Annotated in this window: 93 protein-coding genes and 2 pseudogenes (1 of these 95 running past the window's edge); 42 read left to right on the top strand and 53 right to left on the bottom strand. The window is 71.6% G+C overall.

The window, feature by feature from the left end; translation table 11 throughout:
• Positions 1-8: the start of a hypothetical protein gene (locus ACTOQ1_RS34675; protein WP_440072197.1), read on the bottom strand. 166 nt of this gene lie to the left of the window's left edge; the window shows 8 of its 174 coding nt (coding positions 1-8); its start codon is at positions 6-8; the stop codon falls past the left edge of the window.
• Positions 5-157, bottom strand: coding sequence for a hypothetical protein (locus ACTOQ1_RS34670; RefSeq protein WP_440072196.1), 153 nt, complete (start codon positions 155-157; stop codon positions 5-7). Before ACTOQ1_RS34670 ends, ACTOQ1_RS34675 begins: the two co-directional genes overlap by 4 nt.
• 662 nt (positions 158-819) lie before the next feature.
• Between ACTOQ1_RS34670 and ACTOQ1_RS34665 the strand changes: the two genes are divergently transcribed.
• The gene (locus ACTOQ1_RS34665) at positions 820-4,401 is read left to right on the top strand and encodes a S8 family serine peptidase (protein ID WP_440072195.1); all 3,582 of its coding nucleotides are present in this window, start codon (positions 820-822) and stop codon (positions 4,399-4,401) included.
• Positions 4,402-4,521: 120 nt separating this feature from the next.
• Here ACTOQ1_RS34665 and ACTOQ1_RS34660 read toward each other — a convergent pair whose 3' ends face one another.
• Positions 4,522-5,361: an SDR family oxidoreductase gene (locus tag ACTOQ1_RS34660; RefSeq protein WP_440072194.1), complete on the bottom strand. Its 840-nt coding sequence runs from the start codon at positions 5,359-5,361 to the stop codon at positions 4,522-4,524.
• Between the two features lie 62 nt (positions 5,362-5,423).
• Between ACTOQ1_RS34660 and ACTOQ1_RS34655 the strand changes: the two genes are divergently transcribed.
• Entirely contained in the window at positions 5,424-6,401 is a 978-nt protein-coding gene (locus tag ACTOQ1_RS34655) for a helix-turn-helix transcriptional regulator (RefSeq protein ID WP_440072193.1), read from the top strand.
• A gap of 343 nt (positions 6,402-6,744) precedes the next feature.
• Positions 6,745-8,898: an RICIN domain-containing protein gene (locus tag ACTOQ1_RS34650; protein ID WP_440072192.1), complete on the top strand. Its 2,154-nt coding sequence runs from the start codon at positions 6,745-6,747 to the stop codon at positions 8,896-8,898.
• 109 nt (positions 8,899-9,007) lie between these two features.
• On the opposite strand, the gene ACTOQ1_RS34645 is transcribed toward ACTOQ1_RS34650, so the two are convergent.
• The gene (locus ACTOQ1_RS34645) at positions 9,008-9,742 is read right to left on the bottom strand and encodes a helix-turn-helix transcriptional regulator (protein WP_440072191.1); all 735 of its coding nucleotides are present in this window, start codon (positions 9,740-9,742) and stop codon (positions 9,008-9,010) included.
• Positions 9,743-10,019: 277 nt separating this feature from the next.
• On the opposite strand from ACTOQ1_RS34645, the gene ACTOQ1_RS34640 reads away from it, so the two are divergent.
• Positions 10,020-11,204: a globin domain-containing protein gene (locus ACTOQ1_RS34640; RefSeq protein ID WP_440072190.1), complete on the top strand. Its 1,185-nt coding sequence runs from the start codon at positions 10,020-10,022 to the stop codon at positions 11,202-11,204.
• A gap of 151 nt (positions 11,205-11,355) precedes the next feature.
• Here ACTOQ1_RS34640 and ACTOQ1_RS34635 read toward each other — a convergent pair whose 3' ends face one another.
• Both ACTOQ1_RS34635 and ACTOQ1_RS34630 read right to left on the bottom strand, forming a co-directional pair.
• Positions 11,356-11,706 (bottom strand): PRC-barrel domain-containing protein, encoded by a 351-nt coding sequence (locus ACTOQ1_RS34635; protein ID WP_440072189.1) that lies wholly within the window; start codon positions 11,704-11,706, stop codon positions 11,356-11,358.
• 168 nt (positions 11,707-11,874) lie between these two features.
• On the bottom strand, positions 11,875-12,363 hold the full coding sequence (locus ACTOQ1_RS34630; protein WP_440072188.1) for an NUDIX domain-containing protein: 489 nt from the start codon (positions 12,361-12,363) through the stop codon (positions 11,875-11,877).
• Between the two features lie 120 nt (positions 12,364-12,483).
• On the opposite strand from ACTOQ1_RS34630, the gene cobF reads away from it, so the two are divergent.
• The 4 genes from cobF (at position 12,484) to ACTOQ1_RS34610 (ending at position 16,548) form a co-directional block, all read left to right on the top strand.
• The gene (gene cobF, locus ACTOQ1_RS34625; protein WP_440072187.1) at positions 12,484-13,269 is read left to right on the top strand and encodes a precorrin-6A synthase (deacetylating); all 786 of its coding nucleotides are present in this window, start codon (positions 12,484-12,486) and stop codon (positions 13,267-13,269) included.
• 320 nt (positions 13,270-13,589) lie between these two features.
• Positions 13,590-14,492, top strand: a complete 903-nt coding sequence (locus ACTOQ1_RS34620) for a putative protein N(5)-glutamine methyltransferase (protein ID WP_440072186.1) — start codon at positions 13,590-13,592, stop codon at positions 14,490-14,492.
• 83 nt (positions 14,493-14,575) lie between these two features.
• A complete protein-coding gene (locus ACTOQ1_RS34615) occupies positions 14,576-15,415 on the top strand; it encodes a pentapeptide repeat-containing protein (RefSeq protein WP_440072185.1) in 840 nt (279 codons plus the stop codon).
• Positions 15,416-15,639: 224 nt separating this feature from the next.
• Positions 15,640-16,548, top strand: a complete 909-nt coding sequence (locus tag ACTOQ1_RS34610) for an alpha/beta fold hydrolase (protein WP_440072184.1) — start codon at positions 15,640-15,642, stop codon at positions 16,546-16,548.
• A 17-nt stretch (positions 16,549-16,565) separates the two neighbouring features.
• On the opposite strand, the gene ACTOQ1_RS34605 is transcribed toward ACTOQ1_RS34610, so the two are convergent.
• Positions 16,566-16,991 (bottom strand): nucleoside deaminase, encoded by a 426-nt coding sequence (locus ACTOQ1_RS34605; protein ID WP_440072183.1) that lies wholly within the window; start codon positions 16,989-16,991, stop codon positions 16,566-16,568.
• 11 nt (positions 16,992-17,002) lie between these two features.
• A complete protein-coding gene (locus tag ACTOQ1_RS34600; protein WP_440072182.1) occupies positions 17,003-17,839 on the bottom strand; it encodes an LLM class flavin-dependent oxidoreductase in 837 nt (278 codons plus the stop codon).
• Between the two features lie 111 nt (positions 17,840-17,950).
• Between ACTOQ1_RS34600 and ACTOQ1_RS34595 the strand changes: the two genes are divergently transcribed.
• Positions 17,951-18,406: an Lrp/AsnC family transcriptional regulator gene (locus ACTOQ1_RS34595; protein ID WP_440072181.1), complete on the top strand. Its 456-nt coding sequence runs from the start codon at positions 17,951-17,953 to the stop codon at positions 18,404-18,406.
• Between the two features lie 102 nt (positions 18,407-18,508).
• On the opposite strand, the gene ACTOQ1_RS34590 is transcribed toward ACTOQ1_RS34595, so the two are convergent.
• Positions 18,509-19,726 carry an ice-binding family protein gene (locus ACTOQ1_RS34590; protein ID WP_440072180.1) on the bottom strand — a complete coding sequence of 406 codons (1,218 nt, stop codon included), beginning with the start codon at positions 19,724-19,726 and terminating at the stop codon, positions 18,509-18,511.
• Between the two features lie 595 nt (positions 19,727-20,321).
• Between ACTOQ1_RS34590 and ACTOQ1_RS34585 the strand changes: the two genes are divergently transcribed.
• Positions 20,322-21,932, top strand: coding sequence for an alpha/beta hydrolase (locus ACTOQ1_RS34585; RefSeq protein ID WP_440072179.1), 1,611 nt, complete (start codon positions 20,322-20,324; stop codon positions 21,930-21,932).
• 175 nt (positions 21,933-22,107) lie between these two features.
• Here ACTOQ1_RS34585 and ACTOQ1_RS34580 read toward each other — a convergent pair whose 3' ends face one another.
• The 6 genes from ACTOQ1_RS34580 to ACTOQ1_RS34555 form a co-directional block, all read right to left on the bottom strand.
• The gene (locus ACTOQ1_RS34580) at positions 22,108-23,268 is read right to left on the bottom strand and encodes a winged helix DNA-binding domain-containing protein (RefSeq protein WP_440072178.1); all 1,161 of its coding nucleotides are present in this window, start codon (positions 23,266-23,268) and stop codon (positions 22,108-22,110) included.
• 190 nt (positions 23,269-23,458) lie between these two features.
• The gene (locus tag ACTOQ1_RS34575) at positions 23,459-23,767 is read right to left on the bottom strand and encodes a winged helix-turn-helix domain-containing protein (protein WP_440072177.1); all 309 of its coding nucleotides are present in this window, start codon (positions 23,765-23,767) and stop codon (positions 23,459-23,461) included.
• Positions 23,764-24,240, bottom strand: coding sequence for a hypothetical protein (locus ACTOQ1_RS34570; RefSeq protein WP_440072176.1), 477 nt, complete (start codon positions 24,238-24,240; stop codon positions 23,764-23,766). Before ACTOQ1_RS34570 ends, ACTOQ1_RS34575 begins: the two co-directional genes overlap by 4 nt.
• Positions 24,241-24,313: 73 nt before the next feature.
• Positions 24,314-25,129: a helix-turn-helix transcriptional regulator gene (locus ACTOQ1_RS34565; protein WP_440072175.1), complete on the bottom strand. Its 816-nt coding sequence runs from the start codon at positions 25,127-25,129 to the stop codon at positions 24,314-24,316.
• A gap of 120 nt (positions 25,130-25,249) precedes the next feature.
• A complete protein-coding gene (locus ACTOQ1_RS34560) occupies positions 25,250-26,614 on the bottom strand; it encodes a sensor histidine kinase (protein WP_440072174.1) in 1,365 nt (454 codons plus the stop codon).
• The gene (locus tag ACTOQ1_RS34555; RefSeq protein WP_440072173.1) at positions 26,608-27,531 is read right to left on the bottom strand and encodes a helix-turn-helix domain-containing protein; all 924 of its coding nucleotides are present in this window, start codon (positions 27,529-27,531) and stop codon (positions 26,608-26,610) included. The genes ACTOQ1_RS34560 and ACTOQ1_RS34555 overlap by 7 nt, the downstream gene beginning before the upstream one ends.
• 287 nt (positions 27,532-27,818) lie before the next feature.
• On the opposite strand from ACTOQ1_RS34555, the gene ACTOQ1_RS34550 reads away from it, so the two are divergent.
• A complete protein-coding gene (locus ACTOQ1_RS34550) occupies positions 27,819-28,835 on the top strand; it encodes a sensor histidine kinase (RefSeq protein ID WP_440072172.1) in 1,017 nt (338 codons plus the stop codon).
• 17 nt (positions 28,836-28,852) lie between these two features.
• Positions 28,853-29,737: a helix-turn-helix domain-containing protein gene (locus tag ACTOQ1_RS34545; protein WP_440072171.1), complete on the top strand. Its 885-nt coding sequence runs from the start codon at positions 28,853-28,855 to the stop codon at positions 29,735-29,737.
• Positions 29,738-29,781: 44 nt separating this feature from the next.
• Here ACTOQ1_RS34545 and ACTOQ1_RS34540 read toward each other — a convergent pair whose 3' ends face one another.
• The 6 genes from ACTOQ1_RS34540 to ACTOQ1_RS34515 all read right to left on the bottom strand — a co-directional run bounded on the left by ACTOQ1_RS34540 (position 29,782) and on the right by ACTOQ1_RS34515 (position 34,787).
• A complete protein-coding gene (locus ACTOQ1_RS34540; protein WP_440072170.1) occupies positions 29,782-30,561 on the bottom strand; it encodes a helix-turn-helix domain-containing protein in 780 nt (259 codons plus the stop codon).
• Positions 30,562-30,728: 167 nt separating this feature from the next.
• Positions 30,729-31,553 (bottom strand): lysostaphin resistance A-like protein, encoded by an 825-nt coding sequence (locus ACTOQ1_RS34535; RefSeq protein ID WP_440072169.1) that lies wholly within the window; start codon positions 31,551-31,553, stop codon positions 30,729-30,731.
• Positions 31,554-31,948: 395 nt separating this feature from the next.
• Positions 31,949-32,137: a DUF6203 family protein gene (locus tag ACTOQ1_RS34530; protein WP_440072168.1), complete on the bottom strand. Its 189-nt coding sequence runs from the start codon at positions 32,135-32,137 to the stop codon at positions 31,949-31,951.
• Positions 32,138-32,336: 199 nt separating this feature from the next.
• On the bottom strand, positions 32,337-33,227 hold the full coding sequence (locus tag ACTOQ1_RS34525) for a cytochrome c biogenesis CcdA family protein (RefSeq protein ID WP_440072167.1): 891 nt from the start codon (positions 33,225-33,227) through the stop codon (positions 32,337-32,339).
• Between the two features lie 42 nt (positions 33,228-33,269).
• On the bottom strand, positions 33,270-33,893 hold the full coding sequence (locus ACTOQ1_RS34520; RefSeq protein ID WP_440072166.1) for a redoxin domain-containing protein: 624 nt from the start codon (positions 33,891-33,893) through the stop codon (positions 33,270-33,272).
• A gap of 102 nt (positions 33,894-33,995) precedes the next feature.
• Positions 33,996-34,787, bottom strand: a complete 792-nt coding sequence (locus ACTOQ1_RS34515) for a TetR/AcrR family transcriptional regulator C-terminal domain-containing protein (RefSeq protein ID WP_440072165.1) — start codon at positions 34,785-34,787, stop codon at positions 33,996-33,998.
• 76 nt (positions 34,788-34,863) lie between these two features.
• Between ACTOQ1_RS34515 and ACTOQ1_RS34510 the strand changes: the two genes are divergently transcribed.
• A complete protein-coding gene (locus ACTOQ1_RS34510) occupies positions 34,864-37,251 on the top strand; it encodes an ATP-binding cassette domain-containing protein (RefSeq protein WP_440072202.1) in 2,388 nt (795 codons plus the stop codon).
• Between the two features lie 112 nt (positions 37,252-37,363).
• Here ACTOQ1_RS34510 and ACTOQ1_RS34505 read toward each other — a convergent pair whose 3' ends face one another.
• The 3 genes and pseudogenes from ACTOQ1_RS34505 to ACTOQ1_RS34495 all read right to left on the bottom strand — a co-directional run.
• Positions 37,364-37,588, bottom strand: a complete 225-nt coding sequence (locus tag ACTOQ1_RS34505) for a DUF397 domain-containing protein (RefSeq protein ID WP_440072164.1) — start codon at positions 37,586-37,588, stop codon at positions 37,364-37,366.
• A 142-nt stretch (positions 37,589-37,730) separates the two neighbouring features.
• Positions 37,731-38,162 (bottom strand): DUF397 domain-containing protein, encoded by a 432-nt coding sequence (locus ACTOQ1_RS34500; protein WP_440072163.1) that lies wholly within the window; start codon positions 38,160-38,162, stop codon positions 37,731-37,733.
• Positions 38,159-38,416 (bottom strand): annotated as a pseudogene (locus ACTOQ1_RS34495) (Scr1 family TA system antitoxin-like transcriptional regulator); the annotation flags it as partial. The gene ACTOQ1_RS34500 and the pseudogene ACTOQ1_RS34495, both read right to left, overlap by 4 nt.
• A gap of 564 nt (positions 38,417-38,980) precedes the next feature.
• Between ACTOQ1_RS34495 and ACTOQ1_RS34490 the strand changes: the two are divergent.
• Positions 38,981-39,574 (top strand): TetR/AcrR family transcriptional regulator, encoded by a 594-nt coding sequence (locus tag ACTOQ1_RS34490; protein WP_440072162.1) that lies wholly within the window; start codon positions 38,981-38,983, stop codon positions 39,572-39,574.
• On the top strand, positions 39,571-40,413 hold the full coding sequence (locus tag ACTOQ1_RS34485) for an alpha/beta fold hydrolase (protein WP_440072161.1): 843 nt from the start codon (positions 39,571-39,573) through the stop codon (positions 40,411-40,413). The genes ACTOQ1_RS34490 and ACTOQ1_RS34485 overlap by 4 nt, the downstream gene beginning before the upstream one ends.
• A gap of 189 nt (positions 40,414-40,602) precedes the next feature.
• On the opposite strand, the gene ACTOQ1_RS34480 is transcribed toward ACTOQ1_RS34485, so the two are convergent.
• Positions 40,603-43,494 (bottom strand): glycosyl hydrolase family 95 catalytic domain-containing protein, encoded by a 2,892-nt coding sequence (locus tag ACTOQ1_RS34480; protein WP_440072159.1) that lies wholly within the window; start codon positions 43,492-43,494, stop codon positions 40,603-40,605.
• Between the two features lie 891 nt (positions 43,495-44,385).
• Between ACTOQ1_RS34480 and ACTOQ1_RS34475 the strand changes: the two genes are divergently transcribed.
• Together ACTOQ1_RS34475 and ACTOQ1_RS34470 are read left to right on the top strand one after the other, a co-directional pair.
• Entirely contained in the window at positions 44,386-45,150 is a 765-nt protein-coding gene (locus tag ACTOQ1_RS34475) for a Mut7-C RNAse domain-containing protein (RefSeq protein ID WP_440072158.1), read from the top strand.
• A gap of 278 nt (positions 45,151-45,428) precedes the next feature.
• A complete protein-coding gene (locus ACTOQ1_RS34470) occupies positions 45,429-46,211 on the top strand; it encodes an SAM-dependent methyltransferase (protein WP_440072157.1) in 783 nt (260 codons plus the stop codon).
• Between the two features lie 63 nt (positions 46,212-46,274).
• On the opposite strand, the gene ACTOQ1_RS34465 is transcribed toward ACTOQ1_RS34470, so the two are convergent.
• On the bottom strand, positions 46,275-47,711 hold the full coding sequence (locus ACTOQ1_RS34465) for an FAD-dependent oxidoreductase (protein ID WP_440072156.1): 1,437 nt from the start codon (positions 47,709-47,711) through the stop codon (positions 46,275-46,277).
• Between the two features lie 73 nt (positions 47,712-47,784).
• On the opposite strand from ACTOQ1_RS34465, the gene ACTOQ1_RS34460 reads away from it, so the two are divergent.
• The 4 genes from ACTOQ1_RS34460 to ACTOQ1_RS34445 all read left to right on the top strand — a co-directional run bounded on the left by ACTOQ1_RS34460 (position 47,785) and on the right by ACTOQ1_RS34445 (position 51,197).
• Positions 47,785-48,702, top strand: a complete 918-nt coding sequence (locus ACTOQ1_RS34460) for a cupin domain-containing protein (RefSeq protein WP_440072155.1) — start codon at positions 47,785-47,787, stop codon at positions 48,700-48,702.
• A 155-nt stretch (positions 48,703-48,857) separates the two neighbouring features.
• Positions 48,858-49,505 carry a glycosyltransferase family 2 protein gene (locus ACTOQ1_RS34455; RefSeq protein WP_440072154.1) on the top strand — a complete coding sequence of 216 codons (648 nt, stop codon included), beginning with the start codon at positions 48,858-48,860 and terminating at the stop codon, positions 49,503-49,505.
• Positions 49,502-50,158, top strand: a complete 657-nt coding sequence (locus ACTOQ1_RS34450; protein ID WP_440072153.1) for a TIGR04282 family arsenosugar biosynthesis glycosyltransferase — start codon at positions 49,502-49,504, stop codon at positions 50,156-50,158. The genes ACTOQ1_RS34455 and ACTOQ1_RS34450 overlap by 4 nt, the downstream gene beginning before the upstream one ends.
• A gap of 367 nt (positions 50,159-50,525) precedes the next feature.
• A complete protein-coding gene (locus tag ACTOQ1_RS34445; RefSeq protein ID WP_440072152.1) occupies positions 50,526-51,197 on the top strand; it encodes a haloacid dehalogenase type II in 672 nt (223 codons plus the stop codon).
• Between the two features lie 243 nt (positions 51,198-51,440).
• On the opposite strand, the gene ACTOQ1_RS34440 is transcribed toward ACTOQ1_RS34445, so the two are convergent.
• Positions 51,441-52,496, bottom strand: a complete 1,056-nt coding sequence (locus tag ACTOQ1_RS34440) for a DUF3466 family protein (RefSeq protein ID WP_440072151.1) — start codon at positions 52,494-52,496, stop codon at positions 51,441-51,443.
• A 295-nt stretch (positions 52,497-52,791) separates the two neighbouring features.
• Here ACTOQ1_RS34440 and ACTOQ1_RS34435 point away from each other — a divergent pair, with 295 nt between their 5' ends.
• Together ACTOQ1_RS34435 and ACTOQ1_RS34430 are read left to right on the top strand one after the other, a co-directional pair.
• A complete protein-coding gene (locus ACTOQ1_RS34435) occupies positions 52,792-53,745 on the top strand; it encodes a cyclase family protein (protein ID WP_440072150.1) in 954 nt (317 codons plus the stop codon).
• Between the two features lie 189 nt (positions 53,746-53,934).
• Complete coding sequence (locus ACTOQ1_RS34430; protein WP_440072149.1) at positions 53,935-54,369, top strand: DUF5980 family protein; 435 nt, start codon at positions 53,935-53,937, stop codon at positions 54,367-54,369.
• Between the two features lie 134 nt (positions 54,370-54,503).
• Here the strand turns inward: ACTOQ1_RS34430 and ACTOQ1_RS34425 are convergent, their stop codons facing one another.
• The 11 genes from ACTOQ1_RS34425 to ACTOQ1_RS34375 form a co-directional block, all read right to left on the bottom strand.
• Positions 54,504-55,928 (bottom strand): glycoside hydrolase family 16 protein, encoded by a 1,425-nt coding sequence (locus ACTOQ1_RS34425; protein WP_440072148.1) that lies wholly within the window; start codon positions 55,926-55,928, stop codon positions 54,504-54,506.
• A 270-nt stretch (positions 55,929-56,198) separates the two neighbouring features.
• Entirely contained in the window at positions 56,199-57,458 is a 1,260-nt protein-coding gene (gene efeB / locus ACTOQ1_RS34420) for an iron uptake transporter deferrochelatase/peroxidase subunit (RefSeq protein WP_440072147.1), read from the bottom strand.
• Positions 57,459-57,493: 35 nt separating this feature from the next.
• Entirely contained in the window at positions 57,494-58,642 is a 1,149-nt protein-coding gene (gene efeO / locus ACTOQ1_RS34415) for an iron uptake system protein EfeO (protein WP_440072146.1), read from the bottom strand.
• 21 nt (positions 58,643-58,663) lie between these two features.
• On the bottom strand, positions 58,664-59,560 hold the full coding sequence (gene efeU / locus ACTOQ1_RS34410; protein ID WP_440072145.1) for an iron uptake transporter permease EfeU: 897 nt from the start codon (positions 59,558-59,560) through the stop codon (positions 58,664-58,666).
• Positions 59,561-59,716: 156 nt separating this feature from the next.
• Positions 59,717-60,370: a TetR/AcrR family transcriptional regulator gene (locus ACTOQ1_RS34405; protein WP_440072144.1), complete on the bottom strand. Its 654-nt coding sequence runs from the start codon at positions 60,368-60,370 to the stop codon at positions 59,717-59,719.
• Entirely contained in the window at positions 60,360-61,145 is a 786-nt protein-coding gene (locus ACTOQ1_RS34400) for an SDR family NAD(P)-dependent oxidoreductase (protein WP_440072143.1), read from the bottom strand. The genes ACTOQ1_RS34405 and ACTOQ1_RS34400 overlap by 11 nt, the downstream gene beginning before the upstream one ends.
• Positions 61,146-61,268: 123 nt before the next feature.
• Complete coding sequence (locus ACTOQ1_RS34395) at positions 61,269-62,132, bottom strand: sulfotransferase family protein (RefSeq protein ID WP_440072142.1); 864 nt, start codon at positions 62,130-62,132, stop codon at positions 61,269-61,271.
• Between the two features lie 272 nt (positions 62,133-62,404).
• Entirely contained in the window at positions 62,405-62,710 is a 306-nt protein-coding gene (locus ACTOQ1_RS34390) for a hypothetical protein (RefSeq protein WP_362691486.1), read from the bottom strand.
• A gap of 130 nt (positions 62,711-62,840) precedes the next feature.
• Positions 62,841-64,115 (bottom strand): lysine N(6)-hydroxylase/L-ornithine N(5)-oxygenase family protein, encoded by a 1,275-nt coding sequence (locus ACTOQ1_RS34385; protein ID WP_440072141.1) that lies wholly within the window; start codon positions 64,113-64,115, stop codon positions 62,841-62,843.
• Positions 64,116-64,221: 106 nt separating this feature from the next.
• On the bottom strand, positions 64,222-65,253 hold the full coding sequence (locus ACTOQ1_RS34380; protein ID WP_440072140.1) for an iron-siderophore ABC transporter substrate-binding protein: 1,032 nt from the start codon (positions 65,251-65,253) through the stop codon (positions 64,222-64,224).
• A gap of 91 nt (positions 65,254-65,344) precedes the next feature.
• Positions 65,345-77,587: an amino acid adenylation domain-containing protein gene (locus ACTOQ1_RS34375; RefSeq protein WP_440072139.1), complete on the bottom strand. Its 12,243-nt coding sequence runs from the start codon at positions 77,585-77,587 to the stop codon at positions 65,345-65,347.
• A 136-nt stretch (positions 77,588-77,723) separates the two neighbouring features.
• On the opposite strand from ACTOQ1_RS34375, the gene ACTOQ1_RS34370 reads away from it, so the two are divergent.
• Complete coding sequence (locus tag ACTOQ1_RS34370) at positions 77,724-79,109, top strand: salicylate synthase (protein WP_440072138.1); 1,386 nt, start codon at positions 77,724-77,726, stop codon at positions 79,107-79,109.
• Positions 79,110-79,209: 100 nt separating this feature from the next.
• Here ACTOQ1_RS34370 and ACTOQ1_RS34365 read toward each other — a convergent pair whose 3' ends face one another.
• Positions 79,210-80,865, bottom strand: coding sequence for a (2,3-dihydroxybenzoyl)adenylate synthase (locus ACTOQ1_RS34365; protein ID WP_440072137.1), 1,656 nt, complete (start codon positions 80,863-80,865; stop codon positions 79,210-79,212).
• Between the two features lie 3 nt (positions 80,866-80,868).
• Positions 80,869-81,276 carry an aspartate 1-decarboxylase gene (gene panD / locus ACTOQ1_RS34360; RefSeq protein ID WP_440072136.1) on the bottom strand — a complete coding sequence of 136 codons (408 nt, stop codon included), beginning with the start codon at positions 81,274-81,276 and terminating at the stop codon, positions 80,869-80,871.
• A 78-nt stretch (positions 81,277-81,354) separates the two neighbouring features.
• Between panD and entS the strand changes: the two genes are divergently transcribed.
• The 5 genes from entS (at position 81,355) to ACTOQ1_RS34335 (ending at position 86,582) form a co-directional block, all read left to right on the top strand.
• A complete protein-coding gene (entS, locus tag ACTOQ1_RS34355; RefSeq protein WP_440072135.1) occupies positions 81,355-82,611 on the top strand; it encodes an enterobactin transporter EntS in 1,257 nt (418 codons plus the stop codon).
• Between the two features lie 216 nt (positions 82,612-82,827).
• Positions 82,828-83,289, top strand: a complete 462-nt coding sequence (locus ACTOQ1_RS34350; protein ID WP_440072134.1) for a hypothetical protein — start codon at positions 82,828-82,830, stop codon at positions 83,287-83,289.
• A gap of 745 nt (positions 83,290-84,034) precedes the next feature.
• Positions 84,035-84,607 carry a hypothetical protein gene (locus ACTOQ1_RS34345; protein WP_440072133.1) on the top strand — a complete coding sequence of 191 codons (573 nt, stop codon included), beginning with the start codon at positions 84,035-84,037 and terminating at the stop codon, positions 84,605-84,607.
• Between the two features lie 202 nt (positions 84,608-84,809).
• Entirely contained in the window at positions 84,810-85,232 is a 423-nt protein-coding gene (locus tag ACTOQ1_RS34340) for a DUF6924 domain-containing protein (protein ID WP_440072132.1), read from the top strand.
• Positions 85,233-85,649: 417 nt separating this feature from the next.
• Positions 85,650-86,582 carry a PLP-dependent cysteine synthase family protein gene (locus ACTOQ1_RS34335; protein ID WP_440072131.1) on the top strand — a complete coding sequence of 311 codons (933 nt, stop codon included), beginning with the start codon at positions 85,650-85,652 and terminating at the stop codon, positions 86,580-86,582.
• Between the two features lie 233 nt (positions 86,583-86,815).
• Here ACTOQ1_RS34335 and ACTOQ1_RS34330 read toward each other — a convergent pair whose 3' ends face one another.
• The 4 genes from ACTOQ1_RS34330 to ACTOQ1_RS34315 all read right to left on the bottom strand — a co-directional run bounded on the left by ACTOQ1_RS34330 (position 86,816) and on the right by ACTOQ1_RS34315 (position 93,607).
• Positions 86,816-87,889 carry a hypothetical protein gene (locus ACTOQ1_RS34330; RefSeq protein ID WP_440072130.1) on the bottom strand — a complete coding sequence of 358 codons (1,074 nt, stop codon included), beginning with the start codon at positions 87,887-87,889 and terminating at the stop codon, positions 86,816-86,818.
• Between the two features lie 45 nt (positions 87,890-87,934).
• Complete coding sequence (locus ACTOQ1_RS34325; RefSeq protein ID WP_440072129.1) at positions 87,935-91,405, bottom strand: non-ribosomal peptide synthetase; 3,471 nt, start codon at positions 91,403-91,405, stop codon at positions 87,935-87,937.
• A gap of 157 nt (positions 91,406-91,562) precedes the next feature.
• Positions 91,563-92,591, bottom strand: a complete 1,029-nt coding sequence (locus ACTOQ1_RS34320) for a FecCD family ABC transporter permease (protein ID WP_440072128.1) — start codon at positions 92,589-92,591, stop codon at positions 91,563-91,565.
• Positions 92,588-93,607, bottom strand: a complete 1,020-nt coding sequence (locus tag ACTOQ1_RS34315; protein ID WP_440072127.1) for a FecCD family ABC transporter permease — start codon at positions 93,605-93,607, stop codon at positions 92,588-92,590. The genes ACTOQ1_RS34320 and ACTOQ1_RS34315 overlap by 4 nt, the downstream gene beginning before the upstream one ends.
• 405 nt (positions 93,608-94,012) lie before the next feature.
• Here ACTOQ1_RS34315 and ACTOQ1_RS34310 point away from each other — a divergent pair, with 405 nt between their 5' ends.
• From ACTOQ1_RS34310 to ACTOQ1_RS34300, 3 genes are all read left to right on the top strand, one after another.
• On the top strand, positions 94,013-94,477 hold the full coding sequence (locus ACTOQ1_RS34310) for a nuclear transport factor 2 family protein (RefSeq protein ID WP_440072126.1): 465 nt from the start codon (positions 94,013-94,015) through the stop codon (positions 94,475-94,477).
• 170 nt (positions 94,478-94,647) lie between these two features.
• Complete coding sequence (locus ACTOQ1_RS34305) at positions 94,648-95,322, top strand: pyridoxamine 5'-phosphate oxidase family protein (protein WP_440072125.1); 675 nt, start codon at positions 94,648-94,650, stop codon at positions 95,320-95,322.
• A 79-nt stretch (positions 95,323-95,401) separates the two neighbouring features.
• A complete protein-coding gene (locus ACTOQ1_RS34300) occupies positions 95,402-96,043 on the top strand; it encodes a response regulator (RefSeq protein WP_440072124.1) in 642 nt (213 codons plus the stop codon).
• Between the two features lie 154 nt (positions 96,044-96,197).
• On the opposite strand, the gene ACTOQ1_RS34295 is transcribed toward ACTOQ1_RS34300, so the two are convergent.
• From ACTOQ1_RS34295 to ACTOQ1_RS34275, 5 genes are all read right to left on the bottom strand, one after another.
• Positions 96,198-97,922, bottom strand: coding sequence for a sensor histidine kinase (locus ACTOQ1_RS34295; RefSeq protein WP_440072123.1), 1,725 nt, complete (start codon positions 97,920-97,922; stop codon positions 96,198-96,200).
• 340 nt (positions 97,923-98,262) lie between these two features.
• On the bottom strand, positions 98,263-99,654 hold the full coding sequence (locus ACTOQ1_RS34290) for a helix-turn-helix domain-containing protein (protein ID WP_440072122.1): 1,392 nt from the start codon (positions 99,652-99,654) through the stop codon (positions 98,263-98,265).
• Positions 99,655-99,778: 124 nt separating this feature from the next.
• Positions 99,779-101,293 carry an FAD-dependent monooxygenase gene (locus tag ACTOQ1_RS34285; RefSeq protein WP_440072121.1) on the bottom strand — a complete coding sequence of 505 codons (1,515 nt, stop codon included), beginning with the start codon at positions 101,291-101,293 and terminating at the stop codon, positions 99,779-99,781.
• 415 nt (positions 101,294-101,708) lie between these two features.
• Positions 101,709-102,137 (bottom strand): nitroreductase family deazaflavin-dependent oxidoreductase, encoded by a 429-nt coding sequence (locus tag ACTOQ1_RS34280; protein ID WP_440072120.1) that lies wholly within the window; start codon positions 102,135-102,137, stop codon positions 101,709-101,711.
• A gap of 84 nt (positions 102,138-102,221) precedes the next feature.
• Positions 102,222-102,638 carry a winged helix-turn-helix transcriptional regulator gene (locus tag ACTOQ1_RS34275; RefSeq protein WP_440072119.1) on the bottom strand — a complete coding sequence of 139 codons (417 nt, stop codon included), beginning with the start codon at positions 102,636-102,638 and terminating at the stop codon, positions 102,222-102,224.
• Positions 102,639-102,753: 115 nt separating this feature from the next.
• Here ACTOQ1_RS34275 and ACTOQ1_RS34270 point away from each other — a divergent pair, with 115 nt between their 5' ends.
• Complete coding sequence (locus tag ACTOQ1_RS34270) at positions 102,754-103,611, top strand: SDR family oxidoreductase (protein ID WP_440072118.1); 858 nt, start codon at positions 102,754-102,756, stop codon at positions 103,609-103,611.
• A gap of 123 nt (positions 103,612-103,734) precedes the next feature.
• Here the strand turns inward: ACTOQ1_RS34270 and pdxR are convergent, their stop codons facing one another.
• Positions 103,735-105,159, bottom strand: a complete 1,425-nt coding sequence (gene pdxR / locus ACTOQ1_RS34265; RefSeq protein WP_440072117.1) for a MocR-like pyridoxine biosynthesis transcription factor PdxR — start codon at positions 105,157-105,159, stop codon at positions 103,735-103,737.
• 212 nt (positions 105,160-105,371) lie between these two features.
• Here pdxR and ACTOQ1_RS34260 point away from each other — a divergent pair, with 212 nt between their 5' ends.
• The 3 genes from ACTOQ1_RS34260 (at position 105,372) to ACTOQ1_RS34250 (ending at position 108,498) form a co-directional block, all read left to right on the top strand.
• Positions 105,372-106,598, top strand: coding sequence for an MFS transporter (locus ACTOQ1_RS34260; protein ID WP_440072116.1), 1,227 nt, complete (start codon positions 105,372-105,374; stop codon positions 106,596-106,598).
• 160 nt (positions 106,599-106,758) lie between these two features.
• Positions 106,759-107,388: a dihydrofolate reductase family protein gene (locus ACTOQ1_RS34255; protein ID WP_440072115.1), complete on the top strand. Its 630-nt coding sequence runs from the start codon at positions 106,759-106,761 to the stop codon at positions 107,386-107,388.
• Positions 107,389-107,430: 42 nt separating this feature from the next.
• Positions 107,431-108,498: a hypothetical protein gene (locus tag ACTOQ1_RS34250; protein ID WP_440072114.1), complete on the top strand. Its 1,068-nt coding sequence runs from the start codon at positions 107,431-107,433 to the stop codon at positions 108,496-108,498.
• An 84-nt stretch (positions 108,499-108,582) separates the two neighbouring features.
• On the opposite strand, the gene ACTOQ1_RS34245 is transcribed toward ACTOQ1_RS34250, so the two are convergent.
• From ACTOQ1_RS34245 to ACTOQ1_RS34235, 3 genes are all read right to left on the bottom strand, one after another.
• Complete coding sequence (locus tag ACTOQ1_RS34245) at positions 108,583-109,344, bottom strand: SRPBCC family protein (RefSeq protein ID WP_440072113.1); 762 nt, start codon at positions 109,342-109,344, stop codon at positions 108,583-108,585.
• 48 nt (positions 109,345-109,392) lie between these two features.
• Positions 109,393-110,187, bottom strand: a complete 795-nt coding sequence (locus ACTOQ1_RS34240) for an ArsR/SmtB family transcription factor (RefSeq protein WP_440072112.1) — start codon at positions 110,185-110,187, stop codon at positions 109,393-109,395.
• A gap of 118 nt (positions 110,188-110,305) precedes the next feature.
• Positions 110,306-110,662 carry an ArsR/SmtB family transcription factor gene (locus tag ACTOQ1_RS34235; protein WP_440072111.1) on the bottom strand — a complete coding sequence of 119 codons (357 nt, stop codon included), beginning with the start codon at positions 110,660-110,662 and terminating at the stop codon, positions 110,306-110,308.
• 48 nt (positions 110,663-110,710) lie between these two features.
• On the opposite strand from ACTOQ1_RS34235, the gene ACTOQ1_RS34230 reads away from it, so the two are divergent.
• The 6 genes and pseudogenes from ACTOQ1_RS34230 to tnpB all read left to right on the top strand — a co-directional run.
• Complete coding sequence (locus ACTOQ1_RS34230) at positions 110,711-111,997, top strand: cation diffusion facilitator family transporter (RefSeq protein WP_440072110.1); 1,287 nt, start codon at positions 110,711-110,713, stop codon at positions 111,995-111,997.
• Positions 111,998-112,182: 185 nt separating this feature from the next.
• Entirely contained in the window at positions 112,183-112,782 is a 600-nt protein-coding gene (locus tag ACTOQ1_RS34225; protein ID WP_440072109.1) for a hypothetical protein, read from the top strand.
• Between the two features lie 69 nt (positions 112,783-112,851).
• Positions 112,852-113,079, top strand: coding sequence for a hypothetical protein (locus tag ACTOQ1_RS34220; protein WP_350974245.1), 228 nt, complete (start codon positions 112,852-112,854; stop codon positions 113,077-113,079).
• Positions 113,080-113,108: 29 nt separating this feature from the next.
• Entirely contained in the window at positions 113,109-113,663 is a 555-nt protein-coding gene (locus ACTOQ1_RS34215) for a hypothetical protein (protein ID WP_440072108.1), read from the top strand.
• A 548-nt stretch (positions 113,664-114,211) separates the two neighbouring features.
• On the top strand, positions 114,212-114,376 hold the full coding sequence (locus ACTOQ1_RS34210; RefSeq protein ID WP_440072107.1) for a helix-turn-helix domain-containing protein: 165 nt from the start codon (positions 114,212-114,214) through the stop codon (positions 114,374-114,376).
• Positions 114,297-115,343: pseudogene (gene tnpB, locus ACTOQ1_RS34205) on the top strand (IS607 family element RNA-guided endonuclease TnpB); the annotation flags it as partial. The gene ACTOQ1_RS34210 and the pseudogene tnpB, both read left to right, overlap by 80 nt.

Here is a 115,343-nt window from a genome sequence, read left to right as displayed (position 1 = left end):
CCGATCACGATGCCGAAGCGGGTGCCATCTCGCGGACCGCGGCCGCCGCGAGCTCGACGGGCGACAGCCGCCGGTAGCCGGGCTCGCCGATCCGCTCGGACGACTGCCCGACGCCCACGAGCACCGGCGTGCGGGGGTCGAGGCCCTCGAAGGTCATCTTCACGCTCCAGCGGGTTCGGGGACGGGCTCCGTCACCGCCCCGGGCGGATGATCGTCCTGGTCACCCGCGAAAGCCGACGCGAACGGGCGCGATCCGTAGCCGAATATTGTTCTTGAACAGGATGGAGCGTATCCCCGCGTTCCGAGGCCGGGCAAACACCGGAACAGCCGCCGCGGCGTTCACCCCCTCCCGAAGCGGCCCGCCGTCCGCGCGAACGTCTCGCCCAGGCCCGCCGGCCGCACGCGAAGGTCCCCGGCGGTCACCGTGCTCGACATACGGCCAGGCCACTCGATCACGAAATGGTGTTGCGGCACCGGGCGGGACGGTCGCCAGACATAAGACAACTGTCCGATATATGACCATATGACTGAAAAGTAAAGAAAATGCGTGTTTCGGTAACAATATAGTAATAACAAGTGCTTTACAGCGCCTGTCCAGAGGTGATCGTATTCGTCCCGATCGCCAACTACGGAGGCAATGTGAGGCTCCCTACCCCCTGGAGCACTGCGGCATCACTCGCCGCAGCCCTGGTCGCTGTCATGGTCACCCCGGTGGTGGCCTACAGCGCCGCTTCACCCCCCACGGTGACACCGGCCCCGGCCGGCGGCGCGCGACCCGCGCCCGTCACGGTAACGCTGATCACCGGCGACAAGGTGAAGGTGACACGGAGATCAGACGGCCCCCCCTTGGTGGACGTCGTACGCGCACCGGGCGCCACCGGCTCGGTGCGCGTCGCCACCGAACGCGGGCACACGTACGTGTATCCCGACGAGGCCGTCGCCTACGTCGCGACCGGCCGGCTCGACAGGCAACTCTTCGACGTGACCCAGCTCATAGACCTGGGCTACGACGATGCGCGCAGCAGTGAACTCCCTTTGATCGTCACCCACACGAAAGACTCGGCCACCCTCAGGGCCGACCGCCCGCCGCTGCCGGGAGCCGAGACCACTCTGAGCCTTCCCTCCGTACGCGGTGCGGCGGTCCGCGCCCGCCGGGCGGAGGCCGCGACCTTCTGGTCGGCCCTCACCGGCGCCGGGCAGCCGCCTTCGGCCCGGGCCGAAGGCACGCCGAAGGCCGCGGTGACACCCCGGTTCACCGCCGGCATCGACAAGGTGTGGCTTGACGGCAAGGCGAAGGCGACCCTCGCCGACACCACGGCGCAGATCGGCGCCCCCGCGGCCTGGGCCGCGGGCGGCACGGGCGCCGGGGTCCGGGTCGCCGTCCTGGACAGCGGGGTCGACCCCACCCATCCGGACCTGGCGGACCGCGTCGTGGCCTCCCAGAGCTTCGTCCCCGGCGAGGAGGTCGTCGACCGGAACGGGCACGGCACCCACACCGCCTCCACCCTGTCCGGCACGGGCGCCGCGTCCGGCGGCAAGGAGCGGGGCGTCGCCCCCGGCGCCGACCTGGTGGTGGGCAAGGTCCTCGACGACACCAACTCCGGGCCGATATCCGGCATCATCGCGGGCATGGAGTGGGCGGCGCGCACCCAGCGCGCCAAGGTGATCAGCATGAGCCTGGGGGTCGGCGTCTGGCACACCCAGGACGATCCGCTGAGCCAGGCCGTGAACCTGCTGAGCGCCGAGACGGGCGCGCTCTTCGTCATCGCCGCGGGCAACAGCGGGCAGAGTCCCTACAGCGTCAGCGCGCCCGGAACGGCGGACGCCGCGCTCACCGTCGGCGCGGTGGACGCCTCCGACCATCTCGCCGGCTTCTCCAGCGCCGGGCCGCGCACGGGCGACGACGGGCTCAAGCCCGACCTGACCGCTCCCGGCGTGGACGTACTGGCGGCGCGCTCGCAGTACATGAACGGGGGCGAAGGTTACTACCGGCTGGAGAGCGGCACCTCCATGGCGACGCCGCACGTCGCCGGTGCGGCGGTGCTGCTGGCCCAGAAGCACCCGGAGTGGACCGGGCGGCAGATCAAGGACGCTTTGATGAGCACCAGCGTGCCGACCCCCGACTACACCCCCTACCAGGCCGGCACCGGCCGGCTGGACGTGGCCGCCGCCTACCTGCGGGACCAGATCGTCGCGACCGGATCGGTGGACGCGGGACTCGTCCCGTGGTCGCCCGGTACGCGGCGGCAGCCGATCAAGCGGGAGATCACCTACACCAACACCACGGGCAGCCCCCTCACCCTGGAGCTCACCGTCGCCCCCGGCGGTTCCCCCGCGCGGACGTTCACGCTCGCCGCCGACCACGTCACGGTGCCCGCCCGCGGGACCTCGACGGTCGGCATCACGGTGGACCCGGACGGGCTCGCGGCGGGTCAGTACGCCGCCCAGGTCAGGGCCCGGCACGCATCCGGTGACGTGCACACGGCCGTGGGCGTCGCCGTCGAATCCGAGAAGTACGACCTCACCGTGCGCCTGAAGGACCGCGCCGGCCGGCTCGTGAACGGCGATGTCGAGATCAGGGGCGCCGACGGGACCAGCGCCTTCATGTGGGTCCAGGACGGGACGCTCACCAGCCGCTTCGCCCCCGGCTCCTACACGGTCCTGTCCTTCCCGGACGTGACGGGTCTGCACGGACCGAACTCCCTCGGTCTCGCGGTGCTGGCCGCTCCCGAGGTCGACCTGACGACCGATCGGGAGGTGGTGCTCGACGCCTCGCGGGCACGCCAGGTGAAGGTGGCGACATCCCGGCCGAGCGCCGTGGTCGACAGCCGGCTCGACATCTACCGCTCCTTCACCTCGAAGGAGCCCACGCCCTACGATTGGGGCGCCCTGCGGGAGACGATCATGCCGTCCGCCACGTATGACAGCCTGTGGGCCCTCCCCACGCAGGAGAAGGTGAAGCAGGGCAGCTTCGTCCTCACCACCAGGATCCGCGCCGAGCAGACCCCGCTGCGGATCACCTACCCCGGCCACCACCTCGGCGGCACCCTCGTCCAGCCCGGTTCCCGGCCGCTGCCGGACGGCACCTCACGGCTGGACGCCGTCTTCGCCGGCACCGGCTCACCGGCCGACTACGCCGGCCTGTCCGCCCGCGGCAAGGCCGTGGTCATCCGCGGCGGCGCCGTGGCCCCGGCGGATCAGGCAGCGGCGGCGCACGCCGCCGGCGCGGCGCTGCTCCTGGTGGTCAACGACGGCGCCGGCCGCGGGAGCGACTGGTACGGCGCCCCCGACACCGTCTCGACCGGCCCGCTCCCGGTCGCCTCGCTGACCATGGACGAGGGGAAGACGCTGATCGACGAGCTCGCCGCGGGCAGGCACGGGGTCCGGCTGACGGTCGAGGCCCATCCCGCGCCGAAGTACCTGTACGACCTGGTCGACTACCACATCGGGCAGGTGCCCGAGGACCCCTCTGCCAAGACGGGTCCGCGTGACCTCGCCCGGATCGATCTCGACTTCACCCCGCCGCCGGGGAATCAGGTCACCGAGTCGCGGGTGGACTACCCGCCCTACGAGTACTACTCGGGCATCCCCTTCGCGCTGAAGCCGGTCGCGCCGGGGCGGCGTACCGACTGGGTCTCCGCCGGGGACGGGGTCAAATGGCAGCAGAACACCGCTCTGGACGGCTGGGGAACGTCGAAGACCGACATCCTGTCCTACCGGCCGGGCAGCGTCCAGCAGGACCGCTGGTACGGCCCCATCTACCGGCCACGCATGATCGGCAGCGACATCCCGTACCGCGGCGAGCACGGGCTCAGCGCCTACATCCAGGGGTTCGGCGACGCGGGAGCCGCGCACAGCGGCGGGTCCGGCCAGTCGCAGAGGGCCACGATGTACCAGGGCGACAGGCAACTGGTCCGGGTCGAAGGCTGGCCCAGGCTCAACGTCGGTGAGCTGGCACCGCAGCGGCTGCCGTACCGGCTGGTGGTCGAGACCGAGAACGACGGCGGGATCAACCCCTACTCCACCGCCACCCGGACCGAGTGGCGCTTCACCTCCGGCGCCCCCGAGGAGGGGGTGCAGGCCGTCCCCCTGGTCCAGCTGGACTACGGGACGGACCTGGACGCCGCAGGCCGGGCGAAGCGCAGAACGGACCTCTCCATCACACCGGTGGTACTCGGCGGCGACCCCGCCCGGGACACGGTCTCCACGGTCGAGCTCGAGGTCTCCTACGACGACGGCGCCGGCTGGCGCCGGCAGAGTCTGAAGGAGAGGAAGGGCACCTGGCAGGCGTCCCTGGACGCACCGCACCGAGCCGAACACGTGTCCATCCGCGTCACCGCCGAGCAGCGCAACGGCGGCGGCGTCACCCAGACCATCACCCGCGCCTTCGGTCTCGAGTAGTCCGGGCCGCAGGATGGGGCGCCGCCGGCAACCGACCGGCGGCGCCCGGGTCATGAAGGATCCGGGGACCGGTCGCGTCGTACCACGAGTGGAACCGGTCCCCGTTCGGCACGAACGGCATCAGCCGAAGGCGGCGGCGTTCTCCCGTACCCACCCGGCGAAGGTCCTGGCCGGTTTCCCGGTGACCTTCTCCACGGTGGGGAGCACGGTGTAGCCCGCCTCGGGCGGGTTGGTCCGCATGGTCAGGAAGAACTCGACGTCCTCGTCGGAGTAGCCGGTCCGGCGCCACTCCGCCACGACCTCGTCCCTGGTGAGCTCGATGTAGCGCACCTCACGGCCGAGGACGTCGCCGATCACGCGTACCTTCTCCGGCGGGGTCAGCGCCTGCGGCCCGGTCAGCCAGTACTCCTGGCCCGCGTGGCCGTCGGCGGTCAGCGCGACCGCGGCGACCGCGGCGATGTCCGCCTCGTGGATCATGGCGCTCCTGGCGTCGGCGAACGCCTCGCGGACGACGCCCTCGTCCCGCACGGACTCCGCCCACTCCAGGGCGTTGGACATGAACTCCACCGGCGCCAGGTGGGTCCATTCCAGGCCACCGGCCTCGACGGCCTCCTCCAGCGGGCTCTTCGTCACGTCCCCCTTGAGCACCGTCACCTTGCGTACGCCGGCCTTCCTCGCCAGGTCCACGATCTCGGCGCCGTTGGTCAGCGGCGCGAAGTCCTCCCCGCTGAAGCCGATCAGGTGCGCGGCGTCGGCGCCGGAGAAGGCGCCGGGCAGGGTCGCGGTGTCGGCCAGGTCGCCCGCCACCACCTCGGCGCCCGCGGGGAGGTTCGCCTTCGCCGGGTTCCGGGTGAGGGCCCGGACCCGGTGTCCCGCGGCCAGCAACTGCTCGACGAGGGGGCGGCCGACGGTGCCGGTGGCACCGGTCACGAGAACGGTCATCGGATTTTCTGTGGTCATGGCGCAGACGTTAGGAGCATTCGCGGTCAGCTCCTGTCCGCGATAGATGGAAAAATCATCTTATGTTGGAAACTTCGGCGCGGTTGCTCCGCCTGCTGGCGCTGTTGCAGGCCCGCCGGGACTGGTCGGGTGCGGAGCTGGCCGGACGGCTGGAGGTGAGCCCGCGGACCGTGCGCCGCGACGTCGACAAGCTGCGGCTCCTGGGGTATCCGATCAACGCGACCGGTGGAGTCGGCGGCGGCTACCAGCTGGCCGCGGGCGCCTCGCTGCCCCCGCTGCTGCTCGACGACGAGGAGGCGGTCGCGGTGGCGGTCGGGCTGCGGACGGCGACCGCGTGCGCGGTCACCGGCATCGCCGAGACCTCCGTACGGGCGCTGGCCAAGCTGGACCAGGTGCTGCCCCCGCGGCTGCGCTACCGGGTCAACACGCTGAGCTCGGCCATGGTGACCATGCCGATGCCGGGCCCCACCGTCGATCCCTCGACGCTGACCGCGATCGCCTCGGCGGTGCGCGACCACCGGCGGCTGCGCTTCGACTACGTCTCCCACGACGGCTCGGAGAGCGTGCGGGACGTGGAGCCCTACCGCCTGGTCAACGGCGGGCGGCGATGGTATCTCTTCGCCTGGGACACCGAGAGGTCGGACTGGCGCAGGTTCCGCGTCGACAGGTTGTCCCCGCGCGTCCCCACCGGCCCCCGCTTCGCTCCGAGGCCGCTTCCCGACGACGACCTGGCCGGGTACTTCGCCAGGGGCATGACCACGGACCGCCACCGCTACCGGGCCGTGCTCACCATGCACGCCTCGGCCAGGGCGGTGGCCGAGGAGGTTCCCCCCACCATCGGCGTGGTGGAACCCGTGGACGACGACACCTGCGTCCTGCGCATCGGCTCCGACAGCCTCGACCATCTCGCGGTCTGGGTGGCCGCGTTCGGCTTCGAGTTCGAGGTCCACGAGCCGCCCGAGCTGGTGGAGCATCTGCGGACGCTGACCGCCCGCCTGCACCGGGCCGCGTGGCGGGACTCGTCCGGGACGCCCGCGTAACTACTATTTGTAAACTTTCCTATTGACAAGCCTCCTGCCCCCCGTGTTTGATCCGATTTAATTTAAGAGCTGAAGTTACCGGGGCGCTCCTTCGAGCCGATGGAACGGATCCCGGGTCCGCCACCTCGCCGTACGGGCCGGCGGTGTCCGGCGCCAGGGCGCGCGCACCGCGGCACAGGAAGAGAACACCACAGAGAAGAGCCACCGTGACCCCGCAGCACCCCCCACCGCCGCTCCCGGGCGCGGTCGCCGCGCCGGCACCCGCCACCACCGGTTCCGCCGGGGCACCGCCCCGGCGAACCCGTATCTCACCCGCGTCCCGACGGGATTCCAGGAGGACCGGATGAGGCACATCCTCATGGCGCTCGCCGTGGTCGCGGCGTTCCTGGTCGTGCCGCCCGGCACGGCGCAGGCCGCGCCGCCGGCCGGGCTCACCACCGTGATCAGCCGCAACAGCGGCAAGTGCGTGGACGCGCGGGCCGCCGCGACCGCCAACGGCACCGTCGTCCAGCAGTACGCGTGCAACGGCACGACCGCCCAGCTCTGGCGGTTCCAGCCGACCAGCGGCGGGTTCCACCGGGTCGGCAACGGCAACAACGAGGCCCAGGCGTGGGACGTCACGAACGTCTCCACCGCCGACAGCGCCCCCATCCAGCTCTGGTCGTACTCCGGCGGCAACAACCAGCAGTGGCAGGCCGTGGAGGAACCCGGCGGCTTCTACCACTTCGTCAACCGGCACAGCGGCAAGTGCCTCGACGTGCCGGGCGCCTCGACAGGGGACAGCGTGCAGCTCCAGCAGTACACGTGCAACGGCACGACCGCCCAGTCCTTCAGCCTGGGCAGCCCGCCGCCGACCGGGAACAACCCCGACCTCGGCCCGAACGTGAGCGTCTTCGACCCGTCGACGCCCACCGCGACCATCCAGGCCAGGCTGAACTCGGTCTTCAGCCAGCAGCAGACCAACCAGTTCGGCGGCAACCGCTTCGCCCTGCTGTTCAAGCCCGGCTCGTACTCGGTGGACGCCAACATCGGCTTCTACACGCAGATCGCCGGCCTCGGCCTGTCCCCCGACAGCGTCACCATCAACGGTGGCGTGCACGTCGAGGCCGACTGGTTCCAGGGCAACGCGACCCACAACTTCTGGCGCGGCGCCGAGAACCTGTCGGTCACCCCGCCGTCGGGCACCGACCGCTGGGCGGTCTCGCAGGCCTCCTCGTACCGGCGGATGCACCTGCGCGGCAACCTGCAGCTCGACGACGGCGGCTGGTCGAGCGGCGGCTTCATCGCCGACTCGAAGATCGACGGCCAGGTCAGGTCGGGCTCGCAGCAGCAGTGGCTGTCGCGCAACGCCGAGTGGGGCAGTTGGACCGGCTCCAACTGGAACATGGTGTTCGTGGGCGTCGACAACCCGCCCGCGGGCAACTTCCCGGACCCGCCGTACACCAGGGTGGCGACCACGCCGGTCGTGCGGGAGAAGCCGTTCCTGTACGTCGACCAGGCCGGCGCCTACCAGGTGTTCGTACCGGCGCTGCGGACGAACTCCGTCGGCACCACGTGGACCGGCGGCAACCCGGCGGGCACCTCGATCCCGATCGATCAGTTCTTCGTCGTCAAACCCGGCCACACCGCGGCGGACATCAACGCGGCGCTCGCGCAGGGGCTGAACCTCCTGTTCACCCCCGCCGTCTACCACCTCAACGACACGATCAGGGTGACCCGGGCCAACACCGTCGTGCTCGGCCTGGGCCTGGCCACGCTGATCCCCGACAACGGCGTGACCGCGATGACCGTCGCCGACGTGGACGGCGTCAAGGTGGCCGGGCTGCTCATCGACGCGGGCACGACCAACTCGGCCATGCTGATGCAGGTCGGCCCCGCGGGATCGTCGGCGAGCCACGCCGCCAACCCGACGTCGCTGCACGACGTGTACTTCCGAGTCGGCGGCGCGGCCGTCGGCAAGGCCACCCAGAGCCTCGTCGTCAACAGCGACAACGTGATCGGCGACCACCTGTGGATCTGGCGCGGCGACCACGGCAGCGGCATCGGATGGAACAGCAACACCGCCGCCAACGGGCTGACCGTCAACGGCGACGACGTCACGATGTACGGCCTGTTCGTCGAGCACTACCAGCAGCATCAGACCGTCTGGAACGGCAACGGCGGCCGGACGTACTTCTACCAGAACGAGATGCCCTACGACCCGCCCAACCAGGCCTCCTGGATGAACGGGAGCACGCAGGGCTACGCCGCGTACAAGGTGGCCGACTCGGTCACCACGCACGAGGCGTGGGGTCTGGGCAGCTACTGCTACTTCAACGTCAACCCGGGCGTCGTGGCGGCCCGCGCGTTCGAGGTGCCGAACACGCCGGGCGTCCGTTTCCACAACATGGTGACGGTGTCACTCGGCGGCGTCGGCACGATCCGCAACATCATCAACACGACGGGCGGACCGTCCAACTCCACCACCAACGAGGCCAACCTGGTCAACTACCCCTGACCGCACCTCTTGCCGCGTTCCGGGACCACTTCGAGGTCCCGGAACGTGGTGTCCGGCCCCGCGAGCAGAAGGCCCCGGAGCCCGGCCGGTCACTCAATGTCATTAAATATCATGACTCGTCACGGACCGTCGTGAGGTGCGCGAGGCACAGGTCGGGCTCGGCGAACGGTTCGAGCCGGTCCACGGTCACCGGGGAGCCGAGTGCCGTCATCGTCCCCTGCATGAGCCCGAGGTGCAGCGGGCAGATGACCTTGCCCTGGGTCTTGACGAGATCGAGGAACGGGCAGTGCCGCAACCCGATCTGCTCGCCGTCACCCGCCGACCGCTCCTCGGGGGCGAACCCGATGTCGTCGAGCAGGTTCACCAGCTCCCGCACCGCCTCCCCCCGCGTGGGATCGGCCGCCGGAGCCGGCCGGCCGGCCGCCAGGGCGACCCCCCACGCCCGTCCGGCCTCGGTCGCCCTGGCGGCGGGTTCCGGGCCGGCGGCCAGGCTGCCCGCCAGGATCTCGGCCAGCACGCGATAGTTGCGCGGCCCGGCGAGATCCATCCCCGGCCGCACCCGGAACACCAGCGGCGGCCGGCCGGGACCGGCCGGTGCCGCGTGAACCCGCTCGATCCGGCCGGCGTCGGCCAGGGCGTCGAGATGGAACCGCACGGTGTTGGGATGGACGTCGAGCCGCTCGGCGATCTCGACCACGCCCAGCGGCACCGCGGACTCGCGAAGCATCGCCAGGATGAGCCGCCGGCGGCCGGCCGGCGGCGGCGTGGGCTGTTCGGCGGCCCGCGCGGACGCCGCACCGCCCGTGACGTCATCGGTCCCGCGCGGCTTTTCTGGCTCGGCCATGGCCGGCTCACCTCCCCTGCGGCGGTGCCGCGACGCGCTCGTCCGGGTGGACGCGAAGACTCCGGCCGCCATCGTAGACGCGGCCGGCCGGGCACTCCCGCGCGAACACCCGGTCCCGGGTCCGCGCGAGGGAGCCCTATCTCACAGTCCCCGAGGTTGAGTTTACACAAAAAGCACTTGTATAAATAGAGGCGACGGGAGGGAAACCGCGTCTGACCAGGAGTTGGGCGCCCCCGCTCACACTCGACATAAAGATCATCTAGTAGTTGGAGGACCTGTGCTTTCCCCAGATTCGGCCGTGATCGTCCGTGCCACCCTGCCGGCGGTCGGGGGCGCCATCCAGGACATCTCCGCGCGCTTCTACAAGATGATGTTCACCGACCACCCCGAGCTGCTGCGCGAACTGTTCAATCGCGGCAACCAGGCCAACGGCGAGCAGCAGAGCGCGCTCGCCGGGTCGATCGCCGCCTTCGCCACCATCCTGGTGCAGCGCCCCGACGACCGGCCGGACGCGATGCTCGCCAGGATCGCCAACAAGCACGCCTCGCTCGGCATCGCCCCCGAGCAGTACGAGGTGGTCCACAAATACCTCTTCGCCGCCATCGCCGAGGTGCTCGGCGACGCAGCCACCCCCGAGGTGGTGGCGGCCTGGGACGAGGTCTACTGGCTGATGGCGAACGCGCTCATCGCCCTGGAGGCGGCTCTCTACCGCGACTCCGCCGCGGAGGGCTGGCTGCCGGCCACGGTGCTCGAACGGCGGCGCGAGACCCCGGACTCGGTCTCCTTCACCCTGCGGCCGCGGATCCCCCTGTCCTTCAAGCCCGGCCAGTACGTCAGCGTCGCGGTCACCCTGCCCGACGGCGCGCGGCAGATCCGGCAGTACAGCCTGTCGTGCGCCCCCGAGCGGGACGACTGGCGGATCACCGTCAAACGGGTACGCGGCGGCGACACCCCCGAAGGAGAGGTGTCCAACTGGCTGCACGCCAACGTCCGGGCCGGGGACGTGCTGACGGTCTCGGCGCCGTTCGGCGACCTGACCCTGCCCACCGACGGCCCCCCGTTGCTGCTGGCCTCGGCGGGAATCGGCGCCACCCCCATCCTGTCGATGGTCGAGCACCTCGCGGCGAACGGCTCCACCCGCCAGGTCACCGTCGTCCACGCCGACCGCAGCCCCGCCGACCACGCCCACCGGGAGGAGCTCGGGCAGCTGGTCGCCGCCCTGCCCGGCGCCACCCTGCACCGGTGGTACGAGGAGGTGGGCGACTGCTCCTGCCGGCCGGCGCCGAACGTCGGCCAGGTCGACCTGAGCGGGATCGACCTTCCCGACCCCGTGGTCGCCTATCTGTGCGGGCCGCTGCCGTTCATGCGCGGCGTGCGCACCGAGCTGCTCCGGCGCGGGGTGCCCGCCTCCGACATCCACTACGAGGTGTTCGGGCCCGACCTCTGGCTCGGCCAGAACTGACCGGAGGCCTCGCTCCGGGCCAAGCGCGCCGGACTGCGGGGCGCACGTGCCGGCCGCTCCTCACCCGCCGCCGCGGAGGGGGTACGAAATAGAGCGGACATGACAGATGGGCCCCTCCCCGGGCGGGGAGGGGCCCATCGACGATCAACGATTACCGCGCGCCGGGGCCGTAGTAGCCGCCCAGCTTGTCGCGGTACTCGGGCTCCTTGTAGGTCGCCTCGTCGAACTCCGGCGCGTCCTTGATCTCCTGCTTGGTGCGCGAGACATAGATCTTGCGCTCCTGCGGATCGATCTGGTGCACGGTGCCGGCCGGCAGTACGACCTTCTTGCCGAAGATCCAGAATCCGGTGTCGACGACGATGTAGCTGTCACCCACCGCGTTGCTCTCCTCGTCCACCGAACCGATCTTGCCGTCGGTGGCCTCCACGTCGAACCCCACGAGGTCCAGCGTCTGCTCGCCACTGTAGGCCTCGGGGCGGTAGCTCCACACGTTCTCCGTCATGGCGTTTCTCCTCGTCAGCGAAGGTAGGACACCTGCCTCCTACCCGTCGCGTCCGGGCTAAACGGGCCGTGGGGGAAGGGCGGCCGTCCCGGGGTGGGCCCTCGGCGGTCGCGTCGCGCCTCCCGCCGAGGTCGGAGGCCGGACGGCGACCGCCGACGACCACCGTAATCATTTCCCGGCGAAGTACTCCGCCACGATCCGGGTGTGCAGCGGGAACGCCAGCTCTCGCGGCCCGTCGATCAGCAGCCACTCCGTCGTCTCGGCCGTCGGCACGACCGGCGGGAGGTCCGCCTCTCCGGTCCGCGGTCCCAGGGCGAAGACCAGCACGGTGCCGTCGGGAGCGCTGAGCACGTCGAGGAGCCGCACGCCGTCCGCGTCGACGACGACGCCCGTCTCCTCGCGAAGCTCCCGTACGGCCGCCTGCTGCCAGGACTCGCCCATGTCGACGAAGCCGCCGGGCAGGGCGAGGCCGCCCCGATGCGGTTCGACGTCACGACGGACCACCAGCAGGCGTTCGTCCACCGGCAGCACCATCACCGCGACCGGCAGCGGGTTGAGGTAGGAGGTGTTCTCACAGCCGGAGCAGGTGCGCGGCCAGGACTGGCCGGGGGCGAAGGCTTTGCCGCAGAAGGAGCAGTGCGAGTTCCTGATCGTCACGATCGCGAGACTAGACCAGGACGAGGCGTTACCTCATGCTTTCACCGCTCCTGCCGGGAATCGGAGTCAAGGCCCGGCCCGGCGCGGCGTCCCCTTCGCGCGGGGGGCAGACTTTCCCGCGTGAAGCGAATCCTCATCATCGGTATCGGCGCGGGAAACCCCGACCACCTCACCCTTCAGGCGGTCAAGGCCATCGCCGCGGCCGACGTGTTCTTCATCCTCGACAAGGGGGAGGTCAAGCACGACCTCGTCCAGCTCCGGCAGGACCTCGTCGACGCGCACGCCCGCGCTCCGTACCGGCTGGTCGAGGCCCGCGACCCCGACCGGGACCGGACCACCCCCGCGTACGCGGGCGCGGTGGAGGACTGGCGATCGCGCCGGGCCGACATCTACGAGCGGCTCGTCCGCGACGAACTCGGCGACGACGAGACCGGCGCGTTCCTCGTCTGGGGCGACCCCTCCCTCTACGACAGCACGCTGGCCATCGTCGAGGAGGTCCTCGATCGGGGCACGGTCCGGTTCGAGTACGACGTCGTGCCCGGTATCAGCAGCGTGTCCGCGCTGGCCGCCAGGCACCGCACCAGCCTGACCCAGGTCGCACGGCCCCTGCACATCACCACGGGCCGCCGCCTGTCCGAGGAGGGGCCCGGCGGGTCCGACGACATCGTCGTCATGCTCGACGCCCGCCACGCCTTCACCTCCCTGCCCGACCCCACCGGCTTCGAGATCTACTGGGGCGCCTACCTCGGCACCCCCGACGAGATCCTGGTGGCCGGGCCGGTCGCGGAGGTCGCCGACCGGATCCGCGACGTCCGCGCCGAGGCCCGGGAGCGCAAGGGCTGGATCATGGACACCTACCTGCTGAGGCGGGTTCCTCGTGCGGAGCGCCCCGAGCCTCCCTCCTGAGCCGGAGTTCCCGGCGTGCCGGGCTCTCGCGGGAACCGGACACCGTCGAAGGACACCGTCGGGGGCCACAGTCGGGGGCCACCGCTCTCACGGGTTCCCCTCGGAGCGGTGGCACGCCTCTGCTCCCGGCACTCCCGGCTCGCCGTAACCGTGTTCGCACCGGGCGTCGGCTCGGGTAGTGTTGCTCTCCAGCAATGGACGTGATCGAGGAGGTGAGACCCATTACCGCTGTGTCAGGTCGGGTGCTCCCGTCTCACGGCCGCGTGGTCCTTCCGACCTAGGTGGCCGAGGGAGCCCCAACGGCATCCCGAAAGGCTCCAATGTCGGCTTTACCGTCATCTCTCTCCCAACCCGTCATCGTCACCAGGCTGCGGGCCGCCGGCTGTGTCTTCGCCGAGGACGAGGCGCGGTTGATCATCTCCACGGCGCGGACGCCGTCCGGCCTCGCCGCCATGCTGGACCGGCGGGTCGCCGGCCTGCCCCTCGAACACGTTCTCGGCTGGGCGGAGTTCTGCGGGCTGCGGATAGCGGTGGACACCGGGGTCTTCGTTCCCCGCCGCCGTACCGAGTTCCTCGTCCATCAGGCCGTCGCCCTCGCCCGCCGGACCGCCGCCCCCTCCCCTCCGCTCGGCCCTCTCGGCCCTGAAGAGCTCATCGTCCCCGACCGGCCACGGATCATCGTCGATCTGTGCTGCGGTTCCGGCGCGGTGGGCGCCGCGCTGGTCGCGGCCCTGAGCCGGGTGGAGTCGCACTCCGTCGACATCGACCCCGCCGCGGTGCGCTGTGCCCGGCGCAACCTCGACGCCGCCGACGGCCTGGTGTACGAGGGTGACCTCTACGAGCCGCTGCCCGCCACGCTGCGGGGCCGCGTCGACATCCTGACCGCCAACGCGCCCTACGTGCCCACCGGGGCGATCGGGCTGCTGCCCCCGGAGGCCCGCGAGCACGAGCCGCGGGTGGCGCTCGACGGTGGTGCGGACGGGCTCGAGATCCAGCGGCGGGTGACCGCGGAGGCGGCACTGTGGCTGGCACCGGGCGGCCACCTGCTGATCGAGACGAGCGAGCGCCAGGCGCCCCAGACCGCGGAGGCCTTCGCCCGCAACGGGTTGATCCCGCGGGTGGTCGAGTCCGGCGAGCTGGACGCCACCGTCGTCGTCGGGACCATGCCCGCCCTCCGTCCGCCCGGTCCTTCCCGCGATCAGGGGATAGGCGGGTTCGGGTAGGGTTCACTGGTGAAATCGCTGTTCACAGCCATTTTTCACCGGCTGTGAACAGCGCGCCCGCCCGGTACAGGAGGTCCCGCGCATTGTCCGAGAGACGCGAACACGCAGCCGCCTCCCCCGCGGGGGATCGCGCCGATCTGCGCGCCGACTGCGAGAGCTGCTTCGCGCTGTGCTGTGTCGTGCCCGCCTTCTCGGCCTCGTCGGACTTCGCGATCGACAAGAAGGCCGGGCAGGCCTGCCCCAACCTGCGGACGGACTTCCGCTGCGGCATTCACACGCGCCTCAGGGACAGGGGCTTCCGGGGCTGCACCGTCTACGACTGCTTCGGCGCCGGGCAGAAGGTCTCCCAGGTCACCTTCGGCGGACAGGACTGGCGGCGGGCGCCGCGGACCGCCGCGCGGATGTTCGAGGTGTTCCCCGTCATGCGGGATCTCCACGAGTTGCTCTGGTACCTGACCGAGGCGCTGGCGCTGCCGCAGGCCCGCCCCATCCGCGGTGAGCTCGGCCTCGCCCTGGAGGAGACCGAACGCCTCACCCGCGACACCCCCGACGCTCTCGTACGGCTGGACGTGGCGGCGCACCGGCGGGAGGTGAACGCCCTGCTGCTGCGGACGAGCGAGCTCGTCCGCGCCGGAGCCGGGCGCGGGAGGAAGGACCGCAGGGGTGCCGACCTCATCGGGGCCAAGCTGAGAGGCGCCGACCTGCGGGGGGCCAACCTGAGGGGGGCCTATCTCATCGGGGCCGACCTCAGGGGCGCCGACCTGAGGACGGCCGACCTCATCGGCGCCGACCTCAGGGGCGCCGACCTCTCGGGCGCCGACCTCACCGGGAGCATCTTCCTGATCCAGTCCCAGCTGGACGCGGCGAAGGGCGACGCCAGAACCACGCTGCCGCCGTCACTCACCCGCCCGGCTCACTGGTAGCCCCCGCACCCACCCGCCCGGCTCACCGGAAACCGCCGTCACTCTCCCGTCCGGCCCGCGAACAGCGCGGCGCCGTGGGCCGTGGGCCGTTCCACAGCATCGAACAGCTCCTTTCAACGGCCCGGGTCCCAGGCCGGATCCGGGTATGCAGACAGGGGGCGGGCCGGGAGCCGCGAGGCGACCGGCCGCTCCCGCGGACCCGTCGCGCCCATCGGAGACACCACGTGAGCATCCCCTTGCCCGCCTCGTTCGCCCACCACGTGATCGACGCCGACGGCGTGCGCGTCAACACGTACGTCGCCGGTGAGGGGCCCCCGGTCCTGCTGCTGCACGGCTACCCGCAGACGCATCTCATCTGGCATCGGGTGGCGCCCGTGCTCGCCCGCGGGCACACCGTGGTCCTCACCGACCTGCGGGGTTACGGGGACAGCGACAAGCCCCCCTCCGCGCCGGACCACGGCCCCTACTCCAAGCGGGTGATGGCGCACGACCAGCTGCTGGTCATGCGCTCACTCGGCTTCGACCGCTTCGCGGTGGCGGGCCACGACCGCGGGGCGCGGGTCGGCCACCGCCTGGCCCTGGACGAGCCTCGGGCGGTGACCAGGCTGGCCGTGCTGGACATCGTGCCCACCCGCCACGCGTTCCGGCACGCCGACGCCGCGTTCGCGCTCGGCTACTACCACTGGTTCTTCCTCGCCGCGGGCGACGGCGTCCCCGAGCGCATGATCGGCGCCGATCCCGGCCACTGGGTCCGCTCCCACATGAAGGTCCAGCACGGCGGGACCTCGTTCGACCCGGCGGCCCAGGACGAGTACGTCCGCTGCTTCTCCGATCCGGCGGCCGTCCACGCCTCCTGCGAGGACTACCGGGCCGCCGCGAGTATCGACCTGCGCCACGACGACGCCGACGCGGACGCGGGCCGGCGCGTGACCTGCCCCGTGCTCGCCCTGTGGGGCGAGCACGGTTTCGTCGGGCGCGGCTACGACGTCCTGGACGTCTGGCGGCGGTACGCGAACGACGTGCGCGGCCAGGCGGTGCCCAGCGGGCACTACGTCCCCGAGGAGGTTCCCGAGATCACGGCGGAACTGCTCGGCTCGTTCCTCTCCGAGAGCCCGGTCACGCCGGCGCGGTAGAGATGGGTGCGGACCGGTCAGACGTAGTAGCCCTCGACCGGTACGCGCGCCTCGTCGAACAGCGCGGGGCCCTCCTGGGGCACGTGCGGCCAGCCGCCTGCTGGCTTGAGGCCCGCGAGCTGTTCGTTGGAGAGCGCGAACACGACGCGGCCGAGACCGGACCGTTCGATGGCGCCCGTGCACATGGGGCAGGGCTGGCAGCTGGTGTACATGGTCGTGGCCGCCGCGTCGCCGGGGGCGAGCTCCCGTGCCGCCCACCTGGCCAGTTTCAGCTCGGGATGGGCGCTGATGTCGCCGTCGCTGAGGACCGTGTTGTGCTCCTCGGCGAGGACCGTGCCGTCCGGCCCCACCAGCAGCGACCCGAACGGGGCGTCTCCGGTCGCCCGCGCCTTGGCGGCGAGCTCGATGGCCCTGCGAAGATGGTTCTCGTCATTGTTCGTCATGATTGTCCTGTTCATGGTTGTTGGGTGCGCAGATCCCAGCGGGCGGCCACGGTCGCGAGCGCCTGCCAGGCCACCTCCGGGTGGCGTGTCTCCTCCGGGTCGCCGTCGAACGGGTCGAGCACGACGGTGTCGGCGCCGAGCAGGCGCAGCCGTTCGAGGTCGTCGAGGACCTGGTCGATCGTGCCCTCACCGGCGAGCCGCCCGGGGGCGGTGATCGGGGACTCGGTGAGCCGCAGGGCGATGCGGGGCGCGAAGCCGGGCATCGGCCGGCTCTCCTCGTCCGCGATGGCCTTCAGCCGGTCGAGCCCCTCGCGCATCCGGTCGAGGGTGAGGCGCAGCGGGTGCCAGGCCTCGCCGAGGCGCACCACCCGGCGCAGGCCGGCGTCGCTGTTGCCGCCGACCCAGACCGGTATCCGCCCGGCCCCGTAGTCATCCTCGTCGTCCCAGGCGGCGCGCATCACCCGGAGGTGGTCGTCGGTCAGCGCCCCGCGCCGCTCGAACGGGACCCCGAGCGCCTCGAACTCCTGCCGCGCCCAGCCGATGCCCACGCCGAGGACGAGCCGCCCGCCGCTGAGCCGGTCGAGGTTGGCGGCCATCCGGGCGACGAGCAGCGGGTGGCGGTACGGCACGATGAGCACCGTGGTGCCGAGCCGGATCCCGTCGGTGACCCCGGCCAGCCAGGCGAGGGTGGTGAAGGGCTCGTAGAACGGCGCCGGGTACTGCTCGGCGACATCGGGGGTGATCACGACGTGGTCCGAGACCATGAGCAGGTCGAAGCCCAGGCCCTCCACCGTCCGCGCCCAGCCGCGCAGCACCCCGGGATCGGCGCCGGGCCCAAAATTCAGCATGTTAACGCCTATTTTCACCTTTTCAGGCTATCGAGTGATCATCCGCGGCCGGAAGGGATTCATCCCGGCGTACGGCGCCATATACCGTTGATATGCCGGTATCTTTGCCGGATGGCCGAGAATCTCGACGCGACCGACTGGTCTATCCTGGTCGAGGTCCAGCGGGACGGCCGCATCCCGATCACCGAGCTGGGGCGGCGGGTGAACCTCAGCGCCTCCGCCACGACCGAGCGGGTCAGGCGACTGGAGGCGACGGGCGTCATCACCGGCTACCACGCGAACGTCGACCTGGAGAAGGCCGGTTTCCCCGTGCTGGCCGTCGTGCGACTGAAGTATCCGGGCAGCCGGCACCAGCCACTGCACCGGCTGCTCGACGAGCGTCCCGAGATCCTGGAGTGCCTGCGGACCACCGGCGACGACTGCTACACGCTGAAGGTGGCCGCGACCTCCATGGGCCACCTCGAAGAGCTCGTCGACGAACTGGCCCTGCTGGGCAGCACCACCACCAACCTCGTCTACAGCCAGACGCTGCCCTACCGCGGCCCGCGGGACCCTCAGCCGAGCTGACCAGGGCTCCGGCGCCGCCGGCCTCCTCCCCTTCTCGCGCGGGAGGCTCCCGCGGTCGCCCGTGCCGGTTCCCGCGTCGCCGCCGCCCGCCCGCCGCGAGTGTTAGGAACGGCGGGCGCCGCAGCCGGTCGCGACGGCCGTGATCCGGGTGCGGCCCTTCCTTTCCGCCGCGGGACCGGCGTGGTCGTCGCGGCGGGCGCCGTCTCGCTCACCGCTTCCCACCGGCAGGGGTCCCAGGCAGGGGCATCCGAGGTCCGCGCGCTGGATCAGCACCGGTGAGCTGCTGGGATCGAGCCGGGCCGTGCCCGCGTAGGTGGCGACGACGCGATTCATCCCCGCGGGCAGGTCCGAGACGGTCAGGGTGGCGAGGCCGTCCGCGTCGAGCTGGGCCACGCCCAGCCTCGCCCCGTCGGTGGCGAAGCCGACCTGCCCCGTGGGAACGGTCGCGTCCGAGGCGGTCACCCTCGCGGTGAAGGTGATCGGGCCGCCGTCTCCCGAGGGACACGTGGAGGTCAGCGTGGTCGTGGTCGTCGCCGTTCCGCAGAGCTGCGCGAAGGGCCGCACGACGGTGTTCGTGTCCAGGGTGATCGCGCCGCGGCTCAGCAGGCGGCCGACCACGGTCGCACCGGCGGTCGCGGTGATCGCGCTCAGCGCGAGAACGTTCCCGGAGAAGGCGGAACCGGTTCCCAGCGTGGCCGAGGCGCCGACCTGCCAGAAGACGTTGGCCGCCTGGGCGCCGTTGACGAGGGTCACCGTGCTGGCGGGCGCGGTGACGAGGGTGGAGGCGACCTTGAAGACGAAGACGGCGTCCGGGTCGCCCTGCGCGTCGAGGGTCAGGGTGCCGGTGAGCCGGAAGGCCCCCGTGGCGGAGTCGTAGACGCCGGGCGTCACGGTGGTCCCGCCGAGCTCCGCCGGGACGGTGGCGTCGGCGGGCCGGCCCGCGGCGTCGTCGTAGGCGGCGGTCAGGTCCGTCTGGGCCTGCTGGGCGGTGGCGCCGGCCTGCAGGACGGTGCCGGACGAAAAGCCGCTCGGCGTCGCGCCCGGCCACACCCCGAGGTCCCCGGTGACGAGGGTGGGACCGGTGTTCTTGACGACGTCACGGCCCAGGACCACGAAGTTCGCGGCCGTGCCGAGCGGCACCGGCGTCGCCACGCTCGCGGCCGCCGGGGCGGGGGCCGCCGCACCCGCGATCGCCGGGGCCACGGTCGCCGCGCTCCCGGTCGCCGCGCTCGCGGCCGCCGGGGTCACGGCCACGGCTCCCAGCGCGACCACGGCCGTGAGGACCCCCGCCAGCCGGGAACGGACGGTGTTTCGCGGCACCACACGAGGTCGAACGGCCTCCATCATGATGTTTTCCTTTTCTTTGAAACTGCCCCGTCGAGGCGCATTTCCAGCGATGCACCACTCCTTCCGACCTTACTGATCGACGAAGCCGCACTCGCTATACGACATACATGCGAATCTCATCGACACCGGCCTGCCTTCCACCAGATAAGGAGGCCCACCGGGACCAGAGATGACAATCCTTGACATGTCCATGTCGACTTATATCTTTAAATCCCTCTTTTAATTTGAATGAGCCACTTTCAACCTGGCGCGACTGCCCCGGATGGGTACGGGGCCCCCGAAGAGCATCGTGTGTGGCGATGGCGCGGCGATGGCGCGGCGGTGCGGCGCGGGTCCCCACGCCATCGCCACCCGCCCGGCAGCCCGGCCGGAAGATCGCTTCCGCTCGCGTTGAGAGTCACCTGTCAAGCATTACGAAAGCGGCCTGCAACTCGAAATGCCTATAAAGGTAGATAGAAGTGGAAGGATCTTCATTTTCTTACCCCGAAGTTCTTTCCGGCCGTCCGGTGATCCCCGACTCCACCCGCAGGCGGGGCGGACCGATCAGGACCGACCCGAAGGAGAGAGCATGAACGGCGAGAAGCCGATGAGGACGGCGAGGACCGGCGGTGCCCGGCGCCGATGGGCCGGGGCCGTGGTGGCGCTGGCCACCGTGGCGGCCGTGGCGGGCCTCGGGGCCGGTCCCGCCTTCGCCGACGTACCGAACGGCGCGGCGAACACGCCCGCCGCCAAGACCCTCGTCACGGCTCCCGGCCCCCCGTCCGGCGGCACGGCCCTCGCCACGGATCCCGGCCCCGCGTCCGACGCCCGCCTGGAACGTTTCATCGGGAAGGCGCCGAAGTGGAGGCGGTGCGGCCTGTTCAGATGCGCGACCCTCACCGTGCCCGTCGACTACGCCGACCCCGGCAACGGCAGGACCTTCACCCTTCCCCTGATCAAGGCCCCGGCGAGCAGGCCCGACCAGCGGATCGGGACGCTCGTCGCCGCGGCCGGAGGGCCAGGACAGTCCGGCACCTGGATGGTGCGCACCTTCCACGAGACCTGGCCCGCGCAGGTCCGCGAGCGCTTCGACGTCGTCGGCTTCGATCCCCGCGGGGTGGGCGGCAGCAGGCCCGCCATCGACTGCAGCCTGCGGGCGGGTGACAAACCCATCGGGAAGCCCCGTGCCGACCTGCCGCTGGTCGGCGAGGTCGCACCGTACTACCGGCTCATCGTCCAGGCCTGCGCCCGCGGCACCGGCAAGGACGTCCTGCCCCACGTCGGTACCGCCAATGTCGTCACCGACCTGGAACTGCTGCGCGCGGCGCTGCGCCAGGACACGATCAGCTTCCTCGGCTACTCCTACGGCACGAACATCGGCCAGCGCTACGCCGACCGCTTCCCGCGCCGCGTCCGCGCCATGGTGCTCGACGGCATCGACACCGCGCACCTGAACTGGGACACCGACTCCCTCCACGGCGCCAGGGCCCACACCGAGGCGCTGCACTCCTTCGCCCGCGCGTGCGCCCGCGACCCCCGGATGGCCTGCCCGGCCGGCAGCGCGAAGGGCGTTCTCGCCGCCATCGACAAGGTGATCGCGCGGGCGAAGGCCAGGCCCCTGCGCGGGGGCAGGTACGACCTCGACGCCGACACCGTGCGAGCGGTGATCGGCGGTACCCTCATCGACCCCTCCTCCTGGCGGGAGCTGTCCACCGCGCTGGGCGCGGCGGCCGACGGGGACGGAACCCCGCTCGCGGACCTGCGGGTCCGGCTCGGCGCCCCCTCGGTGTCCCTGCCCGTCGACGAGGTGACGAGCGTGGTCAACTGCCTCGACCGGCCCCACTCCAGGAACCTGAGGGACTACGAACGGCTCGCCGGGCAGATCCGCCGTATCGACCGCCTCTCCGACGGCACCAACCTGACCTGCGCCTTCCTGCCCTCACCCGCGGTCGCGCCCGCTCCCGCCCGCGCCAGGGGCGCCGGGCCCATCGTGCTGGTCAGCCACACCCGGGACGCGCGCACACCGTACCGCTGGGCCAGGGAGGTCGCCGGGAACATGCCCTCGGCCGTGCTGCTGACCTACGACGCCGACGGGCACACCGTTTACGCCACCGGCGTCTCCTCCTGCGTCGACGACACCGTCACCCGCTACCTCGTCGACCTGACCCCGCCCAGGGACGGAGCGCGCTGCACCCGGTGAGGGGGAACGCGGCGAACCCGGGATCGCGCGGTGCCGGCACCGCGCGGCGCCGACGGCGAGGGGCACCCGCGCGTATCTCCGGCCGTGCGGTCCACCCGCGCCGGGGCACGGTCCCCCTCGTCCCGGCCTTCCCCGCGCGCCACCCGGCGGACGCGCGCGGTGGCGCCGGAGGAACTCAGCGCCTCCCGCCGGTAAGCCTGCCCGTGGACAGGGTGGCCTCGGCGCCGTAGAAGCGGCCGACGCGCTCGACCTCCCTCTCCAGCTCCCCGGTCCGGCCGGAGTCGAGCTTGACGAACGACTCCAGCCTGATCTCGACCCTGCCGCCCTTCTCCCTGCGCTCCCACATCCCGGAGACGACCCCGTCGACCAGCATGATCTGGTGGGCGACCGCGCCCTCGTACCTGCCCCGGCCGTGCTCGAAGACGCGCGCGGCGGTGTCCTTGGGCACGACGACCTCCTTGGGACCGCTGCCGAGGACGTACGCCTCGTACTGCGGCAGCAGCCGCAGGCAGCTCGGGCCGGACGGCCAGCGGTCGTCGTCGTCGGCGGCCAGGACGTACGCCTCGCGCCCCTCGACCTCGACCCGGGTGACCTCGTCGCCGAGCGACTCCAGCGCCTCGCGCGCCTCGGGCGGCCTGAGCGCGAACCAGCGGGCCAGGTCCTGGTGGGTGGCGGGGCCGTACGCGCGCAGGTAGCGGCGCACGATCTCCATCGCCGACTCCTCGGGGTCGGGCTGGTCCCCGACCTCGGTCCTCAGCCCCGCCCACCGGTCGGGCCTGACGTAGGTCACCTTGGTGCCCCGTACCGGCCCGAAGCAGAGCACGCCGAGGTAGGCGACGGGACGCAGCAGCTCGCCCCAGTTGGAGGCGAGCCTGTCCTTGGCCCACGCGCCGACGCGCCCGGAGACCTCCCCGGCCAGTTCCTCGCGGGTCAGGCACTCGCCGTCCAGAGCCTCGCGAACCGCGTCGACGAACGCCTCGCCCTGCTTGGCGGTGAGGCCGTGGTAGGCGTGCCAGCCGTCCTTGGCGCGCCAGTAGGGCTTCCAGCGCATCGCCGCCATCCACAGCGCCAGCTCGTCGGCGGCGTGCACGTGCAGGGTGCCGCGCAGGCTGTACGTCTTGACGAGGCGCTTGCTGTCGTACAGCTCCGCGCGGACCCGCTCCCGCGTGGCGCCCTTCACCCGCGACCCGATGGCCAGCTCGGCCGCGGCGGCGACCTGCGACTGCACCCCGCACACGTCGCGCACGGGTTCGCGCGGGTCGCCGGAGGCGGGTTCCACGAGATGGTGGCGAGCCAGCCGCCGCGCGTGGACCTGATCCCAGGTGAGTGAATTCATGGTCCCCGTCTCTACCCCGTGAGGTGGAGGCGAACCTGGCCGCGCCGGACGCCGGCGCCGAGGCGGTTACCGTCCCGGACCGGCTCGAGCGGCGCCACGCGGGCGGCCGTCACCAGCGGGCCCGCCTCGCGCGGCTCCTCGGCGAAGGCCCCGACGCGCCCCGAGGTGGCCGGTCCCGGCGGGTTTCGTCTCAGCCGGGGAGGACCGTGAGGCCGGAGCGGGCGACGATGGCCTGGAGCGCGGCGACGTGGCCGGTGTAGGCCGCACGCCCCTCGCGGGTGAGGCTGAACCACGTTCTCGGGCGCTTGCCGACGTGCCCCTTGCGGATCTTCACGTAACCGGCCGCCTCCAGAGCGCTCGCGTGCTTGGACAGCACCGAGTCGCTGACGCCCAGGTTGTCGCGGACGAAGGCGAACTCGGCCTCGTCGGCGGCTGCCAGCAGCGAGACGATCTGCAGCCGGGTCGGCGCGTGGATCGCCGGGTCGAGCCGCGGGGTCATCGCTCCGCCCGCCTCGCGGTCCGCCCGGACATCCACCTGGCCAGCAGCGGCGAGGTGATCGCCACGACCGCAGTCATGATCAGGCCCATGAGGGTGCGCGGGTAGGCGAGGCCCAGCTCCGTGAACCACAGCGACAGCGGGGCGGACGCGGCGACCGTGACGAGCAGCCAGCCGGTGAAGCCGGCCCATGCCCACGGGTCCACCACCGAGGAGTGCGGGCGCAGCTTCGCGTCCCTGACGTCTCTCACGAACTTGAGAACGGCGAGGACGAGACCGGCCGACAGGGCCGGCACGGCGATCCCGAGCCACCAGGCGGGCGGGATCTCGGTGACGAACTGTATGCCGGTGACGAAAGCCCAGACCGCCACCGGATACCAGGCGGGGAACATCGGCGGCGCGGCGCGCAACACCTTTCGCCGCGTCTCGTGGACCTGGGCCAGCGTCCGCGCGGCCTCTTCGGGGGTGATGTCCATGCCCGCTCCTTTTATTTTCCTAGTTGGAAAGTACTTTCTCCTTTCCATATCGTCAAGTACTTTCCAGAGCCGGTCATCCCGCGTCGAGACCGGTCAGGAAGGTGAGGGACTCCTCGGAGGGGCTGCCGGGCTCGGCCTGCAGGAGGAGGAGCCGCTGCCCGGAGGCATGGCCGACGTCGTAGGTGGCGCCGGTCACGTCCAGCTCGCCCACCATGGCGTGCCGGACGCCCTGGGGCGTGCAGGTCAGGTCATCGGCGTCCCTGCGGGCCCAGAGCTTGCGGAACTCCGCGCTTTTCAGCGACAGCTCGCCGACGAGCTCGGTGAGGTAGGGGTGCTCCGGGTCCGCGGCGGCCACCAGGTGCAGCGACGCGACCCGTGCCCTGGCCAGCCGCTCCCAGTCGAGGTAGAAGCTCCGCGCCGCGGGGTCGAGGAAGACCATGCGCAGTAGGTTGTCGCGGTAGTCCATGCCGTCGTACAGCACGTCACCCGGCCGGTTCATCGCGAGCACGTCCAGGAAGCGCCCGCACACGAGCGCGGGGGTGGCCGGCCAGCTCCGGATCAGCGTGACGAGCCCGGGGCTGACCGTTTCCGTGGTGCCGCCACGCCGGATCGGACGCCGCTGCGCCAGCTCGTACAGATACCGGGAGGCGTCCGGCCCGAGGGCGAGCACCCGGACCAGCGCGTCGAGCACCCGTCCCGACGGATCCCGCTCGCGCCCGTCTTCCAGCCGCGTGTAGAAATCGGCGCTGACACCGGCCAGCATCGCCACCTCCTCGCGGCTCAGCCCCGGCTCCCGCCGGGAAGCGGGGTCCGGCGGCCCCACCTGGCGAGGAGAGGCAGCCTCACGCCGTTCGCGAAGAAAGTCGCCCAATAGATAGATATCGTCCATAAAATCACCGTATTTCGGAAATGCGAGATCAGGGGGGCCGGGTGACTACCACCCATCCAGGCCCCGGCGCCCCCGCCGGCGGACGGCGCCACCGCCGTGCGCGCCGGCGCCGGGACCGGTTCATCCCGTCCGGACGGACGGACAGGCGTCGCACGCGGGAAGGCGCAGGACGAAGCGCGCGCCCTGCTCGCTGTCCTCGACGGTCAGCGTGCCTCCGTGGGCTTCGGCGATCTCCCTGGCGATCGCCAGCCCCAGCCCGGTCCCTCCCGCGTCCCGGTTGCGCGCGGTGTCCAGCCGGGCGAAGCGGTCGAAGACCACCTCCCGGTGTTCGGCGGGGATCCCGGCGCCGTCGTCGGCGACCTCCAGGATCGCCGACGCCCCCTCGACCCGGACGCTCACGGTGATCCGCGAGGTGGCGTGGCGTTCGGCGTTGTCGAGCAGATTGCCCAGCAGCCGGGTGATCCGCAGCCGGTCGCACTCGACACAGGCGCTCTCGGCCAGATCCTCGACGATCTTGTTTCGGTGCGTCCGGCGGTTCAGTTCCGCCTTGACCAGCCGGTGCAGATCGGTTGGATCGCGGCACAGGAGCGGGCGCGCGTCCAAACGGGTCAGGGTCAGCAGGTCGGCCGCGGTCGCCTGGAGCAGGTCCACCCCGGCGAGCACGGCGTGGGTCGTCTCGAGCCAGTCGGTGTCACGTGGGTGCAGCAGCGCCCCCTCCAGGTGGGTGCGCATGGCGGTGATGGGGGTGCGCAGCTCGTGGGAGGCGTCCGCCGTGAAACGCCGCAGCCGGGTGTAGGCGCTTTCGAGACGGTCCAGGGTGTCGTTCACGGTTTCCGCCAGGAGCCTGATCTCCTGGTAGTCCGCGGGGACCGGGATCCGCCGGTCGAGGGCGGTGAGGGTGATCTCGCCGAGTTCGGCCCTGATGGCGTTCACCGGGGCCATGGCCTTGGTGAGGTCGCGGAAGGACCACGCGGTCATCATGGCGGTCACGACCAGGGACGCGCCGACGACCAGCAGGAGGTCCGCGGTCGCGCCGTACCAGGGCACCTCCGGGATCGCCACGTAGAGCAGCCAGACCCCCTGCTGCTGGTAGACCTTGTAGGAGGTGACGGTCATACAGCCTTCCAGCCCCCGCGGCGGGCACAGCACCCGGGTGGTGCGCACGTTCCGGGCGTCGGCGCGGAAGGTCGCGATCGGCGGCCTGCCGGCGAGTTCCGGGGTCGACGCGACCACCCGGCCGCGGGCGTCCAGCACCTGGATCGCCTCGACCTCGCCCCTGGGCAGGACGGGCGGGAGCGGGCCCTGCCGGATGAGGGGCACCACCAGGTTCCAGGCGTCCGTGACGCGAGCCTGGGCGAAATCCGCCTCCCTGCCGCCGGCGAACAGCAGGAAGAGCAGGCCGACGCCGACGCACACACACGCCGCGACGGCGGCGGTCGCCGCTGTCCGGCGGGCCCTGAGCGACGGCAGATACCGGCTCAGCATGACGCTTCCCCGGGGACCGGGCGCTCGCCCCCGGGGTCGGAGCGCCGCACGGGAGGGCCGGAGGCGAGATCGCGTTCGCGGGCCTGCCGGCAGAGCACGGCGAGCGCGCGCGCCGAGGGGCTGCCGGGCGCGGCCTGGATGGTGACCAGTTGCTGGCCGGGCGCCTCGGCGACGGAGAACATGTCGCAGTCGACCGTCAGCTCCCCGACAAGATCATGGCGGAAGCACACGACGTGGCTGATCTCCTTCCGTACGTCGTGCCGGGCCCACAGGCGGCGGAAGTCGTCGCTGCGATCGGACAGCTCGTCGACCAGCTCGGCCAGGCGGGGGTCGCCGAGGTCCCTGCCGACGACGGCGCGCAGGTGGGCGACCGCGTTGCGCGCGGTGGACTCCCAGTCGGGGTAGAACCTCCGCGCGGCGGCGTCGAGGAAGATCGTGTCGAGTACGTTGTCGCCCACCTTCAGCCCCGCGCGCAGCCCCTGCCGGTAGAAGGCCGCGGCCGGCGGGTTGATGGCCAGCACGTCCGTGCATCGGCTCATCACGAAGGCCGGCGTCCGCCAGGTGTGCATCAACCGGATCAGGTGCGGGCTGACCCGCGCCGTGGCGCCGGCCGGCACGCGTGGCCCCCGGTGGACCGGCATGTCCGTGCGCGCCAACGCGTACAGGTGAGCCGTGGCGTCCGCGCCGAGGCCGAACACCTCCGCCAGGGCGCCGAGCACCTGGTCGGACGGGTGGCGTTCGCGCCCCTGTTCCAGGCGGATGTAGTAGTCGGTGCTGACGTCGGCCAGCATCGCGACCTCCTCCCGTCGCAGACCCGGCGTCCGGCGGAGCCCGGAGTCCGGCAGTCCGATCTGGGCGGGAGTGGTGATCGCGCGCCGGGCACGAAGGAACTCGCCGAGCAGGCTTTCGCTGGCCATTGCGAAATCATATGTCCGACTTATCCAAATTGACTGGGTGTGTCACTACCAGTCAGACCCGCCCCGGGAAGCCGGTGCGGCGAGCAGGGCGGGCGCGCCCGACGAGGACGCCGGTCCGCTCGCATCACTCGTGACCCGGCTCCGATCAGGGCGGATGCATGGGAGTGCCACGGTCAGCCTGGGCGAGCGATCCCGATTTATGGTGACGGCATGAACGACGGCAGGCATCTCTGTGACCTCCTCCGAGCCCGGCCCGAGGCGCTCGCCCTCCTCCCACCGGAGAGATCATGATCATCGCTCGATGTCCCCGATCCATCCGCGGGCGTTACACCGCGGCCACGTCCCTGCTGGTGCTGATCGTCCTGACCACGCTCGGCGCGAGCGCCCGCCCGCCCCTCCGCCACGCCCTGGAGTCCGACGCCCGCGCCCAGGGCGGGAGGGTGGCCGGCCTGGGCATGCCGTGGCTGCTCCAGGAGTACAGGCTCGAATACCTCATGGCCGTCCTCGTCGTGGTCCTGACCGGCGGCACAGGCATGGCCACCTGGTGGGTGCTCGGCCGCGCGCTGCGCCCCATCCAGGCCATCCGCACCCATCTGGACGAGGTCACCGTGAACGATCTCGGTCGCCCCGTGCGAGTCCCGCCGGGAGACGACGAGATCGCCGAGCTGGCCCGTACCACCAACCACACCCTCGCCCGCCTCGACGAGGCCCTCGCCCGGCAACGCCGCTTCGTCGCCACCACCTCCCGCGAGCTGCGCAACCCGATCACCGGGTTGCGCGCCGAACTCGAAGACGCCCTCGACCACCCCGAGGACACCGACTTCCACCACACCTTGCGTACGGCGCTGACCATCGCCGACCGCCTCGACACCATCATCAACGGCCTGCTCTCCCAGGCACGCACGGACGCCGCCGACTCGGCCCGGGGCACGAGCTCCCCGACCCCGCCGAGTCCCTCACCCGGAAAGGCGGCCGCCGGCGCGTCCTCGAACACCTCACCCACCTCGACGCCGCCCGTCATCTCGACGGCGGCGACGGCGACCTCGGCGATCACCCGCGACGCCGCCCACCGGCACCGCGGCGGCCTCACCCTTGAGAACTCCCCCGTCGGCGCCCGCCTCGCTCCGCGCATCCCGCGACCCGGCTCTCCGGCCGCCTTTCCCTGCGAACCGGTACGCCCCGCCATCGCCCCGAAGCAGTCCAGGGAAAACCGGCCAGGCCGCACGGCGGAAGGTGACGGCCCTGAGGTAAAAAACTGCCGCCGATCATTACAGGAACGTCACACTAGGCCAATCGGACAATAACGACATATCATCATCAAATGGACAACGGCCCCTGCAACCTGCTCGGCGAGTTCCTGCGCGCCCGGCGCGAAGCCACCAGTCCGGCACAGGCGGGCTTCCTGCACTCCCCCTCCTCCCGCACCCCGGGACTGCGGCGCGAGGAGGTCGCCATGCTCGCCGGGGTCAGCGCCTCCTACTACATCCGGCTTGAGCAGGGACGGGAACGCAACCCCTCCCCCCAGGTGCTGAGCGCCCTGGCACGGGTGCTGCGCCTGGAGCCCGACGCCATCGGCTACCTCTACTCGCTCGCCCACCCCTGGACCCGCCCCCGCATCGAGACCGGCGCCGTGGAGCGGGTCAGTCCCAGCCTGCTCCGGCTCCTCCAGCTCAGCCCGCAGGCTCCCGCGATGGTGATCGGCCGGCGCCTGGACATCCTGGCCGTCAATCCGATGATCAAGGCCCTGTACGAGGGTATGACCAACATCGACAACTGCCTGCGCATGATCTATCTCGATCCGCGAGCGGCCGATTTCTACCCCGACTGGGAGAAAGCCGCCCGCGCCAAGACGGCGCAACTACGCTCCGCCGTGGCGGCCGACCCCGACGACCCGTACCTGCACGGGCTGGTGGAGGAGCTCACCGCCCGCAGCGAGGATTTCCGCCACATCTGGGCCCGCCACGAGGTGCAGACGCGCGGCAACGAGGCCAAGGAGTTGCGCCACCCGACGCTGGGCGACCTCACCCTTTCCTGGGAGGTGCTCTCCGTCAGCGGCACCGGCCAGAAATTCGTCGCCCTGGTGACCGAGCCGGGGAGCGACTCCGAACGGGCGCTGAAGGAACTGGCGAGCACGGTCGCCCGGCAGACCGCCCATCGGGCCGCGACAGGAACCCCGGTGCCGTCGGCCCGGCCCACCGGCCGCTGATCCGCCGCTCGATGACGTGGAGTTCTGCTTCGCGGTGAAGAAGCTCAGTGGCCGTCGTTCTCGATCGGCACCGGGTCACGTCGATCACGTGCCGAGCGTGCGTCGCCGTTGGCTTCGCTGATCAGGTGCGCTCGGCGCAGCACGTCGACCTGAGCACGGTTGTAAAGGGCTTGGATGGCGTGGCCGACGGCGCTTCGGGCCGCTTCGGCCTGGCGCGACGTGGAGGCCTTGGGCTCCAACGTGACCGAGTGATCGGTGGCCGAGCCGGCGACGAACGGTGCGATCCGCTCGGCGAGGGCCTGCCGTGTGGCCTCGTCGGCGTCCTCGGGAAGGTCGCGGAACTCCTCGTCGAGTGCGGGGTTGGGACGTGCCTCGAGGGTCTGCCGCACCGCATCCATCGACTCGTCCGAGAACAGCTGGGCATAGATCATGATGAGTGCGCGATCGTTGTCGCGCAGGTGCTCCGCGACACCGCCGAACCCGGCCGGCACATCCGGTGACGCGCCCGGCCGGGACAACATGGCCAGCTCTTGCCGGATCTTCTGGAGTCGCTCCACCGTCGCCTCGAGCTCGGCGTCGATGGTCCGGAAGACCGAGGCTCGGCCGTCGGGGTCCGTTCCCATCGCCGCCACCTGCGCGAGCGGCACGCCCAGCCCGGTCAGTCGCTTGATCTGCAGAAGTCGCGTCAGGTGGCGGACCTCGTACCGCTTGTAGCCGTTGGGTTCGCGGTCGGGCTCGTCGAGCAAACCGATCTCGTGGTAGTAGCGCACCGTCTTCACCGTGCTTCCCGACAGCTCGGCTATTTCGCGCGTGCTCCAGGTCATGGGTTCCTCACCTCCTCATGCGGTACCGCACGTCTGGCGGCGTCTCTCAGCGGATGCCGGTGTCGAAGCAGGGCCGATCGGGCCGCCCCCACCGATCTCCCGACGCCCCACCCCTGGTTCTTGTCGTCACGGGCTTCGGCCTCCCCGGCCCGACGCCGGCGATGGCACTAGCTCGTGGCCCGCGCTCGCCGCTCGCGCAGCCAGACGAACACGACCATGCCGATGTTGACGGCGACAAGGATCAGCACGGACGCGTCGCCGGTGTCGGTGGACCGGTCGAGGGGGAAGGCCTCGCCGTCCGCCATCAACGTGTTGACCGTTGTCGCCAGGACGTTGTTGGCGACGTGGAACGCGACCGGTGCCTCGATGCCGCGGCTGATGATCGCCATCAGCCCGGCGCAGAAGCCGAATACCGCATAATATCCGGACAACCAGGGGTCGGTCGACCCGTGGACCGCGGCGAAGGCCAGGCTGGAGACCACGAGCCCGACGGCCAGCGCCGGGCGAACCGCACGCACCCAGGACGCGGCGGCGGGCAGCACGGCGCTTCGGAACATCAACTCCTCACCGGCGGCCTGCATCGGAGTCGTCAGGACGGTGATCACCAGCATGACGACCGTCGTGGTGGTGACACCGAAGGCGGTCCAGCCCGGAGCGTCGGGTGCGACCAGCGCCACCACACCGAGCCCGGCGCCTAGCAGCAGAGCCGCGCCTGCCAGGTACTGCGCCAAACGGCGCGCGTCGAACGCCCGTGGCGAGCTGATCAGGCTGCGCCACGGCACCTTGGCCGTCCACGCCAGGAGCAGGATCGCCAGCACGCCCGCCGCGCCCACGCTCAGGTTGACGGCCAGGAACTTCAACGGCGTGAAGGTGGCCGCCATCGGGTCGTCGCTGCCCTCGATGACGCCGGCGACCTGGTAGAGCAGAACCTGCAGGACCACCATCACCAGCGACGGCACGATGATGACCACGAGCGGTTTCCACCAGCTCATGCGCAGGTGGGCGCCGAACGGCCGGGAGCCGTCGACGGCCGGCCGAGACCGCCCTTGCGTCAGGGGGCTTGGGCGAGACGTCGCGTCTCGGGGGTCGTCGGTTCTCGATGTGTCCACCGGGAAATTCCTCTCGGGTTCGAATCGGTACGTTCGCTCCCGAGGAAACACCCTGCCGTGGGGGCACACTCAAGTCGTCGGGTGGACGCGACTCTCTTCGCGGGAAAACCCGCGACCGCTGACCGTGAGTAGTCGTACCACTCGCCGGTACGGCTCCAGGTGGGCGGTGGACGGGTGGGCCCGGTCCTGCGCCCTGACGGTGGCCTGCTGGACCGCGGGGTGGGAGGCGAACCGGCCGCCGGTCCCCGCCGTCCCCTCGCGCCTGAAGGCGGCGGGGTTCAGCGCCGGCCGGAGCGGGGCGGGCGTCCGCTCCCCCGCGTCACGTATCCCCGCCCACCTCGCCCGGCCTGCTCCTGCTCACGCTGCCTGCGCCGCCGCCCCAGGAACCAGCCCACCCCCAGGATCGCCATCCCCCACGGGGTACGGGCCAGCCAGCGTCCCACCACGACCTTGAAAAACTTCTTCATGAGACCGTTCCTGCCCAGCGGCGGTTCGATTAGGCGACCGCGCGGCATCCGGCTTCGAGACCGGGTCCGGAGAACGCCCGGAGAAGACCGGCATGAAGCCGGCCCGCGGCCCGCCCGACGTGGCGATCGGCGCGTGGCGGGAGATCAGGGACTGCCGCGTTCCACCATGATCATCGATCGAAGGTGGCGACCTCCGCGCTCACACCGGCGGCGACTCGACCGGCACCTCCGGCACCGGTGCCCGGCGAGCGTGCCGCCGCCGCACCGCGCGCAGCGCGAGCGCGCCCAGAGCGAGCAGGGCGAGCGCGAGGGCGACCCAGCCCGCACCGACAGACGCCAGCCATCCCGCCAGGACTCCCTGCACGGCCGTCGCGGCGCCCACGATCCGGTCGTCGGCGGTCCCGCCGGAGAAGACACGCAGCTCGTACCAGCCGTAGTACACGACATACAGCCCGGCCAGCAGGAGCAGTCCGCCGCTGGCCCTGGACACGTACGGCAGCAACCGCCGCAGCCTGGCCACCGCGGCGCCCCGGGCGAGCACCACCGCCAGGGACAGGACGGCGACGACCAGGCCCATGCCGAGCGCGTAGGCCACGAACGCCGCCACGCCGCCGAGGAGGCCGGCGCCGGACAGCGAGGCCGAGGTGACGGCGAGGAACGGTCCCACCGTGCACGACAGCGAGGCCACCGCGTACGACACGCCGTAGCCGTACAGCGACAGAGGTGAGGTGGCAGGACGGCCGGCGGCCGTCCCGGGAAGGCGGAGCAGCAGCTCGCGGCCCGTCAGCAGCCACACGCCGAGTCCCGCCAGCAGCACGCCGATGACGATCGTCACCCACGGCAGGTAACGGCCGACCGACACGGCCAGAGCGGTGACGATCACCCCGAACAGGCCGAAGACCGTGACGAAGCCCGCGGTCATGGCGGCCGACAGCAGCAGCGCCCGGGCGATCGGCCCGCCGCGGGCCGGCCCGCCGCCGGCGATCAGCAGGGTGAGGTAGGCGGGCAGCATCGCGAAGCCGCACGGGTTGAACGCGGCCACCGTGCCCGCGGCCAGTGCCAGGGCGAGCGGCACCTCGGCGACGTTCACGCTCGTATCTCCAGGTTGTCGAGGGCCATGGCGGTACGTGCGCTACCGGCCGAGCAGCCGCCGGACGTGACCGTCCAGCGCGTCCTGGTCGAGCGGGCCCGAGACCTTCGTGGTGGAGCCGTCCGGTTTCATGAACACGAACGTCGACTGTTCGCTGACGCCCAGTTTGGTCCACACCGCGCCTTTGACATCGGCGAGGTGCGCGATGTCGCCGGTGCCGGTCATCTGGACGAACTCCTTCATCGCCGCCTCGGTGTCCAGGCCTGCCACGCCGACGAACGCGACCTCGCCGAACGTGGCGGTCGCGGTCTTGACGGCGGGTGCCTCGGAAATGCACTTGGGACACCACGGCGCCCAGAACCAGAAGACCACCGGCTTACCGGCCAGGTTCGCGCCCTGGAACGACTCGCCGTCCAGTGTCCTGGCGGAGAAGGCCAGCGCGGCCGGTACCGCCGTCGGCGTGACGGCGTCGGCCGAAGCCGTCGGTGTCGCCGACGCGGATGCCGACGTAGATGCCGACGTGGATGGCGACGTGGATGGCGCCGCGGCCGGCGGCGGCGCGGTGCCGCGTGCGGGATCGGCCGTGTCGTCCCCTCCGGCGCCGCCGCACGCGCACGCCAGCAAGGCCACCGAGATCAGGGCGGTTGCCGCTCGCACTTTGATCATGCGCTCAGCGTAGGGGCAGGCGCCCCCGCGATTTCTTACGAGCTCGTGACGGTGGCGCCCCCTTGACGGCGCCACCGTGACGGCGCCCCCGTGACGGCGCCCTCAGACTCCGGCCGTGCTCACCGTCGCCTCGATCCCGTCCAGGAGGATGGCGAGCCCGGCGGCGAAGGTGTCTCTGCCCTCCTGTTCCATGTAGGGGACGGTCTCGTCCTGGGACTCGTAGGCGCCCTCGGCGGCGAGCCAGGCCGTCGTCGGGAACCGCTCGGCGAAGTCGGGCGCGACCTCCGTCAGCAGGGCCGAGCGGGCGTACCACCACTCCTCGTCCGACATCCCGGTCGCCGCCGGGGCCTGCCTCGACTCCGCGACCGTCTGCGCCGCCCCGCGCACGAAGTAGAACAGCGTCCCGACGACGTACCGCAGCGTCCCGGCCTTCAGCCCGGTCTCGCGGAGGATCCGCAGCGCCTCCTCGATCATGACGTACTCGTTGGGGCCCAGCACGGGGCGCGCCTGCGACACCTGCAGCACCCACGGATGCCGTACGTAGAACTCCCAGGTCTCCCGCGCCCAGGCGGTCACCGCCGCCCGCCAGCCGTCAGTCAGGTCGTGGCGGGTGGACAGCTCGGCGAGGGCCCGGTCGTACATCAGGTCCACCAGCTCGCTCTTGCTCGGAACGTAGGTGTAGAGGGCCATGGCCGTGCGCCCGAGCCGCTCGCCCACCGCGCGCATGGAGAGCGCGGCCATCCCCTCCGCGTCGGCGACGGCGATGGCCGCGTCCACGATCAGGTCCACGCTCAGGGCGGGCTTGGGCCCGGGACGCGTCTCCCCCTGCCCCGTGGTGCGCCACAGCAGCGCCATCGAACGGCGCGCGTCGCCCTGTCCGGCGAAGACGACCACTTGCAACTCCTTACGGCATAAACTAACTTGGCCGGGCCAACTCTTTACAGCATAAGGATATCAAGTGAGAAGGTTCGTGTTCCCATCCGCCACACCGGCCGGCGATCGCGGCCCGCGGCACGGCCGGGCCGTCGCGGACAGCCACGACGTGATCGAGGTACGCGGCGCCAGGGAGAACAACCTGGCCGACATCTCGCTGGACATTCCCAAGCGGCGGCTCACCGTCTTCACCGGGGTCTCCGGCTCGGGGAAGTCCTCCCTCGTCTTCGGCACCATCGCGGCGGAGTCACAGCGTCTGATCAACGAGACCTACACGGCCTTCGTCCAGTCGTTCATGCCGAGCCAGGGACGTCCCGACGTCGACGCCCTGCGCAACCTGAGCGCGGCGATCGTCGTCGACCAGGAACGGATGGGCGCCAACTCCCGCTCCACGGTCGGCACGGCGACCGACGCGCAGACGATGCTGCGGATCGTCTTCAGCCGGATCGGCACCCCCCACGTCGGCACCTCGACCGCCTTCAGCTTCAACAGCGCCGAGGGCATGTGCCCGGAGTGCGAGGGGCTCGGCCGGGTGTCGGACGTCGACGTCTCCCAGCTCGTCGACGTCGACCGCTCGCTCAACGAGGGCGCGATCACCGTCCCCAACTTCACCGTGGACTCGTGGTACTGGCAGGGCCTGGCCCACGCCGGATTCTTCGACCCCGACATGAAGCTGAGGGACTACACCCCGTCCCAGTGGGAGGACTTCCTCCACAAGCCCGCCACCAAAATCAAAATCGGCACGATGAACACCACCTACGAGGGGCTCCTGGTCAAGGTGCGGCGGCTGTATCTCGCCAAGGACCGGGAGTCGCTGCAGCCCCACATCCGGGCGTTCGTGGACCGGGCCGTGACGTTCACGAGCTGCCGCGCGTGCGGCGGCAGCAGGCTCAACCCCGCCGCGCTGGCCTCGAAGATCGACGGCCGCAACATCGCCGACTGCGCGGCCATGCAGATCAGCGACCTGGCCGAGTTCGTCCGGGGCATCGAGGACCCGTCGGTGGGGCCGCTGGTGGCCACCCTGCGCAACACGCTGGAGTCGCTGGTCGAGATCGGCCTGGGCTACCTGAGCCTGGACCGCGAGTCCTCCAGCCTGTCCGGAGGCGAGGCCCAGCGGGTGAAGATGGTCCGCCACCTCGGCTCCAGCCTGACCGACGTCACCTACGTCTTCGACGAGCCCACGGTGGGGCTGCACCCGCACGACATCGAGCGGATGAACAACCTGCTGCTGCTCCTGCGCGACAAGGGCAACACGGTCCTGGTCGTCGAGCACAAGCCCGAGACGATCGAGATCGCCGACCACGTGGTCGACCTGGGCCCGGGGGCGGGTTCGTCCGGCGGGCGGGTGTGCTTCACCGGTGACGTGGCCGGGCTCCGGCGCTCGGACTCCCTGACGGGCCGCCACCTGGACCATCGGGCCCGGCTGCGGGAGAAGGTGCGGCCGGCTCGCGGGCAGCTGTCGATCACGGGCGCCACCCTGCACAACCTCAAGGACGTGAGCGTCGACATCCCGCTGGGCGTGCTCACCGTCGTCACCGGCGTCGCCGGGTCCGGCAAGAGCTCGCTGATCCACGGCTCGCTCCCCCGCAGGGAGGGCGTCGCCGTGGTCGACCAGACCGCGATCCGCGGGTCCCGCCGCAGCAACCCGGCCACCTACACCGGGCTGCTCGACCCGATCCGCACCGCCTTCGCCAAGACCAACGGGGTCAAGGCGGCCCTGTTCAGCGCGAACTCCGAGGGCGCCTGCCCCAACTGCAAGGGCATCGGCCTCGTCTACACCGACCTCGCCATGATGGCCGGGGTGGCGTCGGTGTGCGAGCAGTGCGAGGGCAGGCGGTTCACGCCCGAGGTGCTCACCCACAAGCTGCGCGGCAAGGACATCAGCGAGGTGCTGGGCATGTCGGTGACCGAGGCCCGCGACTTCTTCGCTCCCGGCGCCGGCTCGGGTTCGGGGGCGAGCTTCGGCGCGGCGCGGGCCGTCCTCGACCGGCTCTCCGACGTGGGCCTGGGCTACCTCGGCCTCGGCCAGCCGCTCACCACCCTGTCCGGGGGCGAGCGGCAGCGGCTCAAGCTGGCCATCCGGATGGCGGAGAAGGCCACGACCTACGTGCTGGACGAGCCGACCACCGGCCTGCACCTGGCGGACGTGGACCAGCTCCTGGCCCTGCTGGACCGGATCGTCGACGACGGCAACACGGTCGTCGTCATCGAGCACCACCAGGCCGTGATGGCCCACGCCGACTGGATCGTCGACCTCGGCCCCGGAGCCGGGCACGACGGCGGCCGGATCGTCTTCACCGGCACCCCCGCCGACCTCGTCGCCCGGGGAGACTCCCTCACCGCCCGGCACCTGCGCGCCTACCTGGGAAAGAACGCCGACCGGCAGGACCTCACCGGAGCAGGGCACACCATGGCGAACGTCTGAGCCCGAAGCGGCCGAACGGCGATGCTCGTGGCGAGCACCCGCAAACGGGTGAGAGCCCCCAACGCGACGGGGGCTCTCACCTCAGGCGACCACCGGACAGGGTCGGCGGATCTCAGATGTCGAACTCGCCGCCCTTGACGCCGCCCAGGAACGCCGACCACTCACTCGGGCCGAAAACGAGCGCCGGGCCGGTCGGATTCTTGCTGTCCCTGACCGCGATGACCCCGGGCAGATTACCGGCGACCTCGACGCATTCACCGCCGTTGTTGCCGCTGCGGGAACTCTTCCTCCACACGGCCCCGGTGAGATCCGTGCCGTTCAGGTCCTTAAGTTCCATCGCTCTACTGCTTCCTTGATCTTTTCGAGTGATTCGCCTGGGCGATATGCCTATGTCCTCAGCCGTTCATACCAGCCCAAGAGCCGCGTGACGAGATCATGTTCCGCTGAAAGCCCACCTTCACCTGCGGAATTTGAGCAGCTCAGGCGAGATAGTCGAATTCGCCGTCCTTGGCTCCGGACAACCATGTGTTCCACTCGTCGGGAGTGAACACGAGCGTCTCCGCCGTGGGGATGAGGCGCATCGCTATATGGTCGTCGACGAAAGCGATCGACAGATGGATGTCGCCGGGATCGGGGGCGGACAACCACTCGGCGGCGGTCAGCCCGAGGTCTGCGGCTGCCGGTTTGAGCAGGTGAGATGGCGCTTCGAGAAGGTGCGCGGGCAGGTCGTAGGAGCCGTTCCGCGCTTCGGTCACCAGGGATTTCCAGGCATCGAGCGTGCACAGCAACCTGGAGCCGTCCGGGCTCTTGGAGTCGCGGATGGCAATCCCGGACGGAGTTGGCTTCACCTGGACGCACTGCTGGCCGCTGCCGCTGTAGCTGCTAGTGATCCAACCCTGTTCATCGGTCATTGAACCGCCTTCCTCACGTCCTTGATCAGCGTCACCGACTCGTCGGGGGCGAGGGCTTTGCCGCGTGCGGTCTCGGCGGCCCGGTAATACCGGGCGACGTCATCGGGTGCCTCCGCGAAGATATCTCCGAAAAGACCTTCCTGATGGGCTACAGATGGGTCTTCTTTGTCGGGAAAGTCCAAGATGGTGAATTCGCCGTCCAAGCCGGGGTGGCCGCCTGCGGCGAGAGGGATGACCTGAAGGGTGACCGCCGGATGCGCTGCGCATCGTCGCCGAACTCACCCACGGACGTTGCGGCACCCAGTGGACCCGCCTGTGCGGCACCGGCCCTGACCTTCCCGACCTCCGGGGCATCCGGGATCGTCCCCCGATCCCCCTGACCTCGGAGCCGGTCCACACTCACGGCTCCCCCGTGCCGAGCGTGGACCGCACACGGAGGCCGGCGTCCACGGACCCGATCCCACACTGGTCCGGGACGTCGGCCTCCCCCATCCCGGCCGCGGCGGAAAGCGGCGGTTCCCATGGTCACCTCCGCCGAGGCCCCGGCCTCCACGGCACCTCTGCCCCTCTTCCCGGCCCCTGAGGTTCGGGGTGTAGCCGCCCGGTCTCCCTCCACAACGCAGCTCCAGCGCCTGTGCCTGGGCGCGGCTTCACGGATACGGCATCTCCCGACGGGATGCCACCGGGTCCGGAAACCCCCGTCCAGAAAGCCGAGGCGGCGAAGTCCTCCTGATCCGCTTTGACATCCTCAGACCACAAGGTTCATCCTAGGGTCATTAGTTCATTCCTAATAGCTCTAGGATGAAGGTGGGGTGCACATGGCGCGGGCCGGGTTGACGCCGGACCGGGTGACGCTCGCGGGCGCCGAGCTGGCGGACGAGGTCGGGCTCGACCACGTGACCATGTCGGCGGTGGCGCGGCGGCTCGGGGTGAAGGACGCGAGCCTGTACGTGCACGTGCGCGGCCTGGAGGACCTGCGCGGGCGGATCGCGCTGCTGGCGGCGGACGAGAAGACCATCCGCATCGCCGAAGCCACCGCCGGGCAGGCGGGGAAGGACGCGCTGATGGCGTTCGCGAACGCCTGGCGGGCCTACGCCCGCGACCACCCCGGCCGGTACACCGCGACACAGATCCCGACGCAGGTCGATCCCGAGCTCGCGGCCCGGGCGCCCGGCCCGCGGCGCGCGGTCGAACTGACCTACAGCATGCTGCGCGCCTACGCACTGGCCGAGCCCGACTTGACCGACGCGGTTCGGCTCGTGCGCAGCACGCTCCACGGCTTCGTCAGTCTTGAGGCCGCCGGCGGGTTCGCGCACGCGCGCCCGGCCGAGGATTCCTGGGCCCGCTGCCTCGACGCCCTGCACGCCCTCCTGGAGCACTGGCCCGCACCCCGTGAAGGAGACCCCTCATGACCGACCCGACCACCGGCCGCCTGCGCGTGGACGGCGCCACCCTGCACTACGAGGTGCGTGGAAGCGGCCCGCTCCTGCTGCTGATCCCCGGCGGCGCCGGCGACGCCGCTTCCTACGACGGCATCGCCGACGACCTGGCCGCCGACTACACGGTCGCGTCCTATGACCCGCGCGGCCTGTCCCGCAGCCCGCTGGAGGACCCGCAGGCCACTCAGCAGGTCATGCGGCATGCCGACGACGCGTTCCGGCTGCTGCGACTGCTGACTCCGGATGCGCCCGCGCGCGTGGTCGGCTGCAGCTCAGGGGCGATCGTCGCGCTGCACCTGCTCACCGCCCATCCCGAGCGGATCGAACGCGTGGTGGCGCATGAGCCGCCGTTGGTGGAGGTGCTACCGGACGCCGCCGAGCACCGCGCGCTGCTCGCCCGCGTCCAGGACACGCTCCGCCGGGACGGCCTGATGCCCGCGGTGGCCGAGTTCGCGGCGGGCCTGCGGCGGCCGGGTGCCGAGGAGCCCGTCGCCGCCGAGGCGGCCATCGAGCTGCCCCCGCAGATGGCGGCACGAGCTGAGCGGACGATGGCGAACATGCCCTACTTCCTCGGTCGTATCGTGCCGAGCTTCATGGCCTATGTCCCGGACGTGGATCGCCTGGCGGCCCTGTCGGACCGGCTCGTGCTCGCGGGCGGAGCGGACTCGCGCGGTGAACTGCCCTACCGTCCCGCCGCCCTCCTCGCCGAGCGGTTCGGCAAGGAGCTCGTCCACTTCCCCGGCGGGCACACGGGCCTCAGCACGCACCCCGCCGAGTTCGCCGAACTGCTCCGCAAGGTGCTGAGCGCCTAAACGTGCGCGGCGGTCGTGTCCCGGGAGATGCGGGGACACCGCTGAAGTGGCGGGCCGAACCCGTGAGTCCCGCTGATCACCGATGACGCCGGACGGGTACTGCTCGTCAAGCTCGCCGACAACGGGGTTGAGGAAATCGACGACTACGCGAGCGACGCCCGGCGGCGGAACGCGGCTGGATCCCCGGTGTCATACGGCGACGAGCTGCCATTCCTGGTTGGCGCTACCCTTGTCGGCCCATTGGATGACTCGGGCGCCGTCGGCCGTGGAGCCCGCTTCGACGTCCGCACACAATCCGTTGCCGGAGTTGATCAGTCGGTAGTAGCCGCTTGTGGCCGCAGGGGTGAGTTTCCACCGCTGGTTCGCGCCGTTGTTGTCGGTCGTCTGGACGAGGGCGGCGCCCTGGTTGGCGTTCGGGCTGCTGAGGACCTTGCCGCTGCCGACACCGGACAGCCGGAACGAGCCGTCGGAGTTCTGCGACATCCGCCACTGCTGGTTGCTTCCGCCGTTCCAGGGCCACTGGACGATGGCGGCGCCGTCGGCGGTGGAGCCGCCGAAGACGTCCAGCACCTTGCCGCTGTTGCGGTTGACCAGGCGGACGACGCCGGTGGACGGACCGCCGGCCCCCAGGCCGACGGTGATCTGGGTCGTCGTACCTGCGGTGAGTGACACCTGGCGGGCGTGGCTGCCCAACGGCGAGGTGGCGACGCCCGCGCTGGTGGTGACGGAAACGATCCCGCGCCGGCAAATGAGCGTTACGGTCTGGGTGATGTCGGAGATGACGGTGGCGGTGACGGTCCGGGCGCTGATGTCCCAGGTGAGCGACTCGATCCGGATGCGGTTGCGGCCGCGCACGCCGTTGATCGTGCCCTTGGCGAACTGGTCGGGCAGCGCGGGCAGCAACTCCAGGATGCCGGGCCTCGTGTAGATCAATGCCTCGGCGAGAATCACGGGCAGCGAATTGGCGGCATCGGCGTTGTAGATCGCCAGGTTCGGGTTGTGCGAGGTCATCAGCGATCGGAAGATCATGTTGTTTCCCAGGATCTTCCGCAGATTGCCGTACACGCCGGCGCCGTCCTTGAGCCGGGCTCGGGCGAGGCTGCGGTGGATGGCGCCGTGGGCCTCCCCTCCTTCGTCCCCTCGCAGATCCAGGGCGCGGCTCGCGTAGCGGATCAGGTCGGGCTTGTCCTCGGGGTTGATCTCGTGCAGCGGCCAGAGGGGGTACATGTGCTGTACGTGACGGTGGTTGTACCGGTCGGTCAGGCTGGGCCACGACCATTCCGCGAGCGCCCCGTCGCCGTTGATTCGATAATCGGGCATCTTGGTCAGCAAGGCGGTCCAGCGTTGCACGCCTTGGCCTGAGCCCTGTTCGGTGCCGAGGAAGTTCGCGGCGTCGATGGCGGCCTGCAGCGCATGCTTGCCTGCGGCGATCTCGCCGGTCGCGTTGATCGACAGTTGCCTGCCCGTGTTGCCGGGGCTGTTCTCCATGGAGAAGCACGGCACGAAGATGACCTTGCCGTTGGCGTCGGTGCGGGTGAGAAAGTCCTCGTAGAACAACGCGAGCTCGATCAGGACCGGAGCGAGCTTGGTGCGGTAGAAGGTGGCGTCACCGGTGACCTGGTAGTACTCGAGCAGCGGATAGAGCAGCCAGTCGGCGCCGCCGATCCAGGTGTGGCCGGGAAACCCGCCGTCGAAATGCAGCATCTTGCCGTACTCACCGTCGGTCCGGGAGGGAGCGAGCAGGCCGCGCGTGCCGTAGAGGTTTCTGGCGTTGGTGCGCCAGTCGTTGATCTGGCCGAGGATCAGGTTGAAGTAGCCGTCCATGGCTTCGGTGAGGGACAGGATGTTGCCGCCGGCGACCTGGAAGTTGACGTTGGCGTCCGTGGTGAAGTCGCCGGCCCACGCCGCGTCCCAGGCGCCCGTCCACAGGCCGGTCAGCCGCGGCGGCAGGACGCCGCTGGAACTGAGGAACAGGTAACGGCCGGAGTCGTACATCCGCTCCAGTAACGCGAGGTCGATGACATTGCGATTGGAATTTTGCCGCGCGATCAGCTCACTGGTCGACAATTGCCGATCGGCGGCGCTGACGTTCAGGTCGAGGCGTGAACGGTCGTACAGCTCGGTGTGCAGGGCGGTATGCCGCGTGAGCGACGTCGCGTAGTCGGCGCTCAGCGCGGCCAGCGCCGTGTGCAACGGTTTCGCGTCCCACGCGGTGGACGAGTCGTAGCGATCGAGTTTGGTCAGCAGCACGAGTTTGGTCGCCGCGGCCACGACAATGGCCGACCCGCTCACCCGTACCGAACCGCCGGTCGCGACTACCCGGGTGACGCCCTCATAGCCGAACGCCCCCTGCCCTGCCGGGTATCTGCCCCGCAGGTTCAAGTAGCCGTCACCGTTGCCGACCGTGGCCAGAGTGGTGAAACCGACAGACCCCGGCACGCCGCTCAGAGCCGTGTTGACGCTCAGCGTGGTGTCGATCGTCCGGCCCGGCGCGGGAGTGAGTTCGTGGATGATCACCCGGTCGGCTCGGGAGGCGAAAGCCCGCCGGGTCCACGCGCCGTAACCGTCGATCCACGTCGAGGTGACCTCACCGGTCCTGAAATCGGTGATCCGGGCGTAATCGCTGGCCGTTGTCATCCCCGGGGTACTGATCTGCAGCTCATAGCCCGGGTGGAAGGTCTGAGTCCAGCGCAGCGACCAGCCGGAGGTAAAGTCGCCGGTTGCACCGTTGAAGTCACCGGCGAGCGCCTTGTCCCTGACCCCCGCCAACCGGCCCGACAGCACCGGCGGAGTCACGTTACGGGTGCCGTTGGGCAGAACGAACCGATGATGCGTGAAGATCACCTTCTCCAGGGTGGGCGCGCCGTAGAGCATGGCCCCGTACTCACCGTTGCCGGTCAGGAAGGCATCGGCCCAATTCGCCGCGGCCGCCGTGTCGTAGATGCCGCGTTGCGGCAGCGTCACCTGCGGCGGCACGGCGGCGGCCGCTCGGTCAGCGAAGATCGCCGAAGGCAGCGTGGCAGCGCCCGCGGTCGCCACCGTGGTGGCGATGAAGCGTCGACGATTCATCGGCATGTTCATCGGAACTCCCGGTGACGAGGTTGGAGTGATCGTTGCGGCCGAGTGCCGCCCGTGCCTCCACGGCTGGTCCATCGCCGCGAGGCAGCCGCCATTCGACGGGACACCCCGTAGTAGGGAACTCGGTTAAAAAATGCCTCCGACGGCAAACACACCAGGTGGTTTGCCTGAGAGACATCCCATGAATAGCATGCGCGAAACGTATGACGTTTGACGTCTTACGTCAAGAACAATGATGAACGCCGCGTAACCTCTGGTCCCGGTTTCCAGGATGGCCGACGAATCTCTCAGGAATTCGGTGTAACTTTCATCAGCAGGAAGACCGGGAGCCAGGACAGTGACCGCGAGGTGTGTGCCTACATCGGTTACTTCCTTTGTTTTCATCCATCCGTGGGCGCGCCACGGCCATCGGGAGTCATCCATGGTGTGTGCTGCCCGAGGCGGGCGGGCGCACGCTGCTCGCCTCGGCGGGTCAGAGATCTGCAGATCCGGCTTGCTCGTTCCCACAAAGAGATGTCTCCTTCGGGGTCGCGTCCTCGGAGCGATGTGAACAGCTCGACGAGGTAGGTGCCGTGGTTCTTAGCCTGGAACTTTCGTGATCTTCCCGTGGTCGGATGAATGGTCCGGCTGAGCGTTGATTTTTCGATCGGGTCAGCGTCATGTCCCGGCTGTCGTGCCGGGTTGACGGGGTTCCACGGACCCGTAGTTGTCCCTTTCTGATCATTGGGGCGGCTTGGTACTGGTCAGGTCGGTACCGGTAAGTCCTGCAGCCGGGCCGCCGCCGTACCGCGGTACACAGCACGACGAACGCCGGCCTGACCCGTGTTCGAACGGCCCCGCGAGCCGTCGTTCAATGCGTGTCGGGGCGTCTGCCGTGGATGGCATGCTGGCGGTGTGAGCGAGGAATCCGATGTCAGCCTGCGTATCGCCGCCGAGTTGCTGCTGTTCCTGCCCGCGCGGCGGCGGCGTGAGTGGCAGCTGGTGGCGCCCGACGGGACATCGACGCTGGGCCATGTCGTGGAGTCGCTCGGGGTTCCCCTGCCCGAGGTGGGGTCGCTGACCGTCGAGGGCGCGGAGGTCGGCAGGTCCTATCAGCCCGTCGCAGGTGACGTGGTCCACGTTCACGCCGTGCCCCGTCCCCAGCGGGTGCCCCTCGAACCTGGGCAGGACGCGCCCCGATTCCTGCTCGACGTCCACCTGGGCACCCTCGCGCGGCGGCTCCGGCTGCTGGGCGTGGACGCGACCTACCACAACGACATGGACGACCCCTCGCTGGTCGCCGAGGCGAACAGCGAACGCCGCGTGCTGCTGACCCAGGACCACGGCCTGCTGTGCCGCCGGGCGCTCTGGTTCGGCGCCTACGTGCGAGGCACCAAGGCGGACGACCAGCTGCGCGACCTGCTGGAACGGTTCGCGCCACCGCTGCGGCCGTGGACCCGCTGCACGACCTGCAACGGGGAGCTGGCCCCGGTCGACAAAGCCGAGGTCGACCGCCTGCTGGAGGCCGGGACCAAGCGTTCCTACGACGTCTACGGCCGATGCCCGGAGTGCGGCCAGATCTACTGGCGTGGCGCGCACAGCGAGCATCTGGAGGAGATCGTGCGGTCGGCCATGCGCACGGCCCGCCCGGAGTCACAGGTCGGCGGGGGTCCACGCTGAGGCGGACCGGTCATGCCGGGAATCCGTGCCGGCCATGCCGAAAATCCATGCCGGTCACATCGGGAATCCGTGCTGGTCACGCCGGGAATCAGCGCCCGGCGGGCCTCGCGGGCGGCCGGACACCGCGGAAACAAGATCATATAATCCCGGGCCAGGGTCCATGTATGGGCGTAATCTCCCTGCAAGGACACCGGAAGGCAGGAGATCCCCCCATGGCCGACGAGCCGACCGTCTCGAACCCGTCATCCCGTTCGTCAGAGGACGGGCGGAGACCCGGGATGGAACGGATCGACGCCGAGGTGCCGCACTCGGCTCGCATCTGGAACTACCTGCTGGGCGGGAAGGACAACTTCGCCGTCGACCGTGAGGCGGGCGAGAGGGTGTCCGCCGTCTTCCCCGGCATGGTGGACGTCGCCCGTCATTCCCGGTACATGCTCGCCCGCGTGGTGCGTCACCTGGCCGGCGAGGCGGGCATCCGCCAGTTCCTGGACATCGGCACCGGGCTGCCCACCGTCGACAACACCCACGAGGTCGCCCAGCGGGTGGCGCCGGACTCGCGCGTCGTCTACGTGGACAACGACCCCCTGGTGCTGGTGCACGCCCGGGCGCTGCTCACCAGCACGCCCGAGGGTGCCACCGACTACATCGAGTCGGACGTGCGCGACCCCGAGCACATCCTGCAAGCAGCGGCGAAGACGCTGGACTTCGGCAGGCCCACCGCGCTGATGCTGATGGGCATCATGGGCCTGATCGCCGACCACGACGAGGCGCTCTCGATCGTGCGCCGGTTGATGCGGGACCTGCCCTCGGGCAGCTACCTGGCGCTCTACGACGGCGTCGACACCGACCCCGCGTACGTCGAGGCGATGCGGCGCCACAACTCGGGCAGCGGCGTGGTCGCCTACACCCCGCGCAGCCCCGAGCTGATCGCCCGCTACTTCGACGGTCTGACGCTGCTGGAGCCGGGTGTCGTGCCGGTGCAGCGGTGGCGGCCGGATCCCGTCCCCTGGGGAGACGTTCCCGAGGTGGCGTGCGCCGGCGGCGTCGCGCGCAAGCCCTAGCCACGTCACCACGCTTGCCCGGCACCGCCGCCCGCACGAGAGGACCGGGGGTCTCCCGCCCGTTCAGCAGGCCGGGGATCCACCGCCGGAGGGTCGTTCGAACGGCTCGTCGGCGCGCACGACGGTGGCGAGCACCTCGTTGAACGCCTCGGTCGAGGTGGGGTGGTTGTAGACGGCGTCGCGGAGTTCGGCCGCCTTGACGCCGTGCCGCATGGCGAGCGCGACCGTGTTGACGAGTTCCTGCGCGTCGACGCTGAGCAGGACGGCTCCGAGGATCTCGTCCGTCTCGGCGTCGATCACGAACTTCATGAATCCGCGAGTCTCCTCGACGATGTAGGCGCGGGGCATCGCCACGATCTCGGCGACGGGCTTGCTCGCGATCCTCACCCGGTGTCCCGCGGCTCTGGCCTCCTTCTCGGTGAGACCGACGGCCGCGAGCGGCGGGGTCATGAACAGGGTGCGGGGGACCGCGACGCGGTCCGACACCGAGCGCCGGCCCTCGCCGACGAGCTGGTCGAGGACGACGCGGCTGTCGTCGAGGGAGAGGTAGGTGTGCTGCGGCCCGCCGCGGACGTCACCGAGAGCGTAGATGTGCGGCTGGCTCGTGCGCAGACGCTCGTCGACCTCGACCGCCCCGCGTTCGGTCGTGCGGACGCCGGCGGCGTCCAGCCCGAGGCCGCGGGTGGCCGGCGCGCGACCGGTGGCGGCGAGGATGGCGTCGGCTTCGAGGGTGTGCCGCCGCCCGTCCTTCTCGTAGACGACGGTCGCGCAGGTCTCATCGTCGCGGACCTCCGTGACGCGCGCCCCCTTGATGATCTCGATGCCGTCGTCCGTGAGGATGTCCTCGGCGACGGCGGCGGCCTCGTCGTCCTCACGGCCCAGGATCCTTGAGGAGGTTTCGAACAGGGTGACCCGCGAGCCGAACCGGCGGTAGATCGAGGCGAACTCGATGCCGATGTATCCGCCGCCCACGATCGCGAGCCGTTCGGGCAGGCGCGTCGTCTCGATCAGACCGGTGCTGGTCAGGGTGTGCTTGCTCTCCCTCAGACCGGGAATGCCGGGGAGGATCGTCTCGGCGCCCGTGTTGATCAGGATGGTCTCGGCGGAGATCGTGAGACGTTCGCCGCCCGCCTCGACGCCGACGGTGTGCGGGTCGACGAACACCGCCCGGCCGGTGACGACCGTCACGGTCTCGGCGCCGTTCAGCGCCTCGTAGTTGCCTTTGCGGAACAGCGCGGTGAGCGCCTGCACCTCTTCGACGGAGCGCTCGTACCAATCCTGCGCCGGGTCACTCTCCCGGCGCTTGCCGGCGCGGTGGACCAGCGCCTTCGTCGGCACACAGCCGACATTGGGACAGGTGCCTCCGTACATCCGCTCCGATTGCTCGACGAGCACCACGCGCCTGCCGAGGCCGCCCATCGTCCTCGCGACGGCCTTGCCGCCCTTGCCGAAACCGATAACGAGAAGATCGGCGTGAAGGGTGTCGCTTGTGGTGTCCATAATTCCAGTTTCGATAGGTAAGATTGAGCTCACAAGGCGTATTTGTCTCACTTTTCCTCGCGAGCGTCTCATCATGGATTCAGTCAGTCATCTCGTCCGCCTGGCGAGAGCGCAGGCGACGCTGGACAAGCGCTGCCTTCTGGCAGGCGCGACCGTCATGGACATTCCCTCCCGGGGTGATGGTGATGCGGCCTTTCACCTCCTGCTCGACGGCGCGTGCACGCTCGAGCTCCCCGATCGGCGCGTCGAGCTCCGGCCGGGCGACGTCGTGATCCTCCCCCGCGACACGCCGCACCGCGTTCGCACCACCGGATACGGACCCGTTCAGGGGGTGTCCGAAACTCCCGGTGGCGCGTTCTCCACCGTCCGCAGCCGAACGGGTGAGGGCGTGATCGACCTCTTCTGCGGGCACTACTCGTTCGGCCCCGGCGCGGGGGCCATGCTCTTCCGGAGCCTTCCCCACCCCTTGCATGTGTCCTTCGCGGAATCCGGCGAGGTGGACGAGATCGTTCGGATGCTGGGTGGGATCATGCGGTGGGAGGCGCGGGACGACGGGCCCGGCACCGCCGCCGTCCTCTCGGCCCTCTGCAACGCGCTGCTCGCGATGGTGCTGCGCGAATCGGGCGGGCGGCTCGCCGAACCGGCGCTGTGGACCGCCGCCCACGACGAGCGGATCCGTGCCGTCATCGACGAGGTGCTTCGAGATCCCGGCGCCGACTGGCCGATCGCCCGCCTGACGCGCGTGGCGGCGATGGCGCGGGCCACGTTCATCCGGCACTTCTCCCGCAGCACCGGAATGACCGTCGGCGCGTTCCTCACGCACGTCCGGTTGATGACCGCGGCGGAACTGCTCATCGACACCGAGCGTACGGTCGCCTCGATCGCCGCCGAGGTGGGCTACCGTTCCGAGTCCGCGTTCAGCCGGGCGTTCCGCCTGGCGACCGGATCGACGCCGGCCCGGTTCCGCCGGAACCTCGACCGCACGGCGTGAACGACGCCGGCGGCCCCAGGTGTGCCTCCGCGCCTCGATCCGCCGCCCCGAGTCGTGAACCGCTTTCCCGAGGTAAATCCGAGCCGACCATTTGCTGGACATACGTCACCGCTTCGTAAGAGGTGAGCGTCGCCTCCTGGCCTAGCCTCGACGTCATGAAGATCGACGTGGTGTTGCCGTGTCTCAACGAGGAGGCCGCGCTCTCCTGGGTGCTCGACCGGATGCCGCGCGACCATCGCCCGATCGTGGTCGACAACGGCTCCACCGACGGCTCGGCCGGTGTCGCCGCCGCGTACGGCGCGACGGTGGTGAGCGAGCCGCGCCGCGGGTTCGGCGCCGCCTGCCACGCCGGGCTGCTGGCCGCGACCACCGAGGTCGTGTGCTTCATGGACGCCGACGCCTCACTCGACCCGGGCCAGCTGCCCCAGGTGACCGGCCCGGTCCTGGCGGGCGAGAGTGACCTCGTACTCGGTCGTCGGAGGCCGCACGCCGGGCCCGTGCACGCCCGGGTCGCCAACGCCGTGCTGGCCGCACGCCTGCGGCGCCGCACCGGCGCCCCGCTGCGCGATCTGGGTCCGATGCGCGCCTGCAGACGCGCCGAACTGGTCGAGCTGGGACTGACCGACCGCCGGTTCGGCTACCCCCTGGAGATGGTGCTGCGTGCGGCCGCGGCCGGCTGGCGGATCACCGAGGCCGATGTCGACTACCTGCCGCGCGTGGGACGCTCCAAGGTGACCGGCACCGTGCGCGGCACCCTTCGGGCGATCGCCGACATGCGCCGTGTCATGGGAGAGACGACGTGAGCGCCGCGCAGATCGTGGTCATCGCCAAGGAGCCGGTGGCCGGGCGGGTGAAGACCCGGCTGACCCCGCCGTTCACCCCCGCCCAGGCCGCTCACCTGGCGGCGGCCTCCCTGCGGGACACGCTGCACGCCGTGGCCGCGGCACGGGCCGGCCGGCGGGTGCTCGCGCTCGAAGGGCTGCCCGGGACCTGGCTCCCGGACGGCTTCACCGTGATCCCGCAGCGCGGCGACGGCCTCGACCAGCGCCTGGCCGCAGCCTTCGACGACGCCCACCGGCTGTACCGGCTGCCGGTGGTCCTGATCGGCATGGACACCCCCCAGGTGACCCCCCAACTGCTGAACACCGCCGTCACCCTGCTGGCCGGTCACGACGCGGTGTACGGACCGGCGGCCGACGGGGGCTTCTGGCTGCTCGGGCTGTGCCGACCCGACCCGTCCCTGCTGCTCGGCGTGGCGATGTCGCGGCCCGGCACCGGCGCCACCCAGCTGCGGCGCCTGCACGAGGCCGGGCTGAACGTGGCCCGCATGCCGGAGCTGAACGACGTCGACACCGCCGCCGACGCCTTCCGCGTCGCGGCGCAGGCGCCCCGATCCCGCTTCGCCGAGGCCCTGGCGGCCGTCGGGGCGGCGTCGGCCGCCGTCGACTCGGGATGAGGGCGCCGGCGTCCACCTCGCGATCTTCAAGACCACGGGCGCCGTCTCCGGCCTGCCCCCCGGGGGGGTGGCACGGGCCTTTGGCCACACCGCTGACAACGCACGAACCTGGTGAAAAACGGGAAGAGCTGGGATTTTGACAGCGGCGTCTTCCGGTCAGGACCACCCGCGGGCGACGAAGCGGTCGTCCCACGCCGGCACCGGCTTCGTTCTCGACCCGGACGGCCACGTCGTCGGCGTTTACGCCGGTGGCGCCCTCGGAAGACTCATGCCGGAGGACGCCACCGGTGTGATCCGCCACCTGCGTGAACACGACGCCATCGGTGAAACCCCGTAAAGATCGCGTACTGATCGGGAGGAGATTTCCATGACGAGGGTCGTCGCGTTCGACGTCAACGAGACGCTGCTGGACCTGCGAGCGCTCGACGCCGCGTTCGAGGAGTTGCTCGGCTCGGCCGAGCTGCGCGGACCGTGGTTCGCGCAGATGCTTCAGCTCTCCTTCGTCGGCGGCCTGACCGGCGAATACGTGGATTTCAGCACGGCGCAGCACGCCGCCCTGTCAATGCTGGCCGAGCGGCACGGCCGCGGTCTCACCTCCGACGACGTGACCGGAATCGTGAACCGGATGAGCTCGTTGCCGACCCACCCGGAGGTGGCGGGGGCCCTTCGGCGGCTGCGCTCGACCTCACTGGCCGTGGTGGCGCTGACGAACTCCCCTGCGACGGTCGCCGAGGCGCAGCTCGTCAACAGCGGCATCCGGGATCACTTCGACGGCGTCATCTCGGCTGACTCCGTCAAGCGGCTCAAACCCGCCAGGGAGCCCTACCTCGCCGTGGCGAAGGCCTTCGACGTCGACATCGCGGAGGTGCGGCTGGTGGCCGCGCACTGGTGGGACACCGCCGGTGCGCTCGCGGCGGGCTGCAAGGCCGCGTTCGTCGCGCGTCCCGGTATGGTCCTGAGCCCGATCGGCCCGCGACCTGACATCGTCGGTGCCGACCTCGACGCCGTCGTTGACCAGATCATGGCTCTCGACGCCTAGCGTCATGCGCCCGAAAGCCGTGAAACCGTCGGCTCAGCCTGCGCAAGTTCGGACCTTGACCTGCCACACCAGCGGGAAGAGGCCCGTCACCAGCGGAAACGTGATGACGGGCCTCTCGCGTTGCGTCCGGCCGTCTGCGGCGATCGTCGGAGTCCTACGGCTGCTCACGGCTCATGCGCGGCTGGGTTTTTCGGAGGGCACAGCTGCGTCCGAAGCGCGGCGGCTCCCCTCCGGGACACCGGGTCAGCGCCAGATGACGGCCTGGGTGTGGCGACCGGTGTTCCAGTAGTAGGTGACGGAGCCGACGATCCAGCCCTGGTTGTTGATGTCGTGAGCTCGGGCGCTGGTTACCTTCGCGTCTGTGGGCAGTGGCAGGGTACGGGGCTGGCTGGTGGGGGTGTCCCACAGGGCGGTGAAGCCGTACGGGTTGCCGACCTTGCTGTAGCTGCCGACGATCTGGCCGCGGTCGTTGATGGCGACGGCGCCGGCGTTGGAGACGTCGGCGGGCAGGGGAAGGGCCGTCATGGAGGAGCCGTTCCAGAAGAAGCCGCGACGGTGGCCGTCGGCCGTGTCGGAGTTGCCGACCACCTGGCCGAGGTTGTTGATCGAGTCGGGGGCGCTCATCCCGCCGAACGTGCCAAGCTCGCGGCCGGTGCCGTTGTGCCACAGGTACGCCCGGTAGATCGGCAGCGGGAGACCGTTCTCGTTGACGACGTAGTTCTCGGCGCCCACCACTTGGCCGTGGTCGTTGACGGCGTCGGCGACCAGGCCGGGGCGGCGGTCGATGACGGTTTTGACGTCACCGGACAGCAGGACGGCGCGAAGTTCGGCGAAGCCGGGAGCGGGCGCGAAACTGATGACGATGTGCCCGTTGGCGACCTCTGCGTCGCAGTAGCCGGGGGCGCCGTGCGCGCCGAGGTCCTCCATCTTGCCGTTGTGCCAGAGGAAGGGAGTCCACTGGCCCGAGGGCAGCTCGCTGCAGCCGACGACGCGGCCGTCGTCGTCGATGCCGGAGGCGAAGCTGGTCTCGCCGCCGAGCGTGCCGAGGTCGGTCATCGTGCCGTTCTTCCACAGGAACGCGTGGCTGAGCCCGGACTCCAGCGGGCTGTCGCCGACGACGTGGCCGTGATTGTTGATGCCTCGGGCGACGCTCCATATGCCGCCGAGGGTGCCGAGGTGGACGACGCGGAGGCGCTCCTGACTCGCTGCGGCGGCCGGCGGCGAGGCGAGCGGGGCCAGCGACATGGTCGCGATCATGGCGATGGCCGTGGCCATGGCACGGCGGAGGGATCGGCGCATGATGAGGATTCCCTTCGAAGGCACGCACGGGGGATGTCGTGATCACCGTAAGCGCCACCCGGGCCGACATTTCTCACGTAATCCTTACGTTCGGCAGACACCGCGGCGCGCCGCACGGGCGAGGCTGTCGTGGGGTTCGTGCCTGCCCGGCCGATACAGGGCGGCGCTTCGCCGGGGGTTGGATCGAGGTTGCTCACACCGTCTCTCCCGCCCCGGCGAGGTCATGTCGAAGGAGGGGGCGGGATACCCTGCCTGCGGTGCCTCGAACCACGTGACCGGAGGAGTCGATGCTGAGATGACGGCAGGACGACCGATACCCACACAGGAAGACGTGCTCGGGTACTTCGACACGCTGTCGAACTGGGGACGGTGGGGCGACGACGACGAGCTCGGCACCCTGAACCACATCACCGACGACGTCCGGCTGGCGGCGGCGCGGGCCGTGCGCCACGGCAGGAGCGTGTCGTGCGCATGGGAGGTCGCCGTACCCGAGGACATGGAGCGGTCGACGACGACGTGCCCGTGCGCCGCCGACATGCCGGGGGCCGAGAACATGCCGGAACCGTTCCACAACGACCGGCGCTGGGGCTTTTCTTCCGAGCGGCTCGGCGTCACGTTCCACGGCAACACCCTCACCCACCTCGACTCGCCGTGCCACATCTTCTGGGACGGCACGATGTACAACGGGCGGTCGCACTCGCTGGTCGACGCCGCGACGGGATCGGCGTGGGCGGCCGTCACGGCGGCGGCGAACGGGATCGTCACGCGTGGCGTCCTGCTCGACATCGCGAGGGTCCGCGATGTGCCGTGGCTGGAACCGGGACAGGGGGTGTTTCCCGACGATCTCGAGGAGGCCGAGCGTCGCCAGGGTGTGCGGGTGCGACCCGGCGACGCGGTGCTCCTGCGGACCGGCCATGGCCGCGTCCGGCACGAGGCCGGTGAGGCCGGCGGTTTCACGCAGGCCGGCTGGCACGCGTCATGCCTGCCGTGGCTGCGTGAACGGGAGGTCGCGCTGATCGGCGCCGACACCCCCCAGGACGTTCAGCCGTCGGGGTACGAAGACGTGTTGATGCCGGTCCACGCCGTGAGCCTCGTCGCGATGGGTCTGTGGATGCTCGACAACTGCGACCTGGAGGCGTGCGCGAGGACGGCTGCCGAGCTCGGCCAGTGGGACTTCCACCTCGCGGTCGCGCCGGTCCGCTTCGCCGGTACGTCCGGCAGCCCGGTCAACCCGATCGCCACATTCTGACCGCCGTCGGGCTCCCTCCGGCCGATCGGCCGGGATCCGACGGCCGTCGCCCCTTTTCCTTTTCGGGGAATACGCGCTCCCAGAGGATGAAAGTTTCGAAAATAAACAGAAACTTGCCACAGATCATTTAATTGTCAATAATTGACGGTGTAAGCAAGCGTCCGAAGCACAAGCGTCAAGGAGGCAGCCGTGAAAACGATTCACCGTGCCGCCAGGCTGGCACTCGGCGCGACGGCCGGGCTGGCGCTCGCGCTGTCCGGCACGACACCGGTCTCGGCGGCGACGTGGGAACTGCGCGACTTCCAGCAGCGGACCTGCGTCACGTCGAGCGGCGGCCACCCCGGCACGTACTTCATAGCCGCGGTCGTCGGAAGCTGGTCGACGACCGTCCAGATCGGGCTGCAGAACCTGCCCCCCGGTGCGACCAGCGCGGGCGGCACACCGATCGCACCGGGATCCAACCACCCCGACCCCGACACCGGGGCGACGACCGTAAACGGCTTCGTCCAGATATCGATCCCGCCGCTCCCGGTCGGGGTGTACACCTCGCTGCTGACGGCCTCGGACGGTACGGAGACCCAGTCCGTCCCCGTCACCATCAACGTGAAGGAGAGCTGCTACTAGCCTCGTTTCGCACGTGCCGCCAAGCCGCGGGCGCCGCCGGCCGGCCGCCCCGGCGGATGCCTTTCCCGCTTCGGATGCGGGCGCGTTCGCGGTGTCGGGCGGCCGGCACGTCGGGGTGGCGTCCGGTCAAGACATCAGCGCTGCCAGACGCGCACGTAGTCGACCTGGAAGTCGGCGGGGAAGGTGGTCGAGGCGTCCGGGGCGCCCAGCCATCCGCCGACCTGGAAGTTCAGCCGCAGGTTGAAGGTACGCTTGTAGTTCAGGTCGCCGCCGAGGGTGTCCTTCAGCCACGCGGGCGTGTTGCCCTCGCGCCGCCAGATCTCCCGGCCGTCGACGTACCAGCGGATCACGCCGGGCTCCCACTCGGTGGCGTAGGTGTGGAAACCGTCACCCGGGTACCCGCTCGGGAAGGTGTGGCGGAAGTCGTTCTTGGTGGGCGTGTAGTCGCGGAAGATCGCCGCGGTCGAGGCCCGGTAGTACTGCGGGCCGCCGGGGAGCTCGGTGACGTCGATCTCGCCGTTGCCCCCGTCGTCGGGCCTCATCCAGAAGGCGGGCCACAGGCCCTTGGAGTTGGCCGGCCCGTTCGGCGACTTCGCGCGGATCTCGAAACGGCCGTAGGTGAAGGACGCCTTGCCCCTCATGGTGTCGAGGTAGCCGGTCGAGTAGTGGCGGGTCGTACCGGCGCAGGTGCGGTCCTCCTTGATCACCCGCATGATCAGCAGGCCGTCGCGCACGAACTGGTTCGCCGGCCGGCTGGTGATGCAGGCGAGGTCGTAGTCCACGGAGCTGTCCCTGGTGTTCCACTTCTTGGCGTCGATCGCGGTGCCGTTGAACTCGTCGGACCACACGAGCCTCCACCCGGGCGGGTTCGTGGAGGTCGCCGTCGGCTTGGGGGTCGGCGTGACGGTCGGCCTGGGTGTGGGAGTGACCGTGCCGCCCGTGGTGTACGTCACGATCAGGCGCGGCCGGATCGCCGCGTTGGAGTTGTCGGCGGAGGCCCAGTAGGTGCGGGTGGTGCGGGTCGACTGGCGGACGGCGAAGGTCACCGCGCCGTTGCCCGTGACGGCCGAGGAGACGTCCCAGGCGTTGTAGCCCTTGGTGACCGCGGAGGCGGAGTCCAGCGCGGCGCCGAGCTCCGGCCGGGTCGCCCAGGTGCCGGCGGCCGAGGCGCCGCCGGCGGCCTCGTAGGCGGTGGTCGTGGTCGCCGCGAAGGCGTTCCAGGAGTACAGCTCCAGGCGGGCCCTCACGTCGGTGGCTCCGGCGGGCAGGCCCGCGACCGTGAACCCGACGACCGCCTCCCGCTCCCCGGCGGAGTTCCCCTCGCAGGACTGCGGGCAGGTCGCCAGCGTCGTCCTGGCGCTGCCGTCGCCGTCCTGGGGCACCTGCGAGTAGGTGGTGTCGGCCGACGGCTTGATCGTGACGCTCCGCGCCGCGGCCGAGGCCACGCCGCCGCCGCAGATCGTGACGACGGCACAGGCGGCCGTCAACGCCGCGACGGCGCGCTTCCTCAGGAGGCGCGAGCCCGTCGATCGCGAATTCTCCGCTCGCGAATCTGTCATCTTCTTCCCCCTTGTATGACATCGGACCGCCACTGCAAGCGGTCCGTGATCATGTGAACTGGATGAAGATAACAGCGGAAATCAGGGTCCGTCGCTTTTTGGAAATTTGGACGGTTCCATATGTTCGCAGCCATTTATCAGGGCATTTGACGAAATTCTCGCGCCGCCGGTCAGGCCTTCTTCGAGCCGCGGGTGACGGCCCCCGTCCGGGTGGTACGAGGGCCAAAAACCCCGCAGAACCCCGCAGAACCCCGCAGAACCCCGGAGAACTCAGGAGAACAGGGCGCGGCCCCAGTAGTCGCCCGCGTCGCGCACGCCCGGCGGGCAGGCGAACAGCCCGCTGGAGACGTGCTTGATGTACTCGTTGAGGGAGTCCTTGCCCGCCAGGGACCTCTGCACGGCGACGAACTGCCGGTGGGGGTCGCGCTGGTAGGCGATGAAGAACAGCCCGGCGTCCAGGCGGCCCAGCCCGTCGGAGCCGTCCACGTAGTTGTAGCCGCGGCGCAGCAGGCGCGCGCCGCCGTTGTGGGAGGGGTGGGCCAGCCGTACGTGCGCGTCGTCCTTGATCAGGGCTTCCCCGTCGGGTCCCTTGGCGTCGAAGTCGATCGCGTCGAACTCGGTCTTCCCTCCCAGCGGAGCCCCCTCCCCCTTGTTCCGGCCGAAGATCTGCTCCTGCTCGGCCAGCGGCGCCCGGTCCCACGTCTCGACCAGCATCCGGATCTTGCGGGTCACCAGGTAGCTGCCCCCGGTCATCCAGTCGGCGCCGTCGCCGGCTCCCACCCAGAGCTGCTCCTTCAGCAGCGCCACGTCCTCCAGCTTGAGGTTGGCGGTGCCGTCCTTGAAACCCATCAGGTTGCGCGGCGTCGCCTGCGCGCGGGAGGTCGACGACGTACGGCCGAAGCCGAGCTGGGACCAGCGCACCGAGACACGGCCGAAGCCGATGCGCGCCAGGTTGCGGATGGCGTGCACCGCCACCTGCGGGTCGTGCGCGCACGCCTGCACGCACAGGTCGCCGCCGGAGATCTCCGGCAGCAGCGCGTCACCGGGCAGGTGCGGCAGGTCGGCCAGCGCGGCCGGCCTGCGGGAGGCCAGCCCGAACCGGTCGTCGAACAGCGACCCGCCGAAGCCGACGGTGAGCGTCAGCCCGGAGGCGGGCAGGCCGAGGGCCTCGCCGGTGTCGTCGGGCGGCGCCTCGGGCTGACCGCCGACCGCGCCGAACGCGCCCGCCTCCTGGCCCTGCGTCATCCGGGCCGCGGCGGCGGTCCACTCCTGCAGCAGCTCGGCGAGCTCCGCCTTCTTGTCGGTCGTCACGTCGAAGGAGACGAAGTGCAGCCGGTCCTGGGCCGGGGTGACGATGCCCGCCTGGTGCTCGCCGTAGAAGGGGACGGGGTCGGAGGCGGAGGCGGTCCGGGCGGGCGCGGGCGGGGGCTCGCCGCCCGCCCCGCGCACCGCGATGGCGCCCGCGCCGGCGGCCGCCACGCCCGCGGCGCCCATCCCGAACAGCTTCCTGCGGCTGATTTTCCCGCTCATCGGACCCCTCCCCTACGGTGACGGCGCGCCATCCGCTACTTGGCCACCACTGCGGCGATCTTGCTGATCGGCTCGGCGAGCGCGTTGATCGCGTCCGACAGCTTCTTGAGGTCGTCCTTGGACAGCTCGGTGTGCAGTTTCCAGCCGTCGCCCCTGCGGTGGACGCCGAGCGCGGCCTCGGCTCCGGCGAACTTCTCGTCCAGCGTCTTCACCAGCTCGGGGACGCGCTCCTCAAGGACGGGCCGGAGTGCCTGCACCGCGGCCTTCGAGCCCTGAAGGTTGGCGTCGAAGTCCCACAGGTCGGTGTGCGAGTAGCGGTCCTCCTCGCCGGTGATCTTGCCGGAGGCGACCTCGTCGAGCAGGCCCTTGGCCCCGTTGGCGAGCAGCACGGGCGACAGCTCGGCCGCGTTGGACTGTTCCACGATGGTCTTGATGTCGGCCATCAGCTTGTCGGCGACCGGCCCGTCCTCACTGACGTCCTCGGTGACCCAGAGATCCTTCTCGATCTTGTGGAAGCCGGTCCACTCCTCGCCCTCGGCCACGTCGTTCTCGCGGGCGTCGATGGCCGGGTCGAGGTCGCCGAAGATCTCCGCGACCGGCTCGATCCGCTCCCAGTAGGTGCGGGAGACGGGGAAGAGCTCCTTGGCCCTGGCGATGTCCTCGGCCTTGACCGCGTCGACGAACTCCTGCGTCTTGGTCAGCAGCGTGTCGCTCTGCGACCTGATGTAGCGCTTGTAGCCGGCGGTCGCGGCGGAGAGCCGGGCGTCGTCGCTGAGCGGCTTGTGCTCGCCGGTCACCTTGAGCGGGCCGCGGACGCCCTTGCCGACCATGCCGGGCTTGCAGGCGGTCTGGTAGCTGCCTGCCGGCAGCTCCACGATCACCTCGCGGGTCAGGCCGGGCACGATGTTCTCCACCTCGCCCATGACCCGGTCGCCGGCGGCGTAGACGTAGAACTCGGTCACCTTGGTGCCGCCGTTGGTGATCGAGAACGTTGAGGTGCCCGCGGCCACCTCGGTGACGGCGACCTTGCACTCGGTGTCGGTGGCGGTCACCGCGACGGGGCCGCCCTTGGCGGGGGCGGCGGACGCGCCCGCGCCCGCGGTGGACGCGGTGGGCTCGGAGGAACAGGCGGTGAGGCCGGCGAGGGCGAGAGCACCCGCGGCGATGGCAAGGGAAGTACGCATGGTCGTCCTGTTCGAGCGGTTTCAGCCCGCGGGCTGCGGGTTGGTCGAGGAAGCCGGGGGATTCTGGGCCGCCGGGGACGCCGGGGCCGCCGGGGAATCGGTGGGCGAGGCGGTGGGGCGGCTGCGACGCGGCCTCAGGAAGAGGGCGAGCGTCGGCACCGCGTAGGCGACCCACGCCACCGTCTCGAGCACGCTCGGCTGCGGGGTGATGTTGAACAATCCGGCCAGCAGGGCGCCGTACCAGGAGTCGGCGGGCATCACGCCGCTGATGTCGAAGGCGTGGGTGGCCAGGCCCGGCAGGACACCGGCCTCCTGCAGGTCGTGCACGCCGTACTTGAAGATGCCGGCGGCGACCAGGATCAGCAGCAGGCCCGTCCAGGTGAAGAACCTGGTCAGGTTGATCCGCATCGCGCTGCGGTAGATGGCCCAGCCCAGCGCGACCGCGGTGAGCAGGCCCAGGGTGATCCCGACCAGCGGGACGGCGGTGGTGGTGGCCCCCTGCACGGAGGCGAAGAACAGCAGCGCGGTCTCCAGGCCCTCGCGCGCCACGGCGAGGAAGGCCATCACGACCACCGCGGTCGCGCCGACCTCCAGGGCCTGGCTCAGCCTGGCGCGCAGCTCGCCGGAGAGGGTACGGGAGGCGCGACGCATCCAGAAGATCATCCAGGTCACGAACGCGGTGGCGAGCAGCGAGGTGACCGCCTCGAACAGCTCCTGCTGCCGGTATTCCAGGCGGGCGACGGTGAAGGTGAGCAGCGCGCCGAACGCGACCGACAGGACGAGCGCGGCGCCGACCCCGGCCCACACGAGGGGCAGCCGGTCACGCCGGTCGCTCTTGACGAGGAGCGCGACGAGCACGGAGACGACGAGCGTGGCCTCCAGGCCCTCGCGCAATCCGATGAGGTAGCTGGCGAACACCGTCACTCCATGGATGGAAGCCTTACCTAAATTAGGGCAGGGCAACCTTACTCTCCACAAGAGGGCGTACCCCCACAGGGGGTATAGCTCTGACCAGGAATGATGATCGCGACGAGGGAGATGGCGGTCCTGGCCCAGGAACGAGGCGGGACGGCGTCACGGTGGGACGGCGGCCCTCAGGGATCGCCAGATCCGCTCGGGAAGCAGCCGGCACGCCTCGTCCAGGTCGATGCCGGGAGCACCCGCCAGCCACCGGCGGGCCGTCTCCGCCACCGGGCCGACGACCAGCATCTCCGTCAGCGCGTCCGGCAGCTCCACGACCAGCCCCGCCTCGGCGTACGGTCGCAGCCAGCCCAGGATCCCGGCCAGCCTGGGCTCCTTCTCCCGCGCGACCAGGGCGGCGTGCGCGGGGAGGAAGGCGGCGTAGGCGGAGGCGTGGACGAAGTGCGCGGCGGCCCGGTGCGCGCGGGTGAAGCCCAGATATCCGGTGACCACGGCCTCGATCCCGGCGGCGGCCCGCGCCTCTGCGTCCTCGCCGTCCTCGCCGGACCCCGTCCCCTCCCCCGGTGGCACCGCGTCGAGCGCGGCGATGACGGCGTCGAGCAGGCCGGACAGGCAGCGGGCGTAGAGTGCCGCCGCCAGCCCGTCGAAGCTGCCGAAGTGGTGGTAGAGGCTGCCGACGCTGACACCGCTCGTGCCGGTCACCGCCGTCATGGTGAAGCCGTCCGCGCCCTCCCTCTCGTAGAGGTCCAGCGCCGCGGCGAGCAGCCGCTCCCTGGTCTCCTCGCCCCGCCGGTGCCTAGGCGACACCGGTCAGCTCCGCGGCCTGCGCCCACAACCTCCCCGCCCGCTCCGGGTCGGCGGCCGCGGGGGCGAGGGGCGTCTCGCGGTCGACGTCGAAGTAACGCCCGGTGCCGGTGCGGTCGAGTGCCAGCCGCACGACGGGGACCGCGCCGTCCGCCGGCGCCTTCCACAGCAGCTTCGCGGCCTTCAGCAGCAGTCCCACCGGGCCACCCCGGTCGCCGAGCCCGGTCCTGATCACCCCGGGGTGCACGGCGTCGATCGTGACGTCCCGCCGTTTCCAGCGTTCGGCCCACAGCGGCATCAGCGCCAGGTTGCAGAGCTTGGTGTCGGCGTAGGTGCGTACGGCGGAGAAGTCGTCGCCGGCCGGGGTGCGCGCGGGGTCGGCCCTGCCCTTGGCGTACAGGCCCGCGGTGACCTGGACGACCCTGGCCAGGCGGTCCTCCAGCAGGTGGTTGAGCAGGAAGGGCGCCAGGTGGTTGACGGCGAAGGACTCCTCGAACCCGTCCTCGGTGAGCCGTCGCGCCGACGGCCAGATCCCGGCGTTGTGCACCAGCACGTCGAGCCGCGGGCAGGTTCCGGCCAGCGCCTCGGCGACGGCCCGGATGCCCTTCAGGGTCGAGAGGTCACCGGTGACCAGCTCGGCGCCGAGCCGGGCGGCCTCGTTCGCCGCGGCGGGATTCCTCGCCACGAGCACCACCCGGTGGCCCCGGCGGGCGAACTCCTCGGCCGTGGCCAGGCCGATCCCGCGGTTGGCTCCGGTGATGACGGCGGTGGTTCTCATCCTGGAAGCGTAGCCGATTCTAGAGAGTCTCTCTAGAATCCCGGGCGGGCGGCTACCCGGGCCCGCGCCCGGGTTCCCGCACGGGCGGGAAGCCGCCCCGGGGGTCGTGGGGCGATCGACCGGTCAGAGGTATCCCCACTCGGCGCAGATCTCGCGCAGTCCCTCCGGGATCTCCTCGGGGGCGGGCAGCGGCCTGCCCGGCTGGACCCTGCCGCTCCTGATCTTGTCGCGCCAGTCCCCGATGCCCTTCACGAACTCCCCGTGCCCGTGGTCACCGTACGTGATCATGCCGGGCTCGTAGGCGACCCCCAGGTGGTCGCAGACCCGCCGCATCTCCTTCTCCGGATCGGCGACGAGCGCCTCGTAGGTCAGGGTGAGCCCGTCGAGCGTCCGCCTGGCCTCGGTGAGGTAGCGCATGTACTGCAGGGTGTGCCGGATCGCCTCCGCCCAGGGGCGCTCCAGCGGAGCGGCCTCGTGCCACGACAGGGCGATCGAGGCGGGGTGGCGCATCAGGAAGATGTAACGCGCGTCGGGCCAGCAGGTCGCGAGGCGCCGGTGGGCGAAGACGTTACTGGGCGTCTTGTCGACGATGATCTGCTTGCCGCTCCCGGCCAGCTCGCGGTGGAGCATGCGGTCCCACAGGATGTGCTCGATGTCGCTGGCGGACAGGCCGAGCGCCTCCATCGCCTGGCGCAGCGGGTCGGTGGTCAGCGTGACCGCCAGGCGGCGCACGTGCAGCTCGTGCGGCGCGTGGATCCGGGAGTGGCTGTTCAGCATGACGCGCAGCAGGGTGGAGCCGGACCGCACCGGCGACAGCACGAACACCGGTTCGCGCAGCAGCCGGTCGATCTCCGGATCGGCCGGGGGCCGGGGAACGTCCACGGGCGGGGGTGGGGGCGGCGGGGGTGCGACCTTACGCCGCACCCGGGTGATGTTGTAGCCCGTCATCCCTTCGAGAGCCGTGTTGACTCTGGTCTTCCACGCCATGACCAGCACCGTAGGGATCCAAGGCGTCCGGAAAGTGAACGTGACCTGTGCGTTGGGGTGCCCGCCGCCCGGCCGCCGCCGCACGGCGCGGCCCTCCCCCGGTTGCGGATCAGGTACGCCGCGGGTGCCGGGCGACACCCCGGCCCCGGCCGCCGGACGCGTCCCGCCCCGGCGGTTCCCGAGTCGCCGGCGCTCTCTCGCGGAGCCGGTGGGAGGTGGTGGGCATCGCCCCCACCGGCTCCGGAGAGCGAGCCCTCACGGCTTCACGCGGGTCAGGGCCTTTCGATCTGGGCGGGTGGCGTCCCTTCCGGCTTGGGAACGCGGATCGTGTCGGAAGGCCGGTCTCCCCTGTTGCGCGCGAGCGCGGTGGGATAGCAGTCGTAATAGCAGTAGTAGCGGTCGCAGTAGCGCAGGAAACAGATCCAGCCGGCCTCGGCCGTCCGCTCGCAGACGGCCGCCGGAGCCGCCCGGGACGACGCGGCGTGGGCACCGGCCGCGGGAAGGCCGACGAGCAGACCGGCACCGGCCAGGACCGCGCCGGCCAGGACGACGCCGGCGTCGCGAATGAAGATGTTCATGGGTTCTCCTCGTCACGTACAGAACACGACAAGGACGAACGTAATCATTCGGATACACAGAGTCACGTAGCCGGTCGGCACGTGTCGGGCGTCCCCGGCCGCCGGCGGGAGCCGGACCGAGGCGGGTGGGTCACATCTCCGCGACCTGGGGGACCGACACCGAGCGCCGGGCGATGGAGCGCACGATCTCGCCGGTGCGGACGGCGGTCATGGACAGCAGCGACGAGGCGATCCCGTGGCTGCCCTCGGTGGCCCCCTGGAGGTAGACGCCCCAGGTCTGCCCGGGGTCGGTGGCGATCCGGTAGTCGCGCTCCACGAGCAGCTCGCCCGCCTCGCCCGTATGGCAGTGCTTGCGCGCCTCGCCGAGCAGGTCGAGGGGATTGCGCTCGCGGTAGCCGGTCGCGCAGACGACCGCGTCGGCCTCGATCGTGCTCACCTCGCCCGTGGGCAGGAAGCACATCCGGACCCGGGCGGTGTCGCCGTCGTCGTGCACGTCGAGCAGGCGGGAGGCGTTCAGCATGCGCAGCCGCTGGACCCCGGCGACCTTCTCGGCGTAGGAGCGCCGGTAGAGCTCGTCGATGAGGTCGAGGTCCACCACCGAGTAGTTGGTGTTGCGGGAGTAGGCGAACAGCATGCGTTTCACGTCTTCTGGCGCGGTGAAGAAGTGGTCGACGGCCTCCGGGTCGAAGATGCGGTTGGCGAAGGGGCTGTCGTCGGCCGGCGAGTAGCCGTACCGGGTGAAGACGGCACAGACCTCCGCGGAGGGATAGGTGCGGTGCAGGTGCTCGACGGTCTCGGCCGCGCTCTGCCCGGCGCCGACCACGACGAACCGAGCGGGCTCGCGCCCGCCGAGGGTTTCGAGCCGGGACAGCAGTTCCTCGGTGTGCCAGACCCGCTCGCCCTGCCGCACGCCGTCGGGAAGCACGGGGTCGAGGCCGACCGCGATCACGAGGTTGCGGGTCAGGCAGGTGTGCAGCTCGTCGCCGTGCTGCACGACGACCTCGAGGGTCTCGTCGTCGTGCGGGCGCACCGCGACGACCTCGGAGTCGTAGCGCACCAGGTCGGCGAAGGAGGAGGCCACCCACTCCAGGTAGTCGTGGAACTCCAGCCTGGTGGGGAACATGGTCTTGTGGTTGATGAAATCGACCAGCCTCCCCTTCTCCTGCAGGTAGGACAGGAAGGAGTAGGAGCTGGTGGGGTTGCGCAGGGTGACCAGGTCCTTGAGGAAGTGGACCTGCATCGTGGCGCCCTCGATGAGCATGTTGCGGTGCCAGCCGAACCTCGGTTGCCTCTCGAAGAAGACCGCGTTCACGCCGGCGCCGTACTCCTCCTCCAGGGCCACCGCGAGCGCGAGGTTGGACGGGCCGAAACCGATGCCCACGACGTCATAGACCGGGCTCGACATGTTCGCCTCTCACGTACTGAAGGGATGGTCCCCCCGCGGCCGGGCGGCGGCGGGGGGCAGCATGGAACAGGATGGACCGGGATCGGACGGGATCGAACAGGGTGGGTCAGGCCCCGCCGGCGGCCTTGGCGGCCTTGGCGACCTGGGGCACGACCTGGTCGATCACGTACGGGACGGCCAGCGGCGTCGGCGTGCGCAGCGGCCAGAACGCCTTGAGGTCGAGCGGCACGTAGGAGCCGCGCTTGACCACGTCGAGGCCGGCGAACAGCCGGTTGGCCTCGATCTTCTTCTGGGTGGCCGCGTCGTCGTTGTAGTGGCTGAGCAGCAGGTCGACGTCGAGGACCCCGACCTTCTCCATGCTCAGCTCGGCCGCGAAGCCCTCGCCGGGAAGCGCCTTGATCTCCTCGGGCAGCTCGAGCCCGAACTGGCCGAAGAGCTGGACGCTGATGTCGGTGTCGGACTTCATCACGCCGATGTTGCCCGAGGGGAAGACGCTGGTCAGCGCGAACTTCTTACCGTCCAGCTCGGGGTGGGTGGTCTTGACCGAGGCGATCTTCGCCTCGACGTCGGCGACGAGCTTCTCCCCCTCGTCGGCCTTGCCGACCGCCTTGGCGACCTGGCGGGCCACCACCTGCCACGAGTCCTCCGCGGGGCCGGTCTCGTAGGCGGTCGTCGGCGCGAGCTGGGAGAGGTTGGCGTACTCCTTGTCGATGTAGTAGTCGCCGCCCGCGAGGATCAGGTCGGGCTTGAGCGCGGCGATCTGCTCCAGCGAGAAGCCCGCCTCTCCGGCCTTCAGCAGCGTCGGCTTGGTGCCGGAGATCTTCGGGGCGGTCCAGGGGGCGAGCCCGTCGGCCTGGACTCCGGTCAGCTCCGCCATGGCGACCGGCTGCACGCCCAGGGCGAGCAGGGTGTCCTGGTCGACCTCGCCGAGGGCGACGATGCGCTGGGGCGCGGACTCGATCGTGGTGGTGCCGAGCTTGTGCGTGATGGTGACCGGGAATCCGGAGGCGGCCTGGGTCGCGGGGGCGTTCGCGGCGGGCTGTTCGGCTCCGCCGCTCTCACCGGCGCACGCGCCCACCAGGCCGAGGCCCAGCAGCAGCGTTCCGGTCGCGGCCAGGCGGCGCATCGTGTCGCGCATGAGTATGGGTTCCTTCCAAAGCCCGGAAGGGCTCTCAGTTTTAGGTTAGCCTTCCCTAACCTAACAATCTTTGACGGTCGTGTGAAGCGCCTCATTCCAGGCGGTTCATGAGTTCCGCCACGGTTTGGGCTGTCATGAGCGTCGCGACCTTCACTCCGGCGCAGCCCGGCTCCCGCCGGATGCGGCGCACCAGCTGCATGACGAGCAGCGAGTGCCCGCCCAGGTCGAAGAAGTTGTCGTGCGGGCCGACCGCGTCCACCTCCAGGACCTCGGCGAACGCCCGGCACAGCATCGCCTCGCGGTCGTCGTCGCGCCGGGTCGCGCCGTCGCGGCCGTCGCCGGTTCCGGCGCCGGTCCCGGTGACCGTACGGGCCGTGAGCGTGACGGGCAGGTCGCCCAGGCGCGCCTCGGGGTCGGCCGCGACGGCCTCCAGCACGCCGGCGAGCGCCCCGATCATCGTGTCGATCGTGGCCGGGTCGAACAGGTCGGCCGAGTAGTCGACGACGAGGTGGAGCTCCTCACCCCTCTCCCGGAAGATGAAGTCGAGGTCGAACTTCGCCGCGGGCGGGCTGAAGAGCGCCTCCCGCTGCCGCAGCCCGGGGAAGCGGACGTCGCCCATGGCCTGGTTCTCGTAGCCGACCATCACCTGGAACAGCGGGTTCCTGCCGGGCACCCGGGAGGGCCGCAGCGCCTCGACGAGCGCCTCGAACGGCAGGTCCTGGTTGGCGAGCCCGGCCAGGTCGGTGTCGCGGACGCGGGCGAGCAACTCGGCGAAGGAGGGGTCTCCCGAGGTGTCGGCGCGCAGCACGAGCGTGTTGACGAAGAAGCCGACCAGGTCACCGGCCGCCTCGTCGGTACGGCCCGCGACGGGGCTGCCCAGCGGGATGTCCTCCCCCGCGCCCGTGCGGTGCAGCAGCGCGGCGACCGCGCTCTGGCAGACCATGAACATGCTGGCCTGGGCTCCGCGCGCCAGCTCGCGGAGCCGCCCGACCAGCGAGGCGGGCAGCCGCCTGGTCGTGGTCCCGCCGCGCTGGCCGACGGTGGCGGGCCTGGGCCGGTCCACCGGCAGCGGGATCTCCTCCGGCATGCCCGACAGCGCCTTGGCCCAGTAGGCGAGCTGGCGGGCGTGCAGGCTGCCCGGGTCGACGGGGTCACCGAGCAGTTCACGCTGCCAGAGCGTGTAGTCGGCGTACTGCACGGCGGGCGGCTTCCACCCCGGCACGCCCTCGGGTGCCGTCCCGTCCAGCCGCGCGGCGTAGGCGCGGGCCACGTCCCTGGCGAACGGCCCGAAGGACCACTCGTCGAACGCGATGTGGTGGAACACGGCGAGCAGCAGGTGCTCGTCCTCCCCCTCCGGGATGAGCGCGACCCGCAGCGGGATCTCGGTGGCGAGGTCGAACGGCCGCGCGATCACCTCCTCGGGCGGGCAGGTGGTGATCTCCAGGACCGGCCGCGCCTGCTCCGGCGGCAGGATCCGCTGGTAGGGCACGCCCTCGTGCTCGGCGAAGACGGTGCGCAGGCTCTCGTGCCTGGCCGTCACGTCGCCGATCGCGGCCCGCAGCGCGTCCACGTCCAGCTCGCCGCGCAGGTGCACGGCGAGCGGCAGGTGGTACGCCTCGCGGGGGCCGTCGTCCTCGCGCAGGATCTGGTCGATCAGCCATAGCCTGCGCTGCGCGTACGACAGCGGGACGCGCTCGGGCCGTTCCCCGGGCACCAGCGGGGGCCTGAGCGTGGCACCGGCCCGGTCGTGCAGCCGGGTGGCCAGCTCGGCGACGTTCGGTGCCTCGAACAGGTCGCGGATCGCGAGCTCGGTGCGCAGCACCGCGCGCACCCTGCCTACCAGCCGGGTCGCCAGCAGCGAGTGCCCGCCCAGGTCGAAGAAGTTGTCGTCGATGCCGACGCCCGAGACGTCGAGCACCTCGCCGAACAGGGTGCACAGCAGGTGTTCCACCGCGGTCCTGGCGGCGCGGCCCGACCCTCGCGGGCCCTGCCGGTCGGGGGCGGGCAGCGCCCGCCGGTCCAGCTTGCCGTTGACGGTCAGCGGCAGCGCGTCCAGCGTGACCACCGCGCTCGGCACCATGTAGCCGGGCAGCCGCTTCTTCAGCCCCTCGCGCACCCGCGCCGCGAGCGCCCCGTGGTCGCGGGCCGCCGCCGGGTTGTTCGCGTACGACACGGGCCTGCGGTCCGGGTCCGCCGTCAGGAAGGCCGCCCCTCCGCCGAAGACGGCGTCGTAGTGGCCGACCTCGTCCGAGGGGGTGGTCACCACGCCGGGGTCGAGCGCGTACAGCAGCTCGGGCTCGACCCCCTCCGCCGGCGCCCGCAGCAGCTCGCGGGCCTCCCGGTGGGAGGCGCCGCCCTCCAGCGCGCGCAGCGCGGCGAGCTCGGCCGACAGCCTGGGGTCGGGGATGGCGCGCACCCTGAGCGGCCCGGAGCGGGCGGACAGGCGGGCCGCCAGGTCCTCCGGTCCCGCCCATTCCACGACCGGGGTCCCGGCGGGCGCCGCGGCGGGTGACTTCCAGAGGGTCACGTCGTAGCGGTGCCTGCTGAGCTCGTTGTGGTGGACGCCCCGCTTGGTCCGGACCTCCACCCGCGCGGCCAGGCCGAGGGAGTCGAAGAACGCGGGGTCGAGGAGGAGCTCCTTCTCCATCCGCACGGCCCGGTCGATCGCCGCGGTACCGGTGCCGGTGCCGTCGCCGTTCCCGCCTCTGCCGAGCTGGATCGCCGCGTGCAGGCAGCGCACCGACCGCAGGTCGCGCACGTCGCCGACGAACAGCGCGCCGCCGGGGGCGAGCAGGTCCATCGCGGCGGCGATCACGTCGGCGAGGTATCCGGCGCTCGGGAAGTACTGGACCACCGAGTTGACGACGATCGTGTCGAAGTGGCCGGCGGGCAGGCCGGTGGTGTCGTGCGCGGGCCGGCAGCTCAGGCGCACCGGCGAGTCGGGGCCGAGGTCGGCCCGCAGCTTGGCGATGACGGGGGCCGCGAAGTCGGTGCCCCAGTACTCGTCGCGGCCGGGGGCCAGGCGCGACAGCAGCAGGCCGGTGCCGACACCGATCTCCAGCACCCGCCGGGGCTTGAGGTCCTCGATGCGGGCCACGGTGGTCTCACGCCACTCGCGCATGTGCTCCAGCGGGATGGGCGAGCCGTCGTAGCTGCTGTCCCAGCCCGCGAAGTCCTCGGTGTGCACGGCCGTGCCGATCTCGGTGTACTCGGCGTCGTAGATCTGCCGCCACTCGGCCAGGTGCTCGCGCTCGGCGTCGGGGCGCGCGGAACCGTCGGGCACCACGTAGCCGATGAGGCGCTTCACCCCGGGCACCTCGGTGCCGGCCGCGATGACGGCGGCCTGCCCGACACCGGGCTCGGCGGCCAGCGCGGTCTCGACCTCCTCCAGCTCGACCCGGTAGCCGCGGATCTTCACCTGCTCGTCGGTACGGCCGAGGAAGTCGATGTTGCCGTCCTGGCGCACCCGTACGAGGTCGCCGGTGCGGTACATCCGGCCGCCGCCGAACGGGTCGGCGACGAAACGTTCGGCGGTCAGGCCCGGCCGGTCGAGGTAGCCCCGGGCCAGGCCGGCCCCGGCGATGTAGAGCTCTCCCGGCGCGCCGGGCGGGACCGGGCGCAGCCAGCCGTCGAGCACGTAGCCGCGGGTGTTCCAGATCGGCTTGCCGACCGTGGGCGTGGCGCTGTCCTCGGTGCCGCCGCCCAGTGTGTTGATGGTGTACTCGGTCGGGCCGTAGAGGTTGTAGCCCAGCACCCCCTCGGCCTCCGCGAGCCGGTCCCACACGGCGGCCGGGACGGCCTCGCCGCCCAGCAGCACGAGCGGCGGCCGGTGCTCGCCGTCGAGCAGTCCCTCCTCCAGCAGCTGCTGCGCGTAGGTCGGCGTCACGTTGATGACGTCGATCCGGTGGCGCCGCAGGTACTCGGTGAGCGCCTCGGCGTCGCGCCGCAGCTCCTCGTCGCAGACGTGCACCTCGTGGCCCTCGATGAGCCAGAGCAGCTCCTCCCACGACATGTCGAAGGAGAACGACACGGTGTGCGCGATCCGCAGCCGCCGCCCGGCGGAGGCCACCACCGGGTCGAAGATGTTGGCCCGGTGGTTGAACTGCATGTTGGTCAGGCCCCGGTAGGGGGTGACCACGCCCTTGGGACGCCCGGTCGACCCGGAGGTGTAGATCACGTACGCCGGGTGCTCCAGCCGTCCGGGCACGTCCCTGCCGAAGCCCGGCAGCTCCTCGGCCGTCAGCCCGGTGCCGGGCAGGCCCGCCAGCGTCTCCCGCACGGCGGGGTCGTCGAGCAGGATCGAGGTGCCCGGGTTCGCCAGCCCGGCGGCGATGTCGCGGTGCGAGACCAGGCAGGCGGGGGCGGCGTCGGCCAGCATGAAGTCCAGCCGGTCGGCCGGGTAGTCCAGCTCCAGGGGAAGGTAGGCGGCGCCCGTCTTGAGCACAGCGAACAGCGCGACGACCATCTCGGCGGAGCGGGGCAGCGCGAGGGCGACCACCCGTTCGGGTCCCGCGCCGTGCGCCTTCAGCAGCCGGGCCAGGCGGTTGGCCGCCGCGTCCAGCTCGGCGTAGGTGAGCCGCGTGCCGGGCTGGGAGACCAGGGCGAGCTCGTCCGGGGTGCGGGCGGCCTGCTCGGCGAGCAGCTCGGCGATGGTGAGGTCGGGGACGAACCGCTCGGCCTCGGCCCAGTCGCGGCGCAAGCCCTCGTGCTCGTCGGGCAGGAGCAGGTCGAGCCGGTGGCAGGGGGTGTCGGGCGCGGCGGCGAGGGTCTCCAGGATCTGCACGTACCGGTCGGTGAGCCGTTCGGCCTCGGCCTCGGTGAAGGCGTCGCCCCGGTACATGACGCGCAGTCCCGCGCCGGGCTCGACGACCATGGTGACCGGGTAGTGGGTGGCGTCGCGGACCTGGCGGCCGGTCACCCGCACGTCGCCGCCGGGGCCGAAGCCGCGCCCGGTGGGCATGCCGGGGAAGTTCTGGAACACGAAGAGGGTGTCGAACAGGGTGCCCAGGCCCGTCACCCGCTGCACGTCGGCGAGCGCGACGTAGGAGTGGTCGAACAGCTCCGAGGTGAACGTCTGCACCCGCTCCAGGACGGTGCGCAGCGGGTCGGCCGCCGAGGCGCGCACCCGGACGGGGACGGTGTTGAACAGCAGGCCGACGACGGACTCGACGCCGTCGACGTCGGGGTGGCGGCCGGACACCGAGACGCCGAAGACCACGTCGTCGCGGCCGGTGAGACCGGCCAGGAGCAGTCCCCAGGCGCTCTCGTACAGGGTGCCGAGGGTGAGGCCCGACTCGCGGGCGAGAGCGCCGAGCCGGGTGGCGAGGTCCTCGGGCAGCGCGCGGTGGATCTCTCCCGCGGTGGCGAGGTCGGCGGGGCGGTCGGCCAGCTCGGGCCGCAGCAGGGTCGGCTCGTCGAGCCCCTCCAGGCTGCGGCCCCACGTCTTGAGCGTGGCCTGCCGGTCCTGGCCGTTCACCCAGTCGAGATAGGCGTGGAAGGGGACGGCGGGCCGGGCCCGCTCGGTGGCGGCGTCGGTGTAGAACTCCAGCAGCGAGGTGACCAGCAGGCCGCCCGACCAGCCGTCCAGCAGGATCAGCTCGGAGGTGAGCACCAGCCGGAAGTCGTCCTCGCCCACCCTGGCCAGCGCGAAGCGGATCAGCGGCGGCGCGTCGGGGACGAACGGCCGGGCGCGCTGGGCCTCGACGAACGCCTCCAGCGCGTGCGGGTCACCGGTCTCGGCGTAGGTCCAGTCGACCTCGAAGTGCTCGGGGACGAACTGCACGGTACGGCCGCCGTCGGTGCGGAACCCGGCCCGCAGGTTGGGGAACTTCAGCAGCACCTCGCGCGCGGCCCCGGCCAGCCGGTCGGGGTCGACGGGCCCGGCCAGGGTCACCACGGCCTGCTGGACGTAGATGTCGCGGTCCTCACCGGCGAGCATCAGGTGGAACAGCAGGCCTTCCTGCAGCGGCGACAGCGGCAGCTCGGCCCGCCCCTCCACCGGCCCGCCCGCCACGACCTCGCCGGACGGGAAAGCACCGGAACCGGGCGGGACCGCGTCGGAAAGGGCCTCGCCCTCGCCGGACGGGGTCGCGCCGGACAGGGCCGCGACCCTGGCCAGGGCCTCGACGGTACGCAGCCGGAAGACGTCGCGGACGGTGAAGGGGAGGCCCGCGCGGCGGGCGCGTCCCACGAGCAGGGCCGCGCTGATGCTGTCGCCGCCGGTGCGGAAGAAGTCGTCGTCGGCGTTGACGCCGTCCCGCCCGAGGGTCTCGGCGACGAGCCCGGCGATGGCGCGCTCGGCGCCGGTCCGCGGCGCCCTGCCCTCGCGGGCGGCGGGCTCGGGCAGCGCGCGCCGGTCGAGCTTGCCGTTGGGAGTGCGCGGCAGCTCGTCGAGGCCGACGAGCACGGAGGGGACGAGATAGCCGGGCAGGAACTCGCCGAGCCCGGCCCGCAGCGCGTCGAGGTCGAGGCCCGGCTCGCCCACGACGTAGCCGACGAGGCGCGGTCCCGAACGGGCCGCCACGGCCGCCTGGCGCACGCCGGGCCGCGCGGCGAGCACCGCCTCGACCTCTCCCGGCTCGATGCGGAAGCCGCGGATCTTGACCTGGTCGTCGGCCCGGCCCAGGAACTCCAGCGAGCCGTCGCGGCGGCGGCGCACCCGGTCGCCGGTGCGGTAGAGCCGCGATCCCGGGGGGCCGAAGGGGCTGGCCACGAACCGCTCGGCGGTGCGGGCCGGGTCGCCGAGGTACCCGCGCGCCAGGCCGTCCCCGGCGAGGTAGAGCTCGCCGACCGGGACCTCGCGGAGGCCTGCGTCCAGGACGTACGCCGCGGTGTTGGCGATCGGGACGAGCCCGCCGGCGCCCTCGGCGATCAGGCTGTCGCCGGCCGCCTCCGAGCAGCCGTACAGGTTGACCAGCCGGGCGGGGACCCGCGCGGCCAGGGCGGCGGGCAGGGCCTCGCCGCTGCTCACCCACGTGGTGACCGAACCGAGCCTCCCGCGTTCCCCCGATTCACCCGGTTTCCCGGCTTCCCCGGCCCGCGCGGCCTCCTCGGTCTCCATGAGCGCGGCCAGCAGGCTCGGCACGACCGTCACCAGGTTCACGTCGTGGCGGCGGATCAGCTCGGCCAGGGCGAGCGCGTCGGTGGCGGTGTCGTCGTCCGCGACGACGACGGTGTCACCGGCGACGAGGCCGCCGAGCAGCTCGGTGCTGCCGTCGATGAAGGCCGGTGAGCTCTTGGCGACCCGCACGCCGGTGGGGGCGAGGTCCGCGCCCCATGCGAGCCGGTTGGCCAGCGCCCGCTGGGTGCCGACGACGGCCTTGGGAGTCCCGGTGGACCCCGAGGTGAAGATCACGTACGCGGGGTGGCCGGGGCGGACCTCGACCTCGGCGCGGGGCGGGGCGTCCCTCGGCGGCTCGTCGACGCCCAGGACCAGCAGCGGCCTGGCGGTGCCGAGCATCAGGTCGATCCTGGAGCGCGGGTAGGTGGTGTCGATCGGCAGGTAGGCCGCGCCGGTCTTGAGCACGGCGAGCAGGGCCACGACGAACTCGGCCGAGCGGGGCAGCGCGATCGCGACGACCTCCTCGGGGCCCGCCCCCGCCGCGGCGAGCCGGTCGGCGAGGGCCTCGGCGCGCTCGTCCAGCTCGGCGTAACTGAGGGTCGTCACGCCGGAGACGCCGCCCGTGACGCCGCCCGTGACGCCGCCCGTGACGCCGCCCGTGACGATGGCCGTGGCGTGCGGGGTGCGCGCCACCTGCGCCTCGATCCGCTGGGCGACGGTGAGCGGGGCGAACTCGCGGGCGGTGTCGGGCCGCGCGAGCCCCTGGAGCGGGGTGCCGAGCGACGACAGGCGCCGCGCCGGGTCCTCGGTGACCTGGTCGAGCAGCGCGCCGAGCTCGGCGAGCATGCCGGTGACGGTCTCGGCGTCGAAGAGGTCCGTGGCGTAGGCGACGAAGCCCTCGATCAGCTCCTCGCCCTCGGCGAAGTAGATGTCCAGGTCGAACTTGACGCCGCCGGTCTCGGGCAGGAACGGCTCGGCGCGCACGCCGGGCAGCCGCAGCCGCACGTCCTCCAGCCGCTGGTGGACGATCATCACCTGGAACAGCGGGCTGCGGGCGAGCGAGCGTTCGGGGGCGAGGCGCTCCACGACCTGCTCGAACGGCACGTCCGCGTTGGAGAACGCGGCCAGGTCGGTGTGGCGGACCCGTTCCAGGAGCTCGGTGAAGGTGGGGTCGCCGCTCAGGTCGGTGCGCAGCACCACGAGGTTGACGAACACGCCGACCAGGTCCGCGAGGTCGGAGTCGGGGCGGCCCGCGATGGGCGAGCCGAGCGCCACGTCGTCGCCCGCGCCGGCCCGGTGCAGGAGCGCGGCCACGGCGGCGTGCAGGACCATGAAGACGCTGGTGCCGGTCTCCAGGGCGAGCCGTCGCGCCCCGGCCAGCGGCAGCCGGAACGGCGCCAGCCCGCCCCGGTGGCTCGCCTCCGCGGGGCGGGGCCGGTCGGCCGGCGGCGCGCTCTCCTCGGGCAGTCCGCGCAGCGTCCGCTCCCAGAAGTCGAGCTGGCCGGCGGAAGCCGGGGACTCGTTCCGCCAGACGGCGTAGTCGGCGTACTGCACGGGCAGCGGCGCCCAGTCCGGCGCGGTGCCCGTGGTGCGGGCGGCGTAGGCGCGCGACAGGTCGGCGAGCAGCGGGGTGAACGACCACTCGTCGGCGGCGGCGTGGTGCTGGAGCACGACGAGCACGGACTCCTCGGCGGCCACCCGCAGCAGGGTCGCCCGGACGGGCAGGTCCGTCCCGAGGTCGAAGACGTGCGAGGCGGCCCTGGTCTCGGCCGCGCGCAGCCGCTCCTCGGACCAGCCGCGCGCGTCCACCACGTCGAAGGCGGCCTCGCCGGTGTCGAGGACGCGCTGGACCGGCAGCCCGTCGGGGCCCTCCTCCAGCAGGGTGCGCAGCGCCTCGTGCCGGGCGACGACGTCGCCGAACGCGGCGCGCAGCGCGTCGGCGTCGACCGGCCCGTACAGCCGCAGGCCGAGCGGCAGCGCGTCGGCGGCCGAGGGCCCGCGCAGGCGTTCCTCGAACCAGAAGCCGCGCTGGGCGGGCGAGGCGGGGACGAGCTCGGGCCGGGTCACGTCGCGGACCCTCGGCCGGGTGCCCCGTACCAGCCTGGGCGCCAGCGCGGCGACCGTGGGCGCCTCGAAGACGTCGGCGATGGTGAGCTCGGCGTCGAGCGCGGCGCGCACCCGCCCGGCGAGGCGGGTGGCCAGCAGGGAGTGGCCGCCCAGGGCGAAGAAGTCGTCGTCGACGCCCACGGACTCCAGGCCGAGGGTCTCGGCGAAGACCGCGCACAGCGCCGCCTCGCGGTCGTCGCGCGGTCCCCGGCTCGACACCCGGACCTCCGGCGCGGGCAGCGCGGCCCGGTCGAGCTTGCCGTTGACGGTGCGCGGCAGCCCCTCGAGCAGGACCGTCGCGGCGGGAAGCATGTACTCGGGCAACGCGGCGGCCGCCGCCGCCCGCAGGTCCGCCTCGTCGAGGTCGCCGTCCGGCACGACGTACGCGACCAGCCGCTTCTCGCCCGGCGTGTCCTCGCGGACCACGACGGCGGCCTGCGCGACGCCGGGGCAGGCGGCGAGCACGGCCTGCACCTCGGCGGGCTCGATGCGGAAGCCGCGGATCTTCACCTGGTCGTCGGTGCGCCCCAGGTACTCCAGCGTCCCGTCGCGGCCCCACCGGGCCAGGTCGCCGGTGCGGTACATGCGCTCGCCGGGCGGGCCGAAGGGGTCGGCGACGAAGCGTTCGGCGGTCAGGCCCGGCCTGCCCGCGTAGCCGCGCGCCAGTTGCGTCCCGGCGAGGTAGAGCTCGCCGGGGACGCCGACCGGGGCGGGGCGCAGCGCGGCGTCCAGGACGTACGCGCGGGTGTTGGGGAACGGCCTGCCGATCCCGGACGACGGCAGCTCGGCGGAGGTCGCCCAGATCGTCGCCTCGGTCGGCCCGTACACGTTGACGGCCGACGCCGCCGCAGCGTGCAGGGTCTCGGCGAGCGCGGCCGGAAGGGCCTCGCCGCCGACGAGCACCCGCAGCCCGCGCAGCGCGGCCGGGTCCAGCGAGCCCAGCAGCGAAGGGGTGCCCTGGACGACGGTCGCCCCGGCGAGCAGCGCGCCCAGCGCCGCCGGTTCGCGCACGGTCTCGCGTCCGGCCAGCACGACGGTCGCGCCGCTGATCAGCGGCACGTACAGCTCCAGCGCGGCGATGTCGAACGCGATCGTGGTCACCGCGACCAGCCGGTCGCCGGCGCCCAGGGCCAGGCGCTCCCTCATGGTGAGGAGGAAGGCGGTGAGCGCGGAGTGCGGGACGGCCACACCCTTGGGGCGGCCGGTCGAGCCGGAGGTGTAGATGACGTACGCCAGGTCGCCGCCCCGGACCGGGTGCGACGGCTCGCCCGTGCCGGGGGACGCGTCGCCCGGGGTCAGTGTCTCGGTCCCCGGCGGGAGGAGGGCGGCGGTCTCCGGGGTCGCGATCACGCAGAGCGGGGCCGCGTCCTCGATCATGTAGGCGAGCCGGTCGGCCGGGTGCTCCAGGTCCAGCGGCAGGTAGGCGGCGCCCGACTTCAGCACGGCCAGCAGCGCGACCACCAGGTCGGGGGTTCGGGGCAGGGCGAGCGCGACGACCCGGCCGGGTCCCGCGCCACGCTCGCGCAGCGTCCGGGCGAGGGCCGAGGCCCGCCGGTCCAGCTCGGCGTAGGTGAGGGTGGCCCCGCCGTCGCCGCCGGCGCCGTCGACGGCGACCGCGCCGGGGGTGCGGGCGGCCTGCTCCTCGAACAGGGAGGTCACCGTCGTGTCCGGGACGGGGCGCGAGGTGTCGTTCCATCCGGCGAGCAGGGCCGACTCGGCCGCGCCGAGCAGTTCCAGGTCGGCGATCCGCAGGTCAGGACGGTTCACCGCGTCGCCGAGCAGCGTCTCCAGGTGGGCGAGGAGGGCGTCGACGCGCTCGTCGTCGAACAGCTCGCGCCGGAAGGTGGCCTCGACGGTCATCCCGCCGGGCCGGACGAAGGCCTCCAGCGACAGGTCGAAGTGAGTGGTGCCGTTGTGGATGTGCGTCCAGCTCGTGGCGACGCCGGGCAGGTCCAGCTCGCCGATCTCCTGGGCGAGGAACAGCAGCATGGTGTCGAAGAACGGCGAGCCGCCGCGCCTGCGGGCGGGCCGCAGCTCCCCCACGATCGTGTCGTAGGGCAGCGTCCGGTTCGCGAACCCCTCGGTGCAGGTGTCGCGGACCCGGTGCAGGACCTCGCGGAAGGTGGGCGCGCCGGACAGGTCGGTGCGCAGCACGAGGGTGTTGCCGAAGTTCCCGGCCAGTCGCTCGATCTCGGTGTGCTCGCGGTTCATCACGGCGGAGCCGATCGCGATGTCGGTCGCGCCGGTGTAGCGGTGCAGCAGCACCGCGTGCGCGGCGAGCATCACCATGTACGGGGTGAGGTTCTCCCCGACGGCCAGCTCCCGCATCCCGGCGACGACGGCGTCGTCGAAGCGGCGTGCCCTGCGCCCGCCCCGCTCGGACACGGTCGCGCCGCGCGGGCGGTCGGCGGGCAGGTCGAGGGGCGCGGGCGGCGGGTCGAGGCGCCGCCGCCAGTAGTCCATCTCCTCCGCCGGGTGCGGGCGGTTCTGCTCCCAGGCGGCGAAGTCGGGATAGTGCACGGTCAGCGTGGGCAGGCCGTCCGGCTCGCCGGAGACGGCCGCGCGGTACAGGGCCGACAGGTCGCGCGACAGCGATCCCCAGGTCATGCCGTCCCAGGCGATGTGGTGCACCACCAGGACCAGGCCGTACCGCTCGTCGCCGAACCGGAGCAGCTCCAGCCGGATCGGCCGCTCGGCGCGCAGGTCGAAGGGGAGCGCCGCGAGCCGCGCGGCGTGCGCCTCGGCGTCTGCCTCGGCGTGGTCGCGCACCGGCAGGTCGAGGGAGTCGTCGGCGACGACGTGCTGGAACGGCGTCCCCTCGTCGTTCTCGCCGTAGACGGTGCGCAGCACCGCGTGCCTGCGCAGCAGGGCGCGCAGCGCCTCGCGGAGCGCGTCGGTGTCGAGCGCGCCCGACATGCGTACCAGCAGGCACACGTTGTAGGCGGGGCTGGAGGGGAACGTCCGGTGGTGCAGCCACATGCTCTGCTGCGCGTAGGACAGCGGGGCGGGGCCACCGGAGCGGCGTGGAGTGATGCGGTCCTTGTCGAGGCCGAGCCCCGCTTCGGCCATCATCCGCCGCATCAGTTCGCGCCGCCGTGCAACGTCCTGCCGCTGTTCCCGCACGCTCAACTCTTCCTTCTGGGCCGGGTCGGGCACGCTGTCCCGCATTAACACTTAGGTTAGCCTTGCCTCTTAAATCGACACAAGGTTAGCCTTACCTAAATTGATCGATGTTGCCCGGTTTCGCAGAGGGGTGGGTTCGTTGTCCTTTGGTGTCCGCACGGATGAGAAACGCGCGGAGGTAGTGGTAGAGAGCGCCGCCGACCCGTTGCTTCTGGTCACCCGCCTGGCCGGGTCCGGGCTGTTCGACGACTACACCGTGTACGAGCGACCGGGCCTGTGGACCTTCGCGGGCGGGGTGGCGGGCGAGGTGATCCTCGAACCCGGAGTCGTGCGCAGCCGCTGGCTGGACGGCCCGTCCCTGACCTCCGCGACCTCGATGGACCCGCTGGAGTCGCTCGTCTCGCTCGGCTCGCTCGGCTCGCTCGACTCGGTGAACTCGGCGGACTCGGTGAACTCGTTCGACTCGGTGGACGAGCCGTGGTCCGGCCGTCCGGCCGCGGCGCTGGAGGCGGCGTTGCGGGCCGCCCCGTGGCCGGTCTGGAACGCCTACGGCTGGATCGCGTTCGAGTTCGCCGCGCTCACCCCGGCGGGCAGGCTCGCCCACCTGGTCGTGCCGCGCACCGAGGTGCGCATCGAGGCGGGACGCGCGCTGGTGGTGAGCGTGGACCCCGACGAGGCGGAGCGGGTCGCCGAGCTGCTGTCCGGCCGGGGCGGTGTGCCCAGGCCACCGGCACCGGCGCCGTCGCCGGTCGACGTGCGCCCCGGCGGCGACGTGTACCGGTCGCGGGTCGCCCAGGCGATCTCCGAGATCGACGCCGGGCTCTACGAGAAGGTCATCGTCTCCCGGCGGCTGCCGATCCCGTTCCCCGTCGACGTCGTCGCGACGTACGCGTGCGGCCGGGCCGCCAACACCCCGGCCCGCTCCTTCCTCCTCGATCTGGACGGCTTCCAGTCCGCCGGGTTCAGTCCCGAGGTGCTGGTGAGCGTCGACGGGCACGGCACGGTGACGACCCAGCCGCTGGCCGGTACGCGGGCCTTCGGCCGGGGCGAGGACGTGGACTCGGAGACCCGCCGCGAGCTGGAGAACGACCCCAAGGAGATCTTCGAGCACGCGGTGTCCGTACGCGCCTCGCAGGACGAGCTGTACCGGGTGTGCGCGCCCGGCACGGTCCGGGTCACCGGTTTCATGACGGTGAAGGAGCGCGGCAGCGTGCAGCACCTGGGATCGAGTGTCAGCGGCGAGCTGTCCCCCGGCCGCACCGGCTGGGACGCGCTCGACGCGCTGTTTCCCGGCGTGACCGCCTCCGGCATCCCCAAGACGGGGGCGATCGACGCGATCGCCCGGCTGGAGGAGCCCAGGGGCCTGTACGCCGGGGCCGTCCTGACCGTCTCCCAGGACGGTGCGATGGACGCCGCCCTGGTGCTGCGCGCCGTCTACAGCGAGAACGGCCGGGCCTGGCTGCGGGCCGGCGCCGGCATCGTGTCCGGTTCGACGCCCGAGCGGGAGTACGAGGAGACCTGCGAGAAGCTCTCCAGCATCGCCCCGTACGTGGTCCCGCGCGCCTGAGGGAACGCCACCCGGCGTTCCCCGCACACCGTCCGCCGTCCGCAGTCCGCCCTCACGCGCCCTCCCCGCACGTGAGGGCGGACCTCCCGCGCGAAGGCGCTCAGCGCAGGCTCGCGACGAGCTCCTTCTTGCTGATCTTGCCGACCGGGGTGCGGGGGAAGGTCTCGACCAGCTCGACGCGGTCGGGCCACTTGTATCCCGCCACGCCGCGCTCCTTGAGGAACCGCTTGATCTCCCGGAGGGTCGGCGCCTGGTCCCGGACGATCAGGAAGGCGCAGGTCCGCTCCCCCATCACCGGGTCCGGGGTGCCGACCACGGCGGCGTCGTGCACCGCGGGATGGGCCAGCAGGTGGTTCTCCAGCTCCTCGGCGGAGATCTTGTCACCACCCCGGTTGATCTGGTCCTTGTCGCGGCCCTCCACGACGAGGTGGCCGGAGGGGAGCACCCGCACCAGGTCTCCGGTCCGATAGAAGCCGTCGGGGGTGAAGGACCGCGCGTTGTGCTCGGGCGCGCGGTAGTAACCGCGCAGGGTGTACGGGCCGCGGGTGAGCAGCTCGCCGACCTCGCCGGGGGCGACCTCGGCACCGTCGGAGTCGACCACGAGGATCTCGTCGGCCGGGGACAGCGGCCTGCCCTGCGTGGTGTCGACCAGCTCGCGGGGGTCGTCCAGCCGGGTGTAGTTGAGCAGCCCCTCGGCCATGCCCAGCACCTGCTGCACCGCGCAGCCCAGCACGCCGGGAACCTGCGCGGCCCGCTCGGCGGCGAACTTGGCCCCGCCCACCTGCAGCAGCCGGAGCGACGACAGGTCCTCGCTCGACCAGGGCGCCTCCTCCAGCCAGAGCAGCGCGATGGGGGGCACCACCGCGCACACCGTCGCCCGCTCCCGCTCGATGAGCGGGAACGCCTCGTCGGGTGACCCGGAGGGCGCCAGGACGACGGTGCCACCCTTGGCGAACACCCCCAGCACACCCGGGCAGGCGAGCGCGAAGTTGTGCGCGACCGGGAGCACCACGAGGTAGACCGTCTCGCGGGTGAAGCCGCAGACCTCGGCGCTGGCCTCCAGGTTGTAGACGTAGTCGCGGTGGGTGCGCGGGATCAGCTTCGGCAGCCCGGTGGTGCCGCCGGAGAGCAGGAACACCCCCACGTCGGCCGGATCGGGCCGCTCGTACGACACGGGACCCGCGCCGGCCCCGTGACCGGAGCCGAGCGCGGGACCGGAGCCGGGATCGAGGCCGGGATCGAGGCCGGGGTCGAGCGCGGGATCGAGGCCTGGATCGAGGTCGGCCAGGGCGGTGAACTCCTGGGCGTCCCCGTCCACCACGACGTGCTCCACGGCCAGCGAGCGGGCCAGCTCGCGGTAGTCGAACCCGCCATGCACGTCGGGGATGACGTACGCCCTGGCCTCGCTCAGCTCGCACAGGTAGCCGATCTCGCTGCTGCGGTGCGCGGGCAGGGCGAGCACCGGGGCGGCGCCGATCCTGACCAGGGCGAGGAAGACGACGACGAAGGAGGCGGTGTTGGGCAGCTGCACCACGACACGGTCACCGCGCCGGACGCCCAGCCGCGCGAAACCGGCCGCGGCGCGTTCGGCGCGGCGGTCCAGCTCGGCGTAGGTCAGCCGTTCCTTCCCGGCCACGAGCGCGGTCCGCTCGGGGTCGCCACCGCGCAGCACGTCGCCGAGCAACCGGTCGCTCCAGTAGCCCTCGGCGAGGTAGCGCGCCGCGAACTCCTCCGGCCAGGGGGTGAATCCTTCCACGGGTCACCGCCCCGCGATCTGGGCCACCGCGCCCGCGACCGGCTCGGCCGGGTCGGTTCCGAGCGCGACGACGCGGTTGGCGCCGTCCACGTGGACGACCCTGGGCCGGTGCGCCCGCGCCTCCGCGTCGTCGAAGTTCCCGTACGAGATGACGATGACCAGGTGCCCGGGGTGGATCAGGTGGGCCGCCGCGCCGTTGACGCCGATGACCCCGCTGCCCGCCTCGCCGGTGATCGCGTAGGTGACCAGGCGGGCGCCGTTGTCGATGTCGACGACATGGACCTGCTCGCCCTCGACGATGTCGGCGGCGGCCATCAGCTCGGCGTCGATCGTCAGGGAACCCACGTAGTGCAAATCCGCCTGGGTCACGGTGGCACGGTGGATTTTTCCGTTCATAAGGACCCGCTGCACTGGTCTGTCCTCTTTCCCTAAGGTCAACTAAGGTAAGCCTCACCTTATCCACTCTGCCCGTCGAGGAGAACCCCGAAGATGCTGCGCCGTCTGGCCATGGACATCAGCCCGCTCCGGACCAGCAGAGCCTTCCGCGACGTGTTCGTGGCGCGCACCGTGTCGGTTTTCGGCATCGGCATGCTGATGGTCGCGGTGCCCGTGCAGGTCTACGCGATGACCGGCTCGACCGTGCACGTCGGCGCGGTCTCCTCGGCCGAGGGCTTCGCGCTGCTCGCGGGCTTCCTGTGGGGCGGCGTGCTTGCCGACCGGCATGACCGGCGCCGGTTGATGCTGGTCGCGCGCACCGCGGCCGGCATCGGCTTCGCGCTGCTGACGCTGAACGCCTTCCTGCCCTCCCCCTCGCTGGCGGCCGTCTACGTGCTCGCCGCCTGGGACGGGCTGGCGACCGGCGTGAGCGTCACCGCGCTGCTGGCCGCGACACCCGCCCTGGTCCCCACCGACAAGCTGGTCGCGGCGGGCGCGCTCAACGCGCTGACCGTACGGCTCGGCTCGATGCTCTCCCCCGCGCTCGGCGGCCTGACCGTGTCGGCGTTCGGCGTCGGCTGGAACTACGCGGCCGCGGCCGTGGGAACGCTGGCCACCCTCGGCCTGCTGACGAGGTTGCCCGCCCTGAAACCGGTCGCCGCGGTCACGGAGAACCCGCTGAGGGCGATCGCCTCGGGGCTGCGGTTCGTGGCCTCGCACCGCGTGGTCGGCTCTCTCATGCTGCTCGGCCTGCTGTTCATGGTGGCGGGCGGCATCCCGGTGCTCATGCCCGCGTTCGCGACCCTGCAGCTGGGCGGCGGCCCGGCCACGATCGGCCTGCTCTACGCCGCGCCCGCCTGCGGCGCGGTGCTCGGCTCGGTCACCAGCGGCTGGGCCGGGCGGTCGCGCGCGCCGGGCAGGGCACTGCTCGTCGCGTCGGTCTGCGGCTTCGCGCTCCTCGCCTGCCTCGGGCTGGCGACCCATCCCGCGCTCGCCGTCGCGATCCTCTTCGGGTACGGCCTGGTCGCGTCCATCGAGGAGATCCTCCGCTACGGCCTCATCCAGGCGCACACCCCCGACGGCTACCTCGGCCGGGTGAACGCGCTGTGGGCCGCCCAGGAGACCGGTGGCGAGGCCGTCGGCGCACTCGGCGCGGGCGCGCTCGGCCGCTACCTGGCGCCCGGCACCGCGATCGTCGTGTACGGCGCGGCCAGCGCCGCCCTGGCCCTCGCCCTCGCCCTCACGCTCACCGGCCTGCGCGGCGCGACCCTGCGGGCCGAGCCGCAGGACGCCGAGCCGCAGGAGAAGTAGTCCCGGGACGCCCGGCCCCGGAAACGCCGGGGCGCCCCGGCGGAACCGTCGAAGGCGGTGCGACGGAACGGCTGGAAAAACGGCCGCCTCTGTCAGATGGTGAGGAGTAACAGCAAACCCGCCATATCCCCGCTGACGTACGGCCACCGGCGACGCCCGGCCGGCGAGCCATCGCCGGTCCCGGGAGGAGTCCGGAGGAACGACGAGAGGAAGACCATGGCCCAGACGGCCCAGACGACCGTCGCCCTCCTGCTGTTCGCCGCCCTGACCGGTGGCACGGCACCGGCGCAGTCCGGCCTGACACCGGCGGAGACACGGACGGAGACACGGACGGAGACACGGACGGCTGTCCTCGCGCCGGTCGCGGCCGCCGCCCCTGTGACGGGCGCCGCCGCGCGGGGGAAGACCGCCGCTCCGAATCTCCGCGCGTGCTACGACGGGAAGTGCAACCTCACCCTTTCGAAGGCGGTGCGCTTCCGGGTCAGTCCCCGGTTCGGCGTGACCCGGCTGTCCATCTCCTTCAACCGGACCTCCGTGCGGGTGCGGGCCACCGGCCCCGGGGTGACCTCGCAGGCGGTGCTCGGCCTCCGCTCGACGGGGTCGGTCAACGGCATCGGCATACGGGTGGTGTCGCTCTCCCGCGGCAAGGCGGTGTTGAAGCTCTCCCCCAGACGCTGACTCGGGAAGCCGGCGCGAGCGAGGCGGCAGGTATGCGGTCCCGCTGTCCCCGTACACCCGTTCGACGGCGCCGCCCCTGGACCGAACGGGGTGGCGTGGCTGTGGCGCGACTGTGGCGCAACCGGTGCGGGCGCAGGCGGGCAGGCCGGCGTCCATGCCGGCGGCGCGGACCACGCCGGTGATGCCGTCGACCGGCGGCCGGCCGCGCTGACCGGCCCACAGTCCTTCGCCGACCGCGTCCGCCAGGACCGGCCGCGCGCGTCCAGCGGCTCGGCGCGCACCGACGACCAGGCCGTCAGGCGTTCACGAGCCGAGACCGGCAGTGGGAGGGTACGCACCGTCCAGATGCACGCCGAACGCGGCCGACGCCACCTCCGCGGCGGTGGCCACCGCCCCCGACTCAAGACCCGGCCGGATCGCCACCGCGTTGCCCGCTTCGGAGCCACCCCGGTCGTCAACCGGATTGCCGGTTCGGTAGGTGTCAAGTCAAATGCGACAGGGAGTCTGCTGATCTGATCGCTAGGCGACCTCTTCCGCTGGGCAAGGAGATCGAGGGTCTCGCGGCTGCAGGTGGTCACGAGTTGTCGCTCTCCGTGCTCTCGGAGATCATTGCCAAGAGCGCGAAACCTTTCGAAAGCTCAAGCAGTGGCGAGCCATCGTCACCCGCTTCGACAAGCTCGCCAGTCGCTATCTCGCGGGCGTACGCCCCTGAAGATCACGGCCGACCCGGCGCTAGGATGACGCCGTGATCAACAAGCCACCAGGATGGGGCTACCACGCTGCTACCGTGATCACCACCCTCGTCATTGCCTGGTGGGTGAGCGTCCCCTTCAGCTACGCCGAATCAGGCGTGGCAGTAATCTTCGCTCTGGTGCCGCTGGTGTTGTACTGGGCTGTCCGCCTCATCGTGGCGTTGATACATGACGCCACCGCAGTATGGCGCCGAATCCTCGGTTGGCTCCCCTTGCCCCTGATCGTCTTGGTGCTGTGGGCTGCCGTCGACGCCGACCTGCCCTTCAAAACGCGCTTCGCCCTCTCCCAGTCCAGCATGGAGCGCTTCGCCCAGGACGTCCTCCGCGGCGGCACGCAAGGCCTTCCCGTCTGCGCGTGGACAGGACTCTTTCCGGTATGTGGCCACGTCATCGCCGAGGAGAACGAACCTACCGGCGTCGAACTACAGATCAACGAGTGGCTGATCGCGGGCTCGCGCTGCTTCGTGTGGGCGTCTCACGGCCAACCGCGTGCTGAGGACTACGAATACGGGCTCAGGCATCTGACGGGTTCCTGGTGGGGCTGTCGAGGGTGGGACGGCTGGTAATCGACTATCGGTCTCGACATCTCGACACGCGCAGCGGACGACATGACGACTCCTCATAGGTCACACGTGGTGACCATCGGAAAGAGCTCCGGGAAGAATTCGCGACAGTTGAATAAGCGACCTCACCAGTAAACTGCCACTACGGACACTACGGTCGTCGGTGAGCTCGCGGAGCCACTGGCATTGCCTCGAAGATCGTCAGATGGACATGTTACCCAAAGTCGACGCCCTGCTCGTGGTGCGTACCGACTTCTCTGACCAGGAACGATGGCAGGCCGTACGAAACTCGCTCGGCGACATCGACAAGGACGGTTGGGCAAAGGAGTTCTCGGGCCAGGTGAAGGTCGTCGAGGACCCCGCCTATCAAGGCCTCACCGCGCAGCAGATCCTCGCCCTGCTTCCGGACGGCTACCAGGACCCGATCCTCGTCATCGCCGACAAAGTCACCGTCGATTCGCAGGAGATGCCGTTCCTGGTCATCGAGCTGGAATTCACATGGGAGATGCGCGTCATCCCCTCCGAGATCCCCGGGATTCACGCCAACCTCTCCATTGCCAACATGGACTTCGGCGAGTTCGCCGAGAGCGCCGACGCGGACGGCGTCTTCCGCGGGTTCCACGACTGAACCGCCACGCCTCCGGGGAGCACGGAACGTCGCCAGTAAGGCCCAGGGGGACGACAACTCGCAACAGTTGAATAGACGAGCCCACCAGTAGGACCCTCAGCTGGGACGGGGTGACATAGAGGTACGTAGCGAGCATCGTGACCTGTGAGAACAGGCTCCGGGTCGTTATCGTGGCGCGAGATGCCGGGGTAATCCCGAGACGTTCGACTCCGAGACCCCTGCCCGTGCCGGCCAGGAGCAGGCAGCCCGTCACCGTGGGATGACCTGAGGCGATAGGGCTTAGCGTTACTTTTCGTACCGATGTTCCTCAGCCCCCGATGCGACGTTCGTAGCGGTTCAAAAAATTGAACTGGATGCGGCGTGCGATCGGCCAGACGATCGAAGCGCAGCACGGACACCGAAAGGAACTAATGGATCATGGACAGTGACAGCAGCGTACTGACGGCGATTGGAAACACGCCACTGGTGAGACTGCGCAGGGTCGTGCCGGCCGGATGCGCGGAGATCTTCGTCAAGGTGGAGGGCCAGAACCCGACGGGGAGCATGAAGGATCGAATGGCCCAGTCAATGATCACGAGAGCCGAGGGCGATGGGCGGCTAAGGCCCGGTGACACCGTCGTCGAGTACACGGGGGGCAGTACCGGCGCCTCCCTCGCTCTGGTGTGCGCGGCCAAGGGCTACCGTCTGCGGATTGTCAGCTCTGATGCCTTCAGCGAGGACAAGCTGATCCAAATGGCGGCGCTCGGCGCGGAGCTCACCCTCGTGCCCAGCGAGAACGGGCTGATCACCAAGGCCCTCATCCAGGGCATGATCGAAACCGCCCGGGAGTTCAGCCGACAACCGCGCACGTACTGGACCGATCAGCTGAACAATACTGACAGCATCGTCGGCTACTACCCCATGGGCGAGGAGATTTGGCAGCAGACAGGGGGACGAGTCGATGCATTCGTCCACTCGATCGGGACGACGGCCTCACTTCGCGGAGCGACGACTCCCCTCAAGCGTCACAATCCAGCGCTTCGAGTCGTCGCGGTAGAACCAGCGGAGTCCGCGGTGCTCTCCGGCGGCCAGCCCGGCGCACACCGCATCGAAGGCATTGGCATCGGCTACCTTCCGCCGATGTGGGATCCCACCCTTCCGGATGACATCGTTCCCATCTCCACCGCCGACGCCGAGGAGATGGCCAGGCGTCTGGCTCGGGAAGAGGGGTTGTTCGCCGGGACGTCGTCCGGAGCGAATGTCCTCGCCGCCATCCAGCTCGGGCAGCGGCTGGGGCCGCGGGCCAGGGTCGCGACCCTGCTGGTCGACTCGGGGCTGAAGTACCTCAGCACCAAGGTGTACCAACGCTGATCGAGGCTCTTCCTGCGGTTGCGTCCGCGGAGGCGGTGTACGAGTTTTCCCAGGTAGAAGGCGTGGTGCCGTGAAACGAGGACGGCCATCGCGTGATCCTTCAGGTTGCTAAACCAAGATCGAAGGAGTACGGGGCGATGGCCGTACCCGACAGTGTGGACCCCGCGAGCCGGACCTGTCCGGACACGTACTCGACCTTGAGGGTGCTGTTGAACGCCTCGGCCGCTGCCGAGTCAGCGGCCGTGAGCCCAGATCAAACCGCCGCGGCCGGAAGATGCCGCGCCGACCGCCCAGACGGAACCGCTCTCCGGCTGGACGGCGAGGTCACGGACGAACGCGTTCTGGTTCGGCGGAGCCGGAAAGGCGCCCGGCTCGACGCTGTCGGCGCCGATGTGCAGAAACCCGCTGCCCCCGCCCTTGGCGTCGTAGACGACCCAGGCCCCGCCTCTGCCGTCGGGCTCCGCCTGGGCGCGCGGCTGGATGCCCGGTTCACCACGGACCTCGAAGCTGAAGCCGCCCAGATAGCCCGACAGCAGCAAAGTCTCGCCGCAGAAGGAGTGCTTCGCACCGCCGCACGGCCAGGCGACCCAGCCGACGGCCATCACCCGGCCGGTCTCACCGTCGACCGCGACATCCGTCAACTCCGAGATCTGGTTCGAGCGCGCGGACGGAATCGCGGGAAGCGCGACCGTGCGCCAGGCCGTACCTGTCCAGCGGGCCAGAGCCGCCGTGCCCCGCACCGAGCCCGCCGCCCACTTGCCGTCGAGTCCTTTGACCACGATCGGCGTGTCGACCTTGCGCCACACCGACCCGGCCAGGCGCCGCAGCGTGGACCGCGCCTTCCACCCGGCGTCACCGGCCGCGGGGAACGTGTTCGAGTTCTCGATGACCCACAGGTTCTTGCCGATGGCGTACGCCCGATCCACCCGGCCATGGCGCCATCGCTCGGCCTGCCAGCGCCTGCCGTCCCACCGGGCGTACCGCGACGCGCCGAACGCCCAGACCCTGGTGTCGGACGCCGACGTCAGCCGCTTCACCCGGAAGCCCGGCCCGGTGACCCGCTTGAAGGTGGACCGGCCGCCCTTGAGCAGGAGCGACTCGGTGCGACTCGATCCGCGATCCGGGCGCCTCGTCCCGGCGACCCAGACCGCCCCGCCCGGCGTCACCGTCACCGCGTCGTAGGAGTCACGGCGGTGGTCATGGACGATGCTCCACCGACCGGCCGGTGCCACGGCGTGGGCGGCGGCAGGCCCGGTGGCGACGAAAAAGGCGATGGCCGCAGCGGTGCCGCGAAACAGCATTCCCATACGGGTGAGACGCGCCCTTCAGCGGAAAAGTTTGCAAACGAAGTACTACTGGCCGGGCTCTCCGGCGCCCAGGCGTTCGGTGAGCTCGTCCTCGGACATGCCCTCGACCATGAGCCAGATCTCGGCGACCGCCTCCAGCCTGCCGGGGGTCTCCTCGAGCTCGGTGAACCGCCGGGCGACGCGTGACACGGTCCGCTCGGTGAACAGCGCGCGCAGCGGGAGCGAGGAGGCGTCGAGCGCCTCGCGCAGCCGCGCGATGACGGTGGTGGCCAGCACCGAGTCGCCGCCGAGCGCGAAGATGTCGTCGTGCGCGCCGACCCTCGGCACGCCGAGCACCTGGCCGACGACCCGGGCCAGCACCCGCTCCAGCGCGCTGCCCGGGGCGGTGTAGGGCGCGCCCGCCTCCCCGGCCGCCGCGGCGACGAGGGCGGCGAGCGCCCTGCGGTCCACCTTGTTGTTCGCGGTGAGCGGCAGCGCGTCCAGGGTCACCAGCAGGTCCGGGACCATGTGCGGGGGCAGCAGCTCCCGTACGTGGGCGAGCAGTTCCTCGGTCCCGGTCTCCCCCGCCTCCTCGGCGAGCACGACCGCGGCGGCCAGCCGCGAGTCGGCGAGCAGGCCGACGGCGCGGCGCACCCGGGGGTGGTTCTCCAGCGCGGTCTCGACCTCGCCGAGCTCGATCCGGAACCCGCGCACCTTCACCTGGTGGTCGCGCCGCCCGAGGAACTCCAGCGTGCCGTCGGGCCGGTAGCGGGCCATGTCCCCGGTCCGGTACCAGCGGGTGCCCTCGTGGACGACGAAACGGTCGGCGGTGCGCTCGGCGTCGCCGCTGTAGCCGTCCGCGACACCCGCGCCGCCGATCCACAGCTCGCCCTGCGCCCAGTCGGGGCGGTCGCGCCCGGCCTCGTCCACGACCCGGCAGGCCACCCCGCGCAGCGGCACGCCGTACGGGATCGCCGTCCAGTCGGCGGGCACCTCGCCGTCGACCTCGATCACGGTCGAGTGGATGGCGGTCTCCGTCGTGCCGCCGAGCGCGACGAACCTGGCCCCCGGCGAGCGTTCCCGCAGCAGCGCGGGCAGGTGCGTGCCGACCCAGTCGCCGCCGAGCAGGACCAGCCGCAGGCTGGGCGCGGGGCCGGTCCGCAACAGCATCTCCAGCACCGACGGCACGCAGTTCAGCACGGTCACCGACCACCGCCCGGCCAGCTCGGCCCAGCGGGTGGCGTCACGGCGGTCGTCCTCCAGGGGGATCGCCACGGCGCCCCCGCGGGACCAGAGGGCGAACAGGTCGAACACCGACAGGTCGAAGTCGAGGGCCGACACCGCGAGCGACACGTCCCCCTCACCGATCGAGAACCGTTCGACCAGGTCGCCGATCGTGTTCATCGCGGCCCGGTGCGAGACCTCGACGCCCTTGGGCTCCCCGGTCGAGCCCGAGGTGAACAGCACGTAGCCGACCTGGCCGGGGGGGACGGGCACCGGCCCGTCCAGCGGCGCGGGGTGCGTCACGGCCGAGGTGAGCGAGACCGCGACCCCGGCCGTCTTGAGGATCCTCTCCCGCCGGGCGGCGGGCTGCCCCGCCCCGACGGGCACGTACGCGGCCCCGGCCGCCAGCGTGCCGAGCACCGCCACGGCCTGGTCGGGCCCCTTGGGCAGCTCGACGGAGACCCGGTCTCCCGGCCGCACCCCCCGCTCCACGAGATGAGCCGCGACGCGCAGGGCGCGGTCGGCCAGCTCGCCGTACGTGAGCGTGCCGCCGGTGCCGTCGTCACCGGTGCCCCAGTGCAGCGCCGGGAGGTCGGGGGTGCGCCGCGCCCGCGCGAAGAACTCCTCGTGCAGCGTCCGCGCGGGCAGCGCCGGCTGGGCGTTGAGCTCGTGCCGCAGGCGCAGCTGGTGCGGCGAGGCGCCGATCCGCAGCGGCTCGGCCCAGTCGGCGTCCGCCGCGCCGAGGCGGGTGATCGCGCCCGTGTAGGCGGCGAACATCGCGTCGGCGACGCCGTCGGGGAAGGCGGGGTCGCGCACGTCCCAGTTCAGCAGCAGCCCGCCGGAGACCTCGGTGACCTGCGCGTCGAGGAGCACCTGCGGCCCCTGGGAGATGATCCACTCCGGCTCTCCGAAGCTGCGCCGCGCCCGGTCGCCGAACAGCTCGCCGAGATTGAGCGCGCTGGTGTAGACGATCGGCGCGAGCACCTGCTCGCCCCGTGCCCGCGACAGGTCGCGCAGCACCTCCAGGCCGGAGTAGTCGCTGTGCTCTCCGGCCGTGTGCAGCAGCGCCTGCAGCTCGCGGGCGCGCTCGGCGAACGGCAGCTCCCGCGACAGGTCGGCCTCCAGCAGGATGGAGCCGGTGAAGTCGCCGACCAGGGCGTCCACGTCGGGGTGGATCGGCTCGCGGTGGAACAGCGGCAGGTTCAGCAGGAAGCGCGGGGTCGCCGACCAGGCGCCCATCACCTCGGCGAAGACGGCGGCGAGCGCCATCGCGGGGGTGACGCCCTCCCGGTGGGCGCGGGCGATCAGCCGCTGTTTGTCCTCGGGGGCGAGCCAGTGGTGCTTGCGGACGACCCGGTCGCCCGGCTGCGGCACGACCGGCAGCTCCGGTGGCCCGGACAGCTCGCCGAGCCGCTCGCCCCACCAGCGCCGGTCACGGGCGCGGGCCTCGGCGCGCGGGTCGGCGTCGAGGTAGCGCGCGTAGCTGTAGCCGATCGGCGGCAGGCTCTCGCCCTCGTACAGCGCCGCCAGGTCGGCCAGCAGGGTGCGGTAGCTCATCGCGTCGGCGGCGACCATGTCGACGTCCAGGTGCAGCCGCGCCGCGCCGGACGGCAGCAGGCTCAGCCGCGCGTCGAAGACGCGGCCCGTCTCGATGGGGAGCCGCTGGGTGGACATCTCGGCGCGCAGCCGTTCCAGCTCCTCGCCGGGATCCGGCACGGCGCGCAGGTCGTGCACCGTGACGGCGGGTCCGGGCCGCTCCGGCAGGATGCGCTGGGTCCCGTCGTCGGAGATCGCGGCCCGCAGCATCGGATGCCGCTCGACGAGCGCCACGACGGCCGCCTCCAGCCGGGCGGGGTCGATCTCGCGTCCGTCGAGTTCCACGTAGAGGTGCGCGGCGACGGAGCCGAGCGACTGGCCGGAGTCGCGGCCGATCCAGTAGGCGTGCTGCATGAGCGCGAGGGGGAACGGCCCGTCGTCCGGCTCCGCGGCTTCCCGCCGCGTACCGGGGCCGGCGCCGGGAGCGCCGTCGAGGACGGAGCCGGGGCTGGGGGCGGAGTCAGGGCCGGGGGTGGGGGCAGGAAGCGGATGCGGTGCGATGGCGCCGCGCTCGTCGAGCAGCTCCCACCACTCGGCCAGCGTGGGCCGCCGCGCGAGTTCGGCGAAGCCGACCTCGACGCCGAGGCGGCGCAGGCGGCCGGTCAGTCCCATCAGCTGGATCGAGTCCATACCCAGCTCGATGAGGTTGTCGTGCGCCTCGACCTGCTCTCCCAGCAGTTCTGTCAGCGAACGGTGCAGTTCTTCCCTGGTCAGCACGGAACTCCCCTTAAGTCAGGTAAGGCTAACCTAATTTAGGAGGGTTCGCGCGTCAACGCGCGTCCCATGACAACCCATGCGATCCCGGACGCGCGGCCCCTCGCCCCTCGGCCGGCCAGGACGTCCGGCACGCCGTCACCGCGAAACGCGAGTCCCCTCACGCCCGCCCTCTCATCCCCTCGGTCGACAGCAGCCAGACCAGGTAGACGCCGCCGAGCACCCCGGTGACCACGCCGACCGGCACCGCGACCGGCAGGTGCAGCGTCACCAGATCGCTGAACACGAGCAGCGCCGCGCCCATCAGCGCGGCCGGTACGAGCTGCGTACCGGGCCTGCCGGTGAGCCCGCGCGCCAGCTGCGGCGCGGCCAGCGCGACGAACGGGACCGGCCCCACCGCCGCGGTCGCCACCGCCACCAGCCCCACCCCGACCACCACGAGCGCGGCACGCGTCCCCTGGACCGGCACGCCGAGCGCCTGCGCCGCGTCGTCCCCGAGCTCGCCCATCCGCAACCGCCTCCCGAGGGCCAGCACGACCGGTACGAGCACCGCCACGGCCACGGCGAGCGGCCACGCGTGCTGCCAGCCCCTGCCGTTCAGGCTGCCGGTGAGCCAGAACGCCGCCTCGTACGCCTCGCGCAACTCGGCGCGGGTGACGAGGTAGGCGTTGAGCGCCTCGAGCATCGCGGCCGCGGCGACCCCCACCAGGACCAGCCGGTAGCCGTGCACCCCGCCCCGGTAGGCGACCAGGTAGACGGCGAGCGCGGTCAGCACCGCGCCGAGGACGGAACTGGCCGCGATGGCGACGGCGCCGCCGCCGACGACCAGGATCTGCAGCAGCGCGCCGGTGGCCGACCCCGTGGTGAACCCGATGATGTCGGGGCTGCCCAGCGGGTTGCGGGTGATGCTCTGGAAGACGGCCCCGCTCAGGCCGAGCGCCGCACCGGCGAGCAGGCCGGTGATCGCCCTGGGCAGGCGCAGCGTGAGCACGATGAACTCCGTGGCCCGGTCCCCCTGCCCGGTCAGCGCCCCCACCACCTCGGTGAAGGAGATGGGGAACTCACCGCTGCCGACCACGGACACGGCCGCCCCCAGGGTGGCGGCCACCAGCACGGCGCACACCGCGACGACGCGCGGCTCCCACCGCAGGGACACCGTCCCGACCCGCAGGACACGACTCGTGCTCACAGCTGGGGAACCCTTCCGCGACGGACCATCAGTGCCAGGAGGGGAGCGCCCAGGAACGCGGTGACGATGCCCGTCTCCAGCTCGCCGGGCGCCGCGACCACACGTCCCGCGATGTCGGCGGCGAGCATCAGCACCGGCGCCAGCAGCAGCGAGTACGGCAGCACCCAGCGCTGGTCGGGACCGACCAGCGCCCGGACCACGAAGGGCACCGCCAGCCCGACGAACGCGATCGGCCCCACCGCCGCCGTGGCGGCACCGCACAGCACCACGACCGCCAGCGCCCCCAGCGCGCGGGTCCGGCCCGGCCGGGCGCCCAGCGCCCGCCCCGTGTCCTCCCCGAGGGCCAGGGCGTTGAGCGGGCGCGCCAGGCAGAGCGCCAGCACCGTCCCCGCCAGCAGGAACGGGCCGATCTGGACGAAGACGGCGAGGTCGCGCCCGGACAGCGAGCCCACCTGCCAGAAACGGAAGCTGTTGAAACTGCGCGGGCTGAGCAGCATCATCCCGGCCGTCAGCGAGCTGAACACCGCGTTGATCCCGGCGCCCGCCAGGACCAGCCGCGCGGGGGTGGCACCGGAACGGCCGCGCGACCCGACCAGGTAGACCAGCAGCGCGGCTCCGGCGGCCCCGAGGAACGCCGCCCACACGTAGACGAGGACGTCGTCCACCCGGAACAGGCCGATCACCGTCACGACCGCCACCGCGGCGCCGCCGTTGACGCCGAGCAGGCCGGGTTCGGCCAGGGGGTTGCGGGTCAGTGCCTGCATGAGCGCGCCCGCCAGTCCGAGCGCCGCCCCGACGGCCACCCCCAGCAGCGTGCGCGGCAGCCGCAGCTCCTGGATGATCAGGGAGCCCTCCGAACCGTCCGGGGAGAACACTCCGGACAGGGCCTGGTCGAGCGGGACCTGCTTGGCGCCGATCACGATGCTGCCCAGCACGGCGAGCAGCAGCAGGCCGCCGAGCAGGCACAGACCGGCCAGCCGTTTGGGGAGATACGCGCTCTTTACGGGAGGAGGCACACGCTTCAAGTTAGCCTAACCTAACTGAGGTGTCGACGAACGGGCCGGGCGACGCGCACGAATCCCCCCGGCCTCCGGGCCCGGGAAGCACGGTCGTGTCCAGTCCGGGAAACGCGGCCGCGCCGGCCAGGAAAGCACGGTCACGCCCGCTCCGGGGAGTACGGTCGCGCCCGGCTCGCGACGGGCCACGGGAAGGGCACCGCGACACCAAGAAGCCGCCAGACACGCGCACCGGAATCCGTACGCGGCCCGCGGGTTCCGTACCGTGCACGAAGGTGGCCGCGCCGGATCGGGCGGCGGCGACACCCGCGTCCGGAACGAACCGATGGGGTGCGGCCCTCCGAAACGGTGGCACGCTTCTTCCCGTACCTCCATCGCGCGAAGCACGACCATGGAGATGGTGACATGACACGTCCGCCGGTCCCGCCCTTCACTCTCGAAACCGCCGTCCTGAAGGTCAGGCTGGCGGAGGACGGGTGGAACACCCGCGACCCGGAGAAGGTGGCCCTGGCCTACGCCCCGGACTCCCGCTGGAGGAACCGCGCGGAGTTCGTCGACGGGCGGGACGCGATCGTCGCGTTTCTCCGGCGCAAATGGACCAGGGAGCTGGAGTACCGGCTCATCAAGGAACTGTGGGCCTTCGACGGGAACCGCATCGCCGTGCGTTTCGCCTACGAGTGCCACGACGACTCCGGCAACTGGTTCCGCTCCTACGGCAACGAGAACTGGGAGTTCGACGAGGAAGGGCTGATGCGCGCGAGGCACGCGTCCATCAACGACCTTCCGATCGCGGAGGCGGACCGCAGGTACCACTGGCCCCTGGGGCGCCGCCCGGACGACCATCCGGGACTGAGCGACCTGGGTTTCTAGGGAACGCTCGCGGAGCCGCCGGCGGGATCGCGCTCCGGCGTGCTCCCGCCCGCGGCTCGTCGTGGACGAAAGACCCGCCTTCCAGGGACCTCGGCCCCTGCCTTCGGACCCGCCGTCGCGATGGAATGGGACCACTCGCCACCGTCCTCACCTTCTCTTCGGGAGATGTCATGACCAAACACATAGCGACCCCCGGTGACCTGGGCAGGCGGGTGGCCCGGCTGCGTGACTCCCTGGGTCTGAGCCGCGAGCAACTGGCCGACAGGGCCGGGGTCGACATCGGGTACGTGGGCTACCTGGAGGAGAGCGCGGCCTCGCCGGCGGCGGAGACCGTGAGCCGGCTGGCGTCCGCCCTGGAGGTCGGCGTCGAGGAGTTGCTGGGCGCGGCGGCGAACCTGCCGCCCGGTCGCGGCCGCCCCGCCGCCGGGTCCCTGCTGGAGAAGCTGCCGGAGGAGGAGTGCCTGCGGCTGCTCTCCCCCGGCGGGGTGGGCCGGGTGGCCTTCAACGATCCGGGAGGACCGGCGATCCTGCCGGTCAACTACGTGATGCGCGAGGGCTCGATCATCTTCCGTACCGCCTTCGGCGGGCCGCTCGACGAGCCCCTGCGCACGGGTGTCCGAGGCGTGGAGCTCAAGATCGGTTTCGAGGTCGACCGGATCGACGAGGCCGGTCGCGAGGGCTGGAGCGTACTCGTCCGGGGCGGCGCCCACCACGTCTCCTCCGCCGAGGAGCATGCCGCCGCGGAGGCCTCCGGTGTCCAGGCCTGGGCGGGCGGCGACCGCGAGCTGTACGTCACGATAGTCCCCGCCGAGATCACCGGCCGCCGCATCCGGCACGCCCCCTGAGCGCGTACGGCCGCGCGGAGGCGACACCAGGGACCTTGGTCCCTATCTGTGAGGTCACGAGGGGACTAGCGTTCGAGTCATGATTCGCGTGTTCCTGGTCGACGATCACGAAGTGGTACGGCGGGGCGTGGCCGCGCTGCTGGAGTCCGAGGGCGACATCGAGGTGATCGGCGAGGCGGGGACCGCCGAGTCCGCGGTGGCCCGCATCCCGGCGCTGCGGCCGGACGTCGCCGTCCTGGACGTGCGCCTGCCCGACGGCAACGGGGTGGACGTGTGCCGTGAGGTCCGCTCCAGGGTGCCGGGGCTGGCCTGCCTGATGCTGACCTCGTTCGCCGACGACGACGCCCTGTTCAACGCGGTGATGGCCGGCGCGTCCGGCTACGTGCTCAAGCAGATCCACGGCTCGGACCTGGTCGGCGCCGTGCGCACGGTGGCGGGCGGCCAGTCGCTGCTGGACCCGCAGACGACCTCGGCCATGCTGGCGCGGTTGCGCGAGCAGGCCACCCGCAAGGACCCCCTGGAGGCGCTGACGGATCAGGAGCGGCAGATCCTGGAGCTGATCGGCGAGGGCCTGACCAACCGGCAGATCGGCGAGCGGATGCACCTCGCCGAGAAGACCGTCAAGAACTACGTCTCCAACCTGCTGGCCAAGCTCAGCATGGATCGCCGCACCCAGGCGGCCGCCCTGTCGGCCCGGTTGAAGGCCCATCGGCGGAACTGACGGCGCCTCCGTCCCCGGACGGCGGGCGTTCCGTCCCCGAACGGCGGAGGCCCCGTGACGACCGGCGACGGCCCCGTGACGACCGGTGATGGCTCTGTGCCTGGCCGGTGATGGCTCTGTGCCTGGCCGGTGGTGCGGAGCCGGTGCCCCGGGGTCACCCGGTGTCCCGCGAACCGTCACCCTTCCGCTCGAGCGGGACGCTCCACACCAGCCGGGTGCCGCCCCCCTCCGGTGTCTCGGTGCCGAGGAACCCGCCGAGGTTCTCGGCCCGTGTCTGAAGGTTGCGCAACCCGCTGTGCCTGCCGTCGGCGGGAAGACCGGCGCCGTCGTCCGTCACGGTGAGGACGAGCCGCTCCTCGCCGAGCTCCACCGACACCTCCACCTTGGAGGCCCTGGCGTGCCGCACCACGTTGGACAGCGCCTCGCGCAGTACCGCCGGCAGGTGCTCGGCGATCTCCGGGGGAACCCCGGTGTCCAGCCGTCCCTCCATGGTCAGGCCCGGCATGAAGCCGAGGTGGCCGCGCGCCCCCTCCACCAGGGCGACGATCTGGGCGCGCAGGCCGGTGTCGTCGCCGGGGGTCTGCAGGGCGAAGATGGTCGAGCGGATCTGCCGGATGGTGCCGTCCAGCTCGTCGATCGCGTTACGCAGCCGCTCGGAGGCCTCGGGCCGCTCGACGAGCCGCACCGTGCTCATCAGCGTCATGGCCACCGCGAACAGCCGCTGGATCACCACGTCGTGCAGGTCCTTGGCGATCCGGTCGCGGTCCTCCAGCAGTCCCAGCCGCTCGGCGTCCACCCGCCTCTCCGCGAGCTCCAGGGCGATCGCGGCCTGACCCGCGAAGGAACGCAGGGTGCGTACCTCCGCCTGGTTGAACGGGACGCGGCCCTGACGCTTGCCCAGCGACAGCACCCCCCGCACACCTCCCGTCGCGCCGAACGGCACCGCGGCCACCGGGCCGAGCGAGACGTACTCGGCGATCACGATCGAGACCTCGGTCTCGGCCGGGTCGGTGACCGTGACCGGCTCACCGCCGGTGAACGCCAGGCCCGCCAGGGACCCGGCGATCGGGGCCTCCGCGTCCACCACCCGCTCGTGGTTCTCGCCGTCGGCGACGACCGCCCGCAGGACCCTCCCGGTCTCGTCCGGCAGCAGGACCGCCGCGATGTCGGCCCCGGACATCTGCCGCGCCCGCCGCGCGATCAGCGTGAGCACCCGGCTGGGCTCGGCGCCCGACAGCAGGCTGGTGGTGACCTCCGCCGAGGCCTGCAGCCACATCTCCCTGCGCCGGCTCTCCTCGTACAGGCGGGCGTTCTCGATGGCGACACCGGCCGCGGCGGCCAGCGCGGTCACGATCGCCTCGTCCTCCTCGTCGAACTCGCCGCCGCCGCGCTTCTCCGTCAGATAGAGGTTGCCGAACACCTCCTCGCGCACCCGGACCGGCACCCCCAGGAACGACCCCATCGGCGGATGGCCGGGCGGGAAGCCGTAGGACGCCGGATGGTCGGAGATGTGGGCCAGCCGCAGCGTCTGCGGCTCTTTGATCAGCAAACCGAGCAGGCCGAGCCCGTGCGGCCAGTGCTCGATCCTGGCGATCTCCTCCTCGCGCAGCCCCACCGGGACGAACTGCACCAGCGTGCTGTGGTCTCCGGCCACGCCCAGCGCGCCGTAGGTGGCGTCGACCAGCCTGGTGGCGGTCTCCACGATCCGGCGCAGCATGGTCTCCAGGTCCAGGTCGCTGCCCACCGCGACCACCGCGTCCAGCAGCGCGTGCACCCGGTCGCGGGTGGACAGCACCGCCTCCAGCCGTTCTCGCAGTTCCTCCAGCAGCTCATCCAGCCTCATGTGCGGGATCAACGGCCCTGACTCGCCCTTCGCCATACTCCCGAGTCTGTACCCTCGGACGCGCTCCCCACCGGCCGGGGGTGATCGGCGTGTGATCGCCGGCGCCGTGCCCGGGTACGCGAGAACCCGCCCGGGCCCGGACGGGTTCTCGCGTGTTCGCCCTTCGCTCACCTCAGGATCGGCAGACGCCGCACCGGCGGGGTGCGGGCCCACCGGGCGCCGAGGGGATCACCGGCGCCCGCCAGGGCCGGCCCGGCCAGGACGCCGAAGATCCGCCGAGCGCGTTCTCGCCGGTTCCCTCCAGGAAGCCGGTGGCCGGGCCGCCGCCCGCGATCCAGGCGCGGTCCGCGGGCGTGGGGGCATCGGGGAGAGGACGTCAGCCTGCCCTCGACTCGTGCGAGACGCCGAGGTGCGCCGGAATCGCCGGGACGACGACCTCACGCCACGTCGAGCCGGGCGGGGTCTCCGCGCGCGAGCCGACCCCGACGGTTTCGAGCGCGCTGCGATAGGCGTTCGTCTGCCTCTCCGGCGCCCCGGCCCGGCCCCAGAGGTCACCGATCTCGCGCCAGAGCCTGGCCGAATCCCGGTCGACGAAGGAGGCCACCGAGGCGACCGGGTCGGCGAGCAGTTCCTGCGCCTTCTCCAGCGCCGGGCCGCCGTCTTTGGAGCGTGCCAGAGCGAGTTCGGCCAGAACCACGTACGCCATCGCCGGCACCGTCCCGCGCACGCCGGCGAGCAGGCCGAGGGCCTGTTCGGCCAGCTCCGCGGTGGCGTCCGCGTCGCCGGAGCGCAGCCGCACGCGGGAGAGCACGACCAGGCCCCGGGCATGCTCGATCGTCCCGGGCGACAGGCGCGAGAGGATCTCGACCGCGGAGGCGGCGAACTCACCCGCCCGGCCGAGGTCGGCGGCCTCGGGACGCACGGTGGCGATCCACGCCCAGCGCATCGCGCTCCGGACGTAGCGGACGGCCATCCGCGCGGGCCGGCCGGCGGCGACGGCGTCCGCCGCAAGCCGGGCGGCGAGCGCGGAGTCCTCCTCCAGCGCGGCCGTGCTGGCCCGCCACAGGCCGAGGACCTCCGAGTCGCGGTCGACGGCGTCGGGCAGGCGGGAGGCGGTCAGCACGCGCTCGACGTACGCGAGGGCGACCTCCATCTCGGCGAGCACGGCGGCGAGGTCGAGGGCGAGGTCGCCCTGGTCGAGCCCGAGCCGGTCGGCCTGGGCCAGAGCCTCCATCCCGAGATCCCGGGCGCGCAGCGTGTCACCCGCGCGGTGGTAGCAGCGGCAGAGCGCCACGGCGAGCGGAAGGTCGGCGAGGCGCTCGGGATGCGCCGCGGCCTCGCGGCGAAGCAGCTCGTAGGCCTCGACCGCCCGCCCCGTGTCCCCCTGGGCCTCCAGCGCGCGTGCCTGGCCGAAGCGCGCCCGCGCGGCGAGGGTGGCGTTGTCGTCACCCGCGGCCCTGGCCGTTTCCTCGAAGAGCCCGGCCGCGACGGCCGGGTCGCCGTGGCACAGTTCGAGCTCGGCCTGCCGCAGGGCGAGCGCGGTGTCGACGCGCTGGTGCGGCTCGATCCCGTGGAGCAGGAACTCCACGCCGCAGCCGAGCCGCTCGGCGAGCAGGCGCGTGACGACCGGGGTGGGAGTCCGTTTTCCGGACTCGATGAGCGAAACGTAACTGTCAGACAGGTCTGGCCCGGCCAACTGCGCCTGGGACATGTGCCTGCTCAACCGCAATCCACGGATGCGGTCACCGATGGTCGCTTGGCCTGCCATCACCGGAGCCGTTCCGTCGGCGGCACGATGAGATCCACGTCCCACTCCTTACGCACGGTTTACTGTCAATTACAGTAGATCGTACTGCTCTTCGTGGCCAGCGGGGCGGTGGCGACAGACCGTTTCACCCGGGTTTCGTGGTGGATGCCACCGGAGGGCGGGCGGCGCACCACGCGGCCAGAGCCGCGCGCAGGGCGACCTCGAGGGAGGCGGGGTTCCTCTCGTCGACGGCGCAGGCGATGTATCCGTCCGGACGGATCAGCAGGACGGGGAGGCCGGCGCTCGCGGGAACGGCGTGGACCACCCGCTCCCCGTACGGCGAGCCCGCCGCATCCGCCGGATCGCCCGCGGGGGCCAGGAGCACGAAGCGCCCGGCCCGCAGCGCCTCGTACAGCCGGATCGGCTCCCCGGCCAGGTGGATGTCCGGCACCCTCTGGCCGGCCAGCCAGTGCGCTCCCGGGAGGGCGGGGTAGGAGATGCCCAGGCCCGAGATGGCCTCGGCCAGCCGGCGGCCGAGGGGATGGATCCGGTTCGCGACGGCCGGGAGCATGGAGCGGGCGGCCCGCGATCTCCGGGTCGAGCCCATGGCGACGGCGAGCAGGGCGCCGTTGAGCCGCAGGGCCCTCCTGCCGACCGGGTACCGCTCGGTGTGGTAGGTGTCGAGCAGGCCGTCCGGCGCCCAGCCCTGGACCTCGGCGACGAGCTTCCAGCCGAGGTTGACCGCGTCCTGCAGGCCGGTGTTCATGCCCTGCCCGCATGCCAGCGAGTGCACGTAGGCGGTCTCGGCGGCCAGGAACACCCGGCCGACGCGGTAGCGGAGCACCTGCCGCTCGTCGCTGTGGGTCCTCGACAGATGGCGGGCGTCGTGCATGCCGAAGTCGCTGCCCGTGACGCGCCGGGTGGCCTCGCTCACCTCGTGGATGCTGAGCCGGGCGCTGTCGGGAAGCTGGCGCCGCCGGTCCCAGGTGATGACCTGGTACCAGCCGTCGCCGTGGGAGGAGACGAAGGAGAAGCCCTCGTCGTTGGCGATGAGGGTCACCTCCCGCTCCGGTCTCTCCTCCAGGCGGACGTCGGCCTGCATGACCGACTGCACGGTGGAGCGCCCCGGGAACGGGACGCCCAGCGCGTCCCTCACGACGCTGCGCAGGTCGTCGGCACCCACGACGAACCGCGCGCGCCAGGTGCGCATCGTGCCGTCGGCGCACACCTCGACGTCCACCCCGGCCGCGTCCTGGCTCAGCCCGACCGCCTCGGCGCCGCGCACGATCTCCGCTCCGAGCCGGGTGGCGCGCTCCTCGAGCACGCGCTCGGCGTTGTGCCGCGGGGTGCACAGCAGGAACGGGAACCGCGACGGCAGGCTGGACAGATCGAGGTCCAGGCCGTTGAACAGCCGCACCGTCTCGACGATCGTGCCGGTGCCGATCAGCTCGTCGGCGACGTCCCGGGCGTCGAGTTGCTCCAGCGTACGAGCGTGCAGGGGGAAGGCCCGGGTGAGCGTCGAATGCTGGGGGTCCCGCTCCACGAGCGTGCAGGCGACACCTCTCGCGGCGAGGTCACCCGCGATCAGCAGACCCGCCGGACCGGCACCAACAACCAGCACGTCCGTGTCGAACGGCACCATCAGTGTCTCCAATCCCACGCGAGGCGGCTCCCCCACACGAGCACCGGGATGAAAACCAGCGCCGAACCACTCCTGCCTTCCCCGCACGCTGAGATCCGGCCCCCGGACCTGACGGATCGCCACTCCGGCACCGTCCGTCCTTCGCCGCCGCCCCGTCCGGCCAAGGTCGTACGACAGACCACCGGCGGCCATCTCATGCTACGACCAGGCTTTTCCCGGCGTGTCGGCGCCTGCCCCACCCGCGGCGTGATCACCGCGATGCCCGCCCCCGGCCCGCCATCGCGGGTCACGGACCGGCCCCGCCGGGCTCAGCCCGGCACGCCACCCACCGGCCATGATCGGCTCGACCGTCTCCGGCGGGCGGCACCGGCCTCCGCCCCCGCGGCGACCGCCGCTCCGGGGATGCCCGTCGAGCGCGCGGCGGGCCAGGACCTCAGGCGCGGGTGAGGATCACCACCGGGATGTCGCGTGCGGTCTTGCGCCGGTAGTCGGCGTACTCACCGTGGATCCCGACCATCTGCTCCCACAGGGCGGGCTTCTCCCCGGCGGTCGCGGTCCGCGCGACGGCGGTGAACACCTCGTCCCGCACCTGCACCTCGACCTGCGGCTGGGCCAGCAGGTTGTGGTACCACAGCGGGTGGTCGTCGGCCCCGCCGTTGGAGGCGACGACCACGTAGGCGTCGCCGTCACGACCGTAGATCAGCGGGGTCCGCCGCTTCAGCCCGGACCTGCGTCCGACGGTGGTCAGCAGCAGGGTGGGCCTGCCGTAGTAGAGGTGGCCCTCCGCACCGTTCGACTCGACGTACTCGCGAAGGTGCTTGGAGACCCAGGGGGTGGGGGAATCGATGATCTCGTCGCTCATGCGGCTCACGCTATAGGTCTCCGGCGACATTTCTTGATCCGGTTCTTCCGGCCGCGCGGCGGGCGGGTCCCGGCACGGACGGGCCTACGTCGTCCGGCGGCCGCCCCTGGCCTGGTCGTGGCGGGCGCGGGCCTCCATGACCGCGGGCATCTCGCCCTCCAGCCATTCGATGAGGTCGAGCAGGCGCCGGGCGGCCTGATCGCCGAGCGGCGTGAGGCTGTACTCGACCTTCGGGGGGATGGTCGGCTCGGCCTCGCGGTGCACCAGGCCGTCGCGCTCCAGAGCCTGCAGGGTCTGGGCGAGCATCTTCTCGCTCACCCCGTCGACCCGGCGGCGCAGGGCGTTGAAGCGGTAGGTCCCCTCGTGGAGCGCGACCATGACCAGGATGCCCCAGCGGCCGGTGATGTGCTCCATCGTCTCGCGCGAGACGCATCCGCGCATGAAGACGTCGAAGGTGAGCTGGCTGAACTCGTCCAGCGGGGTCGCGGCCTGGTCGTCCATCCGTCCACTTTACTTTCTCGCCGCACCACACAAAAGAAAGCACTAACTTTTAGTTGGCACTGCGGATAAGTTAGTACTAACCTGGCGGCGACCCCTTCGAACGAGGAGAAGCGAAATGATCGTTGTCACCGGTGCCACCGGCCGGCTCGGCCGCCTGGTGGTGGACGGCCTGCTGGAGAGCGTGCCCGCCGACCAGGTCGTGGCGGCCGTGCGTGATCCCGGCAAGGCCGCCGGCCTGGCCGCGCGCGGCGTCACGATCAGGGAGGCCGACTACGAGCGGCCCGAGACGCTCGAGCGGGCCTTCTCCCCGGGCGACACGGTCCTGCTCATCTCCGGCGACGCCATCGGGCGGCGCCTCGGGCAGCACCAGGCCGTGGTGGACGCGGCCAGGGCGGCCGGGGTCGCCCGCATCGCCTACACCAGCGTGCTGCACGCCGACACCACGCCCCTGGCGCTGGCCGTCGACCACCGGGGCACCGAGGAGCACATCCGCGCCTCCGGGATCCCGTTCACCTTCCTGCGCAACAGCTGGTACACCGAGGTCTACGCGACGTCCGTCCTCCAGGGCGTCGAGCACGGCGTGATCCTCGGCGCCGCCGGTGACGGCCGCGTCGCCAGCGCGTCCCGCGCCGACTACGCGGCCGCGGCCGTCGCCGTGCTCACCGGCGAGGAGAACGGCGGCAAGATCTACGAGCTCTCCGGCGACACCGCGTGGAGCCTGCCCGAGCTGGCCTCCGAGACGGCGGCGGCCTCCGGCAGGCCGGTCGTCTACCGGGACCTCCCGCACGCCGACTACCTCCGGGCCCTGATCGACGCGGGCCTGCCTGAACCGGTGGCGACCATGTACGCCGACATCGACCTCGACATCGCCCAGGGCGTCCTCTCCCACACGCCGGGCGAGCTCAGCGCTCTCATCGGCCGCCCCACCACGCCGCTGCGCGAGTCGGTGACCGCCCTCCTCAAGGAGGCGTGAACTCCGGCGACGAAGCCGCCGTCCGGAAGCGGGCGCGCACCGTCATGACGAAGCGGCCGCTCGGAAGCGGGTCTGAAACCCCCTTGAGGGAACGGCACCGGCCGGTCGGGTCCCCGCGGTGGCTCAGCCGCCCCGCAGCAGGTCGGCGACGGCGGCGATGCCGTCGGAGATGGCGTCCGGGGTCAGGTTGCCGAACCCGAGGACGAGCCGTGCGGGAGACGCCCGTCGTTCCGGCGGGTCGAGGAGATAGCCGCTGATCCCGTACAGCGCGACGGACCGGCGACGGGCGGCCTCGACCACGGCACGCTCGTCCGTGCCCGGTGGTAGCTGGGCGACGGCATGGAAACCGGCGGCCAGCCCGCGTACCTCGACCTCGGGCGCGTACCGCCCCAGCGCGTCCACGAGGGCCGCCCGCCGGACGGCGTAGCGCGTCCGCATGTGGCGCAGGTGGCGGTCGTAATGACCCGACCGCACCAGGTCGGCGAGCGCGAACTGGTCGAGGACCGGCGAGCCTCGGTCGGCGAGCCGCTTCTGACGCGCGACACCGGCGGACAGCCGGGGCGGGCAGAGGATCCATCCGAGACGCAGAGCCGGGGCGAGCGACTTGCTGACCGAGCCGAGGAGCACCACCCGGTCCGGAGCCAGACCCTGCAGTGCCCCGACCGGTTCGCGGTCGTAGCGGAACTCGGCGTCGTAGTCGTCCTCGACGATCGTCGCGTCGCGGGCGACGGCCCAGGCGATCAGTGCCTGCCTGCGGCCGGGAGCCAGTACGACCCCGGTGGGCGACTGATGGGCGGGGGTGAGCAGCACGGCACGCGCGCCGGTGGCCGCGAGCGCGCCGGTGTCGACCCCGTGCTCGTCGACGGGGACCGCGACGATGTCGAGGCCCGCCGTCGCGGCGGCGACGCGGTGGTCGGGGTCGCCGGGATTCTCCACGGCCACGACACGCACGCCCTCCCCCGCCAGCGCGCGCAGGACGAGCTGCAGCCCTTGCGCGTACCCCGCGCACACGACGGTGTGGGCCGCGTCGGCGGCGGCCCCGCGAACCCGTCGCAGGTAGGCGGCGAGCACGTCGCGCAACATCGGGTCACCGTACGGGTCGCCGTAGCCGAGCAGGTCGCTGGGCACGTCGCGGCAGGCGCGCCGAAGGGCGCGGCTCCATCGTTCGCGGGGAAAACTCGACAGGTCGGGCACACCGGGCCGGAAGTCGATCCCGACGGGCGCGGTGGGCCCGGCAAGCGCGGCGGGCGGTGACTGCGCGTCCACCGGCGGGCGGGCGGCGGCGGCCACGCGGGTGGCCGAGCCGCCGCGCGTGACGAGGTAGCCCTCGGCCTGCAGTTGCGCGTAGCACTCGGTCACCAGGCCGCGCGAGACGCCGAGGTCACGGGCCAGGGCGCGTGAGGACGGGAGCCGCTCACCCGCGGCCAGCCGACCGGCGCGGATGCTCTCGCGCAGCGCGCCTTCCAGCTGCTCGCGCAAGGGTTCCGGCCGGTTCCTGTCAACCCGCAACAGGAGCTCCGGCCCCGAACCGGTCCACTTGATCGACATGAAACCGGACCTTATCGCTGAGCCGGTTCCCGCTCTAGGGTCGGCCCATGACTCACCAGAGGAGCGCCGCCGACAAAACCCGGGAGGATGCCGGGAAGACCCGGGAGGATCGCGGAGAGGCTCAGGGGGACGTCGCGGGAACCGGGGAAGACGGAGGGAAGGCACAGGGGGACGGCGCCCGCGTTCCGGATCCTCGTATCCTGAATCGCCCGATGGTCCTGCTGCTGGCCGCCTCGCTCGGCGCCCTCGGCGGCTTCTACCTGCTGGCGCCCGTCGTCCCCCTGTACGCGGCCACGTCCGGTGCGGGCGGTGTGGGCGCGGGCCTGGCGACCGGCACCATGATGCTGGGAACCGTGCTGACGGAGTTCGCGGTGCCCGGCCTGCTGCGCGCGTACGGCTACCGGGCGGTCATGGGACTGGGCCTGTTCCTGCTCGGAGCACCCGCCCTCCTGCTGCCGGCGTCGGCGTCCATGCCCCCGGTGCTGGGGATCTGCCTGGCGCGGGGTGCCGGGCTCGGGCTCGTGGTGGTGGCCGGTGCGGCCCTGATGGCCCAACTGGTGCCGGCCGACCGTCGCGGCGAGGGGCTGGGACTGTACGGGGTGGCCGTCGGGATTCCCTCCATCGCGTGCCTGCCGCTGGGTCTCTGGCTGAGCGAGCACATCGGTTACGGACCCGTCTTCGTCGCCGGGGCGGCGTCGGCGCTGCTCGGGCTGGCCGCCGTACCCGGCCTGCCCTCCCCGCGTGCGCGGACCGAACGGCACGGCGGGCCCCGGCGCGGAAGCCGGAGCGGGACCCACGACGGAATCCGGAGCGAGACCCAGGCCGGGTCCCCGGGCGGAGGCCGGAGCGGGATTCTCGGTGTCCTCCGCGACGCCGGCGTCGCCAGGCCCGCGATCGTCTTCGCCATGGTGACACCGGCGGCCGGTGTCCTGCTGACCTTCCTCCCGCTGGCCGCGCCGGAGCGGTCACGCGATCTGGTCGCGCTGGCCCTGCTCACGCAGTCCTGCCTCACACCGCTCGCGCGCTGGGCGGCGGGCCGGTACGGCGACCGCCACGGCCCCGCTCGCCTGCTGGTCCCCGCCACCCTGGCCGCCGCTCTCGGCACGGCCGGACTCTTCTGGGTGGACGTCCCTCTCGCGATGATCGCCGGCATGGGGCTGTTCGGGGTGGGCTTCGGCATGGCCCAGAACGCGACCCTGGCGCTGATGTTCGAGCGCGCCCCCGAATCCGCCTTCGGCCAGGTGAGCGCGGCATGGAACCTCGCCTACGACGCCGGGCTCGGCGTCGGCGCGGCCGGGTTCGGGCTCCTGGCCGGGTCGGTGGGCTACCCGGCGGGGTTCGCCGTCACCGCCGCCGTGCTGTTCACCGCGCTCGCTCCCGCCCTGTACGACCGGGCGGCGGGCAGCCCGGGAAGCAGGGCAGGGGACGCCGCGACATGATCGGCGACGCGAGGGAGCGATGTGCCTCCCGTCGCACACGGGAGGCACGCCGGGCGGCGAGGGTTCCGGCGACCGGGTCCTGACGACCAGGATGTCGACCATCAAGACTTCGACAACGAGGGCTTCGGCGACGAGGTCCCTGACAACGAGGAGAAATCTCGTGGGAACGGTTCTTCTGAACATCACGATGTCGCTCGACGGCTTCGTCGCCGGGCCCGACATCGGCGTCGAACAGCCCATGGGCAAGGGCGGTGAGCGGCTCCACGAATGGCTGTTCAACGACGACGCCGACCGGGAGGTGGACGCCGGGGTGCATCGGGACCTGTCCGCCTCGACGGGGGCGGTGGTGGTGGGCAGGCGGACCTTCGACGTGGGGGTGGGGCTGTGGAAGGACACGCCTTTTCCCGCGCCGTGCTTCGTGCTCACCCATGAGGACCGGGAGGAGCTGCCCATGACGAGCGGGACCTTCACCTTCGTCTCCGACGGCCTCGAGAGCGCGATCCGGCAGGCACGGAAGGCGGCCAAGGACAAAAACGTCCTCGTGATGGGCGGGGCGGACATCGCCGGGCAGCTCGTGAGAGCCGGGCTCGTGGACGAGATACAGCTCCAGCTGGCACCGGTGCTGCTCGGGGCCGGAACCCGGCTCTTCGACCACCCGGGCGGCGACCGCGTCGAACTGGAAAGGACCGGCCTGATCGGGTCCGCGCGCGTCACGCATCTGCGGTTCCGCGTGGTGAGACAGGGGGTGGGCACCGCGCCGACCGGCGTCTCGCACGTGTTCGGGTTCTGAAGGCGTTGAGACGTCCGGGCACGGCACTCACATACTGGTCCGATGGGACATCGCGCGAATTACGTGATCGTAGAGTCGGGTCGCGCCTCGATTCACTACTCCCAGTTCGGCGCGCTCAACATTGCCGTTGACGCGCTGCTCGGGCCGCAGGAGCTGGCGGACTACGCCGGTGAGCTGGAGACCCGCGACAAGCTCACCGATGACACGTGGTGCGAGGGCGCGCTCCTGGCCGACTATGACGTCAGACTGCTGCTTCTGCACACCGACCACGGCCCCGCTCGTGAGAGCATCGGATTCCGGCGCGCGTACCTGGCCGTGTTGCGGGAACGCTGGCCCGGCTGGCAAGTGCGTTGGGCAACCCGCGACCAGGCGGACATCGTCGATCACCTCGGGATGAATCCGGAGAACGTGATCGAAGACCGGTCCCCGCAGTGGCCTGCGATGACCGTCGCCGACGTCGTCGCAGGACTCGGCGTGGCCTACACCGTTTTCAACAAGCCGGTGACCACCGAGGACTACCGGCGCTCGGTGGATCTCACCGAGTCACCGCCCGGCCTCGGCGGGCCCCACGCCGAAACGGTCCTGACCGTACGCTTTGCCGACGGCGCCATCCGCGACTTCAGCTGCGGCTGGGACATTCCCGTCGGCGCCGCACTCGACACGGGTCCCGACCTCCTTGCGGCACTGGACGACCAGGCCGGTCACCGGCTCCCCAACGAGCTGTGCGCAGGAGAGGGCGCCTTCGTCGATGCCCGCACCCGGCGGATCTGGGCCTGGCCCACCCCGCGACGCCGGGGCCTGGAACGCTCTGCTCAACGGTGGCCTGGCTGGACCGTAGGGTGGCACGACGAGGGACTCCCCGAGCAGGCCGCCCGGTCGGGCCGGTCGCCCGCACCATACCGGCTGACCGCCGACCACCTGCTCCGCCTCGGTGCTCGGCTACTCGGCGCCAGCCAGGAACAGGCCTGGAGCTGTCTGGAGGAACACGCCGCCGCCCTGCGGCAGCAGGGCGGCCAGATCCTCCACCAGAGCCGGCGTCCACCCGCACGACCGGACCTTCCCGATGAGCGTGCCCAGGCCGTCCTTGCCCGGATCCTCGCTCACGCTTGACACGCTCCACGGCCGGCCCGGACGCCGTGTTCCCGTGCTTTCCGCCTTCGTGGACGAGCCCGCCCCCGTGAGCGGCGGCCGGTCTCACCCGTTCGGGAACCGCTCCGCGCCGGCGGGGGCGTCCTGGTCGTCCGCGGGAGCCTCCGGGAAGTTCCGTCCCCACCAGGCGGTCCAGCGGGATTCGAGCTCGGCGAACGCGGTGTCGTCGAGGCCGTACGTGGTGAGCACCATCATGGCGCCGCCGCCCGGATTGGCGGGCGAGGGCGGGTTCTGGGCCGCGACCAGCAGGCCGTCGCCCCAGCCGTCGACGGTGAGACCGACCTGGTTGGCCGAGCGGAACCGGACCTGGCCGCGCAGCGTCTCCCCGGTGGGGCCCTCCAGCTCGTACGGGCTCGCCGGGGGCAGTCCGGCCACCGCCGCGAGGCCGGTGGCCTCCAGCACCGGCGTGACCGGCGTGCCGGAGAGGAAGACCGTGCGCCGGTCGGCGCCCGGGTGCCGTTCAAGGGCGAACGCGAGCTGGTGGACGAAAGTGATCCAGCCCTCGGTGATGTCGTCGTAGTAGGCGTCCCACTCGGGGTTGCCGCCGCGCGGGGCGCGGGTCATCCGCAGGCGCGTACGGCCGCCGAGGTCGGTCAGCTCGAACAGGTCGCCGCCCTGGACCTCCAGCCGGTGCTCGGCGGCCGACTCCACGACGTTCTGGTGGTAGATGACCTCGATCTCCTTGTCGAGGCCGTCGAAGTGCCAGCCATGCCAGCGCCGGATCAGCTCGGGATCGCGCAGCGCGCTCCACACGTCGTCGACGGGTGCGGCGATGGTGACCTCAAGGGAGAACAGCTCGTCTGTCATCGGATGCCTCTCAACGTGGGGCCCCGGACCTTGGTCCCGGGACGGATGTCAACTGCGGGTTTCCGGCGTGCCGGGGGCGGGCTGTCCGGCGGTTTCCGGTGTGCCCGGGACCGGACGTCCGCCGGTCCCTCGCGTGCCGGGGGCCGGATGTCCACCGGCGACGAGGCGGTAGGGCCGCCCTCCGGGGGTGTCGAAGCGGGCCGCGACCCGCGAGAAGGCGTCGGCGAGCGCGTCGGTGAAGTCGTGCACGTCGCCGGGCTCGGCGAAGCGCACCCGCGCCTCGAGGGTGAACGTCAGCAGCCGGACGCCCTGCCGGTCGGCGGCGGCGGCCATGCGGGTGACGTCGCGCACGGTGCCGGCGGCCACCTCGACGAGATGCTCGGCGGCGTACTGGTCGGCGACGCGGCGGAAGACCCCGGCCACCTCGGCGGTCCCGATGGCCCCGTCACCGTCGCCGTCGCCACTGGCTTCGTCGGCCTTGTCGCCTCCATCGGCCTCGTCGGCCTCGTCGGCTTCATTGGCTTCATTGGCTTCATTGGCTTCATTGGCTTCGCCGGGTGAGGTGAGCACGCCGGGATCGACGAGGAAGGCGTTCGCGGTGACGCCCATGACGCGCTCGACGAAACCGCGTCGCGGGCGCTCCTCCACCAGCTCGATCAGCCCCGCCTCCTCCAGCACCCTGAGGTGGTATCCGACCCGCTGGCGCGGCAGGTCGAACTCGGCCGCGAGCTGGACCGCGGAGGCGGGCTCGCGCAGGCGGGCGAGAAGCCGTCGGCGGATCGGGGTGAGCGCCACGCGCAGACGGTCGGGCTCGTCCATGAGTGTCATCTCGGTCGCGGCCATGCCCATATGGAACCATTAGACAAATTAATCTGTCAATTGACATCGCAACCGGACACGACCCACGGGAAGCCGGTGGCCGGGCCGCCTTCATCCGGCGTACGCCGGCCGGGCGCTCCGGTCAGTCGTGGCGCGGGATGCCGGAGACCTCGTGGTCGGCGTGGAACAGGGCCTCGCCGATGAGCGCGCGGACATGGGCGTCGCGAGCCCGGTAGAGCACGCGGCGGCCGTCCCTGCGGGTGCGCACCAACCCGGCCAGGCGGAGTTTCGCCAGGTGCTGGGAGACCGAGGGACGCGCGACCCCGATGGCCTCGGCGAGCGAGCCGACGTCGTACTCCCCCGACGACAGCAGCCACATCAGGCGCAGCCTGGTGGCGTCACTGAGCATCCGGAAGGCCTCGACGGCGGCCTCCACCTGGGCGCCGGTGGGTTGCTCCTGCGACGAGTTGTCACCTGATTGATTGTCGCGTGCATACATGACTACATATACTCCGGGAAAAGGGCACCGGTAGCAAACGAGGTAGCCATGTCCGACCAGCAGGACGCGGGTTCTCCGTCCCCCGGAGAACCCACCGGCCCCTGTTCCCCCCACGGTCAGGGCCACGAGGCCGCGCACGATCCGCCGCACGAGCACGGGCCCGGCCATGACCATGAACACGGGCACGGGCACGGGCACGGGCACGGGCACGAGCACGAGCACGAGCACGAGCACGAGCACGAGCACGAGCACGAGCACGAGCACGAGCACGGCCATGACCATGAACACGGGCACGAGCACGGACACGAGCACGGCCACGGTCGTCATCACGAGCGTGGCCACCGGAGACGGCGGTTCGGAGGACTGCTCTCACGAGCCGGCCACGCCCTCACCCCGCACAGCCACGACAGCGCGAGCAGGACGGACACCGCCCTGGAGTCCAGCAGCCGCGGGATGCGCGTGCTGGCCGTCTCCTTCGCCGTGCTCATGGTGACCGCCGCCGTCCAGGCGGTGATCGTCGTCTTCTCCGGCTCGGTCGCCCTTCTCGGTGACACCCTGCACAACGTGGCCGACGCGCTGACCGCGCTTCCGCTGGCGATCGCCTTCTCCCTCGGCCGCCGGGCGGCCACCCGCAGGTTCACCTACGGCTACGGCAGGGCCGAGGACCTGGCCGGGATCGCCATCGTCCTGGTCATCGCCGCCTCCGCCGCGCTCGCCGGATACGAGGCCGCGCGGCGCCTGGCCGACCCCCAGGAGGTGCGGGCGCTCGGCTGGGTCGCCGCGGCGGCCGTGATCGGCTTCGCGGGCAACGAGTGGGTGGCCCGCTACCGGATCCGGGTCGGGCGCCAGATCGGATCGGCCGCGCTGGTCGCCGACGGGTTGCACGCCCGCACCGACGCCCTCACCTCGCTGGCCGTCCTGCTGGGCGCGGGCGGCTCGGCACTGGGTCACCCGATCGCCGACCCGATCGTCGGCCTGCTGATCACGGTGGCCATCTGTCTCGTCCTCAGGGACGCGGCCCGCGAGATCTACCACCGGCTGATGGACGCGGTCGATCCGGCGCTCGTCGACCGCGCGGAGCGGATCCTGGCCGCCACCGGCGGCGTGCGGCGGGTGGGATCGGTGCGACTGCGCTGGGTGGGCCACACGCTGCGCGCCGAGGTGGACATCGTGGTCGGCGAGGACCTTTCGCTGCTCCAGGCGCACGCCGTGGCGGTGGAGGCCGAGCACCGGCTGATCCACCACCTGCCCCGGCTGAGTGCCGCCACCGTGCACGCCGACCCCGATGGCCTGGAAGGCGCCGACCACCACGCCGTCCTGGCCGGGCACCGGTAGGGCGGGCCGTACCGGAAGGTCGCGGGACCGCCCCGCCGGACATCGTCCGCGGACGCGTACCCGCACGGGCCGGGGCGCGGGAGAGGTAGTCTCGCGTGATCACCGTCGCGGCCCGCGGACCGGATCGCCCGGCCCGGCCCGCAAGCCGCGGCGGATCGCCCCCCGATCCAGGAGAAGCGGCTGCGTTGGCCGACCACAGCAGAGGACGCCCCGGCTGGCTGCACGTCGGCCCACTGGAGGTGCGGCTGACGCGCACCTGGGAACCTGGCACGTTCCCACCGGCGGAAACACTCCTCGCGATACTGACGCTGGCGGCCGTGCCGCAGGCTCTCGCCACCCGCCTGACCACCCACCTGAGCGGTGGCATCGTGGTGGGGCCCGGATCGGTGCCCGACCTTCCCGGCTTCGAATGGCTGCGCGGCGTCGCGCTGCCCCTGCAGGCGGGCCTGTGGGAACGCAGCGCGGGCGTCTACGACCCCCGGCGGCGGCGGATCGGGGTGGGGAGCGCCCCCTCGCCCTCGGTGTCGGTGTGCGGGCACGAGATCGGCCACGCCACCGACCACATGGACCGGCTGCCCTCGCACTCCCCGTTCTGGACCGGCCTGCACGCTCGCACCCGCGGCCGTCTCCGGCCGCCCTACCGCGACGACGTCACCGAGCTGTTCGCCGAGGCCTTCGCCTGCGTGCTCACCCGGAGGGCGACCCGGCTGCTCCACCTGATCGGCACGGAGGCGGAGGCCGAGCGGGTGTATCACCAGCTGTCCGGGCAGTACGGCATCGGTTGACCGGGCGTGCCACGACCCCCGGAGCTATGCTGGGCCGACAGCGGTCAGAGACGACGGAAAGGCCACGCCATGAACGTGACCATGCTGCCGGGAGGCACCCTCCGCGTCCCCGCGACGACCACGCTGGCCAACGGCACCAAGATCGACGGCACCCGCGACATAGGCCGCGACGATCCCGAATACTCCGAATGGCTCGCCCTGGCACAGGACGAGGACGAGCAGCGCCGCCGCGACGTCGAGGAGCGCGACTCCGATCGTGAGATCCTGACCCGCTGGCGCACCCGCCGGAGCGCGTGACCGCGCTCTCCGGTCGTCCGGAGCATCCTGTGGACGCCGGCGTGAACGGCCACGTGCCGCGCGTCTCGCGCTGGCTGCGCACCCGCCCCGCCCGGGCGGGCCGCACCCGCGTCCTGGCGGTCGAGGGACGCTCGGGGTCGGGCAAGTCCACCCTCGCCACCGCCCTGGCCGCGGAGCTGGCCGCGCCCGTCGTACGGATGGACGATCTCTACCCGGGGTGGGACGGCCTGCTGGGAGGGGTCGACGCGCTGGTCGAGTGGGTCCTGCGACCGCTGAGCCTGGACCGGCCCGCGCGGTGGCGACGCTACGACTGGGCGGAGGGCGCCTACGCGGAGTGGCACGAGGTCCCGGGCACCGGGATCCTGGTCCTCGACGGCACCGGCTCCGGCGCCCTCGCCGCCGCGCCGTACCTGAGCGGCCTGCTGTGGCTGGAGGCGGCCGACGGGGTACGAAAGGCCCGCGCGCTGGAGCGTGACGGTGATCTCTACGCCCCGCACTGGAACCGCTGGGCGGCTCAGGAGGAGCGTTTCCACGCCCGCGACGACGTCCGTGCCCGCGCGGACCTGACGATCGCCACCGGCTGAGGCCCGAAAGGGGAAGGCGAGACGGCGGAGCGGGCGGAGGAGCGGTCCGGGCCGGGCGGGAACGGCCCGGGGCCAGCGGCGCGGCCGGGCCGGGGGTTGGAAGCAGTTGGTGGTTGAGCATGTATCAGGATGCGTGAGTGAACGCGAAAGAGTGGGTTAAGGCGCAGGGTGTCCACCCGATCACCGCTTACCGGTGGTTATCGGAAAGGCATTTTGCCTGTGCCCGCCCGTAAGATCGAACGGCTGAGCCTGGTCGCAGACGTCGATCCCGTCGCCTGGCACGGCGCGACCACCGTGGGGCAGGCCTGCGTCTCTTCTGTGGAGGCGTCTTCCTCGGCGTGCCCGCCTGCACCGGCCCCGACCCGGCGGTCGCGGGCTGCTGCGAGATCCAGCTCGCCGCCCCGTCACGGCTGGCAAGGCCACCGGCTCCCTCTGCGGCTTCCTGCGCTCCCGAGGCGGGCGTAGGTCTGTTCGCCGATCGGGGAGTCATTGATCATGGCTCCTACGGTACGTTGACGGTCGGCGACGTAGCGTGAGGGGGAGGGTTGATGCGGGTCCACCAGGCCTACCGCTACGCCCTGGATCCCACCCCCGAGCAGGCGCGCCTGCTCGCCTCCCACTGCGGCGCGGTTCGCGTTCAACTGGGGCCTGGCCCGCATCAAGGCCGCGATGGACCAGCGCGCGGCCGAGCAGTCCTACGGCATCGCGGATGAGATGCTGACCGAGGTGCCGTGGTCGTTGTACGGTCTGCGCCGGGCGTGGAACACCGCCAAGAACACCGCCAAGGGCGACGTCGCGCCGTGGTGGGCCGAGCACTCCAAAGAGGCCTGCACCACCGGCCTGGACAACCTGGCGCGGGCGTTGAAGAACTGGGCGGCCTCCCGCAACGGCACGCGGGCGGGCAAGAAGATGGGGTTTCCCCGGTTCAGGTCCAAGCACCGCACCACCCCTTCGTGCCGGTTGACCACCGGCGCGATCCGGGTGGAGGCCGACCGCCGCCACGTGACGCTGCCCCGCCTGGGCACCATCCGCACCCACGAATCGACCCGGAAACTCGCCCGGCATCTGGAGCGCGGCACGGGGCGGATCCTGTCGGCCACCGTCCGCGGCGAGGTGGGCCGCTGGTTCGTCGCGTTCACCTGCGAGCTCGACCGCACCGACCGCGCCCCGGCCCGGCCGGAGGCCGTGGTCGGCGTGGATCTCGGGGTCAAAGACCTCGCGGTGCTGTCCACCGGGGAAGTCGTCGCCAACCCCAAACATCACCGCTCGGCGCTCACGCGGCTGCGCAAGCTGAACAAGCAGCTCGCCCGCCGAATCGGGCCACGCACCCCCGACGGCGCCAGGCGCGAGGCCTCCGCCCGCTGGACCAAGACCAAAGCCGCGCTCGGCAAAGCACATGCACGGGTGGCCAACCAGCGGCGCGACGGCCTCCACCGGCTCACCAGCCGCCTGGCGGCCACCTGGGGCACGGTCGTGGTCGAAGACCTCACCATCTCCGGGATGGTCCGTAACCGCAGCCTGGCCCGCGCCGTCGCCGACGTCGCCATGGCCGAGGTGCGGCGGCAACTGTCCTGCAAAACCGCATGGAGCGGCGGCAGGCTCATCGTCGCCGACCGGTGGTATCCCTCCAGTAAGACCTGTTCGGGTTGCGGCGCGGTGACAGCCAAGCTCGCCCTGTCC

Source organism: Streptosporangium sp. OZ121 (assembly GCF_051918885.1).
In the GTDB taxonomy this organism is placed as follows: domain Bacteria; phylum Actinomycetota; class Actinomycetes; order Streptosporangiales; family Streptosporangiaceae; genus Streptosporangium.
Note: the sequence above shows the minus strand (reverse complement) of the source record. Positions and strands in the feature narration are given on the sequence as shown.

Excerpts from the sequence above, each read along its gene's own strand:
- ACTOQ1_RS34560 (WP_440072174.1), bottom strand. The coding sequence starts at position 26,614 with ATGCTGAGCCGGTATCTGCCGTCGCTCAGGGCCCGCCGGACAGCGGCG.
- ACTOQ1_RS34540 (WP_440072170.1), bottom strand. The coding sequence starts at position 30,561 with ATGACCTGGAGCACGCGCGAAATAGCCGAGCTGTCGGGAAGCACGGTG.
- ACTOQ1_RS34425 (WP_440072148.1), bottom strand. The coding sequence starts at position 55,928 with ATGACAGATTCGCGAGCGGAGAATTCGCGATCGACGGGCTCGCGCCTC.
- ACTOQ1_RS34455 (WP_440072154.1), top strand. The coding sequence starts at position 48,858 with ATGAAGATCGACGTGGTGTTGCCGTGTCTCAACGAGGAGGCCGCGCTC.
- ACTOQ1_RS34580 (WP_440072178.1), bottom strand. The coding sequence starts at position 23,268 with ATGAATTCACTCACCTGGGATCAGGTCCACGCGCGGCGGCTGGCTCGC.
- ACTOQ1_RS34230 (WP_440072110.1), top strand. The coding sequence starts at position 110,711 with ATGTCCGACCAGCAGGACGCGGGTTCTCCGTCCCCCGGAGAACCCACC.
- ACTOQ1_RS34300 (WP_440072124.1), top strand. The coding sequence starts at position 95,402 with ATGATTCGCGTGTTCCTGGTCGACGATCACGAAGTGGTACGGCGGGGC.
- ACTOQ1_RS34470 (WP_440072157.1), top strand. The coding sequence starts at position 45,429 with ATGGAACGGATCGACGCCGAGGTGCCGCACTCGGCTCGCATCTGGAAC.
- ACTOQ1_RS34575 (WP_440072177.1), bottom strand. The coding sequence starts at position 23,767 with ATGACCCCGCGGCTCGACCCGGCGATCCACGCGCCGACCCGGCTGCAG.
- ACTOQ1_RS34460 (WP_440072155.1), top strand. The coding sequence starts at position 47,785 with ATGGATTCAGTCAGTCATCTCGTCCGCCTGGCGAGAGCGCAGGCGACG.
- ACTOQ1_RS34335 (WP_440072131.1), top strand. The coding sequence starts at position 85,650 with ATGGACAGTGACAGCAGCGTACTGACGGCGATTGGAAACACGCCACTG.
- efeB (WP_440072147.1), bottom strand. The coding sequence starts at position 57,458 with ATGAGCGGGAAAATCAGCCGCAGGAAGCTGTTCGGGATGGGCGCCGCG.
- ACTOQ1_RS34635 (WP_440072189.1), bottom strand. The coding sequence starts at position 11,706 with ATGACGGAGAACGTGTGGAGCTACCGCCCCGAGGCCTACAGTGGCGAG.
- ACTOQ1_RS34440 (WP_440072151.1), bottom strand. The coding sequence starts at position 52,496 with ATGCGCCGATCCCTCCGCCGTGCCATGGCCACGGCCATCGCCATGATC.
- ACTOQ1_RS34235 (WP_440072111.1), bottom strand. The coding sequence starts at position 110,662 with ATGTATGCACGCGACAATCAATCAGGTGACAACTCGTCGCAGGAGCAA.
- ACTOQ1_RS34395 (WP_440072142.1), bottom strand. The coding sequence starts at position 62,132 with ATGGCGTGGAAGACCAGAGTCAACACGGCTCTCGAAGGGATGACGGGC.
- ACTOQ1_RS34465 (WP_440072156.1), bottom strand. The coding sequence starts at position 47,711 with ATGGACACCACAAGCGACACCCTTCACGCCGATCTTCTCGTTATCGGT.
- ACTOQ1_RS34435 (WP_440072150.1), top strand. The coding sequence starts at position 52,792 with ATGACGGCAGGACGACCGATACCCACACAGGAAGACGTGCTCGGGTAC.
- ACTOQ1_RS34655 (WP_440072193.1), top strand. The coding sequence starts at position 5,424 with ATGTTGGAAACTTCGGCGCGGTTGCTCCGCCTGCTGGCGCTGTTGCAG.
- ACTOQ1_RS34545 (WP_440072171.1), top strand. The coding sequence starts at position 28,853 with ATGGACAACGGCCCCTGCAACCTGCTCGGCGAGTTCCTGCGCGCCCGG.
- ACTOQ1_RS34270 (WP_440072118.1), top strand. The coding sequence starts at position 102,754 with ATGATCGTTGTCACCGGTGCCACCGGCCGGCTCGGCCGCCTGGTGGTG.
- ACTOQ1_RS34660 (WP_440072194.1), bottom strand. The coding sequence starts at position 5,361 with ATGACCACAGAAAATCCGATGACCGTTCTCGTGACCGGTGCCACCGGC.
- ACTOQ1_RS34305 (WP_440072125.1), top strand. The coding sequence starts at position 94,648 with ATGACCAAACACATAGCGACCCCCGGTGACCTGGGCAGGCGGGTGGCC.
- ACTOQ1_RS34480 (WP_440072159.1), bottom strand. The coding sequence starts at position 43,494 with ATGAACATGCCGATGAATCGTCGACGCTTCATCGCCACCACGGTGGCG.
- ACTOQ1_RS34565 (WP_440072175.1), bottom strand. The coding sequence starts at position 25,129 with ATGGACGATATCTATCTATTGGGCGACTTTCTTCGCGAACGGCGTGAG.
- ACTOQ1_RS34445 (WP_440072152.1), top strand. The coding sequence starts at position 50,526 with ATGACGAGGGTCGTCGCGTTCGACGTCAACGAGACGCTGCTGGACCTG.
- efeO (WP_440072146.1), bottom strand. The coding sequence starts at position 58,642 with ATGCGTACTTCCCTTGCCATCGCCGCGGGTGCTCTCGCCCTCGCCGGC.
- ACTOQ1_RS34535 (WP_440072169.1), bottom strand. The coding sequence starts at position 31,553 with ATGAGCTGGTGGAAACCGCTCGTGGTCATCATCGTGCCGTCGCTGGTG.
- ACTOQ1_RS34570 (WP_440072176.1), bottom strand. The coding sequence starts at position 24,240 with ATGGACATCACCCCCGAAGAGGCCGCGCGGACGCTGGCCCAGGTCCAC.
- ACTOQ1_RS34330 (WP_440072130.1), bottom strand. The coding sequence starts at position 87,889 with ATGGGAATGCTGTTTCGCGGCACCGCTGCGGCCATCGCCTTTTTCGTC.
- ACTOQ1_RS34295 (WP_440072123.1), bottom strand. The coding sequence starts at position 97,922 with ATGGCGAAGGGCGAGTCAGGGCCGTTGATCCCGCACATGAGGCTGGAT.
- ACTOQ1_RS34500 (WP_440072163.1), bottom strand. The coding sequence starts at position 38,162 with ATGACCGATGAACAGGGTTGGATCACTAGCAGCTACAGCGGCAGCGGC.
- ACTOQ1_RS34280 (WP_440072120.1), bottom strand. The coding sequence starts at position 102,137 with ATGAGCGACGAGATCATCGATTCCCCCACCCCCTGGGTCTCCAAGCAC.
- ACTOQ1_RS34620 (WP_440072186.1), top strand. The coding sequence starts at position 13,590 with ATGTCGGCTTTACCGTCATCTCTCTCCCAACCCGTCATCGTCACCAGG.
- ACTOQ1_RS34650 (WP_440072192.1), top strand. The coding sequence starts at position 6,745 with ATGAGGCACATCCTCATGGCGCTCGCCGTGGTCGCGGCGTTCCTGGTC.
- ACTOQ1_RS34490 (WP_440072162.1), top strand. The coding sequence starts at position 38,981 with ATGGCGCGGGCCGGGTTGACGCCGGACCGGGTGACGCTCGCGGGCGCC.
- ACTOQ1_RS34220 (WP_350974245.1), top strand. The coding sequence starts at position 112,852 with ATGAACGTGACCATGCTGCCGGGAGGCACCCTCCGCGTCCCCGCGACG.
- ACTOQ1_RS34350 (WP_440072134.1), top strand. The coding sequence starts at position 82,828 with ATGGCCCAGACGGCCCAGACGACCGTCGCCCTCCTGCTGTTCGCCGCC.
- ACTOQ1_RS34390 (WP_362691486.1), bottom strand. The coding sequence starts at position 62,710 with ATGAACATCTTCATTCGCGACGCCGGCGTCGTCCTGGCCGGCGCGGTC.
- ACTOQ1_RS34550 (WP_440072172.1), top strand. The coding sequence starts at position 27,819 with ATGATCATCGCTCGATGTCCCCGATCCATCCGCGGGCGTTACACCGCG.
- ACTOQ1_RS34485 (WP_440072161.1), top strand. The coding sequence starts at position 39,571 with ATGACCGACCCGACCACCGGCCGCCTGCGCGTGGACGGCGCCACCCTG.
- ACTOQ1_RS34530 (WP_440072168.1), bottom strand. The coding sequence starts at position 32,137 with ATGAAGAAGTTTTTCAAGGTCGTGGTGGGACGCTGGCTGGCCCGTACC.
- ACTOQ1_RS34310 (WP_440072126.1), top strand. The coding sequence starts at position 94,013 with ATGACACGTCCGCCGGTCCCGCCCTTCACTCTCGAAACCGCCGTCCTG.
- ACTOQ1_RS34375 (WP_440072139.1), bottom strand. The coding sequence starts at position 77,587 with ATGCGGGACAGCGTGCCCGACCCGGCCCAGAAGGAAGAGTTGAGCGTG.
- ACTOQ1_RS34275 (WP_440072119.1), bottom strand. The coding sequence starts at position 102,638 with ATGGACGACCAGGCCGCGACCCCGCTGGACGAGTTCAGCCAGCTCACC.
- ACTOQ1_RS34585 (WP_440072179.1), top strand. The coding sequence starts at position 20,322 with ATGAACGGCGAGAAGCCGATGAGGACGGCGAGGACCGGCGGTGCCCGG.
- ACTOQ1_RS34340 (WP_440072132.1), top strand. The coding sequence starts at position 84,810 with ATGGACATGTTACCCAAAGTCGACGCCCTGCTCGTGGTGCGTACCGAC.
- ACTOQ1_RS34670 (WP_440072196.1), bottom strand. The coding sequence starts at position 157 with ATGACCTTCGAGGGCCTCGACCCCCGCACGCCGGTGCTCGTGGGCGTC.
- ACTOQ1_RS34595 (WP_440072181.1), top strand. The coding sequence starts at position 17,951 with ATGGCCGAGAATCTCGACGCGACCGACTGGTCTATCCTGGTCGAGGTC.
- ACTOQ1_RS34250 (WP_440072114.1), top strand. The coding sequence starts at position 107,431 with ATGGGACATCGCGCGAATTACGTGATCGTAGAGTCGGGTCGCGCCTCG.
- ACTOQ1_RS34555 (WP_440072173.1), bottom strand. The coding sequence starts at position 27,531 with ATGGCCAGCGAAAGCCTGCTCGGCGAGTTCCTTCGTGCCCGGCGCGCG.
- ACTOQ1_RS34605 (WP_440072183.1), bottom strand. The coding sequence starts at position 16,991 with ATGACGAACAATGACGAGAACCATCTTCGCAGGGCCATCGAGCTCGCC.
- ACTOQ1_RS34290 (WP_440072122.1), bottom strand. The coding sequence starts at position 99,654 with ATGGCAGGCCAAGCGACCATCGGTGACCGCATCCGTGGATTGCGGTTG.
- pdxR (WP_440072117.1), bottom strand. The coding sequence starts at position 105,159 with ATGTCGATCAAGTGGACCGGTTCGGGGCCGGAGCTCCTGTTGCGGGTT.
- ACTOQ1_RS34210 (WP_440072107.1), top strand. The coding sequence starts at position 114,212 with ATGCGGGTCCACCAGGCCTACCGCTACGCCCTGGATCCCACCCCCGAG.
- entS (WP_440072135.1), top strand. The coding sequence starts at position 81,355 with ATGCTGCGCCGTCTGGCCATGGACATCAGCCCGCTCCGGACCAGCAGA.
- ACTOQ1_RS34400 (WP_440072143.1), bottom strand. The coding sequence starts at position 61,145 with ATGAGAACCACCGCCGTCATCACCGGAGCCAACCGCGGGATCGGCCTG.
- ACTOQ1_RS34385 (WP_440072141.1), bottom strand. The coding sequence starts at position 64,115 with ATGTCGAGCCCGGTCTATGACGTCGTGGGCATCGGTTTCGGCCCGTCC.
- ACTOQ1_RS34380 (WP_440072140.1), bottom strand. The coding sequence starts at position 65,253 with ATGCGCGACACGATGCGCCGCCTGGCCGCGACCGGAACGCTGCTGCTG.
- ACTOQ1_RS34240 (WP_440072112.1), bottom strand. The coding sequence starts at position 110,187 with ATGGCCGCGACCGAGATGACACTCATGGACGAGCCCGACCGTCTGCGC.
- ACTOQ1_RS34245 (WP_440072113.1), bottom strand. The coding sequence starts at position 109,344 with ATGACAGACGAGCTGTTCTCCCTTGAGGTCACCATCGCCGCACCCGTC.
- ACTOQ1_RS34505 (WP_440072164.1), bottom strand. The coding sequence starts at position 37,588 with ATGGAACTTAAGGACCTGAACGGCACGGATCTCACCGGGGCCGTGTGG.
- ACTOQ1_RS34645 (WP_440072191.1), bottom strand. The coding sequence starts at position 9,742 with ATGGCCGAGCCAGAAAAGCCGCGCGGGACCGATGACGTCACGGGCGGT.
- ACTOQ1_RS34260 (WP_440072116.1), top strand. The coding sequence starts at position 105,372 with ATGGTCCTGCTGCTGGCCGCCTCGCTCGGCGCCCTCGGCGGCTTCTAC.
- ACTOQ1_RS34520 (WP_440072166.1), bottom strand. The coding sequence starts at position 33,893 with ATGATCAAAGTGCGAGCGGCAACCGCCCTGATCTCGGTGGCCTTGCTG.
- ACTOQ1_RS34600 (WP_440072182.1), bottom strand. The coding sequence starts at position 17,839 with ATGCTGAATTTTGGGCCCGGCGCCGATCCCGGGGTGCTGCGCGGCTGG.